This window comes from Streptomyces sp. NPDC048734 (genome assembly GCF_043198675.1).
Taxonomy (GTDB): Bacteria; Actinomycetota; Actinomycetes; order Streptomycetales; family Streptomycetaceae; genus Streptomyces.
Genome location: NZ_JBICUZ010000016.1, coordinates 1 through 112,759, shown reverse-complemented (window position 1 = coordinate 112,759; position 112,759 = coordinate 1). Strand labels below are relative to the sequence as shown.

Sequence of the window (112,759 nt, the reverse complement as noted above, 5' to 3'; positions counted from 1 at the left end):
GCTGCTCCCGACCGGCCCGGCCTCGGACGCGATGACCCGTGTCGCCCCACTGGTGGCGTTCCTCGGCACGGTGATCGTGCTCGCCGAACTGACCAGCCGCGCCGAGGTCTTCGACGTGGTCGCGGCCCGCATCGCCCGCGCCGGCCGGGGCCGGTACCCGCTCCTCTTCCTGCTCTGCGTGGCGTTCGCCTCCGTCACCACCATCGCCCTGAACCTCGACACCACGGCGGTCCTCCTCACCCCGGTGATGCTGGCGATGGCCGCCCGCGTCGGCATCGCGGCCCTCCCCCTGGCGATGACCACGGTCTGGTTGGCCAACACGGCGAGCCTGCTGCTGCCCGTCTCCAACCTGACGAACCTGCTGGCGGCGGACCGGGTCGCACTGTCCCCGCTGGGGCTGGCGGGCCGCATGTGGGCCCCGCAGCTCGCGGCGCTCGCGGTGACGGCGGCCTGCCTGTGGGGGTTCTACTGGCGGCGGGGACGGCGGGGCGCGCCGGGACCCGGCGGGACGGCCCCGGGCACCGGTCCGGGCGCGGCGCTCGCGGCGGACGTGCGGCCCAAGGCCCGTCCGGACGCGCGGGGCGCGGACCGTTACGTGCCGCCCGGTCCGCACCGGCCCGCCGACCCGGTGCTGTTCCGCGCCTGTGCGCTGGCCTGCGGCGGGTTCCTGCTGGCGATCCTGGTCGCGGACGTGGAGCTGTGGCCGGCCTCGGCGACGGCCGCCGTGGTCGTCGTCGTGGCCTTCGCGGTACGCGACCGCGCCGCGCTGCGGCTCTCCCTGATCCCGTGGCGGCTGCTGGTCATGGTCCCCGGCATGTTCCTGGTCGTGGAGACCGTCAACGCCCACGGCCTGCACACCCTGCTGGCCTCCGCGATCGGTGACGACGGCGGCCTCGCGGGCATGTTCCGCGCGGCGGCGGTCGGCGCGGGCCTGTCCAACGTCCTCAACAACCTCCCCGTCTACCTGGCGGGCGAGGCGGCCGTGCCCCTGGCCAACCACGACCAGCTGCTGGCCCTGCTGGTCGGCACCAACGCCGGCCCGCTGATCACCCCGTGGGCCTCCCTGGCGACCCTGCTCTGGTACGAACGCTGCCACGCCCACGGCGTGCGGGTGCCGCCGGCCCGCCTGATGGGAACGGGGGCGGTCCTCACGGTGGCGGCGGTGACGGCGTCGGTGGCGGCGCTGGCGATCACGCGCTGAGGGACACCGGGTGGCCCGCTCTCCGGCCGACTGCCGCCCGCCGGCGCCGTGCCGCGGCCGGGGCCGGCACCCCCGCCCGACCCCGGGCGCACGCCTCCGTCACGGGCACCGCACCCGCCCGCCCCTCCCCCGGGGCGGCCTTCGGAGCGGGAGGGACGGTCCGGCTGCGGCTGCGGCTGCGGCTGCGGTTGCGGAAACGACGGGAGCGATGGGAGCGATGGGAGCGACGGTCCGGCCGACGGCTGCGGTACGGGAACGCCTCACCGGCGCGTGGCGGCCTCCGAGGGCGCTCGCGACGGCGTGTCCGGCTCGGTGGACGGTGACGGCGACGGCGTGACCCGCTGTCCCGTCCCGGACGGCGCCGACGTGGCTCCCTGCCGCGACTCGGTGCGGCCGGGGCCGGGCGTGGGCAGCGCCGTGGCGGGGCTGGAGTCACGCGTCTCCCCGACGGGACCCGGGGTGGGAACGAGCGACGGCGACGGGGTCGGTACGGCCGACGGGCTGCTCGCGGGCGGCGGGGCCATCGGGACCGCCGGGACGGCCGGGACGGCCGGCCCGTCCGGTCCGCCGGAACGCAGCGGCAGTACGACGAGCGTGGCGACCGCGCAGGTCGCGCCCACTCCCACCGCGGTCCGCAGCAGCCGACGGCGGACGGCGCCGCGCCGGACCGCCTCGTAGTGGCCGGGCGGCGGGGCGAGGTGGCCGGAGGGGGGCCGCAGGATGACGGTCAGCGGGTCGTCGGGGTCGCGCGTGCCGTCGTCGGCGTCGTCAGCGTGCGTGATCAAGGCTTCTCCCCAGGTGTGCGCGGAGCAGTTCGCGGGCCGCGTGCAGATCGGCCTTGACGGTTCCTTCCTTGCGCCCGGTGAGCACGGAGACCTCCCGGATCGGCATGTCAGCGTAGTAGTGCAGCAGGATCGGCACCCGCAGCCGGTCGGGCAGCGACTGCACGAGCAGCCGGACCGACGGGTCGGCGGGCGGGGCGGGCGGATTCACCGCGGCCTCCACGGTCGCCCGGCGCACGGCCCGGCGTTCGCGTTCGAGCCTGCGCCAGTGGTCGCGGACCAGGTTGGCCGCGGTGACGTAGAGGAAGCCCTGCGGTTCGGCGACCGCCGTCCAGCGGGCCCAGAGCCGGGTGAACGCCTCCGAGGCGATCTCGTGGGCGGTCTCGTCGTCGTCGACGAGCCGACGGCACCAGCCGGCCAGGCGCGGGTAGAGGGCGGCGAAGAGTTCGGCCGCCGCCCTCTCACGGGATCGTTTCACCGTTCTCCCGCAGAGGTCAGGACCGCGAACACGATCACGTTGTCGCGGTACCCGTCCTCGGTGACCGGCCCGCCGCAGGTGATCAGACGCAGCTCGGGCCGGTCCACGTTCCCGTAGACGTCGGCCGTGGGGAACTCCGCCTTGCCGACGGTCCGTACGGCGGTGACCGCGAAGTCCGCGCTCGTGCCGTTCTCCAGGCGCGCCGTGATCCCGTCGCCGGGCCGCAGCCGGTCGAGCCGGCGGAAGACGCCGTCCCCGTACCTCCCGACCGTGACATGGCCGAGGATCACCGACGGCCCCCTCTGGCCGGGCGTCGGCGAGTACCGGTACCAGCCGGCCCGGTCGTCGGGGGTGACGGCGGGCACCTCCACGCTGCCGTCGGCCTGGAGGCCCAGCCGTACTACCGGGGTGTCGACCCCGATGGCCGGGATCCGCAGGACGACGGGCGCCGAACGCGCGAGCGGACGTGCCACATCCGCCGCTGCCCCGGACGAGGTGACCGGGGAGGCGGGCGGTGTGCTCGCGGCCCGGTCGGCCGGACCGCCGCCGGCACACCCCGCGAGCAGGGTGGCGCCGACCGCGGCGAGGAAGGCGCGCCTGGAGTGCGGGCTCATGCGCCGGTCGTCCTCCGGCGCCGCAGGACGTACACCCCGGCGCCGCCTGCGGCGAAGGCCGCGGCGACCCCGCCGCCGATCATGCCGCCGACGCCGGACGACGGCGTGGCCGCACCGGTGTCGGCGGCGCCGCGGGGAACGACGGGGACCTGGTCGCGGGAGCCCGGCATCACGGTCGGCTCGGGCACCGGCGTCGCCTCGGCGGGAGCACGGGTGGGGGCAGGGGTGGGGGCGGTCGCGGGGACGGACGGGACGGGTGTGGGCGTCCCCCCGTCGGCGGACGCGGGCCCCGCGCCGATCAGCAGGGCGGTGCCCGCGACTGCCAGGGCGCTGAGGCCGGTTCGGCGTACGAATCGCATGTGTCGCTCTCCTTCGTCGGTCCGCACGGGCTGCGTGACGGATCGAGCGGAGAGACGAGACAGCGGGGACACAGGTTGTAAAGAGATGGCAAAGCCGGGCGGCGGGGACCGGAGCGCCGCCGTCCGGGGCGGGGGAAGCCGTCCGGGGCGGGGGAAGCCGTCCGGGTTGGGGGAAGCCGTCCGGGTCGGCGAGACGCGACGACCGAACCACCGGGGGCGGACGGGCCGGAGCACGTCAGGGCGGACCGGGCCGGAACGCCGGGGGCCGGAACGAGCCGCCCCCGATCAGGCCGCCCCGGAGCGCCGCGGGCGGGAGCGACGGCCGGAACGGCGCGAGCCGGAACCGAGCACCGCGCGCCACAGGCGGGACACGACGGCCGGGCCGCCGCGAACCAGCGCGGCCCAGCCTGGCCCAGCCCGGCGCGGCCCGGCGCGGCCCAGCGCGGCCCAGCGCGGCGCGGCCCGGCGCGGCGCGGCCCTGCCGGACCGGACCCACCTGGCCGCCGGAGGCCTACGCGTCCAGCGACGTCATCACGTGCTTGATCCGCGTGTAGTCCTCGAAGCCGTAACCCGACAGGTCCTTGCCGTAGCCGGACTTCTTGAAGCCGCCGTGGGGCATCTCGGCGACGAGCGGGATGTGGGTGTTGATCCACACGCAGCCGAAGTCGAGCTTCTTGGACATGCGCATCGCGCGGCCGTGGTCCTTGGTCCACACCGAGGAGGCGAGGGCGTACTCGACGCCGTTGGCGTACTCGACGGCCTGGTCCTCGTCGGTGAAGGTCTGGACGGTGATGACCGGGCCGAAGACCTCGTTCTGGATGATCTCGTCGTCCTGCCTGAGGCCGGAGACGACGGTCGGGGCGTAGAAGTAGCCCTTGTCGCCGACGCGGTGGCCGCCCGCCTCGACCTTGGCGTGGGCGGGGAGGCGCTCGATGAAGCCGGTGACCTGCTGGAGCTGGTGGGGGTTGTTCAGCGGGCCGAAGAGCACGTCCTCGTCGTCCGGCTGCCCGGTCTTCGTCTCGGCCGCGGCCTTGGCCAGCGCCGCCACGAACTCGTCGTGGATGGCCTCCTGGACCAGGACGCGGGTGGCCGCCGTACAGTCCTGGCCGGCGTTGAAGAAGCCCGCCACGGAGATGTCCTCGACGGCCTTGGCGATGTCGGTGTCCTCGAACACCACGACCGGCGCCTTGCCGCCCAGCTCCAGGTGGACGCGCTTGAGGTCCCTCGACGCCGACTCGGCGACGGACATGCCGGCGCGCACGGAGCCGGTGATGGACGCCATCGCCGGGACCGGGTGCTCCACCATCAGGCGGCCGGTGTCGCGGTCGCCGGTCACGACGTTGAAGACGCCCTCGGGCAGGATCGAGCCGACGATCTCGGCGATCAGGACGGTGGAGGCCGGGGTGGTGTCCGACGGCTTGAGGACGACCGTGTTGCCCGCCGCGATCGCCGGGGCGAACTTCCACACGGCCATCATCATCGGGTAGTTCCACGGCGCGACCTGCGCGCAGACGCCGACCGGTTCGCGGCGGACGATCGAGGTCATGCCGTCCATGTACTCGCCGGCCGAGCGCCCCTCGAGCATCCGGGCCGCGCCCGCGAAGAAGCGGATCTGGTCGACCATCGGCGGGATCTCCTCGGACCGCGTGAGGCCGATCGGCTTGCCGGTGTTCTCCACCTCGGCGGCGATCAGTTCCTCGGCACGCTCCTCGAACGCGTCCGCGATCTTCAGCAGGGCCTTCTGGCGCTCCGCGGGGGTGGTGTCGCGCCACGCCGGGAAGGCCGCCGCGGCGGCCTCCATGGCCGCGTCCACGTCCGCCGGGCCGGACAGGGGTGCCGTCGCGTACGCCTCACCCGTCACGGGGTTGACCACCTCGGTGGTCCGTCCGTCGGCGGCGTCCCGGAACTCACCGGCGATGTAATTCCGTAGGGTGCGCAGCCCCCGCAGCTCCGTGCTCACTGCCGGCCTCCTGTGTCAGGGTCGAAGTGTCCAATGACTGAGACACCCACCCTAATCGGCGCACCGACGTTTTCAACACCCCCGATCGCACCACCGCTGCGAAATCCGCAAGTCTCAGTGACGTAAACAACGAATTTCATCGCCTGCTCCTTGCGTAACTGTCGATACGTCGTGCAGAGTGACCCCGTGGCCAGTCGAAGCGCAGAGCACCGGGACTCCCGCGAGTCCAAGAACGGCACCCCGCACCTGGATGCCGTCAGCCTCGGCATCATCGAGCAGCTCCAGGAGGACGGCCGGCGGCCGTACGCCGCGATCGGCAAGGCCGTCGGCCTGTCGGAGGCGGCCGTGCGCCAGCGCGTCCAGAAGCTGCTCGACCAGGGCGTGATGCAGATCGTCGCCGTCACGGACCCGCTCACCGTGGGATTCCGCAGGCAGGCGATGGTCGGGATCAACGTCGAGGGCGACACGGAGGCGATCGCCGACGCGCTGACCGACATGGCGGAGGTCGAGTACGTGGTGATGACCGCGGGCTCGTTCGACGTCCTCGCCGAGATCGTCTGCGAGGACGACGACCACCTGCTCGACGTCATCAACAAACGCATCCGCGCGCTGCCCGGCGTGCGCTCCACCGAGAGCTTCGTCTACCTGAAGCTCAAGAAGCAGACCTACATGTGGGGAACCCGATAACCGTGAGGACCCGATAACCGTGAGCACCAAGGACCTCAGCCGCACCGCGTACGACCACCTGTGGATGCACTTCACCCGCATGTCCTCGTACGAGAACGCCCCCGTCCCGACGATCGTCCGGGGCGAGGGCACCCACATCTACGACGACAAGGGCAAGCGCTACCTCGACGGTCTCGCGGGCCTGTTCGTGGTCCAGGCCGGCCACGGCCGCACGGAACTGGCCGAGACCGCCTTCAAGCAGGCGCAGGAGCTGGCGTTCTTCCCGGTGTGGTCCTATGCCCACCCCAAGGCCGTGGAGCTGGCGGAACGCCTCGCCCACCACGCGCCCGGCGACCTGAACAAGGTCTTCTTCACCACCGGCGGCGGCGAGGCGGTCGAGACCGCCTGGAAGCTCGCCAAGCAGTACTTCAAGCTGACCGGCAAGCCCACCAAGTACAAGGTCATATCACGCGCGGTCGCCTACCACGGCACCCCGCAGGGCGCCCTGTCCATCACCGGCCTGCCGGCCCTCAAGGCCCCCTTCGAGCCGCTCGTCCCGGGCGCGCACAAGGTCCCGAACACCAACATCTACCGCGCCCCGATCTTCGGCGACGACCCCGAGGCCTTCGGCCGCTGGGCCGCCGACCAGATCGAGCAGCAGATCCTCTTCGAGGGCCCGGACACCGTCGCCGCGGTCTTCCTGGAGCCGGTCCAGAACGCCGGCGGCTGCTTCCCGCCCCCGCCCGGCTACTTCCAGCGGGTCCGCGAGATCTGCGACCAGTACGACGTGCTGCTCGTGTCGGACGAGGTCATCTGCGCCTTCGGCCGTCTCGGCACGATGTTCGCCTGCGACAAGTTCGGCTACGTGCCGGACATGATCACCTGCGCCAAGGGCATGACCTCGGGCTACTCCCCGATCGGCGCCTGCGTCATCTCCGACCGCCTGGCCGAGCCGTTCTACAAGGGCGACAACACCTTCCTGCACGGCTACACCTTCGGCGGCCACCCGGTCTCCGCGGCCGTGGGCCTCGCCAACCTCGACCTGTTCGAGCGCGAGAACCTCAACCAGCACGTCCTCGACAACGAGGGCGCCTTCCGCGCCACCCTGGAGAAGCTGCACGACCTGCCGATCGTCGGCGACGTCCGCGGCAACGGCTTCTTCTACGGCATCGAGCTGGTCAAGGACAAGGTGACGAAGGAGTCCTTCAGCGACGAGGAGACCGAGCGCGTCCTGTACGGCTTCCTGTCCAAGGCGCTCTTCGACAACGGCCTGTACTGCCGTGCCGACGACCGCGGCGACCCGGTCGTCCAGCTCGCCCCGCCGCTGATCTCCGACCAGGAGACCTTCGACGAGATCGAGCAGATCCTGCGCGCCACGCTGACGGAGGCGTGGACGAAGCTCTGACGCCCTCCCGGGGATTTCCCGTCCCCGATCCCCGGCGGAGCCGTGGGGATCTTCGTCTCAGGTGATCAACACCGGCCCCGGTGCCGTCCGTTCGAGTGAGAAACGGCGGCCCGGGGCCGTGTGCTGTCCGGATGCCCGACCCCGGCTGCCTAGCGTGCCAGTGACCGATCGGCCCTGCCTTCGTTCCCCCGGACGGGGGAACGGCACGGGAACTACGGATCTGAACGAAGGTGTACGCCCATGGAGGCCCCGCCGGACAACGACGTGCTGTGGGCACACGCCCTGCACTACACGCACCCCGACGGCTCCCCCGCGCTGGGCGGCGTGTCGCTCGGCGTGCGGGAGGGCGAGATCCTCGCCGTGACCGGCCCGCGCGGCAGCGGCAAGACGGCCCTGCTGCACTGCCTGTCCGGGCTGGCCCGCGGCCAGCGCGGCGAGGTGTGGTTCAACAGCGTCCCCGTGCACACCATGGGCCCGATGGCCCGCGAACGGCTCCGCCGCGACCGCTTCGGCTGGATCGACCCGGTGCCGGCGCTCGTCCCGGAACTGAACGTCTGGGAGAACGCGGCCCTCCCCCTGATGCTGCGCGGCACCAGCCGCCGCCGGGCCAGGGTCGCCGCCCTGGAGTGGCTGGAACGCCTGGACGTCGGCGACAAGTGCCGCCTGCGGCCCCACGAACTGACCCAGGCGGAACGCCAGCGCGTGTGCATCGCCCGCGCCCTCGCCCCCGCCCCGTCCGTCCTCTTCGCGGACGAACCGACGGCCCCCCTACACCGGGCGGACCGCGGCCACGTGCTGCGCACGCTGACCACGGCGGCCCGCTCGCACGGCATCACCGTCGTCCTGGCCACGCACGACGCCGACACCGCGGCCCTCGCCGACCGCACGGTCCCGCTCCTGGACGGGCGCCGGGTGCGCACCGTCCACCTGCCGCCGGTCACCGAGTCGGAGGGCCGGGCGACGTGCTCGCTCTCCGCCTGACCCGCAGCGCCCGTCCGGCCGTCCAACTGCGCCGTCTGCTCGTCGCGGCGGCCTCGGCCGGTACCGGCTTCCTCCTGCTGTGCACCCTCGGCCACGCCCTGAGCCACCCCGGCGCCCCGGCGGGCGCGGCGCTGCGGCTGGCCTGGTGCGCGGTCCCGCTGGCCGCCACCGTCCACCTGGCCCTCGCGGTCGCCCGCACCGACCCCGGCACCCGGCCCCGCCCCGGCCTGGCGGCGATCGGCCTGGGCCCCACCCGCCTGATGGCGGTCTCGGCGACCACGACGGCCCTGTCCACCGCGCTCGGCTCGATGCTGGCCCTGCTCGTCTTCCTCCACCTCCGCGGCGATCTCACGGGCATGCCCTTCGACGGAGCGGCGGCATCGTTCCTGGCTGCGGACGTCCCGCTCCCCCTGCCCGCCGCCCTCACCCTCCTGGCCCTGACCCCCGCGGCGGCCTCACTGACGGTGGCCCTGACGCTCCGCCCCCGTGACAACCGGCCGGCCAGAACCACCCGGGGCACGAACCCGGCCCTCCGTCGCTTCACCACCTCCGCGGGCGGCCGGGAGACGTTCGGCGCGTACGGCAGGTTCGGCGCGAGGCAGGCCCGCCGAGCCGTGACCGCGCCGGGCCCTGACGGCGACGGCGCCCCCCGGCAACCCGGTCGCACCCTGACCGCGCCGGTCCTGGACGGCGACACCCGGCGCCCCCGTCACACCGTGGCCACGGCCGCCCCGGACGGGGACGGCGAGGCCCGGGAAACCCCGGTCCACGCCCCCGGCCACACCCCGCACGACTCCCCGCGCCCCGACCCCACCGGCCTCCCCTGGGGTGCGGCCCTCCTCGCCGCCGGCCTCGCCGTCGAGGCGTACGCCGGCCGCACCCCCGGCCACCAGCTCACCCTGCCCGGCGGCCCCACCGGACCCGCCGCGGTCCTGCTCGGCTGGACGCTCACCGCGATCGGCCTCGCCGTGGCCGGGCCCAGCCTCACCCACCTCTGCGGCCGCCTCCTCCAGTCGGCCCGCCCCGGCGCCCTCCGCCTCCTCGCCGGCCGCGGCCTGATGGCGGAGGCGTCCCGCATCGGCGCCCCCCTGGGCATCCTGTGCGCGGTCGCCTCCGGCGCGTACACCATGGCCGCGCTGCACGACCCCGCCGACCCGTCCTTCGGCCCGCTCGCCACCCTCGGCGCGGCCCTGGTCGGCGGCTGCGCCCTCGCCACGCTCCTCACGGCCGCCGTCGAGGCCCGCCAGGCCCGCGCCGGCACGACGGCCGCCCTGCTCCGCCTCGGCGCCCCCTCCACCGTGCTGCGCGGCGCGGCGGCGCTGCGGGCCGGCGCCCTCGCCGCGCTGTTCGTCCCGCTCACGCTGACCGTGGCGGCGCTCGCCGCCCTCCCGCTGACCCCCTGAGCCGCACGAGGCCCCGTGCGGAGCGTCCGGGGATCCGCGCGAAAAATTCTTCGGCGACCGATGACTTCCGCACGGCCCCCGGGTCCTACCCACCAAAAGGACACGCACGACACCGCACGCGAGCAGCACGAGCGGCACGACCCGATGGGAGACACCCCGATGAGCACTCCGGCCTACCAGCAGATGGTCTTCGTCAACCTGCCCGTGAACGACCTGGAGGCCTCCAAGAAGTTCTTCACGGACCTGGGCTACTCGATCAACCCCCAGTTCAGCGACGAGAAAGCGGCCTCCGTGGTGATCAGCGACAGCATCATCGCGATGCTGCTCACCAGGCCGTTCTACTCGACCTTCACCAAGAAGGAGATCGCGGACGCCACCAAGACCAGCCAGGTCATGATCGCGCTGAGCGCCGAGAGCCGCGAGAAGGTGGACGAACTGGCCGACCGCGCCCTGGCGGTGGGCGGTTCGCCGGCCAACGAGACGCAGGACCTCGGCTTCATGTACGGGCGTTCCTTCGACGACCTCGACGGCCACACCTGGGAGGTCGTCTGGATGGACCCGTCGGCGGTCCAGGGCTGATCCGCCCCGCCCGACGGGGCACGCCTAGGGCGCGTCTGGCAATTCGTGTCGGATCAGCGCGCGGCGTCCGGTGCTGGGGGCACCTCCCACGCCGTTCGGGCAGTGGGGGAGGATCGCAAGGCGGAGGATCGCCCGTGTACCGGATGTACTCGGGTGATCCGACAACGCGGCGCGGGGGTGCCCCCGGCCGAAGGCCGGGGGAGTGCCGTGCCAGGCGTCGCGCGCCCGACGGGAATCGTCAGACACGCCCTAGCATGGGCGGGTGCACCCGACACCCGCCCAACCGTACGACGGCACACACGACCGTGAGATCGAGTCCCTCGCCGAGTTCGACGAGGTGGTCTCCACCCGGGGCACCCTGTCCCACTTCCGCGTCCAGGCCGTCGACCTGACGGAGCGTACGGACGTCCTGCTCGCCGTGGACACCGAGGGCGCCGTCTTCCTCGGCTGCCCGATGGAAGCGGACGCGGCGACGAAGGCGCGCACGTCGGGCGCCCTGGTCCTCCCGCCGATACCCGGCCTCCCCTTCGACCCGTACCGCGGCTTCGTCCACACACCCGACGAGTTGTTCGCCTCGCTCGACGAGGGCTACGACGCGACGCCGGACGCCCTGACCTACCGCTGGTTCCAGCGGACGAAGGCCGACGGCGACATCTTCGCCTCCATGCTCCGCGCGGTCCACGACGACACCGTCTCGGACGCGCTCGACGAACTCCTCTCCGGCGCCCGGGTGGTGGGAGTGATGGGCGGCCACTCCGTGGCCCGCGGGACGGACGCCTACGCCGGCGCCGCGCGACTCGGTCGCGAACTCGCCCGCGTCGGGCTGACGGTGGCGACCGGCGGCGGTCCGGGCGCGATGGAGGCGGCGAACCTGGGCGCCTACGCGGCCCCCTTCCCCGACGGCATGCTCACCGAGGCCCTTCGTCTCCTGGGCAAGGCGCCGGGGTTCACCCCCTCGGTCACCGACTGGGCGTCGGCCGCCTTCGAGGTCCGCTCCCGCTGGCCGGGGGGCGGCCCCTCCGTCGGCGTCCCCACCTGGTTCTACGGCCACGAGCCACCCAACCCCTTCGCCGCGCACATCGCCAAGTACTTCTCCAACGCCACCCGCGAGGACGGCCTGCTGGCCCGCTGCACCGCCGGCGTCGTGTTCCTGCCGGGTGCCGCCGGGACCGTACAGGAGATCTTCGACAACGCGACGCCCAACTACTACGAGTCGCGGGGCGGGCCGACGCCGATGGTTCTCGTGGACCGGGCGCACTGGACGGAGCGGCTGCCGGCCTGGCCGCTGCTGCGGAAGCTGGCGGAGGAGCGGTCGATGGAGGGCCGTATCGCCCTGGTCGACCGGATCGAGGAGGCTCCCGACGCGCTGAAACGTCTCAGCGGTCGATGATCGGGCAAAGCCGAGGGGCCGGAACCATCGACGCATTGACACGTCTTATGGAACGCTTATAGACCTGTGGGACCCCCGGGGAGGCTGTCGCCGCCGCATCGAGGGCGGCATCTCCCCCTCCGCTCCCCGCAGTTGCACATCACGTAAAGGACAAACGTGTCCCCATCCCGCCGTACCGCCGCCCGTTCGGTGCGCGTGTCCGCTCTCGTCGGCGCTTCGGCCGCCCTTGTCCTCGGCGCCTCCGGCTCCGCGCTGGCCACCGGCTCCCTCAGCATCGACCAGTTCTCCGCGACCGCGTCCTGTGACGGACCGAAGGGCGTCATCACCGTCACCGACACCGATCCGACGGGCACCACGGCCGTCGTCAAGGTCTTCCTCCAGAACAACAACGCCGACCTGAAGAAGATCGGCGAGCAGACGGTCGAGGGTTCGAAGAAGGGCGTCACCGTCACCTTCGCCGAGGCCTGGGAGCCGGGCGCCGAGTACCGGGTCCGCGTCGCGGCCGCCCGGGGCGGGAAGACCCTGCTCGACGCCGACATCGCGCCCAACCTGACCACCCCGGCCAAGGCCTGCCAGGCGGACGCCACGCCCACCGCCCCCGCCACGCCGTCGGCCCCCGCCACGCCGTCGACCCCCTCGACGCCGCCCTCCGACACCGTCTCACCCCCGGCGACGCCGGAAACCCCGGCCCCGTCGGCCTCCGGGAGCGACAGCACCACGCCCGCCGACACCGCGAGCAACGCCCCGTCGCCCGCCCAGGAGTCCAACCTCGCCGAGACCGGCGCCAGTTCCCGCACCGGCCTGATCGTCGGCATCGCGGCCGTCCTGGTCCTCGTCGGCGGCGGCGCGGTCTTCTTCGGCATGCGCCGCAAGGGAACCGGCAACCGCTGACCGTCCGAGTGGCCCGCCCCGGGCCGATGGGCGGGGCGGGCCACTCGCCGGTTCAGCCGAAGGCCGTCTTCTCCAGCCAGAACTCCAGCAGCTCACGATCGCCGAGAACCTCCAGCTCCGGCGCGTCCAGGGGCAGTCGGCGGTAGAAGGCGAGCAGGACCGAGGTGAGCGGGCCGCGCAGCGCCACGGACGCCTTCGCGTGTCCCCGCCGCCAGACGATCCCGCGCTCGGTCAGCTCCACCCACCTCCCCCACCCTGCGGGCGGGGGGTCCGCCATCCCGCTTCGCCCGGCGTCCAGCCCCGCCGGCGCGTCGGTGGCGTGCAGATGGATGCTGCGGCCCCGGTGTTCCGCGGCGCACAGCTCGGCGGACGCCCGGTGCGGCAGGTTCCGCTGCACCCACGCCACGAGGTACAGCCACTCGTCCAGCGCGTCCGCGGCGACCTCCGGCGCCACCTCGTAGGGCAGCCCGGCGGCGAGCGCGGCGTCGGCGCGGTGCACGGTGATCTCGTGGGTCATCCGGCGGGCCCAGAACCGGGTGTCACCCTCCCCCGCCCAGCCCCACACCTCGGTGTCGGGCCCGGCCTCCCGCAGCGCGGCGACGACCCTCTCACCGGCCTCCGTGAGCCATGCGTCCAGCACGGCCGGGTCGGCCCGGGCCTGCGGACCGCCGTGCGCGGGGATCTGCTCGTCCCTGATGTTCTCCCGCGCCCGGGTCCGCACCAGCAGCTCCACCCAGCGCAGGGCCCCGCCCGTGTGCCGGACGAGCTGTTCCAGGGACCAGTCGGGGCAGGTCGGCACGGTGGCCGACAGGTCGGCACCGGAGGTCACGATGGACCTCAACTGCCCCACCTGGTGCGCGATTTCGTCGCAGTACCGATCATGCGAGAGAAGGCTCATGCGCCACACCGTACGGGCGGGACGATCAGTCGAGCACGACGATTTCGGTCGCGTCGAACTCCACCCCGACCGTGTCCCCGGTCTCCGGCGCCAGCCGCAGCGCGCAGGCGGCCTCCAGGCGCGGGGCGTCCCGCGGCTGGAGGCGGACGGCGACGTGGGTGCCCTTGAAGGTGCGGGCGGCGACCGTGCAGGGCAGGCCCTGTCCGGCCTCGACCAGCCGCACCCCGGCCGACCGCACCAGCAGCGTGCGGGTGCCCTGCGGGGAGCCGGCCGGCACCGGCACCTTGCCCCACGGTGTGTCCGCGGCCTCCCCGGTGACGCTCGCCTCCACCACGTTGTCGAAGCCGAGGAAACGGGCCACGAACGCGTCCGCCGGCCGCTGCCACACCTCAAGTGGCGTGCCGGACTGGGCGATCCGCCCGTCCCGCATCACCACGACCCGGTCGGCCAGCGCGAACGCCTCGCCCTGGTCATGGGTGACCGCGAGCACCGTGGTGCCCAACCGGTCGAAGAGTTCGCGCAGTTCGACGACCAGCCGCTCCCGCAGCGACCGGTCGAGCTGTCCGAGCGGTTCGTCCAGCATCAGCAGCCGTGGGCTGGGCGCGAGCGCGCGGGCCAGCGCCACCCGCTGCTGCTCACCGCCGGAGAGCGCGGCGACGGCCCGCCCGGCCGCGTCCGGCAGCCCCACCAGATCGAGCAACTCCCCGACCCGTTCGCGCTGTCGTCCCCGGTCGACGCCGCGCATGCGCAGTCCGAAGGCCACGTTGCCGCCGACGTCGCGCTGCGGGAACAGCTGATGGTCCTGGAACATCAGCCCCAGCCCGCGCCGGTGCGCGGGCACCCCCGACTGGTCCCGTCCGTCCAGCACCACCCGTCCGGCGTCCAGTGGTTGCAGCCCGGCCACCGCCCGCAGCAGCGTCGACTTGCCGCTGCCGCTGGGCCCGAGCACACACACCACCTCGTGCTCGACGACGGTGAGATCGACGGCGTCCAGCACCGCCCGGTCCCCGAACCGCACGGTCACGGCTTCCAGCCTCAGCATCAGAACTCCCCGGTACGGTCGACGGGGGTGCCCCCGGTCGAGCCTGTTCGAGACTGGGGGCGGATCCGCTCCAACAGCAGCAGGGCGATCGCGCACACCAGCATCAGAATCGTCGACAGGGCCATGGCCTGGCCGTAGTTCAGCTCGCCGGCCCGCCCCAGCAGCCGTGCCACGGCGACCGGCAGGGTGGGGTTGTCGGGCCGCGCGATGAACACCGTCGCGCCGAACTCCCCCAACGACACGGCGAAGGCGAACCCGGCCGCGACCAGCAGTGCCCGCCGCACCATCGGCAGGTCCACCTCCCGCCACACCCGCCACGGTGACGCCCCGAGCACGGCCGCGGCCTCCCGCAGCCGCTCGTCCACGGCCCGCAGCACCGGCAGCATGGTCCGCACGACGAAGGGCACGCCGACCAGCGCCTGCGCGAGCGGTACGAGGATCCAGGTGGCCCGCAGGTCCAGCGGAGGTTCGTCCAGCGCGATCAGGAAGCCGAAGCCGACGGTCACCGCGGAGACCCCCAGCGGCAGCATCAGCAGCGCGTCGAACCCGCGGACCAGGCGCCCGGCGTCCCGCCGGGTCAGGGCCGCCGCCGCCAGAGCGCCGATCGTCACCGCGATCGCGGTCGCGGCGAGGGCGTACTCCAGCGAGTTCCCGACCGCCTCGATCGGCGGCACCAGGAACACGTTGCCGTCCTCGCTCGTCAGAGCCCGGTAGTAGGCGAAGTCGGGGGCGTCGAGGGAGCGCTGCACCAGCACGGCCGGCGGCAGCACGAGCAGCAGCGCGACCGTGCCGAGCACCCCGGCCAGCAACGCCCACTGCCCCACGCCGCGCGGTCGCCGTGCCGTCCCCGCCGCGTCCACGAGCCGCAGCGCGCTCTCCCGCCGCCGTACGGTCCACGCGTGCACGGCGAGGATCGCGCCGACGGCGGCGAACTGGACGATCGTGAGAACGGCCGCCGTCGACAGGTCGAAGATCTCGGAGGTCTGCCGGTAGATCTCGACCTCCAGCGTGGAGAACGTCGGCCCGCCGAGGATCTGCACCACACCGAAGGAGGTGAAGGTGAACAGGAACACCATGAGCGCGGCGGCGGCTACGGCCGGCGCGAGCGCCGGGAGGGTGACCTGCCGCCAGGCCCGCAGCGGCGAGGCGCCCAGCACGCGCGCGGCCTCCTCCTGGCGCGGGTCGAGCTGCGCCCACAGCCCGCCGACCGTGCGCACGACCACGGCGTAGTTGAAGAAGACGTGGGCCAGCAGGATCGCCCACACGGTGGTGTCCAGCCGTACGCCCCACAGGTCGTCGAGGAGGCCGCCGCGCCCGACCAGCGCCAGGAACGCCGTACCGACGACGACGGTCGGCAGGACGAACGGGACGGTCACGACGGCCCGCAGGACCTGCTTGCCGGGGAAGGAGAAGCGGGCGAAGACGTAGGCGGCGGGCAGCGCGAGCAGCAGGGTCAGCGCGGTGGAGGCGAGCGCCTGCCAGGTGGTGAACCACAGGACGTGCCGGATGTCGGACTGTCCGAGCACGTCGAGCAGGCGCCCGAAGTGCCAGCCGCCGCCGGAGTACAGTCCCCGCGCGGTGATCGCGGCGACCGGGTAGGCGAAGAACAGCCCGAAGAACGCGACGGGCAGGGCCATGAGCCCGAGCCGAGCCGCGCTCCCGGTACGCCGACGGCGGCCGGCCGCCCGCGGCTTCACTTCAGTACGAGCGAGGTCCACGACTTGACCCACTGGTCGCGGTCCGCGGCGATCTTCGCCGGGTCCATCGTCTCGGGATCCTCGGCGGCCGGGCCGTACTCGGTGAACTCGGCGGGCACGGCCGCGCCCTTCGCCACCGGGTAGACGAACATGTTGAGCGGCATGTCCTCCTGGAACTCCTTCGAGATCAGGAAGTCGATCAGCGCCTTGCCGCCCTCGCTGTTCTTCGCGTTGCTCAGCAGTCCGGCGAACTCGACCTGCCGGAAGCAGGTGCCGACCGCGACGCCGGTCGGCGCGGTCGTCGGCTTCGGGTCGCCGTAGATCACCTCGGCGGGCGGGGAGGAGGCGTAGGAGACGACGAGCGGCCGGTCCGCGCCGGCCTTCCTGCCGCCGGCCGACCCGGAGAACTCCTCGTTGTAGGCCTGCTCCCAGCCGTCGACCACCTTCACGCCGTTGGCCTTGAGCTTCTTCCAGTAGCCTTGCCAGCCCTCGTCGCCGTACTTCGCCGCGGTGCCCAGCAGGAATCCGAGGCCGGGTGAGGAGGTGGAGGCGTTCTCGGTGACGAGGAGGTTCTTGTACTCCGGCTTCACCAGGTCGTCGAAGCCGGCGGGGGGCGCCAGCTTGTGGTCGGCGAAGTACTTCTTGTCGTAGTTGACGCAGACGTCGCCGTGGTCGACGGGCGTGACCCGGTGCTTGCCGGCGTCCAGCTGGTACCGGCCGTCGACCTGGTCGAGCCCCCGCGCCTCGTACGGCTGGAAGAGGTCGTTGTCGAGCGCGCGGGAGAGCAGGGTGTTGTCGACGCCGAAGAAGACGTCGCCCTGGGGGTTGTCCTTGGTGAGGATCGCCTTGTTGACGGCCTGCCCGGTGTCGCCGTCCTTGAGGACCTTCACCCGGTAGCCGGACCGCTTCTCGAAGTCGGCGAGCACCTTCTCGGAGACGGCCCACGAGTCGTGGCTGACGAGGGTGACGGTCCTGCTCCCGCCCTGCGCGGATCCGCCGTCGTCCGACGATCCGCAGGCGGACAGCGTGACGAGGCCGAGCACGACGGCCGCGGCCATGAACGTCCTGGTGTGCACTGGTATTCCTCCTGGAGGTGACCAGGAAGAGACGCGGCCCTGCCCGGGGACCCGCGAGGGGGCTCCCGGGCAGGGCGCAACAGCTCGAGTGATGACCGAACTTCCTACCCAGAATGACCTGGGCGAGGTTCAGAGGGTCTGCGGCCCGGTTGCCGCACTCTCAGCGCTGTGGCGCTCCCCTGTCGGAATATGAAGATGTCTGGTTCGTCGCACTGTCCGAAAACAGGACCGTACTGACGTCGGCCAGACTACCGCTCGGTGGCGGCGAGCTGACCACACGCCCCGTCGATCTCCTGACCGCGGGTGTCCCGGACGGTGACGGGCACCCCGTGCGCCGCGATGGCCTCGACGAACGCCTTCTCGTCCTCGGGCCGGGAGGCGGTCCACTTGGAGCCCGGCGTCGGGTTCAGCGGGATCAGGTTCACGTGCACGGGCCGGCCCTTGAGCATGCGCCCGAGCCGGTCGCCCCGCCAGGCCTGGTCGTTGATGTCGCGGATCAGCGCGTACTCGATGGACAGCCGGCGTCCGGACTTCTCGGCGTACTCGAACCCGGCGTCGAGCACCTCGCGCACCTTCCACCGCGTGTTCACGGGGACGAGGGTGTCGCGCAGCTCGTCGTCGGGGGCGTGCAGCGAGATCGCGAGCCGGCACTTGAAGCCCTCGTCGGAGAACCGGTTGATGGCCGGCACCAGCCCGACCGTCGACACGGTGATCCCGCGCTGCGAGAGCCCCAGCCCGTCGGGCGCGGGGTCGGTGAGCGCACGGATCGCGCCGACGACCCGCTTGTAGTTGGCGAGCGGCTCGCCCATTCCCATGAACACGATGTTGGACAGCCGGGCCGGCCCTCCGGGGACCTCCCCGTCGCGCAGCGCCCGCATCCCGTCCACGATCTGGTGGACGATCTCGGCGGTGGACAGGTTCCGGTCCAGCCCGGCCTGCCCGGTCGCGCAGAAGGGACAGTTCATCCCGCAGCCGGCCTGCGAACTGATGCACATGGTGACCCGGTCCGGGTACCGCATCAGCACCGACTCCACGAGCGTGCCGTCGAACAGCCGCCAGAGCGTCTTGCGGGTGGTCCCCTGGTCCGTGGACAGGTGCCGTACGACCGTCATCAGCTCGGGCAGCAGCGCCTCGCGCAGCTTCTCGCGGGCGCCGGCGGGGATGTCGGTCCACTCGGCCGGGTCGTGCGCGAACCGCGCGAAGTAGTGCTGGGACAGCTGTTTCGCACGAAACGGCTTCTCACCGATCCCCGCCACCGCCTCCTTCCGCTCGGCGGGCGAGAGGTCGGCGAGATGCCGCGGCGGCTTCTTGGCTCCGCGGGGGGCGACGAAAGTGAGTTCTCCGGGCTTCGGCATAACCCTTCCAGTGTCGCAGATCCACTCGGATGCCCCGGTCGGCTCATACGACGAGCCCCCGTCCTCGGGGGACGGGGGCTCGTCGCGGGTGCGGGGCGGGAAGTGACTCAGCCGGAGCCCACGAACAGCACCAGCAGCAGCCACACCACCGGCGCGGTGGGCAGCAGGGAGTCCAGCCGGTCCATGATGCCGCCGTGGCCGGGGAGCAGGGTGCCCATGTCCTTGATGCCGAGGTCCCGCTTGATCATGGACTCGCCAAGGTCGCCGAGCGTGGCGCTGGCCGCGACCGCCAGGCCGAGCAGCAGGCCCTGCCACCAGGCGCCGTCCTCGATCAGGAACTGCATGCACAACGCGCCCACGACCATCGCGAAGGACACCGCGCCGAGCAGGCCCTCTCGGGTCTTGCCGGGGCTGATGCGCGGAGCGAGCTTGCGCTTGCCGAAGCGCCAGCCGACGGCGTACGCCCCGGTGTCGCTGACGACGGTCAGGAGCAGGAAGGTCAGGACGCGGCGCGCTCCGTCGTCCGCGGTGAGCATCATGGCGACGAACGTGGCCAGGAACGGGACGTAGAAGGCCGCGAAGACACCGGCCGTGACGTCCCTGAGGTAGCCCTCCGGCGGTTCCGTCATCCGCCAGACCAGGACCGCCAGCGCGGTCAGGGCCATGGCGACCCAGGCTCCCTCGGCGCCCCGGACGTACCCGGCGACGACCATGGCGGCGCCGCCGACCGCGAGCGGCACCAGCGGCGCCTTGATGCCCTTGCGCTCCTGGAGCCGGCTGGTCAGCTCCCACAGGCCGACGACGACGGCGACCGCGACAACGCCGACGAACACGGCCTTGACCACGAACAGCGACGCCACGATGACCGCACCGAGCCCGACACCGACGCCTATGGCCGCAGTCAGGTCACGGCCCGCGGTCTTCTTCTGCGGGACGGGTGCCGGCTGCGGTGCGTCGGGCATGGGCTCCGGATTCTGCGGCACCGCCGCAGGGGGCAGCGCCGACGGGGTCTCGTCACGGAACGTCCCCACGGGGAACGTCTCGTCGCGGAACGTCCCGCCGTGGGACGTCCCGTCGCGGAACGTCTCGTCTCGGAACAAGGGGCCGCCCAGCCGAGCGGCCCCCCGGTCGTCATCCTGGTTTCCGCCATGAGCGGGTACGTCGGGGACGATGGGCATGGGGCGAGTCTGCTGCGCCTCAGGCGCATCGTACGCGGGACCCGCCGCGGCAGCCCCCTGGACGGGTCCGTGCGGAACGGCCCCGTGATCGTTGGGCCCCCAGTACCCGGCCTGTGAACCGGCACGTGGCGGAGCGCCCCAGGAAGAGTCGTTCATCAGACCTCGAGCAGCTCCGCTTCCTTGTGCTTCAGGAGCTCGTCCACCTGCGCGACGTACTTCGCGGTGGTGTCGTCGAGTTCCTTCTCCGCACGGCGGCCCTCGTCCTCCCCGACCTCGCCGTCCTTGACGAGCTTGTCGATGGCGTCCTTGGCCTTGCGGCGCACGGCGCGGATGGACACCTTGGCGTCCTCGCCCTTGCTCTTGGCGACCTTGATGTAGTCGCGGCGGCGCTCCTCGGTCAGCTCGGGGAACACCACCCGGATGATGTTGCCGTCGTTGCTCGGGTTGACGCCGAGGTCCGAGTCGCGGATCGCCTGCTCGATGTTGCGCAGCGCGCTCTTGTCGAACGGGGTCACGACTGCCATGCGCGGCTCCGGCACGGAGAACGAAGCCAGCTGGTTGATCGGCGTCGGCGCGCCGTAGTAGTCGGCCACGATCTTGTTGAACATCGCCGGGTGCGCACGGCCGGTGCGGATCGCGGCGAAGTCCTCCTTGGCGACCACGACGGCCTTCTCCATCTTCTCCTCGGCCTCGAGGAGGGTCTCTTCGATCACCACTTGCTCCTGCGTGTCTTGAGTAGGCCCGGCTGCGGTTCCTTGCGGAGGCGGCGGCCGGCTGCGTCGCGTCTTCTTCCTGCACGGTTCCCGACCGGCAGGACATTGTCCATCCCCCGGCCGGGGTCCGTCGCCCGGTCGGGCTTTGTCGTGCGAACCGGGGTTCCTACGGGCCGGGCCCGGGAGTTCCCCCGTCAGGCCCGGCTGCCTTGCTCACTCACCAGCGTGCCGATCTTCTCACCCTTGACGGCCCGCGCGATATTGCCCTCCGCCAGAAGCTCGAAGACGAGGATCGGGAGCTTGTTGTCGCGGCACAGCGTGATGGCGGTGGCGTCGGCGACCTTCAGATCGCGGGTGATGACCTCGCCGTAGCCGAGGGCGTCGAACTTGACGGCCTCCGGGTTGGTCTTCGGGTCGGAGTCGTAGACGCCGTCCACGCCGTTCTTGCCCATCAGGAGGGCCTCGGCGTCGATCTCCAGGGCGCGCTGGGCGGCGGTGGTGTCCGTGGAGAAGTACGGCATGCCCATGCCGGCGCCGAAGATGACCACGCGGCCCTTCTCCAGGTGGCGCACGGCGCGCAGCGGGATGTACGGCTCGGCGACCTGTCCCATGGTGATGGCGGTCTGGACACGGCTGTCGATGCCCTCCTTCTCCAGGAAGTCCTGGAGGGCGAGGCAGTTCATGACCGTGCCGAGCATGCCCATGTAGTCCGAGCGGGCCCGGTCCATGCCGCGTACCTGGAGTTCGGCGCCGCGGAAGAAGTTGCCGCCGCCGATGACCACCGCGATCTGCGCCCCGTCGCGCACGACGGCCGCGATCTCGCGGGCGATCTTGTGCACCACGTCGGGGTCGACACCCAGACTGCCGCCACCGGCGAAAGCCTCTCCGGACAGCTTCAGCAGAAACCGGCCGCTCACTTCGCCGTCGTCGCTCTTCTGGGCCTTGGTGGTCATGGGAGATCCCGCCTCTTTCACGTGGTGCACATACGAAGAAGGCCACTGCCGGTGGGGTGTTCGCAACCCGTGCGCGGCAATGGCCTCCTCGTCAGATCTGCTGTCGTCCGCCACACGCCAGGTGACGGCGTCCACGGACGACTGCTGCCGACCCTATCGGGGCCGGGCGTCCGTCGCGGTACGGACTCAGATGCCGACCTTGATGCGCGCGAAGCGCTTCAGGGTGACACCGGCCTCGTCCAGGACCTTCTGCACGGACTTCTTGTTGTCCAGAGCGTACGGCTGACCGAGGACCGTGGCGTCCTTGAAGAAGCCGTTGAGGCGACCCTCGACGATCTTGGCGATCGCGGCCTCGGGCTTGCCCTCGGCGCGGGTGGTCTCCTCGGCGATACGACGCTCCGACTCGACGACCTCGGCCGGCACGTCCTCCTTGGAGAGGTACTTCGGCGCGAAGGCGGCGATGTGCTGGGCGATGCCCTTGGCGACCTCGGCGTTGGGCTTGTCCAGCTCGACGAGGACACCGATCTGCGGGGGCAGGTCGGGCATCGTGCGGTGCATGTAGACCGAGACGTAGCCGTCCGCGAACTGCGCGAAGCGGTCCAGGACGATCTTCTCGCCCAGGTTGGCGTTGGCCTCGTCCACGAACGCCTGGACGGTCTTGCCGGGCTCGATCTCGGAGGCGAGCAGCGCCTCGATGTCGGCCGGGGAGGTCTTGGCGACGTGCTCGGCGATCGCGCTGGCGACGGCCTGGAACTTCTCGCCCTTGGCGACGAAGTCCGTCTCGCACTTCAGCTCGACCAGGACGCCGGAGGAGTTGTCGTCGGCGACGAGGGAGACCACGGCGCCGTTCTCGGCGGAGCGGCCCTCGCGCTTGGCGACGCCCTTCTGGCCCTTGATGCGGAGCGCCTCGACGGCCTTGTCGACGTTGCCCTCGGCCTCGTCCAGCGCCTTCTTGCAGTCCATCATGCCGGCGCCGGTGAGCTCGCGGAGCTTCTTGACGTCGGCGGCGGTGTAGTTCGCCATGAGTCTGTGAGTCTTTCTCGAAGTCTGGAAGATCGGAGATCTACGGGGTCTGTGGCCCCCACGGAACCGTGGGGCCGCGACCCACCGCTGACTTACGGGTGAACGGCGGGAGCGGACGTGACGTCACCGCTCCCGCCGTCGCACGTCCCGACGGGTCAGGCCTGCTCGCCCTCGGCGGCCGGGGCCTCGGCCTCGGCCGCCGGAGCCTCCGCAGCCGGGGCCTCCTCGGCGGCGGGCGCCTCGGCAGCGGCCTCGGCCGGCTTCTCGGCGGCCTCGTCCGTGTTCTCGGCGGTCTCGGCGTCCGCCTTCTTCTCGCCCTCGAGCAGGTCGCGCTCCCACGCGGCCAGCGGCTCGCCGGCGGCCTTTTCGCCCTTGCCCTCGGTGGCGACACCGGAGCGGGAGATGAGGCCCTCGGCCACGGCGTCGGCGATCACGCGGGTGAGCAGGGTGACGGAGCGGATCGCGTCGTCGTTGCCCGGGATCTTGTAGTCGACCTCGTCGGGGTCACAGTTGGTGTCGAGGATGGCGACGACCGGGATGTTGAGCTTCCGGGCCTCACCGACCGCGATGTGCTCCTTCTTGGTGTCCACGATCCAGACGGCGCTGGGAACCTTGGACATCTCGCGGATACCACCGAGGGTCTTCTCGAGCTTGGCCTTCTCACGCGAGAGGACCAGGAGCTCCTTCTTCGTCAGACCCGACGCGGCGACGTCCTCGAAGTCGATCTGCTCGAGCTCCTTGAGGCGCTGCAGACGCTTGTAGACGGTCGAGAAGTTGGTGAGCATGCCGCCCAGCCAGCGCTGGTTGACGTAGGGCATGCCGACGCGGGTGGCCTGCTCGGCGATGGCCTCCTGCGCCTGCTTCTTCGTGCCGACGAACATGACCGTGCCGCCGTGGGCGACGGTCTCCTTGACGAACTCGTAGGCACGGTCGATGTACGACAGCGACTGGAGCAGGTCGATGATGTAGATGCCGTTGCGCTCGGTGAAGATGAAGCGCTTCATCTTCGGGTTCCAGCGACGGGTCTGGTGACCGAAGTGGACGCCGCTCTCCAGCAGCTCCCGCATCGTGACGACGGCCATGGCCGTTCTCCTTGTTTTTCTCGGTTGTGCCGCGGGGACCGGACGGCTCCCGCGCCTGACGCCCGCGATGCGCCGAGCCACGAAGGACCGAGGGGCGCAGATACCGGAATCCGACCACTGCCGGGACCCCGGTACCGGGGCGTGCGAAGTCGACCCGGTGACCCGGATCGCCAGAAGAAGTGTACGGGACCCGCGGGGTACCGGGTGACGCCGCTGTCCACAACCGGGGAGTTGTCCACAGGTCCGGGCGCCGTCGGCCCGCGGGCGGGGACCGTACTCCCATGCACGTCAAACGACTCCTGTCCCTGCTGCCGGCCGTCCTGCTCACCGTGACGGCCTCGGCGGCCGGCGCCTCGCCCGAACCGGTTCGAACTCCGGCTCCGGTTCGAACTCCGGCTCCGGTCCGAACTCCGGCTCCGGACCCCCCTCCGGTACCGACCCCGGCTCCGCCCCCGGACGCGGAGCCGGTACCCGTTCCGGCGATCGCCCGGTCATGGCCGGTGGGCGCCCGCCCCGTGGTGGTACGCGGCTGGGACCCCCCGGCCACCCCGTACGCCCGCGGCCACCGCGGTGTCGACCTGGCGGCCCCCGTCGGCGCCCCGGTCCGGGCGGTGGCGGCGGGCCGGGTGCTGTTCGCGGGCCAGGTGGCGGGCAGGGGCGTGGTCTCACTGGAACTGACGGGCACGGGCAACCCGCCCCTGCGCACGACCTACACGCCGGTGCGCCCCTCGGTCTCCGAGGGCGACGAGATCACCCCGACCCAGCCGGTCGGCACCCTCGCCGCCGCGCCCTCCCACTGCGCCGGCCCATGCCTGCACTGGGGCCTGCGCAGGGACAAGACCTACCTGAACCCGCTGTCCCTGCTCCCGGCATGGCTGAGCACGAGGGCCCCTGCGCGGCTGCTGCCCGTCCTGGGCGTACCGCTGCCGTAGCCAGGTGATCCGCGGCGACCGTGCCGTCCGGATCGGCTCCCGGCCACCGGGGGACGGCACCCCACGGTCGCCGGACCGGACTGCCCGCACACACCACCGACGGCGGGCGCCGGGAAGCAGACACCGCGCACCAGCACCAGCACCAGCACCAGCACCAGCACCGAGTGAACCCGCGGCGCGGGTCTACCCCCGAATCCCCCGCGTCACCATCCCCACCGCCGCCTCCGTCACCACGGAGGCCTCCTCCACGCCCAGCTCGAGCCTTCGCACGGCCGCGTCCACGACACCCTGGACCAACATGGCCGCCAACCGCGGTTCCGCGTGCCCCGTCTCCGCCACCGCCTCGACGATCATCGCCACGAGGCCCCCGTGCGCGGCCCGGATCTTCTCCCGCGCCCCCGCGTCCAGCTCGCTCGCCGAGATCGCCACGACGGCCCGGTGCCGCCGGTCCCCGACCAGCGCCAGCTGCCGGCGCACGTACGCCTCGACCTTGGCCTCCGGCCCTTCCGCGGCGGCCATCGCCGACTCGACCTCGGCCGCCCAGACGGGGAAGTCGACCTCGCACAGCTCCTCGACCACGGCAGCCCGCGACCGGAAGTACTCGTACACGGAGGAGCGCGCGAGCCCCGTCCGCTCGGCGAGAGCGGGGAAGGTCAGCGCCTCCGTACCGCCCTCGGACAACAGCGAACGGGCCGCGTCCAGCAGGGCGGCTCGCTGCATCGACCGGTGCTCGGCCACGGAGGCCGCTCGAATCCTTGGCACGTCGACCACTCTACGGACGCCGCACCCGCATGGGGAGTGGCTCCGCCCGCACGACCCCGCGCGGCCCGGGCGACAGCCGCAGCACCAGCGCCCCTCGCCGCACCGCCTCGGCCGGGCCGGGTCAACGGCCGAAACCGGCCAGTTTCGCGCGCAGCTGGAGCACGGATTTGGTGTGGATCTGGCTCACCCGGCTCTCGGTGACCCCCAGCACGTTGCCGATCTCGGCGAGGGTCAGTCCTTCGTAGTAGTACAGCGTCACGACCGTCTTCTCCCGCTCGGGCAGGGTGTTGATGGCCCGCGCCAGAAATCGCCGCAGTTCACGGTCCTCGGCCACCTCCACGGGGTTGTCCGCGGCGGTGTCCTCCAGGGTGTCCATGAAGCTGAGGCCGTCCCCGCCCTCGCCGCCGACATGCAGCAGCTCCTCCAGGGCCACCACGTTGGCCAGCGACAACTGGCTGAACACGGAGTGCAGGTCGTCCACCGCGATGCCCAGTTCGGCGGCCACCTCGACCTCCGAGGGAGTACGTCTGAGCCGTGCCTCCAGGGTGGCGTAGGCCCGCTCCACGTTCCGCGCCTTCTGCCGCACCGACCGGGGGATCCAGTCCAGCGCGCGCAGTTCGTCGATCATCGCGCCCCGGATCCGGGTGATCGCGTACGTCTCGAACTTGATCTCCCGTTCGATGTCGAACTTCTCGATCGCGTCGATCAGCCCGAACACCCCCGAGGACACGAAGTCGGCCTGTTCCACATTGGGCGGCAGGCCCACGCTCACCCTGCCCGCCACGTACTTCACGAGCGGCGAGTAGTGCAGGATCAGCTGCTCCCGCAGCCGCTCGTCCCCCGTCGCCTTGTACGACCGCCACAGCTCGTCGAGTGTCGAGGGAGCGGGCGGCCGCACGCTGCCACCGTCACGGGCGGTTGGGGGGATCGCCGCCCGGTCGGACCCGGAGGTGTGCTGGGGCATTCGTCGCCTTGTGTCGTTCTGCCGTGATGTGCGTGCGGGGGTGTCTGGGTGAGCCGTCGGTCTGGTGTCGGGTGGTGCCGAGTGGCCGGTCCGTGCCGGGATCCTCGTGAGCGTAGCGTGACTGAGGTGTCGCGGTGTGCGAACAGTACGCCCCGTGCTGTACGCGGATGAGTTCCGCTCGGCGCCCCGGCGAGGCGCGGCGGTCGCCCCGGGTGACCGGCGGGGCGCGTCAACTACGGTCAACCTCAAGGGCTTCGGTGTTCCCTCGGACGGCCGAACCCTCTCGGTCAACACGAGCGTCGCCCCGCTCGGACGGTGACCATCGCCTGGCGTGTCAACTTCCAGTCGTCGCCGTGTCGTTCGACATAACCGAGTGCCCTGAGTTCGTACAGTCTCGCGATCGCGTCGTCCCTGGTGGTGCCGCCCTCCCGGGCGATCTCGTCGACCGCCGCCACCCGCCGGCCGGGGAGCGCGGCCAGGACGCGCCGGGCGTCCGGTTCCAGGAGGTCGTGGGGCAGCACCGGGCCGCGCCGCTCCGGGGCCAGTTCTCCGATGCCGCCGACCAGTTCGACGACCTCCGCGGCGTCGGTGACCAGCACGGCCTCTCCGCGCAGGAGTTCGTGCACCCCCGCCGAGAGGCCGCTGGTGGCGGGGCCGGGGACACCCATGGCGTGCCGGCCCAGTCGCTGTGCCGCCCGCGCGGTGGCGAGGGAGCCGCTGCGGTGGGCCGCCTCGACCACCACCGTGCCGCCGGTGAGCGCGGCGATGACCCGGTTGCGCAGGATGAACCTGCTCTGCGTGGGATGATCACCCGGGGGCAGTTCACCCACGACCAGTCCCTGTTCCGCGATCCTGTTGATCAACCCCGTGTGTCCGCGCGGGTAGGGCCGGTCGACCCCGCAGGCGAGCACGGCGACGGTGGCACCGCCCGCGGCGAGCGCGCCCCGGTGCGCGGCGCCGTCGACGCCGTAGGCGCCGCCGGAGACCACCACCCAGCCGCGCTCGGCGAGTCCGGAGGCGAGGGTGGCCGCCATGTGCGCGCCGTACTCGGTGCAGGCGCGGGCGCCGACGACCGCGACCGACCTGAGCGCCCACATCCGCAGGCTGGGCCGGCCCCGGACCCACAGGCCCAGCGGCCGGGCGTCCCCGAGATCGTCCAGCGGGCCGGGCCACTCGGTGTCCCCCGGGCACACGAACCGCACCCCGGCCTCCCGGGCGACGGCCAGGTCCCGTTCCGGCTCGGCCCGGGCGGCTCGCGCCAGGAGCCCGGCCCATCGCTGCCCGGTCACCCCGGGCAGGGCTTCCCGGCCGGCGCGCAGCCGCCGTACCACCTCTCCGGCACCGTGCTCGCGCACCCAGCCGCCGCCGACCTCGTCGCCGGGTTCGAGGACCCGGGTGAGGAAGGCCCGCGCGAGCCGCTCCCCGCCCGGCCCGTCGGTGCCGGTCACGTCAGCGCCCCGAGCGCCATCGGCACGCCGCGCGGGACCCCCGTACGCAGTTGCAGGGCCAGGGCGACGTCCCCCGCGTCGGGCCGGTCATGTCCGACCAGGTCGGCAACGGTCCAGGCGACGCGCAGGACGCGGTCCAGCCCGCGGGCGGTGAGCACTCCCCGCTCCAGGCTCCGCTCGGCCTCCTGCATCGCGCCGGTCGCGGGATGCCACCGGCTGCGCAGCTCCCGTCCCGGCACCTCGCTGTTGGTCCGCCAGGGAGTGCCCGCCAGCCGGGCTGCCGCACGCTCGCGTGCGGCCCGGACCCGGTCGGCGACGGTCGCCGTGGAGTCGCCGCCGGGGCCGCGGTGGGCCAGCTCGGCCCTGCTGACCGGGTCGACCTCCACCCGCAGGTCCACCCGGTCGAGCAGCGGTCCGGAGAGCCGGGCCTGGTAGCGGCGGATCGCCGAGGGCGGGCATTCGCACAGGGTGTCACGCTGAGAGAACCGGCCGCACGGGCACGGATTCGCCGCCAGCACCATGAGGAACCGTGCGGGAAACCGCACCACGCCGGCGCTGCGCGCGATCACGACATGACCGGCTTCCAGGGGCTGCCGCAGGGCGTCGAGGGCGTGGGTGCTGAACTCCGGGGTCTCGTCCAGAAAGAGAATGCCCCGGTGAGCCATCGACACGGCTCCGGGCCGGGCGACGTGGGGACCGCCTCCCACGAGCGCCTGCATGGTGGCCGAGTGGTGCGGGGCGCAGTACGGGGGGACGTCGATCAGCGGTTTGCCCGGCGGCAGCAGTCCGGCGACCGAGTGGACGGCCGTGACCTCCAGGGACTCCTCCCGGCCGAGCCGGGGCAGGACGGCCGGCATGCGCTCCGCGAGCATGGTCTTGCCGGCGCCCGGCGGGCCTTCCAGGAACAGGTGGTGCCCGCCCGCCGCGGAGACCTCGACGGCCGTGCGCGCCGAGCGCTGTCCCACGACGTCCGCGAGGTCGTGCCCCGGGTCGTGCGGGGCGGTGCCGAGGCCGTGCACCCCGGTGGCCGTGCCGGTGCCGGGCATCCGCAGGCCGGCCATGAGCGGGTCGGGCCGACCCGGCTCGTCCGGCTCCTCGTCGGGCACCGGTTCGTCGGCGAGGACGGCGATCAGCTGGCGCAGGCTGCGCACTCCGAGCACGGAGACACCCGGGACCAGTGAGGCCTCGGCGGCGGCGCACTCGGGCACGACCACCTGTTCGTACCCGGCGTCCGCCGCCGCCAGCACCGCGGGAAGGATCCCGCGGACCGGGCGGACCCGTCCGTCGAGACCCAGCTCGCCGATCATCACGATGTCGGCGAGCACCCGCGGGTCGATCCGCTCGGCCGCGCCGAGCACGGCACTGGCGATGGCGAGGTCGAAGCCGCTGCCGGCCTTGGGCACGGAGGCCGGGCTGAGACCGACGGTGAGCTTCTTCTGCGGCCATTCGCCGCCCGAGTTCACCACCGCCGCCCGGACCCGGTCCCGGCTCTCGCTCAGGCTCTTGTCGGGCAGCCCCACCAGGGTGAACGCCGCCACTCCTGGTTCCAGGTCGGCCTGGACCTCGACGACGACGCCTTCGACGCCCACCAGCGCCACCGAGCAGGTGCGCGCGAACCCCATCTCAGGCCACCCCCCGCACGTGCTCGACGAGGGCGGCCCCGCGGCGGGGCAGGAGGACGCCGACCAGGTCGATGCGGACGCCGCCCGGCGGGGCTCCTCCGTGCGTCTGGACCCATCGCTCGGCGAGTCCGCGCAGCCGCTCCGCCTTCTCGGGCGTCACCCCTGCCATGGGGTGCTGGAATCCACCGCCGCGGCGGGTCTTGACCTCGCAGACGACCAGCACGTCGCCGTCCCGCGCGACGATGTCGATCTCACCGGTCCTGCCGCAGCGCCAGTTGCGCTCCAGGACCGTCATTCCGGCTTCTGCCAGCCGCCGCGCGGCCAGGTCCTCGCCGTACCTGCCGAGTGCCCCTCGTGCCAGATCCGTCTTCATGTCGGCACCACCTCCGGCGCCAACGTTCACGCATCAGCGGAAGCCGGAAGGATCTTGGTGCACAACCCGGCGGCTGTGGACAACTCCGTCACCCGCGGGAGCGACGGACAGCGGCCCGGGAGCTCCGGCGAGAACGACGGTCGTCCGTCCGGAAGCTCCGGCGGAAGCGAGGGTCACCCGCCCGGAAGCTCAAGGTCGCTCTTGTTCAGCTCCTCGATGTTCACATCCTTGAACGTGAGCACCCGCACCTGCTTCACGAACCGGGCCGGCCGGTACATGTCCCACACCCAGGCATCCGCCATCGACACCTCGAAGAACACCTCTCCCTGGACCGAGTGCACCTGCATCTCGTAGTCGTTGGTGAGGTAGAAACGCCGCTCGGTCTCGATCACGTATTTGAACAGACCGACGACGTCGCGGTACTCCCGGTAGAGCTTCAGCTCCATCTCGGTCTCGTACTTCTCGAGGTCCTCGGCGCTCATGGCATGTTCCCCTTCAGCCGTGCGATCCCCCCATTGTGCGCCAGTCCCGAGAGCCGCTAGACGATTTCCGTGTCAAGGGTTACGGGCCGGGCCGGGGGGCCTTCGTCGAGCAGCCTGCTCAGCAGCCCTGCGAGTCTGGTCGGATACACCGTCTCATGTGCCTGGGCCAGTTCCCGACACGTCCACCAGCGCGCTCCGCAGACGCTCCGTCGCTCCAGTTCGGTGAGCGCCGTCGCCCGGGGCTCCATCCTGGACGTATCGGCCGTACGGGCCAGGTAGTACCACTCGTCCTGGTCCCAGCGGCGGCCCGCGAACGGGAAGGAACACCTCCGCCGCCACAGCACCGGGCCGAGCTCGACGTCGGTGATGCCGGTCTCCTCGGCGAGTTCCCGCAGCGCGGCCTCTTCACGGGTCTCGTCGCCCTCCACGCCGCCGCCGGGGGTGAACCACCAGTCGTCGGCCGGATCGTCCGGCTCATGGCCGTGCAGCAGCAGGATGCGGTCCGCGGGGTCGAGCAGCACCACCCGGGCGACCCTGCGCGGTCCGCCCTCGTACGAGTCGACGCCCGCGTCCGTCGCCTCAGCGGACACCGGTGGGCTCCGGACGGGTGCCGACGCGGCCCCGGGCGGCACGCTTGGCGATCGGGCCGTAGGCGCCGCCGCCGAGGACGAGCACCGCGCCGGCCGCGATCAGCCAGCCGATCGTGCGCAGCGGCCCCGGCTCGGAGAGCGTGCCCAGCGCCTCGAATCCGGTGGGGCGCTTGAGCATGCCGTCCGTGGGCCATACGACGGCGTCCACGCGGGCTTTGACGGACCCGCGGGACACCGTGCCGCTGGCTGCGTCGGTGAGGTGGGCGGTGGAGTCCAGGGAGCCCTGGCGTTCGTCGCCGAGCAGGAAGAGGCGGCCGTCGGGGACCTCCACGGTCGGGAAGTTCGTGATCCCGGCGGGGCTGCCCTCGGGCAGGTAAGGTTCCTCGATCTGCTTGCCGTTGACGGTCAGCTTGCCGTCGGTGCAGCAGGAGACGGTGTCGCCGCCGACCGCCACGACCCGCTTGACGACGGGCGCGTTGTCCGCCCACGTCTTGTCGGTGAAGACGACGACGTCTCCGCGGCGCACCTCGTCGCCGTCCACGACCTGGGCGAGGACCCGGTCCCCGGCGGCGATGGTCGGGGACATGGAGCTGGTGGGCACGGTGTACGGCCGGTAGATGAGCGCCGCCCAGCCGAATCCGCCGAGGAACAGCGCGAGGCCCAGCGCGACGGCCACACCGGACAGCACGTGTCCGGTCCGCCCGCCCGCCGGACCAGTGCTGGTGCCACCGCCGCCGTGCGGGGCCGTACGTGTCGTGCTCTCGCCACCCATGGATCGGCACCCTACCCGGCGGTACGAGCCCGGGTCAGCCCTCGTCCCCGGCCGGGGCCGGGGCTTGGGAAAGGGTTTGCCGAGCAGATCAGCGGCACCCCGGCACATCAGGGGCCCGGCTGCCCAGCCGGGCCCGGCCGGATCAGCGGGTCCGGGCCGAAGCGGGGCCCGGCCGGATCAGCGGGTCCGGGCCGTCTCGGCGCGCCGACGGCGCCAGAGGGCCACCGGTACGACACCGGCCAGCGCGACGCTCTGCGGGGCGACCGTGAGGGTGGCCGAGGCCGCCGGGCCGGCCTGGAGACCCTGCTGGTCGAAGGTGTCCGGCACCGGCAGCGTGCCCCAGCGGTTGATCGGCCAGGCCTTGACGATGGCACGCCCGACGACCTGGTCGACGGGGACCATGCCGTGGTTCTTGTCGGACTGGTTGTAGCGGGAGTCGCGCGAGTTCTGGCGGTGGTCACCCATCACCCAGATGAAGCCCTTGGGGACCTTCACCGTGAACTGGCCGCCCTGGTCGTCCATGCTGCACGGGGTGTTGCCCGGGTACACGTACGGCTCGTTCAGCGCCTTGCCGTTGACCCTGAGCGGGCCGGTCTTGTTGCAGGAGACGGTGTCGCCGCCGACCCCGATCACCCGCTTGATCAGGTCCTTCTCCTCCACCGACGGCATCAGGCCGATCCAGCTGAGGAAGGTCTGGATCGCGTTCGGCTCGGCGGTGGGCTCGCCCGCGAGCCAGGCGTCCGGGTCGTGGAAGACGACGACCTCGCCGCGCTCGGGCTCGGAGCCGAACCACGGGGTGAGCTTGTCGACCAGGACCCGGTCGCCCTCCTGGAGGGTGTTCTGCATCGAGTCGGAGGGAATCGAGAACGCCTGTACCAGGAACGTCTTGATCAGCAGCGCGAGGACGAGCGCGATGCCGATCAGGATCGGCAGTTCCTTCCAGAACGAGCGCGGCTTCTTCGCCCTGGGCGCCCCGTCACCGGAGCCCTGTCCCGTCACGGGGGGCTGCCCGTCCCCGGGCCCGTCGTCCCCGGCCGCCGGGGAGTCGTTCCCGGAGGTCACAGCGCCGTCCGCGGCCGGGCCGGCCTCGCCCACGGGGTGTCCGCGGTGCTCCTCGCCGTCGTGCCCGGACCGTGCGCCAACCGCCACATCCCCCACGCCAACTCCTCACTCTGTGCCGCTGCCTGCCCCACATACGACGCAGGCCCACCACTCCCATAACGAGCGGGAGTTCCGCAGGGCTCGGGAGTCGGATCGTTCCGTTCGGATCGTCGGGAGCAACCCTATGCGACCCGTCGGACCGCGCGGTCGCGCCGGACGCCGAGTCGGTCACGGAGGAAAAGGTTTGCGGTTCCTCGAGGGAGTTCCAGTGGCCCAGCGGCCAGGCGATGACCATGGCGCGCCCCACGACCCCGTCCTCGGACACCGTGCCGCCGTACGTGTCCTGGTGGGACCGCGAGTCCGCGGAGTTCTCCCGATGGTCGCCCATCACCCACAGGCGTCCCTCGGGGACGGTGACGTCGAAGGGCGTGAGCGAGGGTGCGTTGGCGGGGTGGAGGTAGTCCGCCTCGTTCAGGGGAACGCCATTGACGGTGACCCGCCCTTGCGCGTCACAGCACTGGACGTGGTCGCCGCCCACGCCGACGACCCGCTTGATGAGGTCCTTCTCGTCGTCGGACGGCAGCAGACCGATGAAGGTGAGGCCTTCCTTGACCTGCTTGACGACGACGGGGTCGTCCTTCTTCGTGGCGGTCTGCTCGTCCTGCAGCCAGCCGCCGGGGTCCTTGAAGACGACGACGTCCCCGCGCTGCGGCTTGGAGCCGAACCACGGGGTGAACTTGTCGACCAGGACCCGGTCACCGATCTGGATCGTCTGTTCCATGGAGCCGGACGGAATCACGAAGGCCTGCACCAGGAACGTCTTCAGGACGAGCGCTATCAGGACGGCGACCCCGACGAGCAGCGGGATCTCCCGGACGGCGCTGCGCCTGCGCTTGCGCTTGACCTTGCGCTGGAGCTTGCGCCGCTCCGCGCGCGTGCGGCCGCCGGCCGGTGCGGCGGCGCGCCGGACACCGGTGGGCAGGAGGTTGTCCGCGGCGCTGTCGGACGCGCCGCGGGGCTTGCCGCGGTTACCCATGGGCGCCCGCCGGGTCCGGCTCGGTGCTCGCCTCCGGCACGCGCGCGTAGCCGCTCGGGCGGTGCAGGCGGGTGAGGTGGGCGAAGGGCCAGGCGATCCAGTCGGCACGGCCGATCACGACGTCCACGGGGACCATGCCGCCGCCCGGCGAGCCGAGATGGTCGCGGGAGTCGCGGGAGTCGCTGCGGTGGTCGCCGAGGACGAACAGGGTGCCCTCGGGCACGACCACGTCGAAGGGCACCGTGGACGGGCTGTCGCCCGGATACAGGAACGTCGACTCGTCGACCGGCCGGCCGTTCACCTGGATCCTCCCCTCCTTGTCGCAGCAGACCACGTGGTCTGCCCCCACACCCACTACGCGCTTGATGTAGTCGGCGTCCCCGAAGTACCCGGTGCCGTCGAACACGACGATGTCGCCGCGCCGCGGCTCGGCCCCGAAACGGTACGCCAACCTATTTACGAGAACGCGGTCGCCGATCCTCAATCCGTTCTCCATGGATCCGCTGGGAATCTGGAACGGTTTCACCACGAAGAGGTTGAGGAGCAGCAGGAACAGCAGGCAGATCAGCAGGGTGAGACTGGTCCGGCCGCCCGGCAGCCATTCCGTGATCCGTGCCACGAACGCGAAACGCGACCGGTCCTCCGGTCCCTCCGGGTCCGGGATCGCTCCGGGATCGGAAGGGCGGGAGGAGCGGTCGCGCTCCGTCGGCTGAGCTTCGGTGTCCATCGGAGCCAGATGCTATCCGGCCCCGTCATGAACTCCTGAAGGCGCTCAGTTGTCGCGCTTCTCCTTGATCTTCGCGGCCTTGCCGCGCAGCTCACGGAGGTAGTAGAGCTTGGCGCGACGCACGTCACCGCGGGTGACCAGCTCGATCTTCTCGACGATCGGGGTGTGCACCGGGAAGGTGCGCTCGACGCCGACGGAGAAGGAGACCTTGCGGACCGTGAAGGTCTCGCGGACACCGGCGCCCTGGCGGCGGATGACTACGCCCTTGAACTGCTGCACACGGGAGCGGTTGCCCTCGATGACGCGGACGTGGACGTTGACGGTGTCACCCGGGCGGAAGGCCGGGACGTCGCTGCGCAGCGACGCGGAGTCGACGGTGTCGAGCAGGTGAGACATTTCGTCTGCTTTCCTCGTTGATGCCACAGGTCATCAACGGAAACTAGGAGTTCTGAAGGGGGGTGGTGCGCGTCGGGGCGGGCGTCGTGTCCCCCCGTGGCAGGGGCGCACGCCGGACTGCGCACAACAGCGACCTATTGTTCCACGCCGTCGGTCCTGCGCCAAAATCGGCCGTACGGCTCGCCCTCGGGGTCGGGTGACCAGCCCAGGATGGAGAGCATCTCGCGGTCCTTCTTGTCGAAGGCCCGGGGGTCGCAGCGTTCGATCAGGTCGGGCCGGTTGGCCGTCGTGCGCCGCAGGGCCTCGTCGCGGCGCCAGCGCGCGATCTTTCCGTGGTGGCCGCTGAGCAGCACCTCGGGGATCTCCCGGCCGCGCCAGGCGGGCGGCTTGGTGTAGACGGGGCCTTCCAGGAGGGAGGCCATGGCGCCGGGCGCGAAGGAGTCGTCGCGGTGGGACTCGGCGTTGCCCAGCACGCCGGGGAGCAGCCTGGCCACGGCCTCCGTGACGACCAGGACGGCCGCCTCGCCGCCGGCCAGGACGTAGTCGCCGATGGAGACCTCGTAGACGGGGATCCGGGTGGCGTACTCGTCGATGACGCGCCGGTCGATGCCCTCGTAGCGGGCCGGGGTGAAGATCAGCCAGGGCCGCTCGGAGAGTTCGACGGCGAGTTCCTGGGTGAAGGGCCGGCCGCTCGGGGTGGGGACGACGAGCGCGGGGGCGTGCGCGCCCCGCTCGTAGCCGTCGGCGAGGACGGTGTCGAGGGCGTCCCCCCACGGCTCGGTCTTCATGACCATGCCGGGGCCGCCGCCGTAGGGGGTGTCGTCGACGGTGTTGTGGCGGTCGTACGTCCACTGCCGCAGGTCGTGCACCTGGACGTTCAGTTGTCCACGCGCGCGTGCCTTGCCGACCAGGGAGACGTTCAGCGGGTCGAGGTACTCGGGGAAGATCGTGACGACGTCGAGGCGCATCAGGAGCCGTCCCCGGTCCCGTCGGCGTTCCCTCGCGCTTTCTCGTCCTCGGACTCGGCCCCGGACTCGGCCGCGTCCCCGTCTCGTGCGGAGGCGATCTCGGCGCGGTCGTCGATCAGGCCGGGCGGCGGGTCGATGACCGCCCGCTGCTCCTCCAGGTCGATCTCGACGACGATCGCCTCGACGAAGGGGATCATCACCTCGCTCCCGTCGGCCCTCTCGACGATGAAGAGGTCCTGGGAGGGCAGGTGCGAGATCTCCGTGATGCGGCCGACCTCGACGCCGTCCTTCGTCACCACGTCCAGGTCCATGAGCTGGTGGTCGTAGTACTCGTCCTCCTCCTCGGGGAGCTCCCGGGGGTCCACCTCGGCGATCAGGAGGACGTTGCGCAGGGCCTCGGCCGCCGTGCGGTCGGTGACCCCCTCGAAGCGCAGGAGGAGACGGCCGCTGTGCACCCGGCCGGTCTCGATCGTGAGCGGACCCTTGGCGGCGGGGTCCGTCGCCAGTACGGCGCCGGGGGCGAGCCGCAGTTCCGGCTCGTCGGTGCGGACCTCCACGGTGACCTCGCCCTTGATGCCGTGGGCGCGGCCGATCCGTGCGACTACGAGCTGCACTGTCGAAGATCTCCTGTCGTACCTGTCATGCCTGTCATGCCTGTCGTTCGTGTGCGCCCGCCGTAACGACTGCGGGCCGGGGACGGCCCAGTGGCCCTCCCCGGCCCGAGCCGGTGCTGCTGATGCGTCAGCGGACGTGGTCGACGTCGACGAGGTCGACGCGGACACCGCGGCCGCCGATGGCGCCCACGACGGTGCGCAGGGCGCGTGCGGTGCGGCCGTTGCGGCCGATCACCTTGCCGAGGTCGTCCGGGTGGACCCGGACCTCGAGCACCCGCCCGCGGCGCAGGTCGCGCGAGGCGACCTGCACATCGTCAGGGTTGTCGACGATGCCCTTCACGAGGTGCTCAAGCGCCTCTTCGAGCATGCTGCTCAGGCCTCGGTCGACTCGGACTCAGCCGCGGCCTCGTCCTTCTTCTCAGCCTTCTTCTTCTGGGTGATGGCCTCACCCTTGCCCGTGTCCTCGCCACCGAGGGCCTCGAACGACGGACGTGCCTTCTTCGGCTCGGCGACGAGCAGCGGAGCCGGGGCGGGCTCGCCCTTGAACTTCTGCCAGTCGCCGGTCTTCTTCAGGATGGCAAGCACGGGCTCGGTCGGCTGCGCGCCGACACCCAGCCAGTAGGCCACGCGGTCGGCGTCGACCTCGATGACCGACGGGTGGTACGTCGGGTGGTACTTGCCGATCTCCTCGATCGCACGACCGTCACGACGGGTGCGGGAGTCGGCGACGACGATGCGGTAGTGAGGCGCACGGATCTTGCCCAGACGCTTCAGCTTGATCTTGACTGCCACGGGAGTGAGTTCTCCTGGATTGACGTGGTTGGGCACGGCGGGATTGCCGCGTGGGGTTGCGGTACCCGAGTGCCCGATGGACGCGTCAGCCGGAGGAGAGAGGGGTCCTATGCGACTGTCGAGTACAGCTGACCATTCTGCCACACCCTGAGGGCCCTCCTGAGCCGCGGGTGCGCCGGGGCATGCCACGGGAGCACCCGGCGCCGCGACGGCCGTACGTCGGGTGCGCGCGCCGCGGCGCGGGGTGCCGTCAGGTGACGACCCCCCGCGCCGCCTGTCGAACCGGCAGCCACGAGATGCCGGTGCGTCCGCGCCCGCGGTTACGCCGCGCCCATGACCTCCGGGATGCGGAACGGCTTGCCGCAGCCGCCGCACACGATCGGGGCCTGGGCCAGGACCGACGGAACGACCCGGACGTTGCGTCCGCAGTCGCAGACGGCCTTGACGCGGACGCCGCCACCGGAGGAGCCGTGCCGGGCGGCCGGGCCGCGGAAGGCACGGGTCGTCTCGGCGGTGGTGGCGGCCACGTGGGCCTTGAGAGCCCGCTGGAGGCGCTCGATCGTCGGGCGGTAGCGCCGTTTGGCCTCGGGATTGAGGACCACCAGTGAGAAGCCGCTGCTGGGATGCGGTTCCTCGGGGTGGTCCAGGCCCAGTTCCTCGGCGACCGCGAGGAACCGGCGGTTGTGGTAGCGGCCGGCGCGGGAGGTGTCGCGGACTCCGCGGGCGGCGGCAATGCCATGGACTGCCTCATGAAGCAGTCGCTCGAAGGAGAGCTCGTGACCGCAGGCGGACGACGACTCCCCGATCAGTGACTCTGGCGCGGCAAGGTCCGGCAGCTCGGGGTGGTACCGCTGAATGTCGGCCCACGCCTGTGCCAGCTCTGCGGCGAGAACAGGTGGTGTCTGTGTCGTGCTCACGTAATGACAACGAGCGGGGGTGCCGCTGTGTTCCGATTCCGGGGCATCCCAAATAATTTGCACGTACCAGTCAGTTGCCTCTGATGCGTCCTGACGAGGGCGGGTGCGCTGATCTGCGGAGAAGCCTCACAGCTCCTACCAAGCCGGTGCGTAGCGCCACGTACGACCCTCGCCTCGTGTCATGTTCACGGCCGAGGAGAGAGTGTCCGGCCGAGCCGCAAGAGACGTTTCGGTCGCTCTCGGGACGGAGGGCGTCGACTCAGTAGACACGCGCGACGACGGCGACGTTACCGGGCGCGTCCTCGGCCTCGGGCACCGACCCGTCCTCGGCGACCGGACACCGTACGGTCACCCCGTGCTCGGCCGACGCGTTCTCACCGTCCTCGCCGAGGCCGGCCCAGGGAATGTGCGGGCCCAGACGCCTGCGGTGGCCGCCTCGACGGCCTCGCCGAGCGCGGCCTCGCCGAGCGCGGACACGCCGAGCGCGGACACGCCGAGCGCGGACACGCCGAGCGCGGACACGCCGAGCGCGGACACGCCGAGCGCGGACACGCCGGTCGTGCGCGACGCGCGGTGCTCCCGGGCCTGGCCGAGCAGCAGCGCCTGGTCCTCTTCCAGAATGGCGGGCAGCCGGCCGGCCAGTGCGTCCAGGGCGACCGGCTCCCTGCCCCCGGGGATGCGCCGGACCGGCATCGCCGTGCCGTTCTCCAGGTCGCGCGGGCCGATCCCGACGCGGACGGGGACGCCCTTCAGCTCCCAGTCGACCGCGCGCCGCCCGAACGGGGTGTCGGTGCGGTCGTCGACGTGGACGCGGATCCCGGCCGCCCTGAGGCGGTCGCCGACCTCGCGGACCTCGGCCAGAACCGCCCCGTCGCCCTTGATCGCGAGGACGACGGCCCGGACCGGGGCCGACCGGGGCGGGACGCGCGGCCCGCGGTCGTCGCGTACCCGTACGGCCGGATCACCATGGTGCCGCGCACCGGTCCGTTGTCGGCCAGTTCCGCCTCGGCGATCAGGTCCTGGTGCCAGCGGGGGAAGTCGTCCGCCCGCGGGGTGGGAACGGGGGCCTTTGCCATGGCGCGATGGTCCGGGTCGACGTTGCCGGAACGTGAAATCTCGCCACGCGCGCGGGCGGCGCGCAAGCGGGCCCCCGCAACCTCTGGACGCGGGGTCGAGTGGGGAGTTACCTGGCATACGGGAGGGAGTGCGGGCGCACTGACGGGGGCCACCTGAACGGGTACTGCGGCAAACTCTCGGCGGATTGGGGCGCTTATCCATGACACCTACGCTCGTGCGGGAGCACCTGCCTCATGCGGGGCCCGCGCTCCGCGTCGACCACGGTGCACGCGCGCGTGACTGGTCCGAGATCCAGGAGCGGATGCTGGTTCCGCTCTACGAGGCCGTCTACGAGCGACTGGGAGTGGGGCCCGGCACCCGTCTCCTGGGCCTCGGCTGCGGTTCCGGGCTGGCCCTGCTGATGGCGGCCTCCAGAGGCGCGGTCCTCACCGGCGTCGAGGCCCGGGCCCCGGAGCGGCTGGCCCTCGCCCGGCAGCGGCTGGCTCCGGAGGCGGACGACACGCGCGCGGGGGGCGGCACGCGCCTCGTGGACGGCTCCCCCGGCGACGCGGTCGGCGCGGTCGGCGCGGAGACGCCCGCGTACAACCTGGTGACCGCCTTCGAGCCCATCGGATGCCTCGCGGGCGACTCGGAAGGGCTCGGCGAACTGCTCGCGTCCGCCAGGCCGCTGGCAGAGCGCGGAGCGCCCGTGGTGCTGGCGGGCTGGGGTCCGCCGGAGCGCTGCGCGACCTCGTCCGTGTTGCGGGTCGCCACCAGGCTGGCCGATCCGCTGCGGGCGGCGGGGAGTTGGCGTCCGGCGCTGCGCGACGACCTGGAAGAAGTCGCCCAGCGGGCCGGCCTCCGGCCCGACGGCTCCGGCCGGGTGGCCTGCCCGTTCGGGTACGCGGGCGTGGACAGCGCCCTCAAGGGCCTGCTGTCCACGGGCCTGTTCGACGCGGCCGTCTCCGCGACGGACCAGGCGCAGGTGGACAAGGAGGTGACCGAGGCGCTGCACCCCTACCGGCGGGCGGACGGCACGGTGTGGATGCCGAACGTCTTCCGGTACCTGATAGCCCGGGTCCCCTGAGACCCCGGCTCTCCCGCAACCCCGAACCCTCGGGACCCTCGTGCCGCGGGTGCTACGTCTCGGTGTCCTTGGTCAGCCTGGTGATGCCCGCGATGCGGTACGCGTCCGCCTCGTCCAGCGTCTCGTTCTCCAGCAGTGCCCGGGCGAGGGCGTCCAACTGGCCGCGGTGGTCGCGGAGTTTGCGGCAGGCCTCCTCGTAGCACTCGTCGACGACGCGCCGCATCTCGTCGTCGATGGCGTCGAGGGTCTGCGGTGCCGCGGAGAGCCCGTAGGCCTGCTGGGCGTCGCCGGGCAGGGCCGACATGCGGCCGACGCGCTCGCTCATGCCCCAGCGGCCGACCATGCCGCGCACGATGTTGGTGACCTGTTCCAGGTCGTTCTCGGAACCGGTCGTGATCATGTCGTAGACGACGTGCTCGGCGGCCATGCCGCCGAGCGCGCCGATGATCCGGCCGCGCAGGTACTCCTCCGTGTACGCGTACCGGTCGGCGTCCGGCGTCGACAGGGTCACACCGAGGGCGCGGCCGCGCGGCACGATGGTGATCTTGCGAACCGGGTCGGCGCCGGGCTGGAGCATCCCCAGCAGGGCGTGCCCGCTCTCGTGGTACGCCGTCCTGCGCCGCTCCTCCTCGGGCATCACCAGGGAGCGCTCCGCGCCCAGCTGCACCTTCTCCAGGGCCTCCGACAGGTCGCCGCGGGTCACCTGGTCCTGCCCGCGCCGGACGGCGAGCAGCGCCGCCTCGTTGGCGAGGTTGGCCAGCTCGGCGCCGGTCATGCCCGGCGTCGTACGGGCCACCTGGGCGAGGTCCACGTCCCGGGCGAGCGGGATCTCGCGGGTGTGGATCGCGAGGATCGCCTCACGGCCGCCGCGGTCGGGGGGCGAGACGTTGACGATCCGGTCGAAGCGGCCCGGCCGGGTGAGGGCCGGGTCCAGGATGTCGGCGCGGTTGGTGGCGGCGAGGACGATCACGCCCTCGGAACCGGAGAAGCCGTCCATCTCGGTCAGGATCTGGTTGAGGGTCTGCTCGCGCTCGTCGTGACCGCCCATGGCCGAGCCGCCGCCGCGGGCCCGCCCGATGGTGTCGATCTCGTCGATGAAGATGATCGACGGGGCCACCTTGCGGGCCTCCGCGAACAGCTCCCGCACCCGGGAGGCGCCGACGCCCACGATCATCTCGATGAACTCGGACGCCGACGCGGAGAAGAACGGCACCCCCGCCTCCCCGGCCACCGCCCGCGCGAGCAGCGTCTTGCCGGTGCCGGGCGGGCCTGCGAGCAGCACGCCGCGGGGCATCTTGGCGCCCATCCTGCGGTAGGCGTCGGGGTTCTTCAGGAAGTCGACGACATCGCTCAGCTCGCCCGCGACCTCGTCGATGCCGGCCACGTCGGCGAAGGTCGTCCGCTCCTGTCCCGGCTCCAGCTCGACCGGTCGGGGCGGCGCCTTGCGGCCCAGCATGCCGCCCGCCCCGCCGAAGCCCGAGCGCATCCGCCGCGCGATGAACACCCACACGGCGATGAGCAGCGCCATCGGGGCGAGCGCGATCAGCAGATTGGCCAGAAGGCTGCGTTGGCGGACGACCGGTTCGGCGGTGACGGTGACGTCGTTCTCGGTCAGGCGTTCCCAGAGCGGGTCGTCGGCGAAGGTCGGCCGCTCGGTACGGAACTTGGTGTACGTGCCGTCACCCTGCGGTTTGTCCCGCTCCTTCCTGAGCTGCCCCTGGATCGCGTCGCCCTTGGCGTAGATCTTGCTGACGTTGCCGGCGTCGACCTGTTTGCTGAACTCGGTGTAGGAGATCGTCGGCTCGTCGCCCTCGTTGTAGAACGACAGCACGAGCAGCGCGATCAGGAAGACGACCAGCGCGGCGAGGATCAGGCTCCACCAGCCGCCGCGCACCCGTCGTCCGCCCGTCGGCGGCTTGGGCGGCTCTTCCGGGGCGCCCTCGGTGCGCCAGGGCTTGTCGGGCGACTTCCGTGGCGGCGCGGGGTTGCTCATATCGGGACGCTACGACACACCGCGGCCGTCAGCACCCGCGGGGAACGTGAAGGGAGCACCCGTCCGGGTACGAGAGGACACGCGTCGGGGGCGCCCCCTGAGGAGGGGCGCCCCCGACGCCGTACGGCCGTGATCAGCCCATGAACTTCTTGAACTCGTCGGGGAGCTCGAAGTCCTGGCCGGCCTGCTGGCCCGGCAGGCCGAGGGCACCGCCCTGGGCAGCGGCGGCCCTGCGGGCGGCCTCCTCCTGCTCCTGCTGCTTGCGCTTCATCGGGTTGCCGGAGCGCTGCTTGCCCTTGGCCTTCTTGGGCTGCTTCCGGGCGCGGCCGGGACCGCCGCCCATGCCCGGCATCCCCGGCATGCCCGGCATCCCGCCGCCCTGGGCCATGCGGGACATCATCTTGCGGGCCTCGAAGAACCGCTCGACCAGGCCCTTCACGGCGCTGACCTCGACACCGGAGCCCTTGGCGATACGGGCGCGGCGCGAGCCGTTGATGATCGTCGGGTCCTGGCGCTCGCCGGGGGTCATGGACTTGATGATCGCGGCCGTCCGGTCGACGTCGCGCTCGTCGATGTTCTGGATCTGGTCCTTGATCTGCCCCATGCCCGGCAGCATGCCGAGCAGCTTGGAGATCGACCCCATCTTCCTGACCTGTTCCATCTGGGACAGGAAGTCGTCCAGGGTGAAGTCCTGGCCCTTCTTGGACGCCAGCTTGGAGGCCATCTTCTCGGCCTCTTCCTGGCTGAACGTCTTCTCCGCCTGCTCGATCAGGGTGAGCAGGTCACCCATGTCGAGGATGCGGGAGGCCATCCGGTCAGGGTGGAACGCGTCGAAGTCGTCGAGCTTCTCGCCGTTCGACGCGAACATGATCGGCTTGCCGGTGATCTGCCGGATCGACAGGGCGGCACCACCGCGGGCGTCGCCGTCGAGCTTGGAGAGCACCACGCCGTCGAAGCCGACGCCGTCGCGGAAGGCCTCGGCGGTGTTGACGGCGTCCTGGCCGATCATCGCGTCGACGACGAAGAGGATCTCGTCGGGCGAGACGGCGTCGCGGATGTCCGCGGCCTGCCGCATCAGCTCGGCGTCGATGCCGAGCCGGCCGGCGGTGTCCACGATCACGATGTCGTGGACCTTGGACCTCGCGAAGTCGATGGAGTCCTTGGCGACCTGGACCGGGTCACCGACGCCGTTGCCCGGCTGCGGCGCGTAGACGGCCACGCCGGCCCGCTCGGCGACGACGCTGAGCTGGTTGACCGCGTTGGGGCGCTGGAGGTCGGCGGCGACGAGCAGCGGCGAGTGGCCCTGCTCCTTCAGCCAGCGGCCGAGCTTGCCCGCGAGGGTGGTCTTGCCCGCGCCCTGGAGACCGGCCAGCATGATCACGGTGGGCGGGGTCTTGGCGAAGCGCAGGCGCCGGGTCTCGCCGCCCAGGATGGTGACGAGTTCGTCGTTGACGATCTTCAGCACCTGCTGGGCCGGGTTCAGCGCCCTGGAGACCTCGGCGCCGAGGGCACGCTCCTTGACGTTCTTGATGAACGTCCGCACGACCGGCAGCGCCACGTCGGCCTCGAGGAGGGCGATGCGGATCTCGCGCGCGGTGGCGTCGATGTCCGCCTCGCTCAGACGCCCCTTGCCGCGCAGATTCTTGAAGGTCGCTGAGAGGCGATCGGAGAGAGTATCGAACACGGCGGCGTCGGTCCTCGGAGTCGGGGGCAGTGTGAGCGTCTTCCAGGGTATCCGGCCGCGCAAGACAGTCGTCCCACCCGAGGCGTCCACGCGTCCCCGTCCGCCGCGTCCGGCGGGCGGGGACGGCGTCGCGCGTCTCGGGGACGGCGGGGTGCGCGGGCCCGCTCGCGCAGGCGTCGCGGGGCGTCCCCACCCCGACGGGAGCGCCCTGTCCGGCGCCCGGGGACGGCAGGGTCACCCCCGCAGCGTCTCCTCCAGTTTCCGTGCCACGGAGGCCGCCTCGTCGCCGGGGAGCGGGCTGCCCGCGCGGCCGGTGACGTAGAACGCGTCCACCGCGTTCGCGCCCAGCGTGCTGACGTGCGCGCTGCGCATCCGCACGCCCGCGTCCTCCAGCGCCCGCCCGATGCGGAACAGCAGGCCCGGCGCGTCCTGCGCGCGCACCTCGATCACGGTGGCCAGGTGGGAGGCCGCCGGGGCGACGGTCACGCGCGGCGGGGGCGCGACCACGCCCCGGCGCCGGGGATAGGCCGCGTCGCGTTCCGCGAGCCGGCCCGCGATGTCCAGGGAGCCGTCCAGGGCGCGGACCAGGTCGGCGCGGAGCCGGGCGGCCTGGGGCAGTGAGCCGTACTCCGCGGCGACCCGCCAGTTCAGCAGCAGGACGGAGCCCTCGACGCCGGAGGGCAGCTCCAGCGCCCGCAGCTCCGCCGTGCGCACGGTCAGCCGGTGCATGGCGAGCACACCGGCCACCGCGGGCAGCACGCGCGGTTGGTCGGGTACGGCGATGAGCAGTTCCACGCCGAGCGGCTCGGGGTCGCCGGCCGGCCGGTCCACGGGGTCGGCCGGGGGTTCGGTCTGGGCGCGCAGCGACAGGACGGGGCTGCCGGTGGCGACCGCCTCGATGGCGAGCCGTTCCTGTTCGGCGGTGGCCGCGGCGGCCTCGGGATCCTCGGGGACGTCCCCGGCGAGCACCGCCGAGACACGTCTGACCAGGTCGGCCACGAGCGAGCCGCGCCAGGTGGACCAGGCGGCCGGGCCGGTGGCCAGCGCGTCGGCCTCGGTCAGCGCGTGCAGCAGTTCCAGGGTGCCCTGGGAACCGACGGCCTCGGCGACCGAGCGGACGGTGGCGGGGTCCTCCAGGTCGCGGCGGGTGGCCGTCTCGACGAGCAGCAGGTGGTGGCGTACGAGTGTGGACAGGACGGCCACGTCGGTGCGGTCGAAGCCGATGCGGGCGGCCACGTCCTTGACGATGATCTCGCCGGCCACGGAGTGGTCGCCGGGCCAGCCCTTGCCGATGTCGTGCAGCAGTGCGGCGACCAGCAGCAGGTCGGGCCGGCTGACGCGGCGGGTGAACTCGGAGGCGCGCACGGCGGTCTCGATGAGGTGCCGGTCGACGGTCCAGATGTGCACGGCGTTGCGCTGGGGGCGGCAGCGCACCCGTTCCCAGTCGGGCAGCAGCCGGGTGATCAGGCCCTCGGCCTCCAGCGCCTCCCAGACCTCGACGGTGGGCTGTCCCGAGCCGAGCAGGGTGACGAGCTGTTCGCGGGCCTCGGCGGGCCAGGGTGTGGGAAGGGGGTGCACGGTCGCGGCGAGACGCCGTACGGCGTGCAGGGAGAGGGGGAGGCCGGCCTGGGCGGCGGCGGCCGCGGCGCGCAGGGGCAGCACGGGGTCGCGTTCGGGGCGCGCGGCACGGGCGAGCACCACCTCGCCGTCCTGCTCGACGACGCCTTCGGCCAGCGGCGACCGCTCGGGCGCGGGCTTGCCGCCGCCCAGGATGGCGCGCAGCCGGGGCCGCGTCGAGCGCGATCTGAGCACGCGCCCCACCTCGCGCCAGGTGACGTCGCTGGCGTACGAGATGACGCGCGCGGCCTCGTACACCTGGCGCAGCAGGGTGTCGGCGTCGAGGAGGCCCAGTTCGGCGGCGACCTGGTCCTGTTCCTGGAGGGCCAGCCGGTCGGTGGCGCGGCCGGTCGTCAGGTGCAGGGCGTCGCGGACGTCGAGGAGTCGGCGCCGGGCGTCGTCGAGGCCCTCGCGGGGCGCGTCGGCGAGCCAGGAGGCGGCGACGGCGCGCAGGGCGGTGGTGTCGCGCAGGCCGCCGCGGGCCTCCTTGAGGTCGGGTTCCAGCAGGTACTGCAGCTCGCCCTGGCGTTCGGCGCGCTCGGCGCACAGCTCCTGGAGTTCGGGCAGCCGCTTGGGCGCCTGGTTGCGCCAGTCGGCCAGTACGGCCGTCCGCAGTCCCGCCGTCAGTCCCGGGTCGCCCTCGAGGTGGCGGGCGTCGAGCAGGCCGAGCTGGACCTTGAGGTCCTCGCCGGCGGTTCTGCGGGCCTCGGCCGGGGTGCGGACGGAGTGGTCGAGGGCGAGGCCGAGGTCCCAGACGGGGTACCAGAGGCGGTCGGCGAGCGCGGCGACCGCCTGCGGGTCGGCGCCGTCGTGCAGCAGGAGGAGGTCGAGGTCGCTGCGTGGGGACAGCTCGCCGCGGCCGTAGCCGCCGACGGCGACCAGGGAGACGCCCCGCAGTTCCTCGCTGCCGGCGGTGAACAGGCCGGCCAGCCAGTCGTCGGTCAGTTCGGAGAGGGCACAGCGGCGCGGCGGCCCGGACCGCGCCCCCTCGGTGAGGAGGCGCAGCCGGGCCGCCGCGTAACCGCTGGGTCCCGAGTCCTCTGCATCCTTGCGCATGTCCGTACTCGTCACCCAGTGGCTCCTGTTCCGTTCTTCTGTCAGAGCGCGTCCGGGCCGCGCTCGCCGGTGCGGACCCGCACGGCGGTCTCGACCGGGAGGGACCAGACCTTGCCGTCACCGATCTTGCCGGTGCGGGCCGCCTTGACGATGACGTCGATCAGCTGTTCGGCGTCGTCGTCCTCGACCAGTACCTCGATGCGGATCTTGGGGACGAGGTCGACCGTGTACTCGGCACCGCGGTAGACCTCGGTGTGTCCCCGCTGGCGACCGTAGCCGCTGGCCTCGGTGACCGTGAGGCCGTGGACGCCGAAGGCCTGGAGGGCTTCCTTGATCTCGTCGAGCCGGTGCGGCTTCACGACGGCGGTGATGAGCTTCATGCGTCCACCTTCTTGCTGGCGATGTCGGCCACCGGGCCCGTGACGTTGGTCCGGGCGGCACCGCCGCCCGCACCGCTGAAGTCGTACGCGGTCTCGGCGTGCTCGGCCTGGTCGATGCCGGCCACCTCGTCGTCCTCGGGGACCCGCATGCCGATCGTCCTGTCGAGCAGGAAGGCGAGGACCGCGGAGACCACCAGCGAGTAGCCGAGGACCGCGAAGACACCGGCGCACTGCTTCCAGAACTGGTCGAGGCCGCCGCCGTAGAAGAGGCCCTGGACGTCGGACTGGCCCTTGCCGCTGGCGAAGAAGCCGACCAGCAGGGAGCCGACGACTCCGCCGACCAGGTGAACGCCGACCACGTCGAGCGAGTCGTCGTAGCCGAACTTGTACTTCAGGCCGACGGCCATGGCGCACAGGACACCGGCGACGGCACCGACGGCGATCGCGCCGAGCGGGGAGACCGCACCGCCGGAGGGCGTGATGGCGACCAGGCCGGCGACGGCGCCGGAGGCGGCGCCCAGCGTGGTGAACGCGCCGTGGCGGATCTTCTCGTAGATCAGCCAGGCCAGCATGGCGGCGGCGGTGGCGACCTGTGTGTTGACGAACATCAGCGCACCGACGCCGTCGTCGTTGCCGAGCCACGAGCCGGCGTTGAAGCCGAACCAGCCGAACCACAGCAGACCGGCGCCGAGCATGACCAGCGGGAGGCTGTGCGGGCGCATCGGGTCCTTCTTGAAGCCGATGCGCTTGCCGATGACCAGGATCACGCCGAGGGCCGCGGCACCGGCGTTGATGTGGACGGCCGTGCCACCGGCGAAGTCGATCACGCCGAGCTCGAAGGCCCAGCCGCCGGCGCCCCACACCCAGTGGGCGACCGGGAAGTACACGATCGTGGCCCACAGGGTGATGAACAGTGCCCAGGCTGAGAACTTCACGCGGTCCGCGAGCGCTCCGCTTATCAGGGCGGGCGTGATGATGGCGAACATCAGCTGGAAGACCAGGAAGACGAAGACCGGGATGGTGTAGCCGTCCCACAGCTGGGTCAGGCCGATGTCGCTGAGGCCGACCCAGTCGGAGTTCCAGCCGATGAGCGAGCCGGAGTCGGTGCCGAAGGCGAGGGAGAAGCCGTAGAGCACCCACAGGATCGTGACGATCCCGAGGCTGATGAAGCTCATCATCAGCATGTTCAGGGTGCTCTTGACGCGGACCATGCCTCCGTAGAAGAAGGCCAGGCCCGGGGTCATGAGCATCACCAGGGCGGAACAGATGAGCATGAAGCCTGTGTTCGCGGACGACAGCGTGGGTGCGTCCGCCGCAAGCGTGATGGCTGGTGCCATCGGCGTCTCCTCGTCGTTGGTACGGCCCCGTGCGGGCGAAGCCAGAGCGGGATTGAGGGGTGGGCCGGTTATGCGCCATGAGATTGACGCAGCGCCGTTTCGGTGGACGCCCCTCGTTGTTTCGCCGCCGTGACGAAGGCACCTCGCGCGTTACGCCTCGATGAACTGGCTGATGCGCCCCGAGCGGATCGTTATCGTGGCGCAACCTTCTTCGGGACGACGCGAACCGGCCGCGGTCGGCCTTCCGACGACCTGGCACGGGGGAGCCGAGTCGGGCGGTTCGGGAAGGCCGGCCGCGGCCGGGGTCCAGGGGTTTCGCCGGGTCTCAGACCGCCTCCGCGGTCTCCGGAAGCTCCACGGCGAGCCGGTCGGTGAGGTCGACGACCTCGGCGAGGTCCCCGAAGTCGCGGACGGCCGTGTCGACGGTCTTTCGGATACGAGTGTCGACCCGCTCGGAGCGCACTTTTTTCGCCGCCCTCATGGCCTGCTCGGCGAGCACGGCGCTCTGCTCGGGCTCCTTGCGCAGCAGATGCACGGTGGCCATGCCGATGAGGTTGAGCGCGTAGGACCGCTGGTGCTCGCCGTCCTTCGCGAAGAGGTCCACGGCCTTCCGCATCAGCGGCTCGGCCAGCGAGGCGTAGGCGGGGCTGCGGCCGGCCACATAGGCGAGGTCGCGGTAGGAGTGGGAGTTCTCGCCGTACAGCTCGGCCTCGGAGAAGAAGCGGATCCAGTCGGGGTCCGGCTCGTCCCAGTCGTCGGCGTCGGCGAAGGTGTCCTCGGCCATCCTGACGGCCCGCTTGCACCGGCCGGGCTGGCCCATGTTGGCGTAGGCGCGGGCCTCCATCGCATACAGCATCGACTGGGTGCGCGGGCTCGCGCAGTCCCGGCTGCCGTACTGCGCGAGGTGGATCAGCTCCAGGGCGTCCTCGGGCCGGCCGAGGTGGATCATCTGCCGGCTCATGCTGGACAGGACGTACGAGCCGAGGGGGCGGTCACCGGCCTCCTTGGCGGCGTGCAGCGCGAGGACGAAGTACTTCTGCGCGGTGGGCTGGAGCCCCACGTCGTACGACATCCACCCGGCCAGTTCGGCCAGTTCGGCGGCGACCTTGAAGAGCTTCCTGCCGGTGGCCTCGGGCTGCGGTTCCTGGAGGAGTTCCGTCACCTCGTGGAGCTGGCCGACGACCGCTTTGCGGCGCAGTCCGCCGCCGCACTGGGCGTCCCACTGGCGGAACATGACGGTGGTGGACTCCAGCAGCTCCAGTTCGGGCCTGGAGAGCCGGCCGCGGGCGCGGCTGGTCGGGAGGGAGTCGGTGTCCTCGTACGCGGCGGGCGGGGAGGGGACGAGCCAGCGCTGCATGGGCTCGATGAGGGTGGGGCCCGCGGACAGGGCCAGCGAGGATCCGAGGAAGCCGCGCCGCGCCAGCATCAGGTCGCTGCGCGAGAACTCGCTGAGCAGGGCCACCGTCTGCGGGCCCGTCCAGGGCAGGTCGACGCCGGTCGCGGAGGGCGCCTGGCGCGCGGTGCGCAGGCCGAGGTCCTCGACGGAGACGACGCAGCCGAACCGCTCGGAGAACAGGTCGGACAGGATGCGGGGGATCGGCTCGCGGGGGTTCTCGCCGTCCAGCCAGCGGCGCACGCGTGACGTGTCGGTGGAGATGTGGTTGGCGCCCAACTGACGTGCCCGGCGGTTGACTTGACGGGCGAGTTCGCCCTTCGACCAGCCGCTGCGCACGAACCAGGAAGTGAGCAGGCCGTTCGGGCGCTTGTCCGCGTGCACGGCGCTCCCCGCGCCCGTCCCGCCTTCGCCGTTGCCGCTCACTGGAACGCCCCCATCCCTGAGACCACTTGCCGCTCTGATGCGCCAAGCCTTATCAGAATGCCGGTAAATACGGCCCGCCGTCCGGCGGTTCTCACCCTTCGAACAGGAACCCGACTTGCCTCCGGCATACCCGAACAGGCATGTGCCCCCGGGCCTCGCGCACTCAAAGTAGTCCTACGGTCACGCCCCCAGCCACGACGATCCCGGAAACGCCACCATTCGCCACCCCTACGAATGAACTCACGGTGGCGCGCAGGCGATTCACTTGACAGGGGACGGCCGGGGCGGGCGGAACGGTGCACTCAGGGGCGCGCGCCACCCGCCACACCACCCAGGACGCTTCCAGGCGCCGTCCGGAGCGGACGACAGCGGGAAGGCGTCAGCACGCAGAGTCACTTCGTGCGCCCGCTGCGTAACCATCGATGCGTCGGACCCGTTGGAGGGGGCATGGGCTTCACGATCGGCGGCATCCGCGAGATCCGCTCCGGCGCGCGCAGGCGCGGTCGCTCGTCCGAGTGCACCGCGGTCGCCGAGTTCACCGGACTGTGGGGCTGGGACGTGGTGCCGGGCGCGCGCGCCGCGGCCGGCGCCTGTTCCTGCGGCCGCGGCGACTGCCGCCGGCCCGGCGCGCACCCCCTGGACTTCGCGCCCGAGGTACTGGCCGGCGCCACCCTCGACGACGTGACGAGAGCCTGGGCGGACTTCCCCGGCGCCGCCGTGATGCTGCCGGTCGGCCGCGCCTTCGACGTGATCGAGGTGGCCGAGCCGGCCGGGCGCCGCGCGCTGGTGCGCCTGGAGCGCATGGGCCTCCCGCTCGGGCCGGTGACCGCCACCCCCGAGGGCCGCGCCCAGTTCCTGGTCGCCCCCGGCGCCGCCGCAGACCTGTCCGGCCTGCTCTACCGCATGGGCTGGGACGACCCGGCCTCCCTCGACCTGCGCGGTCTCGGTCCCGGTACGTACATCACGGCGCCGCCCTCCGACCGCGGCGGCCTCGGCCCGGTGCGCTGGCTGCGCCCGCCGGCGCTGGACTCGGCGACCAGGCCCCCGGCGGCCCGGCTGCTGCTGGGCACGCTGGCGTACGTGACACACCGGTCACGCGCGTAGCCCCGGCCCGGTGGCGCGGCTCGGCCGGGCAGGCGGCAGGGCGGCGCGGCTCCGGCTCAGGACCGGACTCAGGATCCGGCTCACGGCGTACACGGCGAAGCGCCCGTCCCCCGACTGCACCTCGGGGGGCGGGCGCTTCTTCGTCACCGGTTACCGCGTCGGGTCCCCCGGTCACTCGCCGATGAGAGCGTCGACGAACGCCTCCGGCTCGAACGGCGCCAGGTCGTCCGCGCCCTCACCGAGCCCGATGAGCTTGACCGGCACGCCCAGCTCGCGCTGGACGGCGATCACGATGCCGCCCTTGGCCGTGCCGTCGAGCTTGGTCAGCACGATGCCGGTGATGTCGACGACCTCGGCGAACACCCGGGCCTGCACGAGACCGTTCTGCCCGGTGGTGGCGTCGAGGACGAGGAGCACCTCGTCGAGCGGGGCGTGCTTCTCCACCACTCGCTTGACCTTGCCCAGCTCGTCCATGAGGCCGGTCTTGGTGTGCAGCCGGCCGGCGGTGTCGATGAGGACCACGTCGACCCCCATCTCCTTGCCCTCCTTGACCGCGTCGAAGGCGACGGAGGCGGGATCACCGGCCTCGGGACCGCGCACGGTGTGGGCGCCGACGCGCTCGCCCCAGGTCTGGAGCTGGTCGGCGGCGGCGGCCCGGAAGGTGTCGGCGGCACCCAGGACGACCGTACGGCCGTCGGCGACGAGCACGCGCGCGAGCTTGCCGGTGGTGGTGGTCTTGCCGGTGCCGTTGACGCCGACGACCATCACGATGCCGGGCTTGCGGCCCTCGGGTTCGGTCCTCACCGCGCGGTCGACCTCGGTGCCGACCAGCTTGAGCAGCTCGTCGCGCAGAAGGCCGCGCAGTTCGTCGGGCGTGCGGGTGCCTAGCACCTTCACGCGCTCGCGCAGCCGTTCGACCAATTCCTGGGTGGGCATGACGCCGACGTCGGCGGTGAGGAGGGTGTCCTCGATCTCCTCCCAGGTGTCCTCGTCGAGGTGCTCGCGCGAGAGCAGCGTGAGCAGGCCCTGGCCGAGGGCGTTCTGGGAGCGGGAGAGGCGGGCGCGGAGGCGGACCAGCCGCCCCGCGGTGGGCTCCGGGATCTCGATCCGGGGAGCCTCGACAACGGGAGGTTCCTCGACGGCGGTGGGTGTGCCGCCTCCGAGGTCCACCTCCTCGATCGTGCGGCGTGGTTCTTCGCGCGGCGTCTCGGCTTCGTCGCCGACGTGCGGCTCGGCCGGAGGCGCGGTGATGTCGGGCGCGGCCGGGGGCGGCGGCGGCAGCGGCTTCTTCCGCCGGCTGCCGACGATGAGCCCGCCGAGCGCGACGAGCACGACCACGGCGATGACTACAGCAAGGATGACGGTTTCCATAACAACGCCAGTATGCGCGACCCCCTCGGCCGTGGCGGGTGACGGCCCGCCCGTTCCTCGGCCGATCAGCCCGCTCCCGTGCGGCGTGGCTCGCCCCCGGAACCGCGGGCGCGGGCAGCACTTCTCGACCTCGTCGGGCGCGCCCTCGGCACGGCAGCGGTGCTCGGCGAGCCGGCGCGGGGCGTCGGGATCGAGCCGGAGGGCGATCCGTTTCGCTGCGGCCTCCGCCTGCGGACCGGTGGGTGTGGCGGCTCCGGCCACGGCCCGAGCGCCGGGGAGGGGCCGTCGCACCCGCGGCGACCTGACGAGCCGTCAACGCGTGTCCGTCCTGCGGACCCGATGGGGTGCCTCCCCTGCCCGTCGCCGTCGTCCGCTTCGGCCTCGTCGTCCCCGGCGCCTCCCCGCGACACCCGCCACCGGGCGGCCGTCGGTCACGGTCCCGGCGGCCGTCGGCCCGCTGCGGCTCGCGGGGCAGTTCACCTGTCGCGACCGCACGGTACGGCTCACCCCGTGCCCGTGCCCGTTCCCGTGCACCGAGCCGCACCCCCCTGCTGCCGGGCGGCGGCGAACGTACGGGAGCCGCGCACCGAGGATGTCCATCGGATCGTGGCGTCCGACGGGTGCGGCACAGGGGGCTCGGCAGTCTCGTCCCGCATCCGTCGGCGGGCGGCGTGCCCCGGCGGAGGGCCGCTGCGGCCTGCGGATGTTCTGCGAGAACGTGCCGCCCCGGCTCACCGAGTGAACCGGGGCGGCACGCCTCACGGGTGTCGAGGAGAAGGGCAGCGGGGACTTGGCCCGTCTCCTCGAGTCCAGGGGCCTCGGTACGAGGCTCAGCCCATCTCCTCCAGCGTCTTGCCCTTCGTCTCCTTGACGTACCTGAGGACGAACGGGATGGAGAGCGCGGCGAAGACCGTGTAGATCACGTAGGTCGCGGAGAGGTTCCAGTCGGCCAGGGACGGGAAGCTCGCGGTGATGGCCCAGTTGGCGATCCACTGGGCGGCGGCGGCCACGCCCAGCGCGGCGGCGCGGAGCTTGTTCGGGAACATCTCGCCGAGGAAGACCCACACGACCACACCCCACGACAGGGCGAAGAAGAGGACGAAGACGTGGGCGGCGATCAGGGCGACCCAGCCCTGGGTGGCGGGCAGCTTGCCGTCGACCAGGTCGAAGGAGAACGCCCAGGCCTCCAGGGCCAGGCCGATCACCATGCCGACGGAGCCGATGAGGGCGAGCGGCTTGCGGCCGACGCGGTCCACGAAGATCATCGCGATCACGGTGCCGAGGATGTTGATGATCGACGTGGTGAAGGAGTAGAAGAACGAGTCCGTCGGGTCGACGCCGACCGACTGCCACAGCGTCGAGGAGTAGTAGAACGCGACGTTGATGCCGACGAACTGCTGGAAGACCGACAGGCCGATGCCGATCCAGACGATCGGCTTGAAGAAGAAGGAGCCGCCGAGCAGGTCCTTGAAGCTGGACTTGTGCTCGCTGTTCATGGCGTGCTCGATCTCGGCGATCCGGGCGTCGAAGTCGACGTCCTTGCCCTCGACCTCCATGAGGATCTCGCGGGCCCGCTCGCGCTTGCCCACGGAGATCAGAAAGCGCGGGGACTCGGGGATCGCGAAGGAGAGCAGGCCGTACAGGACGGCCGGGACCACCATGACGCCGAGCATGACCTGCCAGGCCTCCAGGCCCATGATCTCGCCGCGCTGGTCGCCGCCGGCGGCGTTGAGCAGACCCCAGTTGACCAGCTGCGACACGGCGATGCCGATGACGATCGCGGCCTGCTGGAAGGAGCCGAGGCGGCCGCGGTAGGCGGGCGGGGCGACCTCGGCGATGTAGGCCGGGCCGATGACCGAGGCCATGCCGATGGCGAAGCCGCCGACGACGCGCCAGAAGGCGAGGTCCCACAGGGAGAAGGGCAGCGCGGAGCCGACGGCGCTGATCGTGAACAGCACGGCGGAGATCTGCATGCAGCGGATACGGCCGATGCGGTCGGCCATGCGGCCGGCGGTCGCGGCGCCGACGGCACAGCCGATCAGGGCGATGGCGATGACCTGGGCCAGGGCCGCGGAGCCGACATCGTAGCGGTCCCGGACGGCCTCCACGGCACCGTTGATGACCGAGCTGTCGTAGCCGAAGAGGAAGCCGCCCATCGCGGCCGCCGCGGCGATGAAGATGACGTGCCCGAGATGATCGGGGTGAGCCGTCCTGGCTCCTGGCTGAGGTGCCTGCGCTGTGCTGGTCACGTGTTCTCCTCGGGCCACCCGGCAGCGCTGCCGGGCGTGGGGGGCGAGCCGTTTCAGGTGAGGGTTCCCGTGGCATGCGAAACAACACCACTCACACCTGAAGGCAAAAGCAACGTTGCAGAGACTATGCCTTCAAGTTCCGAAGTCAACACTTCAGCCAATGTGAGCTTTTCCCCACAGGGCGCAAGAGTTGCGTTTACTTCTTGAAGAGTTGAAAAGGTGCTGGTCACACCAGATGTAGGCCGCACGCTGTCTCAGCGCAGGCGCTGCGAGATGACCTTCGACACACCGTCGCCCTGCATGGACACGCCGTAGAGGGCGTCGGCGACCTCCATCGTGCGCTTCTGGTGCGTGATCACGATCAGCTGCGAGGACTCCTGGAGCTCCTGCATGATCCGGATCAGCCGCTGGAGGTTGGTGTCGTCGAGGGCTGCCTCGACCTCGTCCATGACGTAGAAGGGGCTGGGCCGGGCCTTGAAGATCGACACGAGCATCGCGACCGCGGTCAGCGACCGCTCGCCGCCCGAGAGCAGGCTGAGCCGCTTGACCTTCTTGCCGGGCGGCCGGGCCTCGACGTCCACACCCGTGGTGAGCATGTTGTCGGGGTCGGTCAGGACCAGCCGTCCCTCGCCGCCCGGGAACAGCCGGCTGAACACGCCCTGGAACTCGCGGGCGGTGTCGCGGAACGCCTCGGCGAAGACCTGCTCGACGCGCTCGTCGACCTCCTTCACCACCTGAAGAAGATCGGCGCGCGTCTTCTTCAGGTCCTCCAGCTGCTCGCTGAGGAACTGGTGGCGCTCCTCCAGCGCGGCGAACTCCTCCAGGGCGAGCGGGTTCACCTTGCCGAGCTGCTGGTACGCGCGCTCGGCAGCCCGCAGCCGTTTCTCCTGCTCCGCCCGGACGAAGGGACGGGTCTGGTTGCGCGGGTCCTCGGGGTCCTCCGGCAGCGCCTCGCCCTCGGCGGGCGGCGAGGGCGGCACCGGCTGGTGGGGACCGTACTCGAAGACCAGTCCCGCGGGTTCGACGCCCAGCTCCTCCAGGGCCTTCGTCTCCAGCTGCTCGATCCGCAACCGCTTCTCGGCGCCGAGCACCTCTCCCCGGTGGACCGAGTCCGTCAGCTTGTCGAGTTCCGTCTTGAGGTCGCGCCCGGCGGTCCGCTCGGCGGCCAGCTCCTGCTCCCGGCGCGCCTTGGCGGCGTCGGCGGCGACCCGCTCCCGCTCGGCCCGGCCGAGCGACACCTCGACGTGCGCGAGCAGCTGCCGCGCACCGGCGGCGACGGCCCCCGCGACGGCGGCCTCGTGCCGCAGCCGGGCCCGGCGCTGTTCGGCACGCGCGCGTGCCTCACGTTCCGCCCGCGCGGCCCGGTCCAGCGAGTCCGCCCGCCCGGCGAGCCCCTTGACCCGCTCCTCGTGCGTGCGGACCTGGAGGCGCGCCTCCATCTCGGTCTGCCGCGCGTTCGCCCCGTCGGCGGCGAGCCGGTCCCGCACGGAGGTGTCGGGCTCCTCCTCCACCGGCATCTCCTCGGCGACGGCCAGCCGCTCGGCCAGCTCCTCGGCCTCCCCCGCGGCCCGGTCGAGCGCGTCCTGCGCACGGGCGGCCGCGGCGGCGGACCTCTCGGCCTCCCCCGCGGCGCCGCGCGCCTGTCCGGCGAGCCGCCCGAGCTGCTGGGCGACGGCCGACTTCTCCCGGTCGGCGGCCCGCCGCCGCTCCCCCAGTTCCTCGACCGAAGCGGCGCACTCCCGGCGCCGCTCGCCCGCCGCCCGCTGGGCCTCGGCCAGCTCCTCGCAGCGCACCGCCAGCTCCTCCAGCTCGGCGGCGGCCTCGTCGACGGAGGCCTGCACCTCCAGCAGACTGGGCGCCCCGGCGGACCCGCCCTGCGCGAAGTGCGCGCCGAGCAGGTCCCCCTCGGCGGTGACGGCGGTCAGTTCGGGCCGGGCGTGGACGAGTTCCTCGGCGTCCTCCAGCGTCCCGACGACGACCACGCCCCGCAGCAGCCGCCGTACGGCGGGCATCAGCTCGGCGGGCGCACGGACCAGGTCGGCGGCGAGGGAGCAACCGGCCGCGGTGGGCCCCACGGCCCCGGCGCGGGCGGTCCCGTCGACGGCGGCCGACGGTACGGCGGCGGAGGCACCTCCACCGGTGTCGGCGCCCGGGGCTCCGGCCGGGGCCGGCGTGGTGCCGACTGGTCCGGTGCCGGGGTGTCGCGCCGGGCCGGCACCGGCACCCGGCGCCCCCGGCGCCTCGTCTCCGCCCGACGACGGCCCCGTACCCGCCGGCCCCTCGGCGGCGCCGTGCTCCGGATCTGCGGTGGCGGACCCTGCGGACGGCTCCTGCGGCGCACCCACCAGCAGGAGTGCCGCCCGGCCCGCGTCCTGTTTGCGCAGGAGGCGGAGGGCCTCGGCGGCGGCGGAGGGGGTGGTGACGGCGACGGCGTCCGCGGCGGCGCCCAGGGCCGCGGCGAGCGGGACCTCGTGTCCGGGGGCGACGGTGAGGAGTTCCGCGGCGGGGCCGAGCAGGCCGGTGAGGCGGTCCTTCGCGTCGAGGAGCGCGCCCGTGCCGTCCTTGCGGCGCAGGCCCGTGGCGAGGGCATCGTGGCGGGCCTGGGTGGCGGCACGTCTGCGTTCGGCCGCGGTGACCGCCTCGCGGGCGGCGGTCGAGGCGGTCTCGGCCTCGGCGAGCCGCCGCCTGGCCTCGTCGTGCCGCTCGCCCAGTTCCTGATCGCCCGCGTCCAGCCCGTCGACCTCCGTCTTCAGGGCCTCGTACTCCTCCTGCGCCGTGACCGCCCGTTCCCGCGCCTCGTCGCGGGCGGCGGCCAGGCGGTCGATCTCGGCCTGGGCGGAGGCGGCGCGGGAACGGGCGGCGTTGACCTGGCCGTGCAGCCGGGCGAGTCCCTCGCGCCGGTCGGCGATCGCGCGGGCGACGTCCTTCAACCGCCGTTCCTCGACCGCCAGCTCCCGCTCCAGATCGGCGCGGTGGGAGACGGTGTCGTCGAGGGCGTGCCGGGCCGCTTCGAGGGCGGCCTCCAGCTCCGCCTCCTGCTCGCGGACGCGGGCGGCCTCGCGCTCCAGGTCCTCGGGGTCGCGGCCGCGCCGCTCGTCGACCGGCGCGGAGGTGGCGCTCTGCACGCGGGCGTCGGCCAACGAGACCGTGCCGCGGACGCGTTCGGCGAGCTGGGACAGCTCGTACCAGCTCTGCTGGGCCCGCTGGAGCCGGGGCGCGAGCCGCCGGACCTCGTCCTCCAGCAGGGCCTCGCGCCGGAGGGCCTCGCGCAGTTCCCGCTCGGCGGCGTCCTTGCGTTCCTTGAGGGCGGCCTCGTCGGCGATCTCCGCGGTGAGCGCCTCACGCAGCCGTACGAGGTCGTCGGCGAGGAGGCGCAGGCGGGCGTCGCGCAGGTCGGCCTGGATGACGGCGGCACGGCGGGCGACGGCGGCCTGCCGGCCCAGCGGCTTGAGCTGTCTGCGCAGTTCGTCCGTCAGATCCTGCACGCGCGCGAGGTTGGCCCGCATCGCGTCCAGTTTGCGGAGCGCCTTCTCCTTGCGTTTGCGGTGCTTGAGGACGCCGGCGGCCTCCTCGATGAACGCGCGGCGCCCCATGGGGTCGGCGTGCAGCACGGAGTCGAGCTGGCCCTGGCCGACGATGACGTGCATCTCGCGGCCGATCCCGGAGTCGGACAGCAGGTCCTGGATGTCGAGGAGCCGGCAGGTGTCGCCGTTGATCTGGTACTCGCTGCCGCCGTTGCGGAACATGATCCGCGTGATGGTGACCTCGGCGTACTCGATGGGCAGGGCCCCGTCGGAGTTGTCGATGGTGAGGGACACCTCGGCGCGGCCCAGCGGGGGGCGGCCGGTGGTGCCGGCGAAGATGACGTCCTCCATCTTGCCGCCGCGCAGCGACTTGGCGCCCTGCTCGCCCATGACCCAGCTGAGCGCGTCCACCACGTTGGACTTGCCCGAGCCGTTGGGCCCTACGACACACGTGATGCCCGGCTCGAACCGGAGTGTGGTCGCGGAAGCGAACGACTTGAACCCTCGGAGGGTCAGGGCCTTGAGGTGCACGCCGCTGGACTTTACCGCCCGGTGATGTCTCACTCCATGAACCCGCGGTTTCACCCGGGAGGGCGCAGGGCAGACCAGACGTGAAAAGCGGTGAAAGGACGCACGGGAAAGAAAGAAGGGACGCCGAAGCGTCCCTTGCAGACTCTGCAGACTTGGCGGTCCGACGCGGTTTAATGAGCCGCCCGACCACTGCGTTTGCTGTTGTGGAGCAGTGCAGCGATCAGGTGAGCGCAGGCTCCGCCTGGTGTGCGTCGATGCTCTCCATGAACCTGTCGTGAGACGCGGCAGCCGTCAGAGCGTCGTTCTCGGCCTGGATCCGTCCGAGCTCGTTTTCCAGGTCCTGGACGCGCTGCTGGAGCCGTCGCATCTCGGCGAGGAGTCGCGGGTCGGAGCCGCCGACGTAACCGAGAAGCGCCTTTGCCATGATGGATGGTCCTCCACAATGAGTGACCGACCGAAGCGGTGTGGGTCGTGAGGGATTCGCACCCGCGGTGTTGACCGGATCTTGCTGGTGTTGCCGCTCATCCACGCCAAACAGGCGGGTGCGGGGGGTGCTTTCAGCGTCTCACCAAAAAGTTTGACGGTCAACACGATCACGCCCCGTATCGGCGGGCAACCCTTGCGTGCGCGGCGCGGAACGGCGGCGCGACGACTCCTCGGGACCCTCGGGGCGTGGCGATCATCCTTGCGCGCGGAGCCTCCCGGCGCAAGCGATTCTCGGCACCACCTGCCCCTTTCTGCCGGACGCGGCTGCCGGAGGCACTCCCCTCCGTGTCCGCGGGGCGGTTTCGCGCGCGATCGTCAGCGGATCGCGAAGCCGTCGTAGCCGCCGCGGGGTGTGTCCCATATCTCTGTGACTCCGTCCACGCGGCCGGGCGTGTCGTCGCCCTGGAGCCAGTCGAGCAGTCCTTCGCAGCCCTTCCGGGAGCCCTCGGCGACCACCTGGACCCGTCCGTCGGCCAAATTGAGAGCAAAACCACTCAGGCCGCCGATCTCCAGCGCCTTCGCCCGGGTGAACCAGCGGAAACCCACGCCCTGGACGTGTCCGCGCACCCAGGCGACCAGCCGTACATCCTCGCTCATGGAGGCAACCTAACCAGGCGATGCCCCTGGGGACACTTCCTCCCCCAGCGACATGCGGTACCGTCCCCACCCAATGAATCTCATATGAAACTCACTCGATCGAGTGAGTCAGGTTGACCATGAGGAGTCATGCGCCCCATTGGCGCCGGTCGACCACGGGAGCCCCGCGGGCACCAGGGGGGCGGGGACTCCGCCCGGACCAGTTGGACGAGGAAGGCCAGAACATGGGACGCCACCGACGCTCCGCCGCCGGCCGCGCCACGGCGGCCGACCACACCGACGGCTCGTACCCGGAAGGCCGCTCGCGGCGGGACGTGTACGGCGGCGACCACCCCGCCATGGGCATCGCGCCCTACCTGAACCCGGAGGCGTACGCCGAGACGGTCGCCCGGAGCCAGGAGTACCTGTTCGCGCCGGACGACGAGCGCGTGGCCGCCGGGGACACCGCGGTCTTCGCTTCGGACGGGTTCGCTTCGGACAGGTTCACGTCGGACGACTTCACGTCGGACGACTTCGCTGCCGACGACTTCGCTGTCGACGGCTTCACGCCGGGCCGCGGCCCGGCACACGGTGCCGGTGGCCGCGGCGGTGCGGGTCGCCGCCGCAAGCGGAAGGCCGTGACGCCGGTCAGGACCGGCCTGCTCGGGATGTCCGCGGCGGTCGCCCTCGGCACGGTCGCGGTGGCCACGGGTGTGGTGCCCGGCCTCGACAGCTACCGACTGGGCGGGGGCGGTGGCGCGGAAGACCGGGTCCAGGCCGCCGACTCGCCCACCAACTCGGCCTCCGAGCAGGGCGGCACCTCCGGCTCCGCGGAGGCCGACCGCGACAGTACGTCGACCAGCCGCGACGCCGGCCGCGACACCTCGCCCTCGGCCTCCGCCCCGGCCTCGGCCACGCCCTCCCCGTCGGCCTCGAAGGCGTCGCCGAGCGCATCGGCGACCATTGAGAAGCCCAGGACGACGCCGGAGAAGGAACCGGAGAAGGCGCCGGAGAAGGCTCCTTCCAAGGCGGCCACGAAGGCCCCGGTGAAGTCGTCACCGGTGACCTTCTCGGCGGAGATCCAGGCCGCGGCCGAGGTGCTGAAGCTCGTCAACGAGGAACGGGCCAAGGTCGGCTGCAGCGCCGTCTCCGCGAACAGTTCGCTGGCCGACCTCGCCCAGAGGTTCAGCGAGGACATGGCGGCGCGCGGCTTCTTCGACCACACCGACCCGGACGGCGCGACCCCGTGGGACCGCGCCGGGAAGGCCGGCATATCCGACCTCGGCGGCGAGAACATAGCCCGCGGCCAGGCCGACGCGGCGGCGGTGATGGAGGCCTGGATGAACAGCCCCGGTCACCGCGCCAACATCCTCAACTGCGACTTCAAGACCCTGGGCGTCGGCGTGCACCTCGGCTCCGGCGGCCCTTGGTGGACGCAGAACTTCGGCTACTGACCTAATCGCAGGTCAGAGGCTTACGCACCTCCCTGGGCCGTCTCGGGGCCGTCGTCCGCACCTTCGTTGCCCTTGAAGACCCGGTCGACGGCGGCCCTGGTACGGGTGCCGCTCGACGGCATCAGGTGCGTGTACGTCCGCAGCGTGAAGCCGGGGTCGTGGTGGCCCAAGTACTCGCTGAGAGCCTTGATGCTCTCCCCCGCGTCCAGGAGCACCGAGGCGTAGAAGTGTCTCAGCGCGTGCATGCCGTTCTCCCGACCGGTCTCGACGCCCGCGGCCCGAAGTGCCGGCCGCCATACCCGATCGTTGAAGCGGTTCCGGTCGAGGGCCAGTCCCGTAGAGCCGGTGAAGATGAGCGACGCCGTGACCGGAGGACCGTCGAGGGTCTTCCACGGCAAGGTGACCTCCACGGCCGGGTGATCCTTCAGGTGTGCTGCCAGCGCGAAGGCCACCGACTCGGGGAGGGGGACGTGCCGTTCCTTGCCTCCCTTGGGCGGAGCGAACACCGGCCGGTGGCGTTGCAGGAGCTTGACCTGCCGCACCACGTGCACCACTCCGCCGAGGAAGTCCACGTCCTCCACGGCCAGGCCGAAGACCTCGCCCTGTCGCAGGCCGCATCCGGCGGCGACGTTGACGAGAGCCTGGTAGCTCTCCGGGAGGGCCGCGCGCACTCCCATCACCCGTTCGGCGGGCCAGGGCTTGACCTTGCGGGGTTCGAGACGAGGAGCCCGCACGGAACGAGCGCTGCACGGGTTCACGCGGATGATCCGGTCCTCCACGGCAGCCGTGAAGACGGTGGAGACGTGCGCGAAGATCCCGCGCCGGTACCCGGCCGACAGCCCCCGGTCCTCCAAGGTGCGCAGCCAGAGCCGGAGATGGGATGGCGTGAAGGAGCCCATCGGCCGCGTACCCAGGTGGGGGATCGCGTGGAGCCGCAACCGGCTCTCGACGGATTCCCGCGTCAGGGGGTCCGTGATCTGCGTCGTCATCCACTGCGTGGCGTACTGCTCAAACGTGACTTTGCCAGCGTCCGGGCTGACGTAGTCACCGCGGGACATGTCCGCCTCGATGTTGGCGAGCCATAGCTCAGCCTTGCGCTTCTGCTTGTCCGGGAAGCTCTTGGACTTCTCCGAGCCGTCCGGCCCGATGTAGCGGGCGCGGTAGCGGAGGCCGACGCCGAAGCGGTCGGTCTTGACCTTGACGCTCTTGCCGTCCGGTCCCGGCTCGGCCTTGAACCAGCGGTCTTGGATGTGTCCGGCCATCAGGCGGCCCTTTCCATCTGAGATGCGACCCAGACGCGGACATCTTCGGGGTCGAAGCGGAGGTGCCGGCCGACGCGGAAGCCACGCGGTCCGGTCTGCTTGCGGCGCCACTGGTAGACGGTCTCGACCGGGACGCCGAGGAGGTCGGCCAGGTCGACCGGGGTCAGGTAGCGATCGGGCAGCGAGCGCCTCACGTCCATGCCTCCATCTCGTCCATGTCGTGCAAGTCGGCTAGTGCTTCGCGTGCGGTCTCTCGGTTCAGGCGCAGATCTCGGGCGATCGAGGCGGCGAGCCAGGACTCGCCGGGGGTGTGGCCCTGTCCGGCGTAGGTCCAGTGGGCGAGCACGAGCGTGGAGCCCTCCGTGTCGTCGAGGTCCTCGGAGAGCCCGCGTTCGCGGCGTTCCTGCCGGGCTCGGTAGTCGGCGCGCACCTGGCGCAGGGTGGTGAGGGTGGTGGAGTAGCGGCGGGATTTGGTGGAGAAGTGGCCGCGGAAGCCGAGCATGTGAGCCCAGCGCCACAGCAGCCGGTCCGGGTAGGCGTCCTCGAGGTCCCGGCACGCTTCGATGAGGCGTCGGGTGTGGTCGGGCAGCGGCAGCTTGTCCAGCTCGGCCAGTTCCCCGATCCGGTGGTCGACGGTGCCGGTGGTCTCGGCCGCCTTGGTGGCGTACTTGGCGACGTAGGAGGCCACCGCCTGTTCGGTCAGTTCCTCGCGGCCCAGGGCGCCGATGGGCTGGACGTCGACCTGGGTGCCCCAGCGCAGGACGCGAGCCGGATGGTCGCCGGATGCGGGCACCGGCACGGAGACGCGTCCGGCGGCGGCGCGGATTGCGTCGTCGAGGAGGGCGACCGTGGCCCAGGCCGGTGGGGGCGAGTCGGGGCCGGCCGGGCCGTCGAGGCGTACCACGGCGTGGAAGTGGACGGCCCCGCGCTTTTGGAACTCGGCGACCTTGCCGAAGGAGACCCGGCACACCTCTTTGAGCGCGGACTGGGTGATGCCTGCGCGGCCGGCGATCTCGCGGCGCAGGTAGATGGTGAAGCGGCGCCACAGGTCCCCGGCGAAGTTGTTGAACAACACCGAGCCCGCGTAGTCGTACCGCTCCGGATCGAGCGCCGTGCCGAGCGCCGGGTCATCCTCGGCGTGGGAGCTCCCGCAGCGGCAGCGGCCGGAGGAGGGCCGGTTGTGGACCGGGCCGAACGAGGGCGCGGTCAGGGTGGCGAAGACCCGCGGGTGATCGCGCACGGTGGCGGGGACGTCCTTACGTTCGTCGCCGGTGATCCCGGCCCGGATCAGGTGGTAGGTGTCGCCCGCGTAGGTCCAGGCGCAGGCCGGGCAGCGCGAGGCCCGCCGGTTGCCGCACGCCACCCGGAGCATGCCGCCCGGTTCCTGCTCGGTGCTGTAGGAGTACAGGACCTCACCGGTCTTGGCGTCGCGCGTGACGGTCTGGCCCGCCAGGCGGATCGGGTTGGTGCAGCCGCCGGTGCGGCGGATCTGCTCCTGCCAGCGGTCGAAGCCGGGCGCGTTCGCCACCCGGAGCATGTCCGCGAGGGTCAGCGGGTCAACGCCCAGGGAGGCCGCAGCACCGGCCACGGCCTCCGGGGGGACGGGGAACGCCGTCACGCGGCACCCCCGCACAGCGAGCACGGGCCATAGCCCTCCTCGTACCAGTCCGCATCCACATCCACGGCCCAGCACGCCCACACCTGCCGGGTGTCGCCGCACTCGGGGCACGGTCCGTCCAGCAGGAACCGGCCGCCCCGTTCCCGAGCCTCATCACTCATGGAGGCGAAGTGCGTGACCAGCGCCGCCAGCTCCCCGGCCCGCCGGTCACGCTTACGGTTGGGGAACCGCTCAATGTGGGCCCGCTCCTGTTCGACCGTGACCACGTTCCGCGCGACGAAGCGCCGGTATCCGGCCTCCAGCGCAGCGATGCGGCGAAGCCGGTCCAGGCCCACCCGGTTGGCCCCCTGAATGATCCAGGCGACAAGCTGCGCGGTGTCCCCGCGCTTGTAGCGGTAGCCGTCCGGCAGGTCCGAGGCATACAGCGCCACAGTCCGCTCACCGTTCGACAGATCTTCGACCGACGCGAACGGCACAGATAAGGCGACTGAGGAAACGTGCTCAACAACCAGAGTTGCGGGCATGATGGGACTTCCCTTCGAGGGAGCCAGGGGCGGCGGTTCTTCTTGGCGGTTGAGGCGCCGCCCCTGGGCATGCGGCGGTGGTGCCGGATCTCTCATTCATCCGGCGCTACATCCCTAAGGTTCCCTAGGGCACCTTAGGGTGTCAAGCGGTACGCTAGGGAAGTAGCCACTGGGATAAGGGAGCTGACGCAATGGCCGACCAGGCAGACAATCGAGCGCCCTATGCGCAGATTGCCGCCCACTACGCGGAGCTGATCACGTCCGGTGAACTCCAACCGGGCTCGCTTCTGCCGAGCATCAAGAACCTCTCGCAGGAGTGGAGCGTCAGCGCCGCAACTGCAGAGAAGGCCTTGCGGAAGCTGCGTAACGAGGGGCTTGTCCGAGGTATCCACGGCATCGGAACCGAGGTCCTGGACCGTCCCGCCCCTATGTCCTCCGGGTCCCAGCGCCAGGACCGAGGCCGCCGCACCGGGTCCAGCTGGGGAACCGGCGAACGGTCCGACTCGCACCAGGCTTCAGTAGTGCCGGCGCCCGCAGACGTGGCTCAGGCACTGGACATCAAGCCCGGCTCGAACGTGATCAGGCGAAGCCGGGTGTACCGCGACCGACACGGCATCGTGGCGCACTCGACGTCCTGGATCCCCGTTCGATACGGAGAGATGATCCCGCAGCTCACGAGCAGTGAGCGGCTGAGCGGGGGAACCTCCCTGCAACTCATCGCACAGGCCACCGGCCGACCGATCACCCACCGGTTCGACACCGCATCAGCCCGGCTGTTGAAGCCTGAGGACGCGGAGCTCCTGGAGCTGGATCCCGTGAACCCGCCGCAGGAGCCGGTAGTCGTGATGACAGCGAAGTTCGTCGACAGCGAAGGCACCGTCGTTGAGTACGGCGTCGACCTGGGAGGCCCCGGCCGGACGTGGCAGACGGAATCGGAAGTCACCCGGTGACGGCCGTCGGCGGCACCCGCCCACCTTTCTGCGTCCTCATGGCAGGACTTCCCGGCTCCGGGAAGACCACTTTGGCTCGTGCTTTGACAGACCGCGGGTTCCTCAGGCTCTGCCCCGACGAGGAGATGTTCCGTCGACACGGGGTGTACGGCGTCGATTTCCCCCGGGGCACGTTTCCTACCCTTGAGCGGCCGATCCTCGAGGAGACCTCTGTCCAGCTCCGTGAGCAGCTCCAGGCCGGGCACGATGTGGTTGTCGACCATGGGTTCTGGACGCCGGAAGACCGCGCCCACTGGCGGAAGGTCGCTACCGAAGGTGGCGCAGTCTCAGTGGTCGTCTACCTGGAAGCCAGCCACGAAGAGCTGTGGTCTCGCGTGAGCAAGCGCAACGCCCGGCACGAGGACGATCCGAACTCGATCTACTTCGCAGAAAGCGACCTGATCCGCTACCGGAATCGATTCGTGGCCCCGGAACCCGGTGAACCTCACATCGTCTACGACGGCGACCCCGAATCCGTCCTGAAGACGCTGCAAGCAGAGCACGACCGCCTGTAGCCGAAAGCTGCGAGGCCACCAGGAGCACGAGTTACAGGTTTCTCTACCTCATCAAGCCCCGGCTGCGCTCCGCTCCGCCGGGCGCGCTCCCGGCTCCGCCGCGGGCGACGCTCCTGCCTCCGGCCCGCTCCGCCCGCGCTGCGCCGACGCGCGCCCACATGTGGATAGGGCCGAAGGCCATGAGTCGATCACCGCACAGAGCGGCCACGGGTCAAAGACATGCCTCCGGCGGGGGCGCTCAGGCTCCGAGATGGCGGGGGCGCCGTCTGCGAGTGCTGGCCGAGTGTGGCGTGCGCGGGGAGCTCCCATCCCGTCTGCCGTCGACCCAGGCAGAGCCGAGCAGACGCGGCCCAGGGCGTCAAGGTCGTTCGTACAGTGGCGCGCTCCACCTTGACGCCCTGAACCACGCCCGCTCCACGGTGTGTGGGTCGACGGCAGACGGGATGGGAGCTGGGGCGAGTGGTGGGTGACTGAAGCGTTGAACCGTCGCTCATAGGACGCGCCAACAACGACGTTGACAACTCAGTTATCTACAGGCTTGCATGACCGCCATGGATTTCACGGTGCTCGCCAACGCGGTAGAGGTCGACCACGGCATTAAGCGCGTCTCAATGCGGTTCATCAAGAAGTACGCGGACCCCACGAGGGTTCGGCTCAGCCCGGAGCTCAACGAGAAGATCACCCAGGCATTGAGCGACCACGGCCTCGTAACCCTTCCGCGCACGCTTCCAACCAACGAAGACACGTTCGTCTTCGTTGCCCAAAAGGACAGCGTGCTCGGCGAGGCTCTCAACCTCTGCGCAGTGGTCGCGCAGATGACCAAGCTAGGCATGCTTGCTGATCTCAAGCTTGAACAGGACCACGGACGGATCATCGACCAGTCCCGGTAGGCCATTCAGCCCCAACAACATGCGGTCACCCCTGACTGGCGGCGGCACCGGGATATTTCCGGGCCGTCCTGGGGCCGTCGGAGGGCACTCAACGACGACCAACGCTGACAACCACCGACAGCTAAGTCGCAGGTCGCAGCGTTGATCGGTTACACAGTCGCAGGCCAGAGACCCGGCCCTTCACTTCTTCGGCTACTGAAACGCACCGGCCCCCGGGTCGCGCGCCGACGGTGACCGGGCGGCCGGCCCCGGGGGGAGCCCGTCGTGGCTAGGGCGTGTTTCGAAAGTCCCTCCCCCAGAGGGGGTGCCCCCAGCCCGGCGACGCCTGGCACGCACGCTCGCCGTGTTGTCGGGGTCGCCCCGACACGAGCAGTATCGGGGCGACCCTCCGCCTTGCGATCGCACGCACCAGACGCCGCCGGGCCTGCCCTTCGGGCAGACGACGCCACTTTCGGAACACGCCCTATTGCCGCGACGGGCGACGTTCGCCCCGTCGCGGCGCCCGGCGCGCTCCCCCGGAAGGGGGACCCCCACTCGCCGCACCGGCCGAAGACCCGAGCACGCCCAGTACGAGGACCTCCGGCCGGCACTCCCCCGGCCTCCGGCCGGGGGTACCCCCGGAGCACGCACCGGCCGCCGCTCCTTCACGGGCGAACATTGCCCGCCACGGCACTAGCGGCCAGGGCCGCGCGGCCCGTATTGAGGGTCTTCGCCGTCTGGGTGACCCGGCGGCCCAGGTGTTCCGCGGTGGCGATGTCCGCCTTGTGCACCGCGTCGGGGCCCTCGTCGACGTTGGTCTGGGCGGCCGCGCCGAGGAAGACGCCGAGGCGGTTGAGGTCGTCCCCGGAGGCCGTGCTGCTGTTCCAGCCGGGGAGCAGGCCGAGGTTGACCCAGTGCATGCCGAGCTGTGCGGCAAGGATCTGGAAGAACTGCAGGGTGTGCAGTTTGTCTCCGCTCTTGGAACCGGAGTTGGTGAAGCCGGCGGCCAACTTGTCCTTCCAGGCCTGGGTGGCCCAGCGGGCGGAGGTCGCCTCGGCGAAGGCGTGGAAGGCGGCGGACGCGGTGCCCATGTAGGTGGGCGAGCCGAACACGATCGCGTCCGAGCGGTCGAGCACCGCCCACTGCTCCTCGGTGATCGCGTCGACCTCGATCAGGTGCACCTCGGCGCCGACCTGGACGGCACCGGAGCGGACGGCCTCCGCGATGACGGCGGTGTGGCCGTAGCCGGAGTGGTAGGCGATGGAGACAACGGGGGTGGTCACGTGCGTCCTCCTCGGGGCAGACAAAGGGAGCCGGCGAAAGCGGAACAACGGCCCACCGGCGACGACGAAAGGAAAGCACTAACTTCTAGTTAGTGCAACCTACGAGTTAGCGCTGCGTTCGAGTACGCTTGGGTCATGACCGGCATTCAGGAGCGCACCCCGGAGCAGGACCTCCCGTACGACGTGTTCGCCAAGGCCTGCCCCTCGCGCGGCACGCTGGAGCACGTGACGGGTCGCTGGGGCGCCCTCACTCTGGGAGCCCTGCACGAGGGCTCGCTGCGCTTCAACGAACTGCGCCGACGCGTCGACGGCGTCAGCGAGAAGATGCTGTCCCAGACGCTGCACGCGCTGGAGCGCGACGGTCTGGTGCACCGCGAGGCGCAGCCGACCAACCCGCCCCGCGTGGACTACGAACTGACGCCTCTGGGCCACGAGGTCGCGGAGCGGCTGCTCGGCCTGATCCGCCTGGTGGAGGGACGGATGGACGAGGTCCTGGCGTCCCGCGGGCGCTACGACGAGACGCGCGGCGGCCTCTGACACCGCGGGCAGAAGTAGCTGGACCTGTTCATCCAGGGGCGCCGGCGCATCGGTGTGCCGCAGCGCCGGCACGGCAGTCCCTCGCGCCCGTAGGCGTCCAGCGACCGGTCGAAGTAGCCCGACTCGCCGTTGACGTTGACGTACAGGCTGTCGAAGCTGGTGCCGCCGACGGTGAGGGCCGCCGTCATCACGTCCCGGACGTGGCCGAGCAGTTCGAAGGTGCGGGGGCGGGTGAGGCCGGCCGTGGGGCGGTCGTAGTGGAGGCGGGAGCGCCACAGCGCCTCGTCGGCGTAGATGTTGCCGACACCGCTGATCAGTGACTGGTCGAGCAGGGCCCGCTTGATGGTGCTGCGCTTGCGCCGCAGGGCCTGGTGGAAGGCCTCGTCGTCGAACAGCGGGTCGAGGGGGTCGCGCGCGATGTGCGCGATGACGTCGGGCAGCCCGTCGGGGGTGGTGTCGTGCAGCGACAGACCACCGAAGGTGCGCTGGTCGACGAAGCGCAGCTCGGTACCCTCCGCGGCGGTGGCCGCTGATGTCAGCGTGTCGGTGAAGCGGACCCGGATGCGCAGGTGCTTCTCGTCGGGAGCCGCGTGGGGCTGGACCAGGAGCTGCCCGCTCATGCCGAGGTGGGCCAGGATCGCCTGCGGCGTGTCCTCCAGCGGCAGCCACAGGTACTTGCCGCGACGGCTGGGGGTGCCGATGCGATGCCCCTCGAGGCGGTGTGTGAAGTCGTCGGCACCGGCCAGGTGACGGCGTACGGCACGCGGGTGCAGCACCTCGGCGTCGGCGACCGTGCGATGGGCGACCCACCGCTCCAGACCGCGTCGGACGACCTCGACCTCGGGCAACTCGGGCATGGGATCCCCCGTACGGAACGCCCGCCTCCGGGTAGGGGGCGGGCGCTCGTCTCGTACTGCTGGTTGTGCTGTCGTCGGTGTTCGTCAGGCGGAGGCGGACTCGGGGTCCGGACTGCTGCCGTCGACGGCCTCGACGGCCTGGGCCGCCTTCGCCGCCTTGGCACGCTCGTCCGCCTCGGCCCTGATGGACCGCCACGCGGACTCGGCGGCCTGCTGCTCCGCCTCCTTCTTGCTGCGGCCGGTGCCGGTGCCGTACGAGACGCCTCCGACGCGGGCGGCAGCAGTGAAGGTCTTCTCGTGATCGGGGCCGGTCTCCGTCACCAGGTACTCGGGCACGCCGAGTCCTTCGGTCGCGGTGAGCTCCTGGAGACTGGTCTTCCAGTCCAGGCCGGCTCCGAGGTTGGAGGACTTCTCGATCAGCGGGTCGAACAGGCGGTGCACCAGTTCGGAGGCCGCGTCGAGGCCCTGGTCGAGATAGACCGCGCCGATCACCGCTTCGAGGGTGTCGGCGAGGATGGACGCCTTGTCCCGGCCGCCCGTGCCCTCTTCACCCCGGCCGAGCCGGATGAAGGAGCCCAGGTCGAGGCCACGACCGACCTCCGCCAGCGCACGCGAGTTGACCACCGCGGCCCGCAACTTGGCCAGTTGGCCTTCGGGCAGGTCGGGGTGGGTGCGGTACAGCGTGTCCGTGACGACGAGGCCGAGCACGGAGTCCCCGAGGAACTCCAGCCGCTCGTTCGTCGGCAGACCGCCGTTCTCGTACGCGTAGGAACGGTGGGTCAGCGCACGCACCAGAAGGGCGGACTCGAGCTGATAGCCGAGCCGCCCTTCCAGAAGCGTGTGGGACGAGGCCGTGTTGTCCGCCTTTTTCTTGGCGACGGAATCCGCCTTGGCGTCATCCGCCTGCTTGGGGCTAGACACGGTGCCTCTCACCAGCCGCTCAGACCTCGAGGACCTGGCGCTTGTTGTAGGTGCCGCAAGACGGGCACGCGATGTGCTGCAGCTTGGGCTCGTGGCAGCGCTCGCACGCAACCAGGGTGGGGACCGCAGCCTTCCACTGCGACCGGCGGTGGCGCGTGTTGCTGCGCGACATCTTCCGCTTCGGAACAGCCACGGCTACTTCTCCTGCTTCTCGTTGGCGGGCACCGATCGAGGCGCTTCGCCACTCATCTCGTCCTTCTCGCCGTCTTCGAGTGAACCGGCGAGTCCCTGCAGTGCCGCCCAACGGATGTCGACGGCGTCGTGGTGGTGGTCCGGGTCGTCCGCAAGGCGTGCTCCGCACTGGGCGCACAGTCCTGGGCAGTCGTCCTGGCACACCGGCTGCATCGGCAGTGCGAGCACCACCGCATCACGCAGCACGGGCTCGAGGTCGAACAGGCCGTCCTCGAGGAAGAGCATGTCCTCGTCGTCCTCGGCGTCGTCGGCCGGTTCCGCCTTCATGCGGCCCCGGTCGTCGGCGTCAGGGTACGAGAACATCTCCTGGAAATCCGCTTCGAGCTCCAGCCCGACCGGCTCCAGACACCTTACGCACTCCCCCTCGGCCCGTGCACGGGCGGTACCCGTGACGAGCACTCCGTCCATGACCGACTCGAGTCGGAGTTCCAGCTTCACCGGGGCGCCTTGCGGCACTTCGATGACCCCCTGGATCCCGAGGTCCCCGGGGGCTTCGATCTCACGGGACAGGCGCTGGAGCGCGCCAGGACGCCGCCCCAGCTCGTGTGTGTCGAACACGAGAGGGTTGCGGTGGTCGAGGCGGGCGTTCAGGGCCATTCCTGCTTTCGATCTTCGGTGCTGTGGGGGCCGCCGCCCTCAGGTGTTGCGGGCAGCAGCGATCGCGGACATACACGCGACCGAAGGGCCAGGATACTGGAGCATTCGCTCACAGCCCAATCCGGTGTCCGCGACCCCGCCCCGGACCTCGGCTCCTACAGGCCGCGGCCCTGTTCGTAGGCGCGCAGCTGCTCGGCGCTGATCATGCTGGTGTCGAACAGACTGGCCTCGTCGAGGGCGTAACCCTGCTGCTCCTGCGGGGCCTGCTGCTGCGGGTCGTAGGGCGTCTGGGGGTCGTAGCCCTGGGCGGGGGCCCCGCCCGTCTGCGCGTAGTCGAACGTGGCGGCGTAGGGGTCCGCCTGCTGGTACCCGTAGGCGTCCTGCTGCCGGCCGTAGTCCTGCTGCTGGTAGCCGTACGGGGCCGGCTGCTGGTAGGCGTAGGCCTCCTGGGGCTGCTCGTACGACCGCTGCGCGGGCTGCCCGGCCGGGGTGTCCTGCTCGGCGAGGGCGGCGAGGTCGGCGAGGTAGTCGGCGTCGGAGGAGTGCTGGAAGGTCGTGTCGTCGTCGGCGAGGGCGCCGAGGTCGTCGCTGGCGATCCGGCCGTGCAGCTTCTGCCTGCCGCGGCCGACGGCCTCCAGGGTCTTGGCGAGGACCGCCTCGAAGGCGCCCAGCTTGACGTCGACGTAGGCGTCGGCGTCGCGGCGCAGGGTCTCCGGATCGTGGCTGCGCTCGGGGGCGTCCTCGTCCTCGTACCCCTGCTCGTCGACACCGGGTCCGGTGCCCAGGAGCTTCTCGCGGCCGCGGCCGACGGAGCCGAGGGTCTTGGTGAGGACGACCTCGAAGTTGGCGAGCTTGGAGTCGACGTAGTCGTCGGCCTCCGCGCGGATGTCCTCGGCCTCCTTGCGGGCCTCGGCCAGGATGCGGTCGGCCTCGGCCTGCGAGCGGCGGGCGATCTCGGTGTCGGAGATCAGGGAGCCGCGCTCGGCGTGCGCGGTGGAGATGATCCGGTCGGCCTCCTGGCGGGCCTGCTCGACCATCTGCTCGCGGCCGCCGATCAGCTCCCGGGCCTGGGCGAGGGAGTCGGGCAGGGCGGCGCGCACCTCTTCGAGGAGGGCGAGCAGTTCGGCGCGGTTGACCACGCACGAGGCCGACATCGGCATCGACCGGGCACTGGAGACCGCCGTGACGATCTCGTCGAGCTTCTTCTGCACGTCCACCGGTTGCTCGCCACTCTCTGCTGCTGTGTTGGAGACGGACGGAACGACTGTACGGCCATGAGGTGTCCGGCGGACACCGAGTGACGGGCCGTCAGGTCCTCAGTCCTTGCGGAGACGTTCGGCGAGTGCCTCGAGGACGATCGGCGGGACCAGGTGGGACACGTCGCCGCCCCAGGTCGCGACCTCCTTGACCAGGGAGGACGACAGGAAGCTGTAGGTGGGGTTGGTGGGGACGAACAGTGTCTCGACACCGGAGAGGCCGTTGTTCATCTGGGCCATCTGCAGCTCGTAGTCGAAGTCGCTGACGGCGCGCAGACCCTTGACGATGGCCGGGATCTCGCGCTGTTTGCAGAAGTCGACGAGGAGACCGTGGAAGGCTTCGACGCGGACGTTTCCGTACTCGGCGGTCACCTGGCGGATCAGGTCGATCCGCTCGTCGATCTCGAACAGGCCCTTCTTGGACTTGTTGATCATCACCGCGACGTAGACCTCGTCGTACAGACGGGAGGCGCGGGAAATGATGTCGAGATGTCCGTTGGTGATCGGGTCGAACGACCCGGGACAGACGGCGCGGCGCACTTGAGATCCCTCGCTCTCCGGTCCGGTCATCGTGCGTCTTCGCACGTAGAGGCGGCGCGACCGTACCAAAACGTTCCCTCGCCGTAGCGACGGGACCGGATCGCTTCGAAGCCGTCCGGCCAGTCGAAGATGCCGCCTCTGGTGCTGCGCTCCACGGTGACGAGGGCTTCCGCCGCGAGCCACCCCTGCGAGCGGAGTGTGAGCAGGATCTCGCGAAGATCGTCGTCGGTGACGGCGTACGGGGGGTCGAGGAAGACGAGGTCGTACGGCTCCGTCGGCGGCGTCTGGATGATCTGCCGGGCCTTGCCGGCCCGGACCTCGGCGCCCGGCAGGCCGAGGGTCCTCACGTTCTCCCGGATGGTGCGGGCCGCTCGCGCGTCGGCCTCGACGAGCAGGGTGTGGCCGGCTCCCCGGGAGAGGGCCTCCAGCCCCACGGCGCCGGAGCCGGCGTAGAGGTCCAGGACGCGTTCGCCGTCGAGGGGGGCGCCGCCGAGCAGGGACTGCCAGGTGGAGAAGAGAGCCTCGCGTGCGCGGTCGGAGGTGGGCCGGGTGCCGGTCCCTGGCGGGACGGCCAGGCGACGTCCGCCGGCCTTTCCGGCGATCACGCGGGTCATCTCGGGGTCCTTGTTCGAGGGCGTCTTTACGTGGTCGGTACGTGGTCAGTCTGGCAGGCGGAGGTGCGGGGTGCTCGACCACGGTCGGCGATGCCCGGTGGGGACCCGGGGAACCCTCCGCCCCGCCGCGCGCGGGGTACCGCACGGGTCGTCCGGCGCGGTCCCGCCGCCCGTCCGCCCCGCCGCGCGCGGGGCACTGCCCGTCCCGCCACGCGCGGGCGGCCGTCCGTCGAGGGGCGGGGGCCGCCGACCGGCCACGCCGCACGCGCCGGCACCCCACCGGCCCGGGCGGCCGCGCGCTCAGCCCTTCTCCAGGTACTGCTCCCTCTCCTCGTCCAGGAGGGCGTCCAGGGCGGTGCGCAGGCCGGGGTAGGCGGCCAGTTCCGGGTCGGACGCGACCACCTGTGCCGCCTCCTGCCTCGCCTCGGCGATGACCTCCTCGTCCTCGATGACGGCGAGGACGCGCAGGCTGGAGCGGGCGCCCGACTGGGCCTGTCCCAGCACGTCGCCCTCGCGGCGCTGTTCGAGGTCGATGCGGGACAGCTCGAAGCCGTCGAGGGTGGCGGCGACCGCGTCGAGCCGCTGGCGGGCGGGACTCGCCTCGGGCATCTCGGTGACGAGGAGGCAGAGTCCGGGGGCCGAGCCGCGGCCGACCCGGCCGCGCAGCTGGTGCAGCTGGGAGACGCCGAAGCGGTCGGCGTCCATGATCACCATCGCGGTGGCGTTCGGCACGTTGACCCCGACCTCGATGACGGTCGTGGCGACCAGCACGTCGGTGTCCCCGGCGGCGAACCGGCGCATGACGGCGTCCTTGTCGTCCGGGGGCATACGGCCGTGCAGCACCTCGACCGTGAGCCCCTGCAGCGGACCCCGGGCCAGCTGGTCGGCCACCTCCAGGACGGCGAGCGGGGGGCGCTTCTCCGCCTCGTCCTCCAGGGCCTTCTTCTTGGCCTTCTTCGGGTCGTCCTCCTCGTCGCCGATGCGGGGACAGACCACGTACGCCTGATGGCCGGCCTCGACCTCCTCCCGGACCCGGTCCCAGGCGCGGGCCAGGAAGTGCGGCTTGTCGGCGGCGGGGACGACATGGCTGGCGATGGGCGACCGGCCGGCCGGGAGCTGGTCCAGGACGGAGGTCTCCAGGTCACCGAAGACGGTCATGGCGACCGTGCGCGGGATGGGTGTGGCGGTCATGACGAGCAGGTGCGGAGGCTGCTTGCCCTTGCCCCGCAGGGCATCCCGCTGTTCGACGCCGAACCGGTGCTGCTCGTCGACCACGACCAGCCCGAGATCGTGGAACTGCACCTTGTCCTCGATCAGCGCGTGCGTGCCGATGACGATGCCGGCCTCGCCGGTGACGAGATCGAGCAGCGCCTGCCGCCGCCCGGCGGCCCCCGTCGACCCGGTGAGCAGCACGACCTTGGTGGCGTGCTCGACGCCGCCCAGCATCCCGCCCTCGGCCAGTTCCCCCATCATCTCCACGACGGAGCGGTGGTGCTGCTGGGCGAGGACCTCGGTGGGCGCGAGCATGGCGGCCTGCCCGCCGGCGTCGACGACGGCGAGCATGGCGCGCAGGGCCACCATCGTCTTACCGGAACCGACCTCCCCCTGGAGCAGTCGGTGCATCGGGTGCTCGGTCGCCAGGTCGTCGAAGATCTCCTTCGAGACCTTCTGCTGGCCCTCGGTGAGGGTGAAGGGGAGGCGGTCGTCGAAGGCGGAGAGCAGGCCGTCCGGGGCGGGTCTGCGGGGGACGGCCGGGAGTTGGGCGTCGGCGTGGCGGCGGCGGGCGAGGGCGACCTGGAGGACGAAGGCCTCGTCCCACTTGAGGCGGGCGCGGGCGCCGTCGATGTCGGCCTTGGTCTGCGGACGGTGGATCTTGAGGAGGGCTTCGGGGAGGGAGAGCAGGCCGCGGCCCTCGCGCAGGGAGTCCGGGAGCGGGTCGACGGCCTCCTGGGCACTGGGCAGGACCGTCTGGATCGCCTTGCCGATCTTCCAGGACTCGAGTTTGGCGGTGGCCGGGTAGATCGGGATGAGGGCGCCGGCCCAGGTCTCGACCGTTTCCTCGGTGTCGCCGCGCAGCAGTTCGTAGGCCGGATGGGCCAGCTGGAGGCGGCGGTTGAAGAGGGAGACTCTGCCGGAGAACATCGCGCGGGTGCCCGGCAGGAGGTCCTTGTGCGGCTTGTGCACGCCGTTGCCGAAGAAGACCAGCTGGAGGCGGCCGCTGCCGTCCGTGATGGTGACCTCCAGGCGCTGGCCCTTGCCGCGGGGGGCCCTGGCCGAAGCGAAGGTGTGCAGGCGGGCGTCGGCGACCTGGGCGACCACGGTGACGTGCTCGTCCATGGGGAGGTCGGCGAGGTGCGTGAGCTGGCCGCGCTCCTCGTATCTGCGCGGGTAGTGGTGCAGGAGGTCGCCGACGGTGTGCAGGCCGAGGTGCTCGGCCATCACCTTCGCGGTCGGTGGGCCGAGCACCTTCTTGAGCGGTTCTTCGAGCGCGGGCACGAGATCCATTGCACACCACCCCACTGACATTGCCGTATACGTGTCCCGAAACCCCTGGTCAGGCGGCCCGTTCGGGCTCTAGGATGGCGCGCTCCGGCCATCCCCCGCGGTCACCGCCCCACCGGGACCGCCCGACCCCGCGCCGTCGCCCCTCCCCGAGCCGCGGCGCAGCAGCGATGGACTCCCAGACCTCACCGTCATCCCAGGCATCCCCGTCACCTCATACCTTCCAGGTCGACCTGCGTGGCCTGGTGGACCTGCTGTCCCATCACCTCTACTCCAGTCCCCGGGTCTATCTGCGCGAGCTGCTCCAGAACGCCGTGGACGCCATCACCGCCCGGCGGGCGGAGGAGCCCGGCGCCCCGGCGCGGGTGCGGTTGTCCGCCGCGGGCGGGGAGCTGCGGGTGGAGGACTCCGGTGTCGGGCTCACCGAGTCCGACGTGCACAGCCTGCTGGCCACCATCGGACGCAGTTCCAAGCGCGCCGACGGCCTGCAGGAGGCCCGCTCCGACTTCCTCGGGCAGTTCGGCATCGGGCTGCTGGCCTGCTTCGTGGTCGCCGAGCGCATCCGGGTGGTCAGCCGCAGTTCCCGTACGCCCGGCGCGCCGCCGGTGGAGTGGACGGCCCGCGACGACGGTTCGTACACGGTGCGGACGCTGTCCGACGAGGAGCGCCCCCAGCCGGGCACGACCGTGCACCTGGTGGCGCGGGCCGGTGCCGGTGAGTGGCTCACCGAGCAGCGGGTCCTCCAGCTGGCGCGCGACTTCGGCTCGCTGCTGCCGTACGACGTCCGGGTCGGCGAGGAGGCGGTCACCGATCTGCCGGCGCCCTGGGACCGGCCGTACGCCTCTCCCGCGAACCGGCGGGTGGCGCTGGCCCGGCACTGCCACGAGCTGTTCGGGTTCACGCCGTTGGACTCGATCGAGCTGAACGTGCCGCTGGCCGGCATCCGCGGGGTGGCGTACGTGCTGCCGGCCGCGGTCAGTCCGGCCCAGCGGGCGGGTCACCGCGTGCACCTCAAGGGCATGCTGCTGACCGACCGGGCCGAACAGCTGCTGCCGGACTGGGCGTTCTTCGTGCGCTGTGTCCTGGACACCGACAGCCTGCGGCCCACGGCCTCGCGCGAGGCGCTGTACGAGGACGAGACGCTGGCGGCCGTGCGGGAGGCGCTGGGCGAGCGGATCCGGGCGTGGCTGACGGGGCTGGCCGCCGGGGATCCGGAGCGGCTGGCGGCGTTCCTCGCCGTGCACCACCTGGGGGTGAAGTCCCTGGCGCGGCACGACGGGGAGATGCTGCGGACGATGCTGCCGTGGCTGCCGTTCGAGACGAGTGACGGCCGGATGTCGCTGGAGGAGTTCGCTCAGCGGCATCCGGTGGTCCACTTCACGCGGACCGTGGAGGAGTACCGGCAGGTCGCGCCGATCGCGTCGGCGCAGGGCGTCGGGGTGGTCAACGGCGGTTACACGTACGACAGCGAACTGGTCGAGGCGCTGCCGTCGGTGCGGCCGGGGACGGTGGTCGCCGAGCTGGACGCGGACACCGTGACCGCGCACCTGGACGCCGTGGACGCGGCGGAGGAGCTGGCGCTGTCGGGTTTCCTGGCGGCCGCGCGGGCGAAGCTCGACCCGCTGGGCTGTGACGTGGTCCTGCGCGCCTTCCACCCGCTGTCGGTGCCCGCCCTGCATCTGGACGACCGGGCGGCCCGGCACGAGCAGGCGCGGGCGGACGCCGAGTCGCGGGCGGACGACCTGTGGGCGGGCATCCTGGGCTCCCTGCGCGGCAGCGCCCCGCGCGCGCGTCTGGTGCTCAACCATCTCAACCCGCTGGTCCGGCGGATCAGTTCCCTGCGGGACGCCGAGCTGATCGGCACCGCCACGGAGTCGCTGTACGGGCAGGCGCTGCTGATGGCGCAGCGGCCCCTGCGGCCGGCGGACTCCGCACTGTTGAACCGGGCGTTCATCGGCCTGCTGGAGTGGGCCACGCACGGGGAAGCCACACCTGAGGAGGACGGGCGGCGATGACCGCGATCACGGACTTCGACTCCCTGCGCCGGGCGATGGCGGAGAACGGCGAGCAGCCGGAGGGCCCGGCCCGCAACGCGCGCGCGGAACTGCTGCTCGCGGAGGCCGAGAGGCTGAACATCCCGCTCGCCGTGATCGAGGCGCTCGGACACCAGCTGAAGGTCTACAACTACAGCTCCGAGAAGGACAAGATGTTCGTCCCGTTCGCGCGCCTGCTGCGCATGTGGGACGAACGGCCCGAGGACTTCGACGCGCACGAGACGCACTCGCTGCACTGGGTCTTCAAGTGGATGTCGGCCGGCATGCTCGACCAGCCGCACATCCCGCTGGCGTCGGTGGAGAAGTGGCTCGGCGAGATGGAGCACCGCTACCGGCTCGCCGGGCACTCCGAGCGGGCCGTGCGCAGCGCCGAGTTCAGCGTGGCCGCGCACGTCGGGGACGTGGAGCGGGCCGAGCGGGCGTTCGCCGCCTGGCTGGCCGCGGATCGCGACGGCATGGCCGACTGCCACGCGTGCGAGCTGCACGGTCAGGGCTGGTGGCGGGCGGAGCGGGGCCGGGACGCGGAGGCCCTGGAGCTGTGGGCGCCCGTCCTGGAGGGCGCGTACACGTGCGCGCACGAGCCGCACACCGCGCTCGCGTCGTCCCTGGTTCCGTTGTTGCGGCTGGGCCGGGCGGACGAGGCCCGGGCGAACCACCTGCGCGGCTTCCGGCTGGTGCGGGCGATGGAGAGCATGCGGGGCGCGTACGCCGACCATGTGGAGTTCTGCGCGCTGACCGGCAACGAGGCGCGGGGCCTGGAGCTGCTCGCGGAGCGCCCGGCGTACTTCACGGACGAGGGGCAGCCGCGCAGCAGGCTGGGCTTCCTGAGCGTGGTGGTGCTGCTCATGGAGCGGCTGTCCGCGCTGGGCCTGGGCGGGCAGCGGGTGCCCGGTCCGGCCGGGCGGGGGTGGACGGCGGCGGAACTCGCGCTCCACGCGCGCGAGGAGGCGCTCGCGCTGGCCGCGCGGTTCGACGCGCGCAACGGCACGTCGCACGTCGGCGAGCGGGCACGCGCGCGGATGTCGCAGCAGCCGCTGGTGGAGCGACTGCCGTTGGGGGTGCGCACGGTACGTCCGCCGGCTCCCGCGGCCGCTCCCCCGGCGCCGGCGGTCACGGCGGCGGCCGGGGCGCGGGCCGGCGCGCCGGATCTGCCCGCGCTGCTCGCCGAGGCGCGGCGGCTGTCGGACACCCTGCGGCCGCACGCCGTGGAGGCGTGGGCGGCGGTGGCGGAGGCCGCGGAGGAGGCCGGGGGCGCCGCGCTGGACGCGCGCGACCGCGCCGAGATCGCCGACCACCGGGCGATGGGACTGGGCGCGGAGGGTGCCGAAACGTTCGAGCTGGCGGCCGGGCTGTACGCGGAGGCGGGCGATCCCGGCGAGGCGCTGGCGGCGCGCACGCGTGCGGCCTACGTCCGCGCGCTCACCGGGGAGATCGACGAGGCGCTCGCGGCGGTCGCCGAGCCGTACGACCGGGTCCTCGCGCTGTACGCCGGGGGCGGCACGGAGGTGCGGCAGGCGGCGGGGGTCCTCATGGGCCGCGCGCGGATCCTGATGCGGCGCGTGCACGAGGCCGACGGGCCGGTCGCCGAGCAGGTGCTGGCGGAGGCCGAGGGGGCCGTCCGGGAGGTGCTCGCGCTCGTGGAGGGCCGGGCCGGCGACGACGTGCGGCTCGTCGCGCGGGTCGCCGAGGGGCACGCGATGCTCGCGGAACTGGCGGCGCGCTCGGGCGACGCCGAGGCGGGCGCCGAGCTGTTCGCGCGGGCCGCCGCGGAGTTCACCGGGGCGGGGCTGCCCTGGTTCGCCGTGGAGTACGAGGCCAGGCTGGCCGCCCTCGCGCACCACCTGGGCGACGTGGCGGAGGCGGAACGGGCGCTGCGGGCGGCCCTGGAGCACGGCGGCGGCTTCCTGGAGCCGGTCGGCCGGGCGCAGCTGCACCTCCAGCTCGCCGAGGTCGTCGGGGGCCGGGGACAGGCGGCGGAGGCCGCCGAGCACGCCCTGGAGGCTGCGCACTGGGCCGACGAGGCGGGCGAGGGCCCGACGTTCGGCGCGTGGGCGCGGCACCAGCTGGGCGGATTCCTGGTGCGGCAGGGCCGGTGGGCGGAGGCCGCGGAGGTGCTGGAGTCGGCGCTGGCGGACCTGACCGTCGAGACGCACGGCGACGGGGCGGTCGTACAGACGCAGTGGTGGCTCGGCGACTGCCTGAGCGAGCTGGGCGAGCACCGGGCCGCCGCCGAACACCGCCTGCAGGCCGCCGAGACCGCCCGGCACTGGCCCGAGCAGCACGACCACGCGACGCTGGCGCACCTGGCAGCCGAGTCCCTCGGCCAGGCGGGCCTGCACGCGGACGCGGACCTGGCGTACGCGCGCGCGGGCGAGCTGTGGCGTTCCCTGGGCAATGCGCACGGACTGGTGCGCTCCTTGCGCGCGCGTGCCTGGCTGGCGTTGCGGGCGGAGGGCGGTCCGCAGGCTGCGCGGGAGCTGATGGCGGACGCCGTCGGGGAGTGCGCGGACGCGCTGGAGGTCGCGGACGACGAGGAGACGCGTCTGCGGCTGGTCTTCGAACTCGGTCACACCCACCGCCAGTTCGGCGACCTCCTGGCCCGCTCGGCCGCCGAGGACGCCGACGACGACTCGATCCGTGCCGCCATGGACGAGGCGCTGTCCCAGATGTCGGAGGCGGTCGCGGTGTTCGTCTCCCTCGGGGCCGCCGCCCTGCCGCCGCGCACCGGCGCCGAGCTGGCCGCGGGCTGGCTGGAGGCCGACCTGGGACGTCCTGCGGAGGCGGCCGCACGCGCGCGTGCGGTACTCACGGCGTACGCGGACGCGGAGACGGACCCCGGCTTCGAGGGCGGGGACGAGGAGACCGTACGGGCGCGGCGGGCGGAGGCGGAGCAACTGCTCCAGGCGGCGGCGGAAGCGGCGGAACAGGAAGCGGCCCGGGAGCGAGAGGCCCGGGAGCGAGAGGCCCGGGAGTGAGAGCTCAGGGCTGAAAGGCGCGGGAGTGGAAGGGGCGGGCGGTGGGGCGGCGCTCACCGCCTCCCCGGCGGAGTCGACCGCTCGTCCCCGACCGTCATTCCACGCCGATCAGCAGCAGCGCGCCCTGCCGTCCCCCGCGGTACACCACCGTGTCGACGGCGAGGTACGCCTCCCGCACCCGCGCCTCCAGTCGCTCGGCGACGCCTTCGGGAGCCTCCTCGCCGAGGACGAGGGTGACGAGCTCCCCGCCCGCCGCCAGCATGCGGTCCAGGACCGTTTCGGCGACGGCGGTGACGTCGGCGCCGATGACGGCCACGTCGCCGTCGACGAGGCCGAGGACGTCGCCGGCCTGGCAGATGCCGGCCATGGTCCAGGACTGGCGTTCGGCGACGGCGACCTCGGCGTAGCGGGTGGCGCCGGCCGCCGAGGTCATCGCGACGACGTCCTCGTCGAAGCGGCGGTCGGGTTCGTGCACGGCGAGCGCAGCGATGCCCTGGACCGCGGAACGGGTCGGGATGAGGGCCACCCGGATGCCCTCCGCGCGCGCCTGCTCGGCCGCCGCGGCCGCGGTGTGGCGCAGATCGGCGTCGTTGGGCAGCAGTACGACCTCGCGCGCGTGGGCCCGCCGTACGGCCTGGACCAGTTCACCGCTGGCGGGCGGCTCCCCGGGGCGCGCGAGGACGGTGGTCGCGCCGGCCTCGGTGTACAGACCGGCCAGGCCCTCGCCGGGCACGACGGCGACCACCGCCCGCTGGACGCGCTCGCGGGGCGGGCCCCCGCCCCCGCGCGCGTGGACGTCGTCGGCACCGAAGTGCGTGATGCGGATCCGGTACGGCCGGCCGGCCTCGACGCCCGCCTCCACGGCAGCGCCGGCGTCGTCCACGTGCACGTGGACGTTCCACAGCCCGTCCCCGCCGACCACGACGAGCGAGTCCCCCAGCGCGTCGAGCCGCTCCCGCAGCCGGGCCACGGCGGCGTCCTCGGCCTCCAGCAGGTAGACGACCTCGAAGGCGGGCCCACCGCTCCCGGTGCCGTCGTCGGCGCAGGACTCCGCACCCCTGCGGAGCCCGGGAGCTTCGGGGTCCGCCGGTCCGCCGACAAAGCCGCGCCCCTCGGCGGCCGCGAACGCGCCGACTCCGGAAGGGGCCACCGCCGTCTCCCCCGTGAACGTCTCCACCAGCGCCGCGAGCACCGCCACCAGTCCCCGCCCGCCCGCGTCCACCACCCCGGCACGCTCCAGGACGGCCAGTTGGCCCGGCGTCGCGGCGAGCGCCGTGCACGCGCCCCGGTAGGCCGCCTTCGCGACCGTCCCGCAGTCGCCCTCGGCGTCCGCGGCCGCGTCGGCGGCGGCCGAGGCGACCGACAGGACCGTGCCCTCGACCGGGTGGGCCACGGCCTGGCGGGCGGAGTCGGCGGCGCGTCGCAGCGCGAGGCGCAGCCCCGCCGCGTCGGTGTGCGGGCCCTCCCCCTCGGCGGCGAGCACCTGGGCCATGCCGCGCAGCAGCTGCGCCAGGATGGTCCCGGAGTTCCCGCGCGCGCCTATGAGCGCGCCGTGCGCCATCGCGCGCGCGGCGTCGGCGAGGGAGGGAGTGCCGTGCGGGGCGGAGCCGGCCGCGTGACCGGTGAACACCGCCTCGACCGCGGTCGCGGCCGACTCCACGGTCAGGTACAGGTTGGTCCCGGTGTCCCCGTCGGCGACCGGGTACACGTTGATCGCGTCGATCTCCTCACGCGCGCGTCCCAGCGCCCGGAGCGCGAGACCACACCAGGTGCGCACCGCGAGAGCATCGAGGAATGTCTGCGGCACCTGCGGCACCTGGGCCTCCCTGAGCTGCTGGACTGGGACGCAGCGTAGACCGTGGGCGGGTGCCGGCCGGTAGCGGGCGAGGGCGGGGCCCCTGAGCAGCCATGGTAGTTTCGTTGTACTGGCGCAGCCGTTGTATGCTGCTCAGGTTGCCCGATCCCATCGGGCCATCCCCCTGGCACCGCCACTCAGATCTCTGATCCCACGATCTTGATCCCGGCATGCCGGGATCAACCGTAAGTGCATCTGAAGTCTTTGGAGTGACCCGTGGCTGCCAACTGCGACGTCTGCGGCAAGGGGCCGGGCTTCGGCAACAACATCTCGCACTCGCACCGCCGTACGCCCCGTCGCTGGAACCCGAACATCCAGCGCGTGCGTACCGTGGTCGGTGGGACGCCGAAGCGCGTGAACGCTTGCACCTCGTGCATCAAGGCCGGCAAGGTCTCGCGCTGACGCACATCCCCCACCTCTCGGCTCCGCCCGAGGCGGGGGGACCCCCGTCGCGCGCGGCCCTGCTGGTTGCTGAAAGAGCCGGTCCACCTCTGGTGGGCCGGCTCTTTGCCGTTCCCGGCGGCCCGTACGTCCGCGCCCGCGTCACCGTGCGGGACCGTCCCCCTCTTCGGCGTCCCGGACGCCGAGCCGCCAGCCGTGGTCCACGGGACCGATCCCGCCGCCGAGGGGAAAGCCGGCGGCGATCGCCCCGGTGACGTACTCCTTGGCCGTCGCCACCGCCCGCGGCACGGTCTCCCCCTTGGCGAGTTGCGCCGCGATCGCCGAGGCGAGGGTGCAGCCCGTGCCGTGCGTGTGCCGGTTGTCGAGCCGGGGCGCGCGCAGCCAGTGCTCCTCGGAGCCGTCGGTGAGCAGGTCCACGGCGTCACCGGGCAGATGGCCACCCTTGATCAGCACCCACCGCGGGCCGTACGCCAGGACGGCCGCCGCGGCCTGCCTGAGCCCGCGCTCCGACTCGACCCGTACGCCGGTCAGCCGGGCCGTCTCGTCGAGGTTGGGCGTGGCGACGGTGGCGACGGGCAGCAGCTTGGTGCGGACGGATTCGAGGGCCGAGTCGGCCAGCAGCGGGTCGCCGTGCTTGGAGACGCCGACCGGGTCGACGACGGCCGGGGCGTCGGTGCCGGCGATCAACTCGGCCACCGCTTCGACGAGTTCCGCGGAGGAGAGCATCCCGGTCTTCACGGCCCGGACGCCGATGTCGTCGACGACGCTGCGGTACTGGGCGCGCACGGCCGCCACGGGCAGGTCCCACGCGCCCTGGACGCCGAGGGAGTTCTGCGCCGTGACCGCGGTGATCACGCTCATGCCGTGCGTGCCGAGCGCGAGCATCGTCTTGAGGTCGGCCTGGATGCCCGCGCCGCCGCCGGAGTCGGAGCCGGCCACCGTCAGTACCCTCGGGGGGATCACGACTCCATGTCCCCGAAGTGGTCCCAGCCGCCCTTGCTGGTCCAGGGCGCCCCGTCGACCGTCACCTGGGGCAGGGCGGAGGGGTTGAGGACCTCGCCGATCACCTTCCAGCGGGCCGGGAGCTTCACGTCCGGCGGGAAGGTGGCCACGATGGCGTGGTCCTCTCCGCCGGTCAGCACCCACTGCATGGGGTCGACGCCGACGGCCTGTCCGATGTCGTTCATCTGGGTGGGCACGTCGATCGCGCCGGAGCGGATGTCGATGCGGACCTTGCTGGCCTCCGCGATGTGCCCCAGGTCGGCGATCAGCCCGTCGCTCACGTCGCACATCGCGGTCGCGCCGAGGGCGGCGGCCGCCGGACCGGCGTGGTACGGCGGCTCGGGGCGGCGGTGGGCCTCGACGAAGGCGCGGGGCGAGCGGAACCCGCGGGAGAGGACCGCGAATCCGGCGGCGGACCAGCCCAGCCAGCCCGTCACCGCGACGAGGTCGCCGGGCTGGGCGCCGGAGCGGGTGATCGGCTCCTGGTTGCGCAGATCACCGAGGGCGGTGATCGACACCATGATCGTGTCGCCGCGCACGACGTCGCCGCCGACCACGGAGGCGCCGGCGACCTGGCACTCGTCGCGCAGCCCGTCCATCAGCTCGGTGGGCCAGGTGACCGGCAGTTCGCCGGGTACGACGAGGCCGAGGAGCAGTGCGGTCGGCACCGCGCCCATCGCGGCGATGTCGGCGAGGTTCTGGGCGGCGGCCTTGCGGCCGACGTCGTAGGCGGTGGACCAGTCGCGGCGGAAGTGCCGGCCCTCCAGCAGGATGTCGGTGCTCGCCACGACCCGGCGGTCGGGCGCGGCCACCACCGCGGCGTCGTCACCGGGTCCGACCCGGACCGCCGGCGTGGTGGTGAGACGGGAGGTGAGCTCCCTGATGAGCCCGAACTCCCCGAGCTCACCAACAGTGCCCTTCATCGCCCCAGCTCCCCTTCCGTCCCAGTCCGTGCCCGGTCGCGCGTCACCGGTGTCCTCGATACGGTCGAGGAGACCGTCAACCTCTGTCGTGCCTGCACCCCGGCGCGCGAGCCGTGGTCCCCGCAGGTCTCCCCGCGGCGAGCGGCGACGCGATACCGTGGCGTTCCTTTTCCCCACATGATCCTCGTGGCCGCCCTGGAGGTTCCGTGGTACAGGCGTACATCCTGATCCAGACCGAGGTCGGCAAGGCCTCGACCGTCGCCGAGACGATCGGCAAGATCCCCGGCATCGTCCAGGCCGAGGACGTCACCGGTCCCTACGACGTGATCGTGCGGGCCCAGGCCGACACGGTCGACGACCTCGGCCGCATGGTGGTCGCCAAGGTGCAGCAGGTGGACGGGATCACCCGTACCCTGACCTGCCCGGTGGTGCATCTGTAGCCCCCGTCTACCCTTGGCCGGTGAACCTTTTCCGTCCCCGGCCGGCCGTCCTGCCCCCGCTCGCCCTCCTGCTGGTCGCGGTGGGCTGCTCCTCAGCAGACGGTGACGTGTCGGCGGTGGTTCCCAGCCCCTCGGCGACCGTCACCGAGCTGTGCCGGAACCTGGACAGAACGCTGCCGTCCTCGGTGGACGACCAGCACCGCCGGGATCCCTCGCCCGCGTCCGCGTTGACCGCGGGCTGGGGGAACCCGGCGATCATACTGCGCTGCGGGGTCGAGCGACCCGCGGAGATGAGCAACACCGAGGCCGACGGGGTCGAGGTGAACGGTGTGGGCTGGCTCCTGCAGAAGCGGGACGACGGGTCGTTCCGCTTCACCACCGCGCTGCGCACGGCGTATGTGGAGGTCACGATCCCCGAGGAGCGCACGGCGGACGGCCTGGCGCCGCTCGTCGACCTGGCCCCGGCCGTGAAGAAGGCGATCCCCGAAGGAATCGCCTGACGCCGACGGGGTCTGCGGCCGGCCCCCGCCCCGCGCCTACCTCAGTCCCGTGCTGCGGCCGAGCGCGGCCCGGACGAGGCGGTCGATCAGCTCCGGGTAGGAGACGCCGCTCGCCTGCCACATCGCGGGGTACATCGAGATGGGCGTGAAGCCCGGCATCGTGTTGATCTCGTTGATGACGAACTCGCCGTCCTCGGTGAGGAAGAAGTCCGCCCGGACCAGCCCCTCGCAGGAGGCGGCCTCGAAGGCGTCCACCGCGAGCCGCTGGACCTCGGCGGTCTCCTCCGGCGTCAGCGGGGCCGGCACCAGCCCGGGGGTCGAGTCGATGTACTTGGCCTCGAAGTCGTAGTACGCGTGCGCGTCCGGCGGCGGGATCTCGGCCGGCACGGAGGCACGCGGCCCGTCCTCGAACTCCAGGACGCCGCACTCGATCTCACGACCGCGCAGCGCCGCCTCGACGAGGATCTTCGGGTCGTGGCGCCGGGCCTCGGCGATGGCATCGTCCAGCCCTGACAGGTCGTCGACCTTGGTGATGCCGATCGACGAGCCCGCGCGCGCGGGCTTCACGAACAGCGGCCAGCCGTGCTCACCGGCGAAGTCGACGATCTTCTTGCGGACGGCGGCACCTCCGTCCCCGTGCCGGGCGGACCGCTCCCACTCGCGCGGCCGGATCACCACGTACGGGCCGACCTTGAGTCCGAAGGAGGTGAACACCCGCTTCATGTACTCCTTGTCCTGGCCGACGGCCGAGGCGAGCACGCCCGACCCCACGTACGGCACACCGGACAGCTCCAGCAGTCCCTGCAGGGTGCCGTCCTCGCCGTAGGGGCCGTGCAGGACCGGGAAGACGACGTCGACGTCGCCGAGGGCCTTGGGCACCGATCCGGGTTCGCTGTAGACGACCTCACGGTTGGCGGGGTCGACGGAGAGCACCACGGCGCCCTCCTGCGAGTCGGCCAGTTCCTCGACACCGGGGGTACGGCGCTCGGCGATCGCCATCCGCTCCGGCTCGTCGGCGGTGAGCACCCAACGGCCTTCCCGGGTGATGCCGATCGGCAGGACCTCGTACTTGCTCCGGTCGATGGCCTTGAGGACGGCGCCGGCGGTGACCGTGGAGATCCCGTGCTCGGAGCTGCGTCCGCCGAACACGACGGCCACACGCGGCTTACGAGACGGCTGCTCAGGGCTCTGGGGAAGGTTCTCGGTGCTCATATCGGCATGAGAGTACCCGGTGGTAGGGCGCGGATACAGCGTCGGCTCAGGGGGTCGCTCAGCGTCGTTCCGGCTTCGCGCTGCGCGACATCAGCTCCTTGAGGGCGACCATCGGCGGCTTGCCCTCGTGGACGATCCCGACGACGGTTTCCGTGATGGGCATGTCGACGCCGTGCCGGCGGGCCAGATCCAGCACGGACTCGCAGGACTTGACGCCCTCGGCGGTCTGCTTGGTGACCGCGATGGTCTCCTGGAGGGTCATGCCCCTGCCGAGGTTGGTGCCGAAGGTGTGGTTGCGCGAGAGCGGCGAGGAGCAGGTCGCCACCAGGTCGCCGAGGCCCGCGAGTCCGGAGAAGGTCAGCGGGTCGGCGCCCATCGCCAGGCCCAGCCTGGTGGTCTCGGCGAGTCCGCGGGTGATGAGGGAGCCCTTGGCGTTGTCGCCGAGCCCCATGCCGTCCGCGATGCCGACGGCCAGACCGATGACGTTCTTCACGGCGCCGCCGAGTTCACAGCCGACGACGTCGGTGTTGGTGTACGGGCGGAAGTACGGCGTGTGGCAGGCCGTCTGGAGTCGCCGGGCGACGCTCTCGTCGGTGCAGGCGACCACGGCGGCGGCCGGTCTGCGGGAGGCGATCTCCTTGGCGAGGTTGGGTCCGGTGACCACGGCGATCCGGTCCCGGCCCACCTCGGCGACGTCCTCGATCACCTCGCTCATCCGCATGGTCGTACCGAGTTCGACGCCCTTCATCAGCGAGACGAGGACGGTGTCCGGGGCGAGCAGCGGGCGCCAGGCGGCGAGGTTGGCGCGCAGGGTCTGCGAGGGGATCGCGAGGACGGTGAAGTCGGCGTCGCGGGCGGCCTCGGCGGGGTCGGCGGTGGCGCGGAGGTTCGCCGGGAGCTCGATGCCGGGGAGGTAGTCCGGGTTGGCGCGCGTGGAGTTGACCGTGTCGGCGAGCGAGGCGCGGCGCGCCCACAGCGTCACCTCGCAGCCCGCGTCGGCGAGGACCGTGCCGAAGGCCGTACCCCAGGAACCGGTGCCGAAGACTGCGGCCTTGACGGGCTTGCTCACGTGCTGTTCTCCCCTTTGTGGCCGGTCCGCGCCTGGGACCTGCCGTGGCTGGTCTGCGCCTGGGTGCGGAGCCGCTGCTCGATCCGCTCCCGGCGCGGGTCGTAGGGCCTGTCGGGCGCCTTCTCGCCGCGGATCTCCTCCAGCAGGCGGGTGACGTCGGCCATGATGGCCTCCGTGGCCTCCTTCAGCAGTTCGGGAGTCATCTCCCGGTCGTAGAACCGGCTGAGGTCCACTGGCGGGCCCGCCAGGACGTGGTGGGTCTTGCGCGGCAGGAGGTCGGGCTTCCTGGCGTAGGGCGGCAGCAGTTCGTTGACGCCCCATTGCGCGACCGGGATCACCGGGCATCTGGTCTGCAGGGCGACGCGCGCGGCCCCGGTCTTGGCGGTCATCGGCCAGCCGTCGGGGTCGCGGGTGAGGGTGCCCTCGGGGTAGAAGGCGACGCACTCGCCGCGCTCCACGGCGTCGATCGCGGCCCGGAAGGCGCTGAGCGCGTCGGTGGACTCGCGGTAGACGGGGATCTGTCCGGTGCCGCGCATCGCCGCACCGACGAACCCCTTCCCGAACAGCCCGCTCTTCGCCAGGAATCGCGGCACGCGCCCGGTGTTGTACTGGTAGTGCGCGTAGGCGAAGGGATCGACGTGCGAATTGTGGTTCACCGCGGTGATGAACCCGCCCTCGGCCGGCATGTGCTCCATTCCGCGCCAGTCCCGCTTGACCAGAATCACCAGTGGTGGTTTGCAGAGCACCGCTGCGAAGCGGTACCAGAAGCCGATTCTGCGGCGGGGCACGCGGACACCTTCCTCTAGGACTTCCCTGACTTCCCTGACTTCTTCCGGGCGGGGCCGGACAAGTGTCGCCCCGTGCCGCCGGTCTGTCGAGAACACCGTACGCCCCGATCGAGGGGGCGCCGGATGGGCCGGGGGACAATGTCCGCGACGAGAGAGGGACGGTACGCCGGTGCAGTGGAGCTTGGTCATCCCCCTGAAGCCCTTGGCGCTGGCCAAGAGCAGACTCGCGGACACCGCCGGCGACGCGCTGCGTCCGGGCCTGGCCCTGGCCTTCGCCGTGGACACCGTGGCGGCCGCGCTGGCCTGTGCCGCGGTGCGTGATGTGGCGGTGGTCACGGACGACGTGCTGGCCGGTCGCGAACTCGCGGCGCTCGGCGCGCGCGTCGTCGCCGACGAACCCCGCGCGGGTCTGAACGCCGCGCTGGCGCATGCGGCGGCCGCCGTGCGCGCCTGGCGGCCCGACAGCGCGGTGGCCGCTCTCAATGCCGATCTGCCGGCGCTGCGTCCGGCGGAATTGGCCCGTGTCCTGGACGCCGCCGCGGAATTCCCCCGCGCTTTTCTCCCCGATGCGGCAGCAATCGGTACGACCCTTCTCGCGGTGGCCGCCGGCCGTGAATTGCTTCCCGCTTTCGGCACCGATTCGCGCGCCCGTCACCGTGCGTCGGGCGCCGTGGAACTCCGGGCGACGGCGGTGGATTCCGTGCGCCAGGACGTGGACACCGGCGAGGATCTGCGGACGGCGCTGGCGCTGGGGGTGGGTCCCCGAACAGCCGCCGCGGTCGCGCGCCTGCTGATTCCGGGGCAGTAGGCTGCCGGTCATGCAGGCCACCGCGTACACGTACGACCCCGGCACCCGCAGCGGCCAGGTGCTGTTGGACGACGGCACCCCGGTGCCCTTCGACGCGCCGGCGTTCGACGCGGGCGGGCTGAGGCTGCTGCGCCCCGGGCAGCGCGTGCGGATCGAGACCGAGGGCGACGGCGACTCCCGGCGCATCACCCTGGTCACCCTCCAGACCTTCTGACCTGGCAGGACGTCGGGAAACCCGGTGGAAAACGCCGCGGGCCGGACTCCGAGAGGAGTCCGGCCCGGCGCGTGAGTGCCGTGAACGCTCGCGCCTCAGCGAGCGGTGGTCTTCTTGGCGGTGGTCTTGCGGGCGCTCGACTTCTTGGCGGGGGCCTTCTTGGCCGTCACCTTCTTCGCCGGGGCCTTCTTGGCGGCGGTCTTCTGGGCCGCGGCCGTCTTCGCCGTGGTCTTCTTGGCGGCCGCCGTCGCCGTCTTGGCGGTCGACTTCTTGGCGGTCGTCTTCTTCGCGGCGCCCGTGGTCTTCTTCGCGGCGGCCGTCGTCTTCGCCGGCGCGGCCTTCTTGGCGGCGGCCGTGGCCCTCTTTCCCGGGGCGGCCTTCTTCGCGGCGGCCTTCTTCACCGTGGCGGTGGCACCGCCGGTCAGGCTGCCCTTGGGGGCCTTCTTGACGGCGACCTCGCCACCGCGCGGGAGCTTCTTCGAACCGCTCACCAGGTCCTTGAAGCCCTGACCGGCGCGGAAGCGCGGCACGGACGTCTTCTTGACCCGAACCCGCTCGCCCGTCTGGGGGTTGCGGGCGTAGCGGGCGGGACGGTCGACCTTCTCGAACGAACCGAAGCCGGTGACCGAGACCCTGTCCCCCGCGACGGTCGCGCGGACGATGGCGTCCAGGACCGCGTCGACCGCGTCGGCGGCCTGCTGGCGACCGCCGAGCTTGTCGGCAATCGCTTCTACGAGCTGCGCCTTGTTCACGTCTTCCCCTTCGGAGACATTGCCAGAACGAAAGTGTTCAAGCGTTTTCGCACGTTAGGCAGATATATACCGCAAATCAAACACGAAACGGGCTAATCACCCTTGTGCCGCAACGAACTCGGCCGCTCCGGAAGCGATCAACGCTCCTCTTCCGGGACGCGTCCCGCGTCGAGGTCCGCCATGAACCGCTCCAGCCGCCTTGTCGCGTCGGCGAGATCGTGCTTGGCCGCGGCCGTAATGACCAGCAGCTTCCGGGTCAGCGCCATCCGTACGCCCTCCGGGACTTGCAGTGCGCGCACTCTTGTGTGCGCTTCCTTGAGCTGGTTCGCGACCGCCGTATAGAGCTCGAGTTGGCCGTCGTGTTCCATGCACAGATTGTGCCATCTGGGGCGAGTTGTCGCCCGCCCAGGGGGCAACTGGCGCCCGGCGCGGCGCGCCCGGCACCTCGGCAGGTCACGTCCTCAGGGGCCGCCTACCCCGGCAACCACCGCTCTAACGTGGGAAGTTGCCGACGGCGGCACAGTCCCGCGGGCCAGAACGGACGCAGACACGGCCGTACCCCCGATCGGGCCGATCGGGGGTACGGAGGGGGTTCGCGGTGGCCGGAATTCGACCAGGGCCGGTCGTCCCGGCCGGCGGTCAGGCCTGGAGCGTCCTCGGCTTGTACGAGGGCCGCTTGGCCTCGTAGGCGGCGATGTCGGCCTCGTTCTGGAGCGTGATCGAGATGTCGTCCAGCCCGTTCAGCAGTCGCCAGCGGGCGTTCTCGTCGAGCTCGAAGGCAGCGGTGATGCCTTCGGCGCGCACCTCGCGCCGCTCGAGGTCGACCGTGATCTCGGCCGTGGGGTCCTGTTCGGTCAGCTCCCACAGCGCGTCCACGATCTTCTGCTCCAGGAGGACCGTGAGCAGGCCGTTCTTCAGCGAGTTGCCGCGGAAGATGTCGGCGAAGCGGGAGGAGATCACGGTCTTGAAGCCGTAGTTCTGGAGCGCCCAGACGGCGTGCTCGCGGGAGGAGCCGGTGCCGAAGTCGGGGCCGGCGACCAGGACGGTCGCGCCCTTGCGCTCGGGCTGGTTGAGGATGAAGGACCCGTCCTTGCGCCAGGCCTCGAACAGCCCGTCCTCGAACCCGTCCCGCGTGACCTTCTTGAGCCAGTGAGCAGGGATGATCTGGTCGGTGTCGACGTTGGAGCGGCGCAGCGGGACGGCCCGGCCGGTGTGCGTGGTGAATGCTTCCATGACTGATCAGACTCCAGCGGGCGTACGGGTCTCGGCGTCGGACAGGTCGGCCGGGGAGGCCAGGTGGCCCAGGACGGCCGTGGCGGCCGCGACCTGGGGCGACACCAGGTGCGTGCGTCCGCCCTTGCCCTGCCTGCCCTCGAAGTTGCGGTTGGAGGTGGACGCGGAGCGCTCACCCGGGGCCAGCTGGTCGGGGTTCATGCCCAGACACATCGAGCAGCCCGCGTGCCGCCATTCGGCGCCGGCCTCCTTGAAGACGACGTCCAGGCCCTCGGAGACGGCCTGCAGACCGACCCGCGCGGAGCCGGGGACGACCAGCATCCGTACGCCGTCGGCGACTTTGCGGCTGCGGACGATCTCGGCGGCGGCGCGCAGGTCCTCGATCCGCCCGTTGGTGCAGGAACCTACGAAGACGGTGTCCACCTTGATGGAGCGCAGCGGCTGACCGGCCTCCAACCCCATGTACTCCAGGGCCTTTTCGGCGGCGAGGCGCTCCGAAGCGTCTTCGTACGAAGCCGGGTCGGGGACGACGGCCGAAAGCGGAGCACCCTGGCCGGGGTTGGTGCCCCAGGTGACGAACGGCGACAGTTCGTCGGCCTTGATGACGACCTCGGCGTCGAACTCGGCGTCCTCGTCCGTCCTCAGCGTCTTCCAGTACGCGACGGCGGCGTCCCAGTCCTCGCCCTCGGGGGCGTGCGGGCGGCCCTTGAGGTACGCGAAGGTGGTCTCGTCGGGGGCGATCATGCCCGCGCGGGCGCCGGCCTCGATCGACATGTTGCAGATGGTCATCCGGGCCTCCATCGAGAGCTTCTCGATGGCGGAGCCGCGGTACTCCAGGACGTAGCCCTGGCCGCCGCCGGTGCCGATCCTCGCGATGATCGCCAGGATCAGGTCCTTGGCGGTGACGCCGTCGGGCAGTTCGCCCTCGACGGTGATCGCCATGGTCTTCGGGCGGGCCATCGGCAGCGTCTGGGTGGCCAGCACGTGCTCGACCTGCGAGGTGCCGATGCCGAAGGCCAGGCCGCCGAAGGCGCCGTGGGTGGAGGTGTGCGAGTCGCCGCAGACGACGGTCATGCCGGGCTGGGTCAGTCCGAGCTGCGGGCCGACGACGTGCACGACGCCCTGCTCGACGTCGCCGAGCGGGTGCAGCCGGACACCGAACTCGGCGCAGTTCTTGCGCAGCGTCTCGAGCTGGACGCGCGAGACCGGGTCCGCGATCGGCTTGTCGATGTCGAGGGTCGGGGTGTTGTGGTCCTCGGTGGCGATGGTGAGGTCGAGGCGGCGTACCCGCCGACCGCCCTTGCGGAGGCCGTCGAAGGCCTGCGGGCTGGTCACCTCGTGCAGCAGGTGCAGATCGATGAAGAGGAGGTCGGGCTCGCCCTCGGCGCGCCGGACGACGTGGTCGTCCCAGACCTTCTCCGCGAGTGTCCTACCCATCGCTTTCCCTCCGACCGGCAGGTTGCGCCGGCCCAACTAGAGATCTTGTGGAGGCGACGACGCGCCCCTTCGGCTCACCGGCCGCCCCTGCTTCCCGGACAGCCGCCGCCCGGCCCGTTGGTCCTCGGGCCGCTGTGTGTCCAAGGGTTGCGCGTCTCACGGAAAATTGAACTTGCGTTTCACAGAGTGAGACGGGAATATCGTTTCATGGACAACAGTAGCGGCGTCGGCGTTCTGGACAAGGCAGCCCTTGTCCTGAGCGCTCTGGAGTCCGGTCCGGCCACCCTCGCGGGCCTGGTCGCTGCCACCGGACTCGCACGACCCACGGCCCACCGTCTGGCCGTGGCTCTGGAACACCACCGTATGGTGGCGCGGGACATGCAGGGCCGTTTCATCCTCGGTCCGCGCCTGGCCGAACTGGCCGCGGCCGCGGGCGAGGACCGTCTTCTGGCGACCGCCGGCCCGGTGCTCACCCACCTCCGTGACATCACGGGCGAGAGCGCTCAGCTCTATCGCCGTCAGGGCGACATGCGCATCTGCGTCGCCGCGGCGGAGCGCCTGTCCGGCCTGCGGGACACGGTCCCGGTCGGCTCGACGCTCACGATGAAGGCCGGCTCCTCGGCACAGATCCTGATGGCCTGGGAGGAGCCCGAGCGCCTCCACCGCGGCCTCCAGGGCGCCCGCTTCACGGCGACGGCCCTGTCGGGCGTGCGGCGCCGGGGCTGGGCCCAGTCGATCGGCGAGCGGGAGCCGGGCGTCGCGTCCGTCTCGGCGCCGGTGCGCGGACCGTCCAACCGTGTGGTGGCCGCCGTCTCGGTGTCCGGCCCCATCGAGCGCCTGTCCCGCCACCCGGGCCGGATGCACGCCCAGGCGGTCATCGACGCGGCGGGCCGTCTGTCGGAGGCGTTGCGCCGCACCGGCTGACGCGGGAGACCGGGGAAGCGGGGAAGCAGGAAGGCAAAACCGAGCGGGCCTCAACGCCGCGGCACGCCCGGTTCCCGGGACCCCTGCGCCTCTCGAACCCCCGCCCCCCTCAACCCCCTACATCCCCCGACCCCTAAGACGCCGGAGCGCGCCAGGCGGGCCGGCCCTTCCCGGTCCGCCCCCGCTCCGCCAAGGGCACCTGACCGTGCGCCGCCGCGAGCCCGAACGGCGGCATGTCGCCGTAGACCGCCTCGTACCGCCCCTCCGGCACGACGTACGCCTCGTGCCAGATCCCCACGTGTCCCCGCACCTTCCCGCCCCGCTCCATGCGGTTGACCCGGGCCCACACCTGGTGGTGGAAGGCGTCGGGCGCGCTCGCGTAGGCGTACAGCTTCTCCGCCGACTCCCAGTACTGGACGACGTAGTACGTCCGCGGCGAGGCCGTCAGCAGCACGCGGGAGAGCAGTCCGCGGGTCGGGTCCTTCTTCAGTTCGGCCAGCATCCGGAACATCGCCGGCATGACCGGGATCCACTGGTGCACGGCCCGGAAGTGGTTGACGCGCATCCCGATGAGCAGGACGACGACGTCACCGCGGGCGTCGGCGGTGGTACGGCTGGCGGTGGCGGGCTTCACGGGCATGCGCTCCCCCTCGTTGGCTAGCGGCGCTCTCCAAGCAGCCCTGGTTGGATAGTGCCGCTAACCAAGGAGGGCCGCAAGGGATGCGACTGGCCGAGCTGAGCGAACGCAGCGGGGTGTCCACCGCGACGATCAAGTACTACCTGCGCGAGGGCCTGCTGCGGCCCGGCCGTCAGGTCAACGCGACGACCGCCGAGTACGACGAGGAGCACCTGCGCCGGCTGCGGCTGGTGCGGGCGATGATCCAGGTGGGCGGGGTGCCGGTGGCGACGGTCCGCGAGGTCCTCGGGCATGTCGACGACGACTCCCTGGGCCGCACGGTCCGCCTCGGCGCGGCCCTGTGGGCCCTCCCCCAGGTGCCCGAGCCGGACGTCCACGACGACTGCCTCCAGGCCGCCCACCGCGAGGCGGGCGAACTCCTGCGGGCTCTGGACTGGCGGAACGCCGAACTGCTCACCAGCATCTCGCCCGCCTACCGCTCACTGGTGGTGGCGGTGGCCGCGATGCGGCGGCTCGGCTACGACTGGGACGCCGAACTTCTCGTCCCCTACGCCCGGTTGATGCACCGCGCGGCCGTCCTCGACCTCGATTTCGTGGAGACGCGGGAGTCGGAGGCGGAGCGGATCGAGGCGGCCGTACTGAGCGCGATCCTGGTCGAGCCGATGCTCCAGGCACTGCACCGGCTGGCCCAGGAGGAGGAGTCGGCCCGACGGTACGGCTTCGAGTGAGCCCTGCCGAGCCATGGCAGCGGCAGCGGCAGCGGCAGCGGCAGCAACGAGAAACGGCGAAGGCCCCCCACCGAAGTGGAGGGCCTTCCCTGATGCGTACCCCCGACCGGATTCGAACCGGCGCTACCGCCTTGAGAGGGCGGCGTGCTAGGCCGCTACACAACGGGGGCGTGGACACTGCGTCTCCGCAGGTCCGAGCTGGTCTACCTGGACTCGAACCAAGACTAACTGAACCAGAATCAGTCGTGCTGCCAATTACACCATAGACCAAAGTGGTTTAGACCAGTCAGTACCCCCGACCGGATTCGAACCGGCGCTACCGCCTTGAGAGGGCGGCGTGCTAGGCCGCTACACAACGGGGGCCCTAGCGATCCTGCATCGGCGACAACGGGTGCGACCCGGACTGTTACCGCGGGAAGGATCTGTACCCCCGACCGGATTCGAACCGGCGCTACTGCCTTGAGAGGGCAGCGTGCTAGGCCGCTACACAACGGGGGCTTTGCGGATGTGATCCGCGATGCAGATGCCGTGCTGGATTTCAAAGCATCTGCGAGCTGGCCTACCTGGACTCGAACCAAGACTAACTGAACCAGAATCAGTCGTGCTGCCAATTACACCATAGGCCACTGGAACTCAAGCCCCGGAGGGGATCTTGTTCTAGTTCGCTCCCCCGGGTCCCGGCCTTTCGGCCCGCTCCCCGGCGGCGCAGGAAGAACATTACCCGAAGGTGGACTGCGCTCCAAAACGGGTATCGGCGCCGAGGAGAGCGGGCAGTTCGGCGAGGGTGGCGATCCGGTGGCGCCCCGACGGGAGCTCGACGGTGGCCGTGCCGCCACTGCGGTCGATCCACACCGAGAGCAGGCCGGCGTCCGCCGCGCCCCGGCCGTCGATCTCCGGATGATCGCCGACGTACGCCACCTCGTGCGGGGGCAGGGCCAGGGCCTCGCAGGCGGCGAGGAAGGCCGCGGCCTCGGGCTTGGAGACGCCCAGCTCGGCCGCGCACAGGATGGACTCGAAGCGGTCGTGGACGCCGAGGACCCGCAGCTTGCGGTCCTGGACGTGGATGGTGGAGTTGGAGAGCACCGCGTGCCGGTGGCTGGCGGCGAGGGCGTCCAGGACGGGCAGGACGTCCGGGAAGAGGGCCCAGGCGGTCTCGTAGTGCACGAGATAGCGCTGGAACCAGGCGTCGGCCTCGGCGTCGTCCATTTCCCGCTCCAGGAAGGCGCGGACCCGGTCGCGGCGCTGCTCCTCGAAGGTGAGACCGCCGACGGAGAAGCGCGCCCACTGCTGGTGGGTGACCTCCCGCCACCGCTCCAGGGCCTGCTCGGCGGTGCCGTACCGGTCGAGGAGGCCCTCCGCCGCGAGATGGCCACGCATCCCCTCGCGGTCTGCGGTCGTGTAGTCGAAAAGGGTGTCGTCGACGTCCCAGACGACGGCTGTGATCGCCATGACACCGACGGTACCCGGACCGGCTGGGGGTTCGGGGGTCATCCCCCGATGCAGGCAGCGTCGAAAAGGGTGTCGTCGACGTCCCGGACGACGGCTGTGATCGCCATGACACCGACGGTAACGCGCGGGCGGGATACGCGTCCGGCGGAACGGGGAAGGTGCGGCACCCGGACGGGGTGCCGCACCTCACGGGGGCGGGACGGTTCAGGCGGTGAGCCTGGCCAGCGCCGCGTCGATGCGGGCCAGCGCCTGCTCCTTGCCCAGGACTTCCAGGGACTCGAAGAGGGGCAGGCCGACGGTGCGGCCGGTGACGGCGACGCGGACCGGGGCCTGGGCCTTGCCGAGCTTGAGGCCGTGGGTCTCGCCGGCGGCCAGGACGGCCTCCTTGAGCGACTCCGGGCTGGTCCAGTCGGCCGCGTCCAGCTTCTCGCGGGCCGTGGCGAGGAGGGCGTCCGAGCCCTCCTTCATCGCCTTCGTCCAGCTCGCCTCGTCGACGGCCGGCTCGGCGAGGAAGAGGAAGTCGACGTTGTCGGTGATCTCGGAGAGGACCTTGAGGCGGGTCTGGGCGTGCGGGGCGATCCGCTGCCACTTCGTCTCGTCGAAGTCCTCCGGCGCCCAGGGGGCGAACGGGGCCCGCAGCCACGGGCGGCAGCGCTCGGTGAAGTCCTTCACGTCCAGCAGCCGGATGTGGTCGGCGTTGATCGCCTCGCACTTCTTCAGGTCGAAGCGCGCCGGGTTGGGGTTGACGTCCGCGATGTCGAAGGCCGCGACCATCTCGTCCATCGTGAAGATGTCCTGGTCGGCCGAGAGGGACCAGCCGAGCAGCGAGAGGTAGTTGAGCAGGCCCTCGGGGAGGAAGCCGCGCTCCCGGTAGAGGTTGAGCGACGACTCCGGGTCGCGCTTGGAGAGCTTCTTGTTGCCCTCGCCCATCACGTACGGCAGGTGGCCGAAGGCGGGGACCTCCTTGGCGATGCCCAGTTCGATCAGCGCCTTGTACAGGGCGACCTGGCGGGGGGTGGAGGAGAGCAGGTCCTCGCCGCGCAGGACGTGGGTGATCTCCATGAGGGCGTCGTCGACCGGGTTGACCAGCGTGTAGAGCGGGGCGCCGTTGGCGCGGACGATGCCGTAGTCCGGGACGTTCTCCGGGGTGAAGGTCAGCTCGCCGCGGACCAGGTCCGTGAAGGTGATCGTCTCGTCGGGCATCCGGAAGCGGACGATCGGGGTACGGCCCTGGGCCCGGTACTCCTCGACCTGCGCGGCGGTCAGCTCGCGGCAGTGGCCGTCGTAGCCGGAGGGCCTGCCGGCGGCGCGGGCGGCCTCGCGGCGGGTGTCCAGCTCCTCCTGGGAGCAGTAGCAGCGGTAGGCGTGGCCGGCGGCGAGGAGCTTGTCGGCGACGTCCTTGTACAGGTCCGTCCGCTGCGACTGGCGGTACGGCGCGTGCGGGCCGCCGACCTCGGGACCCTCGTCCCAGTCGAAGCCCAGCCAGCGCAGCGAGTCCAGGAGCTGGTCGTAGGACTCCTCGGAGTCGCGGGCCGCGTCGGTGTCCTCGATGCGGAAGACCAGCGTGCCCTGGTGGTGCTTGGCGAACGCCCAGTTGAACAGGGCGGTGCGGACCAGGCCCACGTGGGGGTTGCCGGTGGGCGACGGACAGAAACGGACGCGTACGGGAGAGCCGGGTGCGCTAGCCACGCTTGACAACCTTGTTGGTGAGAGTGCCGATGCCTTCGATGCTGACGGAGACCTCGTCGCCGACAGCGAGCGGGCCGACCCCTGCCGGGGTGCCCGTGAGGATCACGTCGCCGGGGAGCAGCGTCATGGCCTCGGTGATGTTGACGATCAGATCCTCGATCGAGTGGATCATCTCGCTGGTGCGGCCGAGCTGCCGCTGCTGCCCGTTGACCGTCAGCTGGATGGTGAGGTCGCTCGGGTCGAGGTCGGTCTCCACCCAGGGGCCGAGCGGACAGGCTGAGTCGAAGCCCTTGGCCCTGGCCCACTGCTTCTCGCGCTTCTGGACGTCGCGCGCCGTGATGTCGTTGGCGCAGGTGTAGCCGAAGATCACGTCCTTGACGCGCTCCCGCGGGACCTCGCGGCACATCCGGCCGATGACCACGGCCAGTTCGGCCTCGTGGTGGAGGTCCTCGGAGAAGGCCGGGTACCGGATGTCGTCCCCGGGTCCGACCACGGAGGTGGACGGCTTGAAGAAGGCGAACGGGGCGTCGGGCACCTCGTTGCCGAGCTCGCGTGCGTGCTCGGCGTAGTTGCGGCCGAAGGCCACGACCTTGCTGGGGAGGACGGGCGGCAGGAGCCGGACCTTGCTCAGCGGCACCTTCGTGCCGGAGAGCTCGTGTTCCGTGAACGGGATGCCCTTGATGATGTCGAGGACGAGCTCGTCCGGCTGGTCGCCCTCGACCGCGCCGAAGGCGACGTTCCCGTCGATGGAGAACCTGGCGATGCGCACGGGTTGGTTGGCCCCTTGATGAGCTGGCTGGAGTCTGACGCTCCAGGCTAACGCGGAAGGGCGTCCCCGGCCGGGGACGCCCTTGACATCCGGAGCCGCCGCCTTGAGTATGCGGCGGCCGCTGCGCGTATCTACTCGGCGGAGGAGGTCACGGGGACCTCGACGAGGACGGTGCGCCTGGGGTTCGCGGTCTGGACCGGAAGGTCGACGGAGTGCTCCCGCTGCTCCGGGAGCTGCAGTTCGTCGGCGTCCTCGAGGTGCGCCAGCGTCGTGCGCCGCGGGTTGGCGATCTTGTGGAACATCGTCGTCGTCTTCACTGTTGTCCTGAGCCCTGTCCTGTCGGGGCGCCGGGCGGCCGGGGAGCCTCCGTGAGCGCGTCTTGTCGGATTTGCCATCCCTGTAAAGCGTCAGGCTAAACACGTGATTCCCGGAGAACGCGTGGAGGTCTCATGATCAGCATGTGAGTTTGCTCACGAATCAGCGCTCAAACCGGTCAATCCAGGCTCCCGAGGGGCTGCTGCGAAACGGACATTGCCCCCCTGAAGCTCTCATTCCGCTCCTGATCATGGCGACTGGGACACCCCCCATGGGCCGCCCGTTCGCCCTTTTGCGCACGAATTGCCCAGGATCACTTTCTACGTCCGGTGATCCACCACTCACCCGCTGTCACGGAGGTCACAGCCCGGCCAACAAGCCTTGTTGGAGATCCTGCACTGTGCTGGAATTCCACGGACCGCCGCGGGAACGAGCCGGCGCGCAGGGCGCACAGCAGCGCCGAGCGGCGGCTGGGAGGGGGAGCCAGCGCCGGTACTCACGACCAATCGGGGGGCGTATTCAGGGCGCCCCTCAAGACGCCGACACCGTCCTTCCGTTCACGCGGAGGGGCGCCTGGTCCAGAGGTTGCGACGCTAGTGCAGGGACGTTTCAAGAGGGATGGCAGTGCTTCGGCCGAGCCGGAGCCGCACGGCGGGGCCGGCCCGATGGCCGGCAGCTCCTCGCCCCAGCACGCCCAGAACCCGGGCCCGGCCCCGTCCGGTGACGGCGGTGAGCGCCCCGGGCGCCCCGGCGCGTCCGCGTCGCCGAGCACCCCGGCTCCCACGGTCAAGCCGCCGGCCGGCACCCCCGGCCCCGGGCCGCGTGTGGCCCTGCGCAACTGGCGCATCTCCACGCGTCTGGTCGCGCTGCTGACGCTGCCCGTGGTCGCGGCCACCACGCTGGGCACGCTCCGCATCAACCAGTCCATGGACGACATCCAGCAGCTCGACAACATGAAGCTGCTGACGGACATGACCAAGCAGGCGACCGAGCTGGCCATCCGGCTCCAGGACGAGCGCGACAAGTCCGCCGGTCCGCTCGCCCACGGCAAGACCGCGGCCGACTTCACGGTCAAGGGCGCCCGCGACAAGACCGACGAGTCGCTGGAGGCCTTCAAGGACGCCTCCGAGGAGATCGACGCCTCCAGCACGGACGGCAACCTCCAGGGTGTCCGCGACAGCCTCGTGGGTCTCCTCAGCGACCTCGGCAACCTCGCGAAGGTCCGCAAGACGGCCTTCGCGGAGCAGAAGAACTCCACCCAGACGGTGGAGGCCTACCACCGCCTCATCACCCACCTGCTCGACCTCTCGCAGGACATGGCGCAGGCCACCAGCAACCCGGACATGATCCAGCGCACCCGCGCGCTGGCCGCCTTCTCCGCCGCCAAGGAGTACTCCTCCGTCCAGCGCGCCGTCCTCGCGGCCGCGCTGCCGGTCAACGACGAGGTCTACGGCCAGATATCGGAGAACGACCGGCAGTACGCCGAGGCCGCCCTGGAGAACGAGGACTCCGAACTCGCCAGCTTCCGCAGCATCTACGGCGACGAGGGCGCCGAGGAGCTGCTCCAGCCCGTCGAAAAGGGCAGCCCGACCATCGAGGACGCCGACACGTACGCCACGCGTGCGCTCGGCTCCCCCACCGGTCTGCGGTCACTGGACAAGCGGTCGTACCAGGACTGGTTCGACGCCAGCACGACCAAGATCCGGCAGATGAACAACATCGAGACCACGCTGCTCGAGGACATGGAGCAGAAGGCCCGTGAGCTGCGCGCCGAGTCCGAGCGCGAGGCGATCATCTCCGGTGCGCTGATCCTGCTGGTGCTCGGTGTGTCGCTGGTCGGCGCGTTCGTCGTCGCCCGGTCCATGATCCGCTCGCTGCGCCGGCTCCAGGAGACGGCCACCAAGGTCGCCCAGGACCGGCTGCCCGAGCTGGTCAAGCAGCTGTCCGAGTCCGACCCGCAGGACGTCGACACGTCCGTGGAGTCGGTCGGTGTGCACTCCCGGGACGAGATCGGCCAGGTGGCCGCGGCCTTCGACGACGTGCACCGCGAGGCCGTCCGCCTCGCCGCCGAGCAGGCCCTTCTGCGGGGCAACGTCAACGCGATGTTCACCAACCTCTCGCGCCGCTCCCAGGGCCTCATCCAGCGTCAGCTGTCGCTCATCTCCGAACTGGAGTCGCGCGAGGCCGACCCGGACCAGCTGTCCTCGCTGTTCAAGCTCGACCACCTCGCGACCCGCATGCGCCGTAACGGCGAGAACCTCCTGGTCCTCGCGGGTGAGGAGCCCGGCCGCCGCTGGACCCGTCCGGTCCCGCTGGTCGACGTGCTGCGTGCCGCCGCCTCCGAGGTGGAGCAGTACGAGCGCATCGAGCTGTCCTCCGTGCCGACCACCGAAGTGGCCGGCCGGGTCGTCAACGACCTCGTGCACCTCCTCGCCGAGCTGCTCGAGAACGCGACCTCGTTCTCCTCCCCGCAGACCAAGGTCAAGGTCACCGGTCACGCGCTGCCCGACGGCCGCGTCCTGATCGAGATCCACGACACCGGTATCGGCCTCTCCCCCGAGGACCTCGCCGCGATCAACGAGCGGCTCGCGTCGCCGCCCACCGTGGACGTCTCCGTCTCCCGCCGCATGGGCCTCTTCGTGGTCGGCCGGCTGTCCCAGCGGCACGGCATCCGCATCCAGCTCCGTCCGTCCGACTCCGGTGGCACGACCGCGCTGGTCATGCTGCCCGTGGACGTCGCCCAGGGCGGCAAGAAGCCGCAGCCCAAGCCCGGTCAGGGCAGCGTGTCCGGCGGTCCCGCCGCCGCGCAGGCCGCCGCCGGTGTCGCCGCGGCCCGTCGTCAGAGCGGCCAGGGGGGTGCCCTCGGCGCCGGTGCGCCGGGCGGTGGTGCCCTCGGCGCCGGCTCGGGCACGGGTGGCCGGCTCGCCGCCGGTCAGGGCCCCCGGGCCGCGCTGCCCGGCCGTGACGGCGGAGGCCGTCCCGGCGCGCCGCGCGGGCCGCAGGGTCCGGCCTCGCCCCCGCAGGGCCGCCCGGCTCCGGCCGGCGCCGGCTTCGGCGGCCAGGCCCCGGGTGCGCCGCAGGGTCTCCAGACGGCCGGTGCCGGTACGCCGGGCCAGGGCCAGGACCTGTTCGGTGCCGGGCGTCCGCCCGCGCCGCGCCAGAACGACAACCGCGGTGAGCAGGGCGGCCGTGGCCGTCAGCCGCAGCTGCCGCCGCGCGGCGGTCCGCGCGCCGAGCTGCCGGGCGGCAACCCGCAGCCCCGCGGCACCAGCTGGGGCGACGAGAACGCCCAGCCGCCGGTCGCGCGCACTCCGCTGGACGCCCCGCGCGGCCACGACGAGCCCGATGTCGCGCAGACCTCGCGGATGCCGCGCATCGACGACCGCCAGGGTCCCGGCGCCACCGCCGAGATCCCGCGCATCGACGAGCACCAGGGTCCGGCCGGCCCCGCGGACTTCTTGCGCCCCGGCACGAGCGGCCCGCAGCACACCGGTCAGTACCAGGACACGGGCCAGTACACCGGCCTGAACGGCGCCCAGGACACGGGCCAGTTCCCGACTCCGGGCGCGGGCGGACGACAGGACGGCTTCGTCCGCAACGACGTCTTCGGCACGCCGGGCGGGCAGAACGCGCCGGCGGGTCCGGGCCGGTTCGCCGCTCCGCAGGCCTACGACAACGGCTCCACCGGTCAGTACCCGGCCCCGGGCCACGACGGTTCGGCCACCGGTCAGTTCCCGGCCCCCGGCCAGGACGGTTCCGGCACCGGTCAGCACGCGCTGCCCGGCCGCCAGGACCCCTCGTCCACGGGCCAGTTCGACCGCCCCCAGAACGCCGACGGCGGTAACGGCAGCGGCTACGGGTACCCGCAGCAGCAGCCCGTTCCGCCGCGCGAGCCGGAGGCCCTGCCGCCGGCCGGTCCCGGGGACGGCCGTACCCCGCTGTTCGACACACTGGAGACCAACTGGTTCCACGGACAGCAGGCAGGCGGAAACGGCAACGGCTCGGCCCCCACGCCGCAGCAACAGCAGCCGCAGGCTCCGGCTGCTCCCCAACGTCCCGCGGCGACCGGCGCCTCCTGGCGCACCTCGCCGAACGACGAACTCGTCCGTCAGGCCGAGCGCGTCCGGCAGCCCGCCGCGGGCGGCGTCACCACTTCCGGCCTGCCGCGCCGGGTGCCCAGGGCGAACCTCGTCCCGGGCACGGCTCAGCAGCAACAGCACCAAGCCGGTCCGCAGGTCTCGCGTGCGCCTGACGACGTACGCGGACGGCTGACCAATCTCCGTCGGGGCATCGCACAGGGTCGACAGGCCGGCAACGGCCCGCAGACCGGCAGTTTCCCCAGCCCCACTCACCAGCAGGAGCGTTAGTTGAGCCAGATGAGCCAGGCGGCACAGAATCTGAACTGGTTGATCACCAACTTCGTGGACAACACCCCCGGGGTGTCCCACACCGTTGTCGTGTCCGCCGACGGGCTCCTGCTCGCCATGTCCGAGGGCTTCCCCCGCGACCGTGCCGACCAGTTGGCGGCCGTCGCGTCGGGTCTCACCTCGCTGACGGCGGGTGCCTCCCGGATCTTCGAGGGCGGCAGCGTGGCACAGACGGTCGTCGAGATGGAGCGGGGTTTCCTCTTCCTCATGTCCGTCTCGGACGGCTCGTCCCTCGCCGTGCTCGCGCACCCCGAGTGCGACATCGGCCTCGTCGGCTACGAGATGGCGCTCCTGGTCGACCGCGCGGGCGCGGTGCTGACGCCCGACCTGCGCGCCGAACTACAGGGCAGTCTGCTCCACTGACCCGCCCAGGTACCACCCGCCTCACGAAATCACCGTCCGGCCGACACAATCCCCCCACCGGCCTCGACGGACGGCACGACTGACCGAGACTTGCTGTCCCGCCCGGAGGATCCATGACCCCGCCCACCGCCTCTCATGATCCGTACGCGGAGCCGTACGGGGACGAGGGCGACCAGCCGCTGGTGCGTCCGTACGCGATGACCGGCGGCCGGACCCGGCCGCGCTACCAGCTCGCCATCGAGGCGCTGATCAGCACGACGGCCGACCCGGCAGCGCTCATGGGGCTGCTCCCCGAGCACCAGCGCATCTGCCACCTCTGCCGTGAGGTGAAGTCGGTCGCAGAGGTCTCGGCGCTCCTCGCCATGCCGCTGGGTGTGGCTCGGATCCTCGTGGCGGACCTCGCCGAAGCCGGACTGGTGGCCATCCACCAGCCGGGCGGCGACGAGAACAACGGTGGCGCACCTGACGTGACGCTGCTCGAAAGGGTGCTCAGTGGACTTCGCAAGCTCTGACGGAGGGCGGGCCACCACCTCCGCGAAGATCGTGGTGGCGGGTGGCTTCGGCGTGGGCAAGACCACGTTCGTGGGCGCCGTCTCCGAGATCAACCCGCTGCGCACGGAGGCCGTGATGACGTCCGCGAGCGCGGGCATCGACGACCTCACCCACACCGGGGACAAGACCACCACCACGGTGGCCATGGACTTCGGACGTATCACGCTCGACCAGGACCTGATCCTGTACCTGTTCGGTACGCCGGGTCAGGACCGCTTCTGGTTCATGTGGGACGACCTCGTGCGCGGCGCCATCGGCGCCGTGGTGCTGGTGGACACCCGGCGGCTGGCCGACTGCTTCCCGGCGGTCGACTACTTCGAGAACTCGGGTCTGCCGTTCGTCGTCGCCCTCAACGGCTTCGACGGTCAGCAGCCGTACCAGCCGGAGGAGGTACGCGAGGCCCTGCAGATCGGGCCGGACACCCCGATCATCACGACCGACGCCCGGCATCGTTCGGACGCCAAGTCGGCGCTGATCACGCTGGTGGAGCACGCGCTCATGGCCCGCCTGCGGTAGGCAGGGCCCGCTGTACGGCGCCGTACGCCGGTTGTCGTAGGCGTTCCGGAGCCGGCTGTGGACTTGGACACGGCCGGCTCCGGTGTTCATAACGTTTCGGCAGAGGAATAGGGTGATACCGCCACGCGTCGCGGTCACTTGGTGTCGCTGTGCGCACGAAGGCCCCGCCATTTGGCGGGGCTCGTTCTTTTTGACCGTTTTATCTGGGGTTTACATCACAGCGAACCGACACTTCTCCATGTTTGGAACTGCACTGGTCGTCGTGCTGGAATGCCTGAACTGCCCAATAGTCAATGACGTACTCATGGTCGATGGCTGACCGGGCTCTGAGACACTGCGGCACGACGAAGGTGCCGACCGCCGAGAGGTTGTTGGTCGAGTGAGGCGAAGCAAGAAAAGTCCCGAGCCGGCGGCCCGGGGCAACTTCACCCCGCCGCCGCGCGGAGCGGCGCCCGCCCCTGTGCCCGGCTCGGAGTCGTCGGCCGCACCCGCCAAGAGCGGCGGCCGTCTCTCCCCGCGCAACTGGCGGGTGCCCACCAGGCTGAACGCGATCCTGCTCATACCCGTGCTGGTCGGCCTCGTCATGGGCGGCTTCCAGGTGAAGAGCTCGATCGACACCTGGCAGCAGGCGGAGGACGCGCAGAAGACCGCGCAGCTGGTGCGGGCCTCCCTGCTCTACGCCGACGCCCTCTACAACGAGCGCGACGTCAGCGCCGCACCGCTGCTGCTGAACAAGGACAAGGACGTCGTCACCGACGCCCGCAAGAAGACGGACCAGGCCGCCGACGCCTTCGACCAGGCCGCGCAGAACATGCCGCAGAAGGCCGGTCTCCAGCGTCGTCTGCAGCTGTTCCGCGCCGAGGAGCCCGCTCTCCAGACACTGCGGGCCGGCGCCTACGTCTCCCCCAAGCTCACCGGCGTCATGACCGAAGAGGGCTACACCACGATCGCGCACCCCTTGATGGAGTTCGCGAACGAGCTCGGCCTGGGCACCGGAAACATCACCAGCTACGGCCGTACGGTCTACGCCATCTCGCTCACCAAGGCGGCGCTGTCGCTGGAGCGCTCCATCGGCATGCACCTGCTGGTCAAGCCCGGTCCCGGCAAGACGAGCTTCGCCAGCCAGAAGGTCGCCCTCTCCTCGTACGCCTACCTCGAGCGCATCGCGCTCGAGGAGTACACCGGCGGTGGCACCGAGGCCGACGCGCAGAAGCTCGACGAGGCGAGGGCGAAGATCAAGACGGACGGCGCGGCCATGGCCAAGGAGGCCGAGGCCGAGGATCCGGACTACGTGGCTCCGCCGGCCGACCCCACCGACATGATCTCGGCCATCGCGACGCTGCCGTCCACGGACGCGAGCGACCGCCAGGCGATCGCCGCGGGCGGTGTCACCGCGGAGAACTGGTGGGCGGTCAACACCCTCAAGTACAACGCGTACCTGCAGATCGAGACGGACCTGACCGACAAGGCGGTGAGCGAGGCCGCCCAGATCGCCGACGACGCCAAGCAGTCCGCGATCATCACCGGCGCCGCCGTCGTGATCGCCCTGCTCGCCGCGTTCATCCTGGCCGGCATGGTGGCCCGCCAGATGAGCCGCTCCATGCGCCAGCTGCGCAACGCCGCCTTCGGCATCGCCGAGCAGCGGCTGCCGATGCTGGTCGACCAGCTCTCGCGGACCGATCCCGGCCGGGTCGACACCCGGGTCGCGCCGATCCCGATCACCACCACGGACGAGATCGGCGAGGTCGCCCGCGCCTTCGACCAGGTCCACCGTGAGGCCGTCCGGCTCGCCGCCGAGCAGGCTCTGCTGCGGGGCAACATCAACGCGATCTTCACCAACCTGTCGCGCCGCAACCAGTCCCTGATCGAGGGCCAGCTCACCCTGATCACCGATCTGGAGAACAACGAGGCCGACCCGGACCAGCTGGAGAACCTCTTCCGCCTGGACCACCTCGCGACCCGTATGCGCCGCAACGGCGAGAACCTCCTGGTCCTCGCCGGCGAGGAGCCGGGCCGCCGCTGGGACCAGCCGGTCCCGCTGGTCGACGTGCTGCGCGCCGCCTCCTCCGAGGTGGAGCAGTACGAGCGCATCGAGCTGTCGGGCGTACCGGAGGCCGAGATCCACGGCCGTGCCGTGACCGACCTCGTGCACCTGCTGGCCGAGCTCCTCGAGAACGCCACCACGTTCTCCTCGCCGCAGACCAAGGTCCGGGTCACCGCGACCCGTCTCCCCGACGGCCGCGTGATGATCGAGATCCACGACAAGGGCATCGGCCTCACCGCCGAGGACTTCGCGGACATCAACCACAAGCTGGCCAACCCGCCGACCGTGGACGCCGCGATCTCGCAGCGCATGGGCCTGTTCGTGGTCGGCCGGCTGTCCGACCGGCACGGCATCCGGGTCCAGCTGCGCCCCTCGGGCGAGCAGGCCGGCACCACCTCGCTGGTCATGCTGCCCGACGCGATCACCCACGGTGGCGGTGGCGAGCAGCCCGAGCGCGACGACTTCACCGTCTCGCAGATCATCCCGGAGCAGCGGTTCCAGGGTGAGGACTTCAACCACCAGCCGCTGCGCACGGCGGCCGAGCTGGGCTTCGACGACAGCCAGTACACGGATGTCCCCGACGACCCGCGCGACCTGGACCCGGTCGGCCGCTCCCTGATGCGCGAGGAACGCCGGGCGGCCCTGGACTCCCCGGCGCCGGACGGAGCCGACCGGCAGCGGTCCGCCACGACGCCCGCCTACGGCGACGGTTTCGACCAGCCGCAGCAGCAGCCCGCGTTCGACGCCTCCCCCGACGGCTACGCACCCGCGCAGAACGGCTACGACAACGGCACGACCGGCTATGCCGACCAGTCGCCGGCGTACGACCAGCAGACGGCGTACGAGGAGCGGCAGCAGACGGCGTACGAGGACCCGTACGGCACGTCCAACGGCGGTGCGCCGCAGGGCGAGACGTTCCCGGCGGGCGGCACGGGGTTGCAGGACGGTGCCTTCGGGCAGCCCGGCGGCTACCCCGACCCCGCGTATACGGAAGCCGCCCAGGAGGAGCGGGCGCCGGAACGGCAGGCCGCACCGGAGGGCTTCCAGCCGTACGAGGAGCAGCCCTACCAGGACGACTGGCCGCAGCAGAACAGTTATCAGAACGGCTACCCGGACCAGTACGCTCCGCAAGCGGAATCCGCGCAGGCCGCTGACGCCGGTGAGCAGGACGGCGTAGGCTTCGACCGTCCGGGACCGGCCCCCGCCGCCGCCCACGCGCTGACCGACGCCGGGCTGCCCCGCCGCGGGTCCCCCGCGGCGAGCGGTGCGAACGGTGCGCGGTCCGCGGCCCAGGAGGCGTCGGCCCCCGTCGCGGACGGCCCCGCCGACTGGCGTTCGGCGAACGACGAGCGCTGGCAGCAGGCCGCCCAGCTCAAGAAGCCGAAGGCGGGCGGAGTCACCTCCTCCGGTCTGCCGCGACGGGTGCCCAAGGCCAATCTGGTCGAGGGCACCGCCGAGAGCACCCCCCAGGGAGGCCCCCAGGTCTCCCGCGCCCCGGAGGACGTCCGAGGCAGGTTGAGCAACCTGCGTCGAGGCGTCCAGCGCGGACGCAACGCAGGAAGTGAACCGAACGGTCAGGCCAGAAACCAGCACAGTGGTCCTGACAGCACCTACAACCAGGAGCGTTAGTGTGAGCCCGATGAGCCAGGCGGCACAGAACCTGAACTGGTTGATCACCAACTTCGTGGACAACACCCCGGGGGTGTCCCACACCGTGGTGGTCTCCGCCGACGGACTCCTTCTGGCGATGTCCGAAGGCTTCCCCCGCGACCGTGCCGACCAGCTCGCGGCCGTCGCCTCCGGTCTGACGTCGCTGACGGCAGGCGCCTCCCGGATCTTCGAGGGAGGCAGCGTGAACCAGACGGTTGTGGAGATGGAGCGGGGATTCCTGTTCCTCATGTCCATCTCCGACGGTTCGTCGCTCGCGGTCCTCGCCCACCCCGAGGCGGACATCGGCCTCATCGGATACGAGATGGCACTTCTGGTGGACAGGGCCGGTACGGTCCTGACGCCCGACCTTCGTGCGGAGCTCCAAGGGAGCCTTCTCAACTAACAGACGGACGGTGCGTTTTGGCGTCCCGAGGCCGTAGGGTTTCGGGACGCGGCTTCCACGTGATGGGTGCCAGGCACAGTCGGAGGAGGAGAGAAAGTGGCAACACCCCCAGACGGTTCCCATTCGGGTAACTGGTCGTACGGCCCTGCCCAGGGCCAGGGCGACGGTTCGCACAACCCGAACCGTTACGCCTTCCCCTCCGCTCCGAACCAGCGTCAGCCGTACGCGCCCCAGGGTCCGCAGGGCCCCGGACCGGCGCCGTACGACCAGCCGCACCAGCCGCACATCCAGCCCGTGCAGCCGCATCGACGCGCCCCCGAGCCGGCACCCGCCGGAGGGGCGCACAACCCTTTGGTGCGTCCGTACGCCATGACCGGCGGCCGGACTCGCCCGCGGTACCAGCTCGCCATCGAGGCACTGGTGCACACCACCGCGGCTCCGCACCAGATGCAGGGGCAGCTGCCCGAGCATCAGCGGATCTGCAACCTCTGCCGGGAGATCAAGTCGGTGGCCGAGATCTCGGCCCTCCTGACGATCCCTCTCGGTGTGGCCAGGATCCTCGTCGCCGACTTGGCGGAGGCGGGACTGGTCGCCATCCATCAGCCCGGCGGCGACGAGAGCGCCGGCGGCCAGCCAGACGTGACACTGCTCGAAAGGGTGCTCAGTGGACTTCGCAAGCTCTAGCGGCGGTCCTTCCCGCTCCACCACCTCGGCGAAGATCGTGGTGGCGGGTGGCTTCGGCGTGGGCAAGACCACGTTCGTCGGGGCCGTCTCGGAGATCAACCCGCTGCGTACCGAGGCCGTCATGACGTCTGCTTCGGCAGGCATCGACGACCTCACCCACACCGGGGACAAGAAGACCACGACGGTCGCCATGGACTTCGGACGCATCACGCTGGACCAGGACCTGATCCTGTACCTCTTCGGTACGCCCGGCCAGGACCGCTTCTGGTTCATGTGGGACGACCTGGTGCGCGGCGCCATCGGCGCGATCGTCCTGGTGGACACCCGCCGACTCGCCGACTGCTTCCCCGCGGTCGACTACTTCGAGAACTCGGGTCTCCCCTTCGTGATCGCCCTCAACGGCTTCGACGGCAACCAGCCGTACCAGCCGGACGAGGTGCGCGAGGCCCTCCAGATCGGCCCCGACACCCCGATCATCACGACCGACGCCCGCCACCGCGCGGACGCCAAGTCGGCGCTGATCACGCTGGTGGAGCACGCGCTCATGGCGCGCCTGCGGTAGGACTTCCGTGAAAAGGCCCCTGCGGCCCTCCCCGGGGAGGGCCGCAGGGGCCTTTTCACGTCACCGGCCACCGGTCACTGGTCACTGGTCGCCGCTCACCGGGCCCGGTGGGATCCCGGTCGGCGGCCGGGCAGGACGCGGCTCCCGGCAGGAGTGGCCGGAAGCCCTCGGGGGGTCCGCTCGGCCCCTGCGTCGTCGAAGCGCGGACCACCGACGTGCGAAGGCCCCGACCGCCCGTGGGGCGGTCGGGGCCTTCGTCGTGCTCGCGGGCGGTCAGCGCCAGCTGTGCGGGGCTCGGAAGCCGCCCTCGCGCTCGAGGCGGCGCCAGCCGGCCTTGCGGCGGCCGTGGTGGGCCTGGGTGGGCTCGGAGGAACGGGAGGCGGCACGGGCCAGCAGGATCGCCGTGAGGGCGGCGACCTCCTCGGGCTCGGCGTGGCCCTTCTCGACGCGGATGTCAGGCGTGGTCATGGATGTCAGTCTCCGTGAGAGAGGTTTCCGCAAGGGTGGTGCGGAAGGTCCGCTGGGTTACTGCGGGGGGTTGCCGTGCTTGCGTGAGGGAAGGTCGGCGTGCTTGGTGTGCAGCATCGCCAGGGACCTGACGAGGATCTCGCGGGTCTCGGCGGGGTCGATGACGTCGTCGACCAGGCCGCGTTCGGCGGCGTAGTAGGGGTGCATGAGCTCGGACTTGTACTCCTTGACCA

At 71.7% G+C, this 112,759-nt stretch carries 105 protein-coding genes, 5 tRNA genes, 2 pseudogenes and 1 riboswitch (1 of these 113 cut by a window edge); of the genes and pseudogenes, 33 read left to right on the top strand and 79 right to left on the bottom strand.

The window, feature by feature from the left end; translation table 11 throughout:
- A protein-coding gene (locus tag ACGFQC_RS30985; RefSeq protein WP_363091991.1) for an SLC13 family permease crosses the window boundary here: on the top strand, nt 1-1,201 show its 3' portion. 83 nt of this gene lie to the left of the window's left edge; 1,201 of the gene's 1,284 nt are visible here — the last part of the coding sequence; its start codon lies beyond the left edge, outside the window; its stop codon occupies nt 1,199-1,201.
- A 260-nt stretch (nt 1,202-1,461) separates the two neighbouring features.
- Here the strand turns inward: ACGFQC_RS30985 and ACGFQC_RS30980 are convergent, their stop codons facing one another.
- The 5 genes from ACGFQC_RS30980 to ACGFQC_RS30960 all read right to left on the bottom strand — a co-directional run bounded on the left by ACGFQC_RS30980 (nt 1,462) and on the right by ACGFQC_RS30960 (nt 5,394).
- A complete protein-coding gene (locus ACGFQC_RS30980; RefSeq protein WP_363091990.1) occupies nt 1,462-1,986 on the bottom strand; it encodes a hypothetical protein in 525 nt (174 codons plus the stop codon).
- Nucleotides 1,970-2,461, bottom strand: coding sequence for an RNA polymerase sigma factor (locus tag ACGFQC_RS30975; protein WP_363091989.1), 492 nt, complete (start codon nt 2,459-2,461; stop codon nt 1,970-1,972). Before ACGFQC_RS30975 ends, ACGFQC_RS30980 begins: the two co-directional genes overlap by 17 nt.
- Nucleotides 2,458-3,075, bottom strand: a complete 618-nt coding sequence (locus tag ACGFQC_RS30970; RefSeq protein ID WP_363091988.1) for a class F sortase — start codon at nt 3,073-3,075, stop codon at nt 2,458-2,460. The genes ACGFQC_RS30975 and ACGFQC_RS30970 overlap by 4 nt, the downstream gene beginning before the upstream one ends.
- Nucleotides 3,072-3,434, bottom strand: a complete 363-nt coding sequence (locus ACGFQC_RS30965; protein WP_363091987.1) for a sortase-dependent protein — start codon at nt 3,432-3,434, stop codon at nt 3,072-3,074. Before ACGFQC_RS30965 ends, ACGFQC_RS30970 begins: the two co-directional genes overlap by 4 nt.
- 511 nt (nt 3,435-3,945) lie before the next feature.
- Nucleotides 3,946-5,394 (bottom strand): gamma-aminobutyraldehyde dehydrogenase, encoded by a 1,449-nt coding sequence (locus ACGFQC_RS30960; protein WP_363091986.1) that lies wholly within the window; start codon nt 5,392-5,394, stop codon nt 3,946-3,948.
- A gap of 171 nt (nt 5,395-5,565) precedes the next feature.
- Between ACGFQC_RS30960 and ACGFQC_RS30955 the strand changes: the two genes are divergently transcribed.
- The 7 genes from ACGFQC_RS30955 (at nt 5,566) to ACGFQC_RS30925 (ending at nt 12,709) form a co-directional block, all read left to right on the top strand.
- Nucleotides 5,566-6,081: an Lrp/AsnC family transcriptional regulator gene (locus tag ACGFQC_RS30955; RefSeq protein WP_363091985.1), complete on the top strand. Its 516-nt coding sequence runs from the start codon at nt 5,566-5,568 to the stop codon at nt 6,079-6,081.
- Nucleotides 6,082-6,100: 19 nt separating this feature from the next.
- Nucleotides 6,101-7,465, top strand: a complete 1,365-nt coding sequence (locus ACGFQC_RS30950; protein ID WP_363091984.1) for an aspartate aminotransferase family protein — start codon at nt 6,101-6,103, stop codon at nt 7,463-7,465.
- Nucleotides 7,466-7,705: 240 nt separating this feature from the next.
- A complete protein-coding gene (locus ACGFQC_RS30945; protein ID WP_363091983.1) occupies nt 7,706-8,446 on the top strand; it encodes an ATP-binding cassette domain-containing protein in 741 nt (246 codons plus the stop codon).
- Nucleotides 8,428-9,849, top strand: a complete 1,422-nt coding sequence (locus tag ACGFQC_RS30940; protein WP_363091982.1) for a hypothetical protein — start codon at nt 8,428-8,430, stop codon at nt 9,847-9,849. Before ACGFQC_RS30945 ends, ACGFQC_RS30940 begins: the two co-directional genes overlap by 19 nt.
- A gap of 159 nt (nt 9,850-10,008) precedes the next feature.
- Complete coding sequence (locus ACGFQC_RS30935; RefSeq protein ID WP_363091981.1) at nt 10,009-10,428, top strand: VOC family protein; 420 nt, start codon at nt 10,009-10,011, stop codon at nt 10,426-10,428.
- Between the two features lie 262 nt (nt 10,429-10,690).
- Nucleotides 10,691-11,818 carry a Rossmann fold nucleotide-binding protein gene (locus ACGFQC_RS30930; RefSeq protein ID WP_363092146.1) on the top strand — a complete coding sequence of 376 codons (1,128 nt, stop codon included), beginning with the start codon at nt 10,691-10,693 and terminating at the stop codon, nt 11,816-11,818.
- A 156-nt stretch (nt 11,819-11,974) separates the two neighbouring features.
- Complete coding sequence (locus tag ACGFQC_RS30925; protein ID WP_363092145.1) at nt 11,975-12,709, top strand: LAETG motif-containing sortase-dependent surface protein; 735 nt, start codon at nt 11,975-11,977, stop codon at nt 12,707-12,709.
- 52 nt (nt 12,710-12,761) lie between these two features.
- On the opposite strand, the gene ACGFQC_RS30920 is transcribed toward ACGFQC_RS30925, so the two are convergent.
- The 10 genes from ACGFQC_RS30920 to rpsB form a co-directional block, all read right to left on the bottom strand.
- Complete coding sequence (locus ACGFQC_RS30920; protein WP_363092144.1) at nt 12,762-13,607, bottom strand: maleylpyruvate isomerase family mycothiol-dependent enzyme; 846 nt, start codon at nt 13,605-13,607, stop codon at nt 12,762-12,764.
- 25 nt (nt 13,608-13,632) lie between these two features.
- On the bottom strand, nt 13,633-14,652 hold the full coding sequence (locus tag ACGFQC_RS30915; protein ID WP_363092151.1) for an ABC transporter ATP-binding protein: 1,020 nt from the start codon (nt 14,650-14,652) through the stop codon (nt 13,633-13,635).
- Entirely contained in the window at nt 14,649-16,286 is a 1,638-nt protein-coding gene (locus tag ACGFQC_RS30910) for an ABC transporter permease (RefSeq protein WP_393288972.1), read from the bottom strand. Before ACGFQC_RS30910 ends, ACGFQC_RS30915 begins: the two co-directional genes overlap by 4 nt.
- 56 nt (nt 16,287-16,342) lie before the next feature.
- A complete protein-coding gene (locus ACGFQC_RS30905) occupies nt 16,343-17,422 on the bottom strand; it encodes a thiamine ABC transporter substrate-binding protein (RefSeq protein WP_363092142.1) in 1,080 nt (359 codons plus the stop codon).
- Nucleotides 17,423-17,505: 83 nt separating this feature from the next.
- A riboswitch (TPP riboswitch) is annotated at nt 17,506-17,613 on the bottom strand.
- 57 nt (nt 17,614-17,670) lie between these two features.
- On the bottom strand, nt 17,671-18,777 hold the full coding sequence (rlmN, locus tag ACGFQC_RS30900; protein ID WP_363092141.1) for a 23S rRNA (adenine(2503)-C(2))-methyltransferase RlmN: 1,107 nt from the start codon (nt 18,775-18,777) through the stop codon (nt 17,671-17,673).
- A gap of 107 nt (nt 18,778-18,884) precedes the next feature.
- Nucleotides 18,885-20,111 carry a phosphatidate cytidylyltransferase gene (locus tag ACGFQC_RS30895; protein ID WP_363092140.1) on the bottom strand — a complete coding sequence of 409 codons (1,227 nt, stop codon included), beginning with the start codon at nt 20,109-20,111 and terminating at the stop codon, nt 18,885-18,887.
- Nucleotides 20,111-20,668 (bottom strand): ribosome recycling factor, encoded by a 558-nt coding sequence (gene frr / locus ACGFQC_RS30890; RefSeq protein ID WP_073499094.1) that lies wholly within the window; start codon nt 20,666-20,668, stop codon nt 20,111-20,113. Before frr ends, ACGFQC_RS30895 begins: the two co-directional genes overlap by 1 nt.
- 194 nt (nt 20,669-20,862) lie before the next feature.
- Nucleotides 20,863-21,621: a UMP kinase gene (gene pyrH / locus ACGFQC_RS30885; protein WP_363092139.1), complete on the bottom strand. Its 759-nt coding sequence runs from the start codon at nt 21,619-21,621 to the stop codon at nt 20,863-20,865.
- 186 nt (nt 21,622-21,807) lie between these two features.
- Nucleotides 21,808-22,644 (bottom strand): translation elongation factor Ts, encoded by an 837-nt coding sequence (tsf, locus tag ACGFQC_RS30880; RefSeq protein WP_363092138.1) that lies wholly within the window; start codon nt 22,642-22,644, stop codon nt 21,808-21,810.
- Between the two features lie 155 nt (nt 22,645-22,799).
- Nucleotides 22,800-23,726, bottom strand: coding sequence for a 30S ribosomal protein S2 (rpsB, locus tag ACGFQC_RS30875; RefSeq protein ID WP_363092137.1), 927 nt, complete (start codon nt 23,724-23,726; stop codon nt 22,800-22,802).
- Between the two features lie 281 nt (nt 23,727-24,007).
- On the opposite strand from rpsB, the gene ACGFQC_RS30870 reads away from it, so the two are divergent.
- A complete protein-coding gene (locus tag ACGFQC_RS30870) occupies nt 24,008-24,658 on the top strand; it encodes a M23 family metallopeptidase (RefSeq protein ID WP_363092136.1) in 651 nt (216 codons plus the stop codon).
- Nucleotides 24,659-24,841: 183 nt separating this feature from the next.
- On the opposite strand, the gene ACGFQC_RS30865 is transcribed toward ACGFQC_RS30870, so the two are convergent.
- The 18 genes and pseudogenes from ACGFQC_RS30865 to ACGFQC_RS30780 form a co-directional block, all read right to left on the bottom strand.
- Complete coding sequence (locus tag ACGFQC_RS30865; protein WP_363092150.1) at nt 24,842-25,396, bottom strand: helix-turn-helix domain-containing protein; 555 nt, start codon at nt 25,394-25,396, stop codon at nt 24,842-24,844.
- Between the two features lie 145 nt (nt 25,397-25,541).
- Nucleotides 25,542-26,384 (bottom strand): RNA polymerase sigma factor WhiG, encoded by an 843-nt coding sequence (gene whiG / locus ACGFQC_RS30860; protein WP_363092135.1) that lies wholly within the window; start codon nt 26,382-26,384, stop codon nt 25,542-25,544.
- 287 nt (nt 26,385-26,671) lie between these two features.
- A complete protein-coding gene (dprA, locus tag ACGFQC_RS30855) occupies nt 26,672-27,832 on the bottom strand; it encodes a DNA-processing protein DprA (RefSeq protein ID WP_363092134.1) in 1,161 nt (386 codons plus the stop codon).
- Entirely contained in the window at nt 27,829-29,454 is a 1,626-nt protein-coding gene (locus ACGFQC_RS30850) for a YifB family Mg chelatase-like AAA ATPase (protein ID WP_363092133.1), read from the bottom strand. The genes dprA and ACGFQC_RS30850 overlap by 4 nt, the downstream gene beginning before the upstream one ends.
- 1 nt (nt 29,455) lies before the next feature.
- Nucleotides 29,456-29,857: a YraN family protein gene (locus ACGFQC_RS30845; RefSeq protein ID WP_363092132.1), complete on the bottom strand. Its 402-nt coding sequence runs from the start codon at nt 29,855-29,857 to the stop codon at nt 29,456-29,458.
- 143 nt (nt 29,858-30,000) lie between these two features.
- Complete coding sequence (locus ACGFQC_RS30840) at nt 30,001-30,309, bottom strand: DUF2469 domain-containing protein (protein WP_003965949.1); 309 nt, start codon at nt 30,307-30,309, stop codon at nt 30,001-30,003.
- Nucleotides 30,310-30,365: 56 nt separating this feature from the next.
- Entirely contained in the window at nt 30,366-30,899 is a 534-nt protein-coding gene (locus ACGFQC_RS30835; RefSeq protein ID WP_363092131.1) for an NUDIX hydrolase, read from the bottom strand.
- Complete coding sequence (lepB, locus tag ACGFQC_RS30830; protein WP_363092130.1) at nt 30,889-31,671, bottom strand: signal peptidase I; 783 nt, start codon at nt 31,669-31,671, stop codon at nt 30,889-30,891. The genes ACGFQC_RS30835 and lepB (ACGFQC_RS30830) overlap by 11 nt, the downstream gene beginning before the upstream one ends.
- 177 nt (nt 31,672-31,848) lie before the next feature.
- Nucleotides 31,849-32,766: a signal peptidase I gene (gene lepB / locus ACGFQC_RS30825; RefSeq protein WP_363092129.1), complete on the bottom strand. Its 918-nt coding sequence runs from the start codon at nt 32,764-32,766 to the stop codon at nt 31,849-31,851.
- On the bottom strand, nt 32,648-33,808 hold the full coding sequence (gene lepB / locus ACGFQC_RS30820) for a signal peptidase I (RefSeq protein ID WP_363092128.1): 1,161 nt from the start codon (nt 33,806-33,808) through the stop codon (nt 32,648-32,650). Before lepB (ACGFQC_RS30820) ends, lepB (ACGFQC_RS30825) begins: the two co-directional genes overlap by 119 nt.
- Nucleotides 33,801-34,535 (bottom strand): signal peptidase I, encoded by a 735-nt coding sequence (gene lepB / locus ACGFQC_RS30815; RefSeq protein WP_363092127.1) that lies wholly within the window; start codon nt 34,533-34,535, stop codon nt 33,801-33,803. Before lepB (ACGFQC_RS30815) ends, lepB (ACGFQC_RS30820) begins: the two co-directional genes overlap by 8 nt.
- A 45-nt stretch (nt 34,536-34,580) precedes the next feature.
- The gene (gene rplS, locus ACGFQC_RS30810) at nt 34,581-34,931 is read right to left on the bottom strand and encodes a 50S ribosomal protein L19 (RefSeq protein ID WP_010353847.1); all 351 of its coding nucleotides are present in this window, start codon (nt 34,929-34,931) and stop codon (nt 34,581-34,583) included.
- Between the two features lie 134 nt (nt 34,932-35,065).
- Nucleotides 35,066-35,899 carry a tRNA (guanosine(37)-N1)-methyltransferase TrmD gene (trmD, locus tag ACGFQC_RS30805; RefSeq protein WP_363092126.1) on the bottom strand — a complete coding sequence of 278 codons (834 nt, stop codon included), beginning with the start codon at nt 35,897-35,899 and terminating at the stop codon, nt 35,066-35,068.
- A complete protein-coding gene (gene rimM / locus ACGFQC_RS30800; protein WP_363092125.1) occupies nt 35,899-36,513 on the bottom strand; it encodes a ribosome maturation factor RimM in 615 nt (204 codons plus the stop codon). Before rimM ends, trmD begins: the two co-directional genes overlap by 1 nt.
- Before the next feature lie 127 nt (nt 36,514-36,640).
- Entirely contained in the window at nt 36,641-36,880 is a 240-nt protein-coding gene (locus ACGFQC_RS30795) for an RNA-binding protein (protein ID WP_005479813.1), read from the bottom strand.
- A gap of 5 nt (nt 36,881-36,885) precedes the next feature.
- A complete protein-coding gene (gene rpsP / locus ACGFQC_RS30790; RefSeq protein ID WP_363092124.1) occupies nt 36,886-37,305 on the bottom strand; it encodes a 30S ribosomal protein S16 in 420 nt (139 codons plus the stop codon).
- Between the two features lie 320 nt (nt 37,306-37,625).
- Entirely contained in the window at nt 37,626-38,222 is a 597-nt protein-coding gene (locus ACGFQC_RS30785; protein WP_363092123.1) for a hypothetical protein, read from the bottom strand.
- Nucleotides 38,223-38,481: 259 nt separating this feature from the next.
- A pseudogene (locus ACGFQC_RS30780) lies at nt 38,482-39,164 on the bottom strand (His/Gly/Thr/Pro-type tRNA ligase C-terminal domain-containing protein); the annotation flags it as partial.
- Nucleotides 39,165-39,498: 334 nt separating this feature from the next.
- On the opposite strand from ACGFQC_RS30780, the gene ACGFQC_RS30775 reads away from it, so the two are divergent.
- A complete protein-coding gene (locus tag ACGFQC_RS30775) occupies nt 39,499-40,365 on the top strand; it encodes an SAM-dependent methyltransferase (RefSeq protein WP_363092122.1) in 867 nt (288 codons plus the stop codon).
- A 52-nt stretch (nt 40,366-40,417) separates the two neighbouring features.
- Here ACGFQC_RS30775 and ftsH read toward each other — a convergent pair whose 3' ends face one another.
- The 6 genes from ftsH to ACGFQC_RS30745 form a co-directional block, all read right to left on the bottom strand.
- Entirely contained in the window at nt 40,418-42,358 is a 1,941-nt protein-coding gene (ftsH, locus tag ACGFQC_RS30770; RefSeq protein WP_363092121.1) for an ATP-dependent zinc metalloprotease FtsH, read from the bottom strand.
- Between the two features lie 133 nt (nt 42,359-42,491).
- The gene (gene ffh / locus ACGFQC_RS30765; RefSeq protein WP_363092120.1) at nt 42,492-44,042 is read right to left on the bottom strand and encodes a signal recognition particle protein; all 1,551 of its coding nucleotides are present in this window, start codon (nt 44,040-44,042) and stop codon (nt 42,492-42,494) included.
- Between the two features lie 234 nt (nt 44,043-44,276).
- On the bottom strand, nt 44,277-46,730 hold the full coding sequence (locus ACGFQC_RS30760; protein WP_363092119.1) for a [protein-PII] uridylyltransferase: 2,454 nt from the start codon (nt 46,728-46,730) through the stop codon (nt 44,277-44,279).
- Nucleotides 46,731-46,756: 26 nt separating this feature from the next.
- Complete coding sequence (locus ACGFQC_RS30755; RefSeq protein ID WP_289940149.1) at nt 46,757-47,095, bottom strand: P-II family nitrogen regulator; 339 nt, start codon at nt 47,093-47,095, stop codon at nt 46,757-46,759.
- The gene (locus tag ACGFQC_RS30750) at nt 47,092-48,432 is read right to left on the bottom strand and encodes an ammonium transporter (protein WP_363092118.1); all 1,341 of its coding nucleotides are present in this window, start codon (nt 48,430-48,432) and stop codon (nt 47,092-47,094) included. Before ACGFQC_RS30750 ends, ACGFQC_RS30755 begins: the two co-directional genes overlap by 4 nt.
- Before the next feature lie 325 nt (nt 48,433-48,757).
- The gene (locus ACGFQC_RS30745) at nt 48,758-50,251 is read right to left on the bottom strand and encodes a hypothetical protein (protein ID WP_363092117.1); all 1,494 of its coding nucleotides are present in this window, start codon (nt 50,249-50,251) and stop codon (nt 48,758-48,760) included.
- A gap of 447 nt (nt 50,252-50,698) precedes the next feature.
- Between ACGFQC_RS30745 and ACGFQC_RS30740 the strand changes: the two genes are divergently transcribed.
- Nucleotides 50,699-51,355: a bifunctional DNA primase/polymerase gene (locus ACGFQC_RS30740; RefSeq protein WP_363092116.1), complete on the top strand. Its 657-nt coding sequence runs from the start codon at nt 50,699-50,701 to the stop codon at nt 51,353-51,355.
- Between the two features lie 171 nt (nt 51,356-51,526).
- Here ACGFQC_RS30740 and ftsY read toward each other — a convergent pair whose 3' ends face one another.
- The 5 genes from ftsY to ACGFQC_RS30715 form a co-directional block, all read right to left on the bottom strand.
- The gene (gene ftsY / locus ACGFQC_RS30735) at nt 51,527-52,726 is read right to left on the bottom strand and encodes a signal recognition particle-docking protein FtsY (RefSeq protein WP_363092115.1); all 1,200 of its coding nucleotides are present in this window, start codon (nt 52,724-52,726) and stop codon (nt 51,527-51,529) included.
- A gap of 830 nt (nt 52,727-53,556) precedes the next feature.
- The gene (locus tag ACGFQC_RS30730; protein ID WP_363092114.1) at nt 53,557-54,975 is read right to left on the bottom strand and encodes a sugar porter family MFS transporter; all 1,419 of its coding nucleotides are present in this window, start codon (nt 54,973-54,975) and stop codon (nt 53,557-53,559) included.
- Nucleotides 54,976-55,229: 254 nt separating this feature from the next.
- Nucleotides 55,230-59,030: an AAA family ATPase gene (locus tag ACGFQC_RS30725; protein ID WP_363092113.1), complete on the bottom strand. Its 3,801-nt coding sequence runs from the start codon at nt 59,028-59,030 to the stop codon at nt 55,230-55,232.
- 220 nt (nt 59,031-59,250) lie between these two features.
- Nucleotides 59,251-59,454 carry a hypothetical protein gene (locus tag ACGFQC_RS30720; protein WP_073491170.1) on the bottom strand — a complete coding sequence of 68 codons (204 nt, stop codon included), beginning with the start codon at nt 59,452-59,454 and terminating at the stop codon, nt 59,251-59,253.
- A 377-nt stretch (nt 59,455-59,831) separates the two neighbouring features.
- Nucleotides 59,832-60,113, bottom strand: coding sequence for an acylphosphatase (locus tag ACGFQC_RS30715; protein ID WP_363092112.1), 282 nt, complete (start codon nt 60,111-60,113; stop codon nt 59,832-59,834).
- Nucleotides 60,114-60,337: 224 nt separating this feature from the next.
- Between ACGFQC_RS30715 and ACGFQC_RS30710 the strand changes: the two genes are divergently transcribed.
- On the top strand, nt 60,338-61,546 hold the full coding sequence (locus ACGFQC_RS30710) for a CAP domain-containing protein (RefSeq protein WP_363092111.1): 1,209 nt from the start codon (nt 60,338-60,340) through the stop codon (nt 61,544-61,546).
- A 20-nt stretch (nt 61,547-61,566) separates the two neighbouring features.
- Here the strand turns inward: ACGFQC_RS30710 and ACGFQC_RS30705 are convergent, their stop codons facing one another.
- Genes ACGFQC_RS30705 through ACGFQC_RS30690 form a run of 4 tightly spaced genes read right to left on the bottom strand, consistent with a single transcriptional unit; the run spans nt 61,567 to nt 64,950 of the window.
- Complete coding sequence (locus ACGFQC_RS30705) at nt 61,567-62,808, bottom strand: site-specific integrase (protein ID WP_363092110.1); 1,242 nt, start codon at nt 62,806-62,808, stop codon at nt 61,567-61,569.
- Nucleotides 62,808-63,008 (bottom strand): helix-turn-helix domain-containing protein, encoded by a 201-nt coding sequence (locus ACGFQC_RS30700; RefSeq protein WP_363092109.1) that lies wholly within the window; start codon nt 63,006-63,008, stop codon nt 62,808-62,810. The genes ACGFQC_RS30705 and ACGFQC_RS30700 overlap by 1 nt, the downstream gene beginning before the upstream one ends.
- Complete coding sequence (gene repSA / locus ACGFQC_RS30695) at nt 62,999-64,426, bottom strand: replication initiator protein RepSA (protein ID WP_363092108.1); 1,428 nt, start codon at nt 64,424-64,426, stop codon at nt 62,999-63,001. The genes ACGFQC_RS30700 and repSA overlap by 10 nt, the downstream gene beginning before the upstream one ends.
- Nucleotides 64,423-64,950: a hypothetical protein gene (locus tag ACGFQC_RS30690; RefSeq protein ID WP_363092107.1), complete on the bottom strand. Its 528-nt coding sequence runs from the start codon at nt 64,948-64,950 to the stop codon at nt 64,423-64,425. Before ACGFQC_RS30690 ends, repSA begins: the two co-directional genes overlap by 4 nt.
- A 191-nt stretch (nt 64,951-65,141) precedes the next feature.
- On the opposite strand from ACGFQC_RS30690, the gene ACGFQC_RS30685 reads away from it, so the two are divergent.
- The 3 genes from ACGFQC_RS30685 to ACGFQC_RS30675 all read left to right on the top strand — a co-directional run bounded on the left by ACGFQC_RS30685 (nt 65,142) and on the right by ACGFQC_RS30675 (nt 67,344).
- On the top strand, nt 65,142-65,900 hold the full coding sequence (locus tag ACGFQC_RS30685) for a GntR family transcriptional regulator (RefSeq protein ID WP_363092106.1): 759 nt from the start codon (nt 65,142-65,144) through the stop codon (nt 65,898-65,900).
- A 38-nt stretch (nt 65,901-65,938) separates the two neighbouring features.
- Complete coding sequence (locus ACGFQC_RS30680; protein WP_393288962.1) at nt 65,939-66,454, top strand: AAA family ATPase; 516 nt, start codon at nt 65,939-65,941, stop codon at nt 66,452-66,454.
- A 542-nt stretch (nt 66,455-66,996) separates the two neighbouring features.
- Nucleotides 66,997-67,344: a hypothetical protein gene (locus ACGFQC_RS30675; protein WP_363092104.1), complete on the top strand. Its 348-nt coding sequence runs from the start codon at nt 66,997-66,999 to the stop codon at nt 67,342-67,344.
- A 644-nt stretch (nt 67,345-67,988) separates the two neighbouring features.
- Here the strand turns inward: ACGFQC_RS30675 and ACGFQC_RS30670 are convergent.
- Nucleotides 67,989-68,606: a flavodoxin family protein gene (locus ACGFQC_RS30670; protein ID WP_363092103.1), complete on the bottom strand. Its 618-nt coding sequence runs from the start codon at nt 68,604-68,606 to the stop codon at nt 67,989-67,991.
- A 135-nt stretch (nt 68,607-68,741) separates the two neighbouring features.
- Between ACGFQC_RS30670 and ACGFQC_RS30665 the strand changes: the two genes are divergently transcribed.
- Nucleotides 68,742-69,143, top strand: a complete 402-nt coding sequence (locus ACGFQC_RS30665; RefSeq protein ID WP_363092102.1) for a helix-turn-helix domain-containing protein — start codon at nt 68,742-68,744, stop codon at nt 69,141-69,143.
- Here the strand turns inward: ACGFQC_RS30665 and mutM are convergent.
- The 8 genes and pseudogenes from mutM to recG form a co-directional block, all read right to left on the bottom strand.
- Nucleotides 69,116-70,000 carry a bifunctional DNA-formamidopyrimidine glycosylase/DNA-(apurinic or apyrimidinic site) lyase gene (gene mutM / locus ACGFQC_RS30660; protein WP_363092101.1) on the bottom strand — a complete coding sequence of 295 codons (885 nt, stop codon included), beginning with the start codon at nt 69,998-70,000 and terminating at the stop codon, nt 69,116-69,118. The two genes, ACGFQC_RS30665 and mutM, sit on opposite strands and share 28 nt — an antisense overlap.
- A gap of 84 nt (nt 70,001-70,084) precedes the next feature.
- The gene (gene rnc / locus ACGFQC_RS30655; protein WP_363092100.1) at nt 70,085-70,933 is read right to left on the bottom strand and encodes a ribonuclease III; all 849 of its coding nucleotides are present in this window, start codon (nt 70,931-70,933) and stop codon (nt 70,085-70,087) included.
- Between the two features lie 7 nt (nt 70,934-70,940).
- Nucleotides 70,941-71,114 carry a 50S ribosomal protein L32 gene (gene rpmF, locus ACGFQC_RS30650; RefSeq protein ID WP_007493396.1) on the bottom strand — a complete coding sequence of 58 codons (174 nt, stop codon included), beginning with the start codon at nt 71,112-71,114 and terminating at the stop codon, nt 70,941-70,943.
- Nucleotides 71,115-71,116: 2 nt separating this feature from the next.
- The gene (locus ACGFQC_RS30645; protein ID WP_363092099.1) at nt 71,117-71,770 is read right to left on the bottom strand and encodes a DUF177 domain-containing protein; all 654 of its coding nucleotides are present in this window, start codon (nt 71,768-71,770) and stop codon (nt 71,117-71,119) included.
- A 155-nt stretch (nt 71,771-71,925) separates the two neighbouring features.
- Complete coding sequence (locus ACGFQC_RS30640) at nt 71,926-72,987, bottom strand: cell division initiation protein (RefSeq protein WP_363092098.1); 1,062 nt, start codon at nt 72,985-72,987, stop codon at nt 71,926-71,928.
- A gap of 99 nt (nt 72,988-73,086) precedes the next feature.
- Nucleotides 73,087-73,566: a pantetheine-phosphate adenylyltransferase gene (gene coaD / locus ACGFQC_RS30635; RefSeq protein ID WP_363092149.1), complete on the bottom strand. Its 480-nt coding sequence runs from the start codon at nt 73,564-73,566 to the stop codon at nt 73,087-73,089.
- A gap of 26 nt (nt 73,567-73,592) precedes the next feature.
- Nucleotides 73,593-74,189: pseudogene (gene rsmD, locus ACGFQC_RS30630) on the bottom strand (16S rRNA (guanine(966)-N(2))-methyltransferase RsmD); the annotation flags it as partial.
- Between the two features lie 291 nt (nt 74,190-74,480).
- Complete coding sequence (recG, locus tag ACGFQC_RS30625; protein WP_363092097.1) at nt 74,481-76,685, bottom strand: ATP-dependent DNA helicase RecG; 2,205 nt, start codon at nt 76,683-76,685, stop codon at nt 74,481-74,483.
- A gap of 167 nt (nt 76,686-76,852) precedes the next feature.
- On the opposite strand from recG, the gene ACGFQC_RS30620 reads away from it, so the two are divergent.
- Nucleotides 76,853-78,697: an HSP90 family protein gene (locus ACGFQC_RS30620; RefSeq protein WP_363092096.1), complete on the top strand. Its 1,845-nt coding sequence runs from the start codon at nt 76,853-76,855 to the stop codon at nt 78,695-78,697.
- Complete coding sequence (locus tag ACGFQC_RS30615) at nt 78,694-81,711, top strand: tetratricopeptide repeat protein (protein ID WP_363092095.1); 3,018 nt, start codon at nt 78,694-78,696, stop codon at nt 81,709-81,711. Before ACGFQC_RS30620 ends, ACGFQC_RS30615 begins: the two co-directional genes overlap by 4 nt.
- Before the next feature lie 94 nt (nt 81,712-81,805).
- Here ACGFQC_RS30615 and ACGFQC_RS30610 read toward each other — a convergent pair whose 3' ends face one another.
- Entirely contained in the window at nt 81,806-83,527 is a 1,722-nt protein-coding gene (locus tag ACGFQC_RS30610; protein WP_363092094.1) for a DAK2 domain-containing protein, read from the bottom strand.
- A 255-nt stretch (nt 83,528-83,782) separates the two neighbouring features.
- Here ACGFQC_RS30610 and rpmB point away from each other — a divergent pair, with 255 nt between their 5' ends.
- Nucleotides 83,783-83,968, top strand: a complete 186-nt coding sequence (rpmB, locus tag ACGFQC_RS30605; protein WP_004924906.1) for a 50S ribosomal protein L28 — start codon at nt 83,783-83,785, stop codon at nt 83,966-83,968.
- A 141-nt stretch (nt 83,969-84,109) separates the two neighbouring features.
- Here rpmB and thiD read toward each other — a convergent pair whose 3' ends face one another.
- Both thiD and ACGFQC_RS30595 read right to left on the bottom strand, forming a co-directional pair.
- Entirely contained in the window at nt 84,110-84,931 is an 822-nt protein-coding gene (gene thiD, locus ACGFQC_RS30600) for a bifunctional hydroxymethylpyrimidine kinase/phosphomethylpyrimidine kinase (RefSeq protein ID WP_393288959.1), read from the bottom strand.
- The gene (locus tag ACGFQC_RS30595; protein ID WP_363092093.1) at nt 84,928-85,893 is read right to left on the bottom strand and encodes a thiamine-phosphate kinase; all 966 of its coding nucleotides are present in this window, start codon (nt 85,891-85,893) and stop codon (nt 84,928-84,930) included. The genes thiD and ACGFQC_RS30595 overlap by 4 nt, the downstream gene beginning before the upstream one ends.
- 206 nt (nt 85,894-86,099) lie before the next feature.
- Between ACGFQC_RS30595 and ACGFQC_RS30590 the strand changes: the two genes are divergently transcribed.
- Both ACGFQC_RS30590 and ACGFQC_RS30585 read left to right on the top strand, forming a co-directional pair.
- A complete protein-coding gene (locus ACGFQC_RS30590; protein WP_363092092.1) occupies nt 86,100-86,333 on the top strand; it encodes an Lrp/AsnC ligand binding domain-containing protein in 234 nt (77 codons plus the stop codon).
- Nucleotides 86,334-86,353: 20 nt separating this feature from the next.
- Nucleotides 86,354-86,833: a DUF3515 domain-containing protein gene (locus ACGFQC_RS30585; RefSeq protein ID WP_363092091.1), complete on the top strand. Its 480-nt coding sequence runs from the start codon at nt 86,354-86,356 to the stop codon at nt 86,831-86,833.
- Nucleotides 86,834-86,869: 36 nt separating this feature from the next.
- On the opposite strand, the gene ACGFQC_RS30580 is transcribed toward ACGFQC_RS30585, so the two are convergent.
- From ACGFQC_RS30580 to ACGFQC_RS30570, 3 genes are read right to left on the bottom strand one after another with little or no spacing between them, the layout of a single operon-like run.
- Entirely contained in the window at nt 86,870-88,045 is a 1,176-nt protein-coding gene (locus tag ACGFQC_RS30580) for a D-alanine--D-alanine ligase family protein (protein ID WP_363092090.1), read from the bottom strand.
- A gap of 58 nt (nt 88,046-88,103) precedes the next feature.
- Complete coding sequence (locus ACGFQC_RS30575) at nt 88,104-89,114, bottom strand: NAD(P)H-dependent glycerol-3-phosphate dehydrogenase (RefSeq protein ID WP_363092089.1); 1,011 nt, start codon at nt 89,112-89,114, stop codon at nt 88,104-88,106.
- Complete coding sequence (locus ACGFQC_RS30570; RefSeq protein WP_363092088.1) at nt 89,111-89,902, bottom strand: lysophospholipid acyltransferase family protein; 792 nt, start codon at nt 89,900-89,902, stop codon at nt 89,111-89,113. Before ACGFQC_RS30570 ends, ACGFQC_RS30575 begins: the two co-directional genes overlap by 4 nt.
- Before the next feature lie 169 nt (nt 89,903-90,071).
- On the opposite strand from ACGFQC_RS30570, the gene cofC reads away from it, so the two are divergent.
- Nucleotides 90,072-90,710 (top strand): 2-phospho-L-lactate guanylyltransferase, encoded by a 639-nt coding sequence (gene cofC, locus ACGFQC_RS30565; RefSeq protein ID WP_363092087.1) that lies wholly within the window; start codon nt 90,072-90,074, stop codon nt 90,708-90,710.
- Between the two features lie 10 nt (nt 90,711-90,720).
- Complete coding sequence (locus ACGFQC_RS30560; protein WP_363092086.1) at nt 90,721-90,924, top strand: hypothetical protein; 204 nt, start codon at nt 90,721-90,723, stop codon at nt 90,922-90,924.
- A 95-nt stretch (nt 90,925-91,019) separates the two neighbouring features.
- On the opposite strand, the gene ACGFQC_RS30555 is transcribed toward ACGFQC_RS30560, so the two are convergent.
- The 4 genes from ACGFQC_RS30555 to leuC all read right to left on the bottom strand — a co-directional run bounded on the left by ACGFQC_RS30555 (nt 91,020) and on the right by leuC (nt 94,346).
- Nucleotides 91,020-91,676 carry an HU family DNA-binding protein gene (locus ACGFQC_RS30555; protein WP_363092085.1) on the bottom strand — a complete coding sequence of 219 codons (657 nt, stop codon included), beginning with the start codon at nt 91,674-91,676 and terminating at the stop codon, nt 91,020-91,022.
- Between the two features lie 137 nt (nt 91,677-91,813).
- On the bottom strand, nt 91,814-92,044 hold the full coding sequence (locus ACGFQC_RS30550) for a hypothetical protein (RefSeq protein WP_363092084.1): 231 nt from the start codon (nt 92,042-92,044) through the stop codon (nt 91,814-91,816).
- A 271-nt stretch (nt 92,045-92,315) separates the two neighbouring features.
- A complete protein-coding gene (gene leuD, locus ACGFQC_RS30545) occupies nt 92,316-92,909 on the bottom strand; it encodes a 3-isopropylmalate dehydratase small subunit (RefSeq protein WP_363092083.1) in 594 nt (197 codons plus the stop codon).
- A gap of 6 nt (nt 92,910-92,915) precedes the next feature.
- Nucleotides 92,916-94,346, bottom strand: coding sequence for a 3-isopropylmalate dehydratase large subunit (gene leuC / locus ACGFQC_RS30540; protein ID WP_363092082.1), 1,431 nt, complete (start codon nt 94,344-94,346; stop codon nt 92,916-92,918).
- A 207-nt stretch (nt 94,347-94,553) separates the two neighbouring features.
- Here leuC and ndgR point away from each other — a divergent pair, with 207 nt between their 5' ends.
- A complete protein-coding gene (ndgR, locus tag ACGFQC_RS30535) occupies nt 94,554-95,270 on the top strand; it encodes an IclR family transcriptional regulator NdgR (protein WP_081219617.1) in 717 nt (238 codons plus the stop codon).
- 133 nt (nt 95,271-95,403) lie between these two features.
- On the opposite strand, the gene ACGFQC_RS30530 is transcribed toward ndgR, so the two are convergent.
- Complete coding sequence (locus ACGFQC_RS30530; RefSeq protein ID WP_363092081.1) at nt 95,404-95,910, bottom strand: DUF4188 domain-containing protein; 507 nt, start codon at nt 95,908-95,910, stop codon at nt 95,404-95,406.
- Between the two features lie 80 nt (nt 95,911-95,990).
- Here ACGFQC_RS30530 and ACGFQC_RS30525 point away from each other — a divergent pair, with 80 nt between their 5' ends.
- Nucleotides 95,991-96,635 carry a MerR family transcriptional regulator gene (locus ACGFQC_RS30525; protein WP_363092080.1) on the top strand — a complete coding sequence of 215 codons (645 nt, stop codon included), beginning with the start codon at nt 95,991-95,993 and terminating at the stop codon, nt 96,633-96,635.
- Nucleotides 96,636-96,732: 97 nt separating this feature from the next.
- On the opposite strand, the gene ACGFQC_RS30520 is transcribed toward ACGFQC_RS30525, so the two are convergent.
- The 9 genes from ACGFQC_RS30520 to ACGFQC_RS30480 all read right to left on the bottom strand — a co-directional run bounded on the left by ACGFQC_RS30520 (nt 96,733) and on the right by ACGFQC_RS30480 (nt 100,859).
- Nucleotides 96,733-96,805 (bottom strand) — tRNA-Glu (locus tag ACGFQC_RS30520).
- A 28-nt stretch (nt 96,806-96,833) separates the two neighbouring features.
- Nucleotides 96,834-96,905: transfer RNA gene (locus tag ACGFQC_RS30515), tRNA-Gln, on the bottom strand.
- Between the two features lie 20 nt (nt 96,906-96,925).
- A tRNA-Glu gene (locus ACGFQC_RS30510) sits at nt 96,926-96,998 on the bottom strand.
- Between the two features lie 62 nt (nt 96,999-97,060).
- Nucleotides 97,061-97,133: transfer RNA gene (locus ACGFQC_RS30505), tRNA-Glu, on the bottom strand.
- Between the two features lie 56 nt (nt 97,134-97,189).
- Nucleotides 97,190-97,261, bottom strand: a tRNA-Gln gene (locus ACGFQC_RS30500).
- A 91-nt stretch (nt 97,262-97,352) separates the two neighbouring features.
- Nucleotides 97,353-98,084, bottom strand: a complete 732-nt coding sequence (locus tag ACGFQC_RS30495) for an HAD family hydrolase (RefSeq protein ID WP_363092079.1) — start codon at nt 98,082-98,084, stop codon at nt 97,353-97,355.
- A gap of 204 nt (nt 98,085-98,288) precedes the next feature.
- Nucleotides 98,289-99,773, bottom strand: a complete 1,485-nt coding sequence (gene gltX, locus ACGFQC_RS30490; RefSeq protein WP_363092077.1) for a glutamate--tRNA ligase — start codon at nt 99,771-99,773, stop codon at nt 98,289-98,291.
- Nucleotides 99,766-100,542, bottom strand: a complete 777-nt coding sequence (locus tag ACGFQC_RS30485; RefSeq protein ID WP_363092076.1) for a fumarylacetoacetate hydrolase family protein — start codon at nt 100,540-100,542, stop codon at nt 99,766-99,768. Before ACGFQC_RS30485 ends, gltX begins: the two co-directional genes overlap by 8 nt.
- A 131-nt stretch (nt 100,543-100,673) precedes the next feature.
- Nucleotides 100,674-100,859, bottom strand: a complete 186-nt coding sequence (locus ACGFQC_RS30480) for a hypothetical protein (protein WP_363092075.1) — start codon at nt 100,857-100,859, stop codon at nt 100,674-100,676.
- A gap of 594 nt (nt 100,860-101,453) precedes the next feature.
- Between ACGFQC_RS30480 and ACGFQC_RS30475 the strand changes: the two genes are divergently transcribed.
- From ACGFQC_RS30475 to ACGFQC_RS30440, 8 genes are all read left to right on the top strand, one after another.
- The gene (locus tag ACGFQC_RS30475; protein ID WP_363092074.1) at nt 101,454-105,224 is read left to right on the top strand and encodes a nitrate- and nitrite sensing domain-containing protein; all 3,771 of its coding nucleotides are present in this window, start codon (nt 101,454-101,456) and stop codon (nt 105,222-105,224) included.
- A 9-nt stretch (nt 105,225-105,233) separates the two neighbouring features.
- Nucleotides 105,234-105,647, top strand: a complete 414-nt coding sequence (locus ACGFQC_RS30470) for a roadblock/LC7 domain-containing protein (RefSeq protein ID WP_003993189.1) — start codon at nt 105,234-105,236, stop codon at nt 105,645-105,647.
- Nucleotides 105,648-105,760: 113 nt separating this feature from the next.
- On the top strand, nt 105,761-106,159 hold the full coding sequence (locus ACGFQC_RS30465) for a DUF742 domain-containing protein (RefSeq protein ID WP_019058642.1): 399 nt from the start codon (nt 105,761-105,763) through the stop codon (nt 106,157-106,159).
- Nucleotides 106,140-106,715 carry an ATP/GTP-binding protein gene (locus ACGFQC_RS30460; RefSeq protein WP_030793795.1) on the top strand — a complete coding sequence of 192 codons (576 nt, stop codon included), beginning with the start codon at nt 106,140-106,142 and terminating at the stop codon, nt 106,713-106,715. The genes ACGFQC_RS30465 and ACGFQC_RS30460 overlap by 20 nt, the downstream gene beginning before the upstream one ends.
- Before the next feature lie 379 nt (nt 106,716-107,094).
- The gene (locus ACGFQC_RS30455) at nt 107,095-110,388 is read left to right on the top strand and encodes a nitrate- and nitrite sensing domain-containing protein (protein WP_363092073.1); all 3,294 of its coding nucleotides are present in this window, start codon (nt 107,095-107,097) and stop codon (nt 110,386-110,388) included.
- 10 nt (nt 110,389-110,398) lie between these two features.
- On the top strand, nt 110,399-110,812 hold the full coding sequence (locus ACGFQC_RS30450; RefSeq protein ID WP_030948713.1) for a roadblock/LC7 domain-containing protein: 414 nt from the start codon (nt 110,399-110,401) through the stop codon (nt 110,810-110,812).
- 96 nt (nt 110,813-110,908) lie between these two features.
- A complete protein-coding gene (locus tag ACGFQC_RS30445; RefSeq protein WP_363092072.1) occupies nt 110,909-111,496 on the top strand; it encodes a DUF742 domain-containing protein in 588 nt (195 codons plus the stop codon).
- Nucleotides 111,477-112,058 carry an ATP/GTP-binding protein gene (locus ACGFQC_RS30440; RefSeq protein ID WP_363092071.1) on the top strand — a complete coding sequence of 194 codons (582 nt, stop codon included), beginning with the start codon at nt 111,477-111,479 and terminating at the stop codon, nt 112,056-112,058. Before ACGFQC_RS30445 ends, ACGFQC_RS30440 begins: the two co-directional genes overlap by 20 nt.
- Nucleotides 112,059-112,331: 273 nt before the next feature.
- Here ACGFQC_RS30440 and ACGFQC_RS30435 read toward each other — a convergent pair whose 3' ends face one another.
- Complete coding sequence (locus ACGFQC_RS30435) at nt 112,332-112,526, bottom strand: acyl-CoA carboxylase subunit epsilon (RefSeq protein WP_363092070.1); 195 nt, start codon at nt 112,524-112,526, stop codon at nt 112,332-112,334.
- Nucleotides 112,527-112,583: 57 nt separating this feature from the next.
- The coding region (locus ACGFQC_RS30430; protein ID WP_363092147.1) for a carboxyl transferase domain-containing protein at nt 112,584-112,759 on the bottom strand (176 nt) is incomplete at its 5' end.

Bases quoted from the DNA above. Each gene is read 5' to 3' on its own strand.
- ACGFQC_RS30645 (WP_363092099.1), bottom strand. From the start codon at position 71,770: ATGGCCCTGAACGCCCGCCTCGACCACCGCAACCCTCTCGTGTTCGAC.
- tsf (WP_363092138.1), bottom strand. From the start codon at position 22,644: ATGGCGAACTACACCGCCGCCGACGTCAAGAAGCTCCGCGAGCTCACC.
- ACGFQC_RS30755 (WP_289940149.1), bottom strand. From the start codon at position 47,095: ATGAAGCTCATCACCGCCGTCGTGAAGCCGCACCGGCTCGACGAGATC.
- ACGFQC_RS30700 (WP_363092109.1), bottom strand. From the start codon at position 63,008: ATGGACGTGAGGCGCTCGCTGCCCGATCGCTACCTGACCCCGGTCGAC.
- ACGFQC_RS30910 (WP_393288972.1), bottom strand. From the start codon at position 16,286: ATGGCCCTGCCCGTCGCGTTCTTCGGGCTGTTCTTCGCCTACCCGGTC.
- ACGFQC_RS30850 (WP_363092133.1), bottom strand. From the start codon at position 29,454: ATGGGGTTCGCGCGCACCTGCTCGGTGGCGCTGGTGGGCGTCGAAGGC.
- ACGFQC_RS30680 (WP_393288962.1), top strand. From the start codon at position 65,939: ATGGCAGGACTTCCCGGCTCCGGGAAGACCACTTTGGCTCGTGCTTTG.
- whiG (WP_363092135.1), bottom strand. From the start codon at position 26,384: ATGCCCCAGCACACCTCCGGGTCCGACCGGGCGGCGATCCCCCCAACC.
- ACGFQC_RS30450 (WP_030948713.1), top strand. From the start codon at position 110,399: ATGAGCCAGGCGGCACAGAACCTGAACTGGTTGATCACCAACTTCGTG.
- ACGFQC_RS30675 (WP_363092104.1), top strand. From the start codon at position 66,997: ATGACCGCCATGGATTTCACGGTGCTCGCCAACGCGGTAGAGGTCGAC.
- ACGFQC_RS30595 (WP_363092093.1), bottom strand. From the start codon at position 85,893: ATGAAGGGCACTGTTGGTGAGCTCGGGGAGTTCGGGCTCATCAGGGAG.
- trmD (WP_363092126.1), bottom strand. From the start codon at position 35,899: ATGCGCCTCGACGTCGTCACGATCTTCCCCGAGTACCTCGACCCGCTG.
- ftsH (WP_363092121.1), bottom strand. From the start codon at position 42,358: ATGAGCAACCCCGCGCCGCCACGGAAGTCGCCCGACAAGCCCTGGCGC.
- ACGFQC_RS30470 (WP_003993189.1), top strand. From the start codon at position 105,234: ATGAGCCAGGCGGCACAGAATCTGAACTGGTTGATCACCAACTTCGTG.
- mutM (WP_363092101.1), bottom strand. From the start codon at position 70,000: ATGCCCGAGTTGCCCGAGGTCGAGGTCGTCCGACGCGGTCTGGAGCGG.
- ACGFQC_RS30750 (WP_363092118.1), bottom strand. From the start codon at position 48,432: ATGGCACCAGCCATCACGCTTGCGGCGGACGCACCCACGCTGTCGTCC.
- lepB (WP_363092130.1), bottom strand. From the start codon at position 31,671: ATGGGTGGCGAGAGCACGACACGTACGGCCCCGCACGGCGGCGGTGGC.
- ACGFQC_RS30740 (WP_363092116.1), top strand. From the start codon at position 50,699: ATGGGCTTCACGATCGGCGGCATCCGCGAGATCCGCTCCGGCGCGCGC.
- ftsY (WP_363092115.1), bottom strand. From the start codon at position 52,726: ATGGAAACCGTCATCCTTGCTGTAGTCATCGCCGTGGTCGTGCTCGTC.
- leuD (WP_363092083.1), bottom strand. From the start codon at position 92,909: ATGGAAGCATTCACCACGCACACCGGCCGGGCCGTCCCGCTGCGCCGC.
- pyrH (WP_363092139.1), bottom strand. From the start codon at position 21,621: ATGACCACCAAGGCCCAGAAGAGCGACGACGGCGAAGTGAGCGGCCGG.
- lepB (WP_363092127.1), bottom strand. From the start codon at position 34,535: ATGGACACCGAAGCTCAGCCGACGGAGCGCGACCGCTCCTCCCGCCCT.
- rplS (WP_010353847.1), bottom strand. From the start codon at position 34,931: ATGTCTCACCTGCTCGACACCGTCGACTCCGCGTCGCTGCGCAGCGAC.
- ACGFQC_RS30705 (WP_363092110.1), bottom strand. From the start codon at position 62,808: ATGGCCGGACACATCCAAGACCGCTGGTTCAAGGCCGAGCCGGGACCG.
- ACGFQC_RS30840 (WP_003965949.1), bottom strand. From the start codon at position 30,309: ATGAGCGCCGAGGACCTCGAGAAGTACGAGACCGAGATGGAGCTGAAG.
- ndgR (WP_081219617.1), top strand. From the start codon at position 94,554: ATGGACAACAGTAGCGGCGTCGGCGTTCTGGACAAGGCAGCCCTTGTC.
- ACGFQC_RS30945 (WP_363091983.1), top strand. From the start codon at position 7,706: ATGGAGGCCCCGCCGGACAACGACGTGCTGTGGGCACACGCCCTGCAC.
- rlmN (WP_363092141.1), bottom strand. From the start codon at position 18,777: ATGCCGAAGCCCGGAGAACTCACTTTCGTCGCCCCCCGCGGAGCCAAG.
- ACGFQC_RS30615 (WP_363092095.1), top strand. From the start codon at position 78,694: ATGACCGCGATCACGGACTTCGACTCCCTGCGCCGGGCGATGGCGGAG.
- ACGFQC_RS30560 (WP_363092086.1), top strand. From the start codon at position 90,721: ATGCAGGCCACCGCGTACACGTACGACCCCGGCACCCGCAGCGGCCAG.
- ACGFQC_RS30465 (WP_019058642.1), top strand. From the start codon at position 105,761: ATGACCCCGCCCACCGCCTCTCATGATCCGTACGCGGAGCCGTACGGG.
- ACGFQC_RS30495 (WP_363092079.1), bottom strand. From the start codon at position 98,084: ATGGCGATCACAGCCGTCGTCTGGGACGTCGACGACACCCTTTTCGAC.
- ACGFQC_RS30620 (WP_363092096.1), top strand. From the start codon at position 76,853: ATGGACTCCCAGACCTCACCGTCATCCCAGGCATCCCCGTCACCTCAT.
- lepB (WP_363092128.1), bottom strand. From the start codon at position 33,808: ATGGGTAACCGCGGCAAGCCCCGCGGCGCGTCCGACAGCGCCGCGGAC.
- ACGFQC_RS30435 (WP_363092070.1), bottom strand. From the start codon at position 112,526: ATGACCACGCCTGACATCCGCGTCGAGAAGGGCCACGCCGAGCCCGAG.
- ACGFQC_RS30720 (WP_073491170.1), bottom strand. From the start codon at position 59,454: ATGGCAAAGGCGCTTCTCGGTTACGTCGGCGGCTCCGACCCGCGACTC.
- ACGFQC_RS30685 (WP_363092106.1), top strand. From the start codon at position 65,142: ATGGCCGACCAGGCAGACAATCGAGCGCCCTATGCGCAGATTGCCGCC.
- ACGFQC_RS30690 (WP_363092107.1), bottom strand. From the start codon at position 64,950: ATGCCCGCAACTCTGGTTGTTGAGCACGTTTCCTCAGTCGCCTTATCT.
- ACGFQC_RS30665 (WP_363092102.1), top strand. From the start codon at position 68,742: ATGACCGGCATTCAGGAGCGCACCCCGGAGCAGGACCTCCCGTACGAC.
- ACGFQC_RS30965 (WP_363091987.1), bottom strand. From the start codon at position 3,434: ATGCGATTCGTACGCCGAACCGGCCTCAGCGCCCTGGCAGTCGCGGGC.
- ACGFQC_RS30550 (WP_363092084.1), bottom strand. From the start codon at position 92,044: ATGGAACACGACGGCCAACTCGAGCTCTATACGGCGGTCGCGAACCAG.
- ACGFQC_RS30870 (WP_363092136.1), top strand. From the start codon at position 24,008: ATGCACGTCAAACGACTCCTGTCCCTGCTGCCGGCCGTCCTGCTCACC.
- ACGFQC_RS30525 (WP_363092080.1), top strand. From the start codon at position 95,991: ATGCGACTGGCCGAGCTGAGCGAACGCAGCGGGGTGTCCACCGCGACG.
- ACGFQC_RS30580 (WP_363092090.1), bottom strand. From the start codon at position 88,045: ATGAGCACCGAGAACCTTCCCCAGAGCCCTGAGCAGCCGTCTCGTAAG.
- recG (WP_363092097.1), bottom strand. From the start codon at position 76,685: ATGGATCTCGTGCCCGCGCTCGAAGAACCGCTCAAGAAGGTGCTCGGC.
- leuC (WP_363092082.1), bottom strand. From the start codon at position 94,346: ATGGGTAGGACACTCGCGGAGAAGGTCTGGGACGACCACGTCGTCCGG.
- ACGFQC_RS30795 (WP_005479813.1), bottom strand. From the start codon at position 36,880: ATGCTCGAAGAGGCGCTTGAGCACCTCGTGAAGGGCATCGTCGACAAC.
- ACGFQC_RS30530 (WP_363092081.1), bottom strand. From the start codon at position 95,910: ATGCCCGTGAAGCCCGCCACCGCCAGCCGTACCACCGCCGACGCCCGC.
- ACGFQC_RS30920 (WP_363092144.1), bottom strand. From the start codon at position 13,607: ATGAGCCTTCTCTCGCATGATCGGTACTGCGACGAAATCGCGCACCAG.
- ACGFQC_RS30710 (WP_363092111.1), top strand. From the start codon at position 60,338: ATGGGACGCCACCGACGCTCCGCCGCCGGCCGCGCCACGGCGGCCGAC.
- ACGFQC_RS30715 (WP_363092112.1), bottom strand. From the start codon at position 60,113: ATGAGCGAGGATGTACGGCTGGTCGCCTGGGTGCGCGGACACGTCCAG.
- ACGFQC_RS30970 (WP_363091988.1), bottom strand. From the start codon at position 3,075: ATGAGCCCGCACTCCAGGCGCGCCTTCCTCGCCGCGGTCGGCGCCACC.
- ACGFQC_RS30935 (WP_363091981.1), top strand. From the start codon at position 10,009: ATGAGCACTCCGGCCTACCAGCAGATGGTCTTCGTCAACCTGCCCGTG.
- ACGFQC_RS30775 (WP_363092122.1), top strand. From the start codon at position 39,499: ATGACACCTACGCTCGTGCGGGAGCACCTGCCTCATGCGGGGCCCGCG.
- rpsB (WP_363092137.1), bottom strand. From the start codon at position 23,726: ATGGCCGTCGTCACGATGCGGGAGCTGCTGGAGAGCGGCGTCCACTTC.
- ACGFQC_RS30895 (WP_363092140.1), bottom strand. From the start codon at position 20,111: ATGAACGACTCTTCCTGGGGCGCTCCGCCACGTGCCGGTTCACAGGCC.